The sequence below is a fragment of the Bradyrhizobium sp. OK095 genome (assembly GCF_900109945.1).
Classification (GTDB): Bacteria; Pseudomonadota; Alphaproteobacteria; order Rhizobiales; family Xanthobacteraceae; genus Bradyrhizobium.
The window spans coordinates 506,807-614,506 of record NZ_FOBX01000003.1; the positions used below are offsets into that span (position 1 = coordinate 506,807).

At 63.9% G+C, this 107,700-nt stretch carries 116 protein-coding genes and 4 pseudogenes (2 of these 120 only partly in view); 56 read left to right on the forward strand and 64 right to left on the reverse strand.

Annotated features, from left to right (window positions below):
• From rnd to BMW89_RS11390, 5 genes are all read right to left on the reverse strand, one after another.
• Positions 1-11 carry the start of a ribonuclease D gene (gene rnd / locus BMW89_RS11365; RefSeq protein WP_092025896.1) on the reverse strand. Its footprint begins 1,159 nt before the window's first position, so 11 of the gene's 1,170 nt are visible here — the first part of the coding sequence; it begins with the start codon at positions 9-11; its stop codon lies off the left edge, out of view.
• A gap of 953 nt (positions 12-964) precedes the next feature.
• Positions 965-2,284, reverse strand: coding sequence for an ABC transporter substrate-binding protein (locus BMW89_RS11375; protein ID WP_092025901.1), 1,320 nt, complete (start codon positions 2,282-2,284; stop codon positions 965-967).
• An 11-nt stretch (positions 2,285-2,295) separates the two neighbouring features.
• Positions 2,296-3,165, reverse strand: coding sequence for a carbohydrate ABC transporter permease (locus tag BMW89_RS11380; RefSeq protein ID WP_092025904.1), 870 nt, complete (start codon positions 3,163-3,165; stop codon positions 2,296-2,298).
• Complete coding sequence (locus BMW89_RS11385; protein ID WP_177195973.1) at positions 3,162-4,112, reverse strand: carbohydrate ABC transporter permease; 951 nt, start codon at positions 4,110-4,112, stop codon at positions 3,162-3,164. Before BMW89_RS11385 ends, BMW89_RS11380 begins: the two co-directional genes overlap by 4 nt.
• Position 4,113: 1 nt before the next feature.
• On the reverse strand, positions 4,114-4,965 hold the full coding sequence (locus BMW89_RS11390; RefSeq protein WP_092025909.1) for a phosphodiesterase: 852 nt from the start codon (positions 4,963-4,965) through the stop codon (positions 4,114-4,116).
• Between the two features lie 265 nt (positions 4,966-5,230).
• Here BMW89_RS11390 and BMW89_RS11395 point away from each other — a divergent pair, with 265 nt between their 5' ends.
• Positions 5,231-6,241: a M23 family metallopeptidase gene (locus tag BMW89_RS11395; protein ID WP_092025911.1), complete on the forward strand. Its 1,011-nt coding sequence runs from the start codon at positions 5,231-5,233 to the stop codon at positions 6,239-6,241.
• Positions 6,242-6,247: 6 nt separating this feature from the next.
• Here BMW89_RS11395 and BMW89_RS11400 read toward each other — a convergent pair whose 3' ends face one another.
• Together BMW89_RS11400 and BMW89_RS11405 are read right to left on the reverse strand one after the other, a co-directional pair.
• A complete protein-coding gene (locus tag BMW89_RS11400) occupies positions 6,248-6,505 on the reverse strand; it encodes a hypothetical protein (protein ID WP_092025914.1) in 258 nt (85 codons plus the stop codon).
• A 16-nt stretch (positions 6,506-6,521) separates the two neighbouring features.
• A complete protein-coding gene (locus tag BMW89_RS11405) occupies positions 6,522-7,988 on the reverse strand; it encodes a protein adenylyltransferase SelO (protein WP_092026329.1) in 1,467 nt (488 codons plus the stop codon).
• A 197-nt stretch (positions 7,989-8,185) separates the two neighbouring features.
• Here BMW89_RS11405 and aspS point away from each other — a divergent pair, with 197 nt between their 5' ends.
• Positions 8,186-9,958 carry an aspartate--tRNA ligase gene (gene aspS / locus BMW89_RS11410; RefSeq protein WP_092025917.1) on the forward strand — a complete coding sequence of 591 codons (1,773 nt, stop codon included), beginning with the start codon at positions 8,186-8,188 and terminating at the stop codon, positions 9,956-9,958.
• A 156-nt stretch (positions 9,959-10,114) separates the two neighbouring features.
• Here the strand turns inward: aspS and BMW89_RS11415 are convergent, their stop codons facing one another.
• The gene (locus BMW89_RS11415) at positions 10,115-12,082 is read right to left on the reverse strand and encodes an aq_1923 C-terminal domain (RefSeq protein WP_092025920.1); all 1,968 of its coding nucleotides are present in this window, start codon (positions 12,080-12,082) and stop codon (positions 10,115-10,117) included.
• A 249-nt stretch (positions 12,083-12,331) separates the two neighbouring features.
• Here BMW89_RS11415 and BMW89_RS11420 point away from each other — a divergent pair, with 249 nt between their 5' ends.
• Complete coding sequence (locus tag BMW89_RS11420) at positions 12,332-14,641, forward strand: NADP-dependent malic enzyme (RefSeq protein ID WP_092025923.1); 2,310 nt, start codon at positions 12,332-12,334, stop codon at positions 14,639-14,641.
• Between the two features lie 179 nt (positions 14,642-14,820).
• On the opposite strand, the pseudogene BMW89_RS38360 reads toward BMW89_RS11420, so the two are convergent.
• A pseudogene (locus BMW89_RS38360) lies at positions 14,821-15,174 on the reverse strand (transposase); the annotation flags it as partial.
• A gap of 116 nt (positions 15,175-15,290) precedes the next feature.
• Between BMW89_RS38360 and BMW89_RS37850 the strand changes: the two are divergent.
• Positions 15,291-15,464 (forward strand): hypothetical protein, encoded by a 174-nt coding sequence (locus BMW89_RS37850; protein ID WP_177195975.1) that lies wholly within the window; start codon positions 15,291-15,293, stop codon positions 15,462-15,464.
• A 51-nt stretch (positions 15,465-15,515) separates the two neighbouring features.
• Here BMW89_RS37850 and BMW89_RS11430 read toward each other — a convergent pair whose 3' ends face one another.
• A complete protein-coding gene (locus BMW89_RS11430; RefSeq protein ID WP_092025925.1) occupies positions 15,516-15,791 on the reverse strand; it encodes a hypothetical protein in 276 nt (91 codons plus the stop codon).
• A 392-nt stretch (positions 15,792-16,183) separates the two neighbouring features.
• On the opposite strand from BMW89_RS11430, the gene BMW89_RS37285 reads away from it, so the two are divergent.
• The 4 genes and pseudogenes from BMW89_RS37285 (at position 16,184) to BMW89_RS11445 (ending at position 20,517) form a co-directional block, all read left to right on the forward strand.
• Positions 16,184-16,420 (forward strand): hypothetical protein, encoded by a 237-nt coding sequence (locus BMW89_RS37285; RefSeq protein WP_143062746.1) that lies wholly within the window; start codon positions 16,184-16,186, stop codon positions 16,418-16,420.
• 93 nt (positions 16,421-16,513) lie between these two features.
• Positions 16,514-17,545: pseudogene (locus BMW89_RS11435) on the forward strand (phosphate acyltransferase); the annotation flags it as partial.
• 304 nt (positions 17,546-17,849) lie between these two features.
• Positions 17,850-18,302, forward strand: a complete 453-nt coding sequence (locus BMW89_RS11440) for a DoxX family protein (RefSeq protein WP_092025928.1) — start codon at positions 17,850-17,852, stop codon at positions 18,300-18,302.
• 196 nt (positions 18,303-18,498) lie between these two features.
• Positions 18,499-20,517 carry a tetratricopeptide repeat protein gene (locus tag BMW89_RS11445; RefSeq protein ID WP_177195976.1) on the forward strand — a complete coding sequence of 673 codons (2,019 nt, stop codon included), beginning with the start codon at positions 18,499-18,501 and terminating at the stop codon, positions 20,515-20,517.
• A 102-nt stretch (positions 20,518-20,619) separates the two neighbouring features.
• Here the strand turns inward: BMW89_RS11445 and BMW89_RS11450 are convergent, their stop codons facing one another.
• The 4 genes from BMW89_RS11450 to BMW89_RS11465 form a co-directional block, all read right to left on the reverse strand.
• Positions 20,620-21,126 carry a dihydrofolate reductase gene (locus BMW89_RS11450; RefSeq protein WP_092026332.1) on the reverse strand — a complete coding sequence of 169 codons (507 nt, stop codon included), beginning with the start codon at positions 21,124-21,126 and terminating at the stop codon, positions 20,620-20,622.
• Between the two features lie 54 nt (positions 21,127-21,180).
• Complete coding sequence (locus BMW89_RS11455; protein ID WP_092026335.1) at positions 21,181-22,182, reverse strand: polysaccharide deacetylase family protein; 1,002 nt, start codon at positions 22,180-22,182, stop codon at positions 21,181-21,183.
• 164 nt (positions 22,183-22,346) lie between these two features.
• Positions 22,347-22,913 carry a glutathione peroxidase gene (locus BMW89_RS11460; RefSeq protein WP_092025933.1) on the reverse strand — a complete coding sequence of 189 codons (567 nt, stop codon included), beginning with the start codon at positions 22,911-22,913 and terminating at the stop codon, positions 22,347-22,349.
• 92 nt (positions 22,914-23,005) lie between these two features.
• Positions 23,006-24,655: a L,D-transpeptidase gene (locus BMW89_RS11465; protein WP_177195978.1), complete on the reverse strand. Its 1,650-nt coding sequence runs from the start codon at positions 24,653-24,655 to the stop codon at positions 23,006-23,008.
• A gap of 208 nt (positions 24,656-24,863) precedes the next feature.
• Here BMW89_RS11465 and BMW89_RS11470 point away from each other — a divergent pair, with 208 nt between their 5' ends.
• Positions 24,864-25,415 (forward strand): CreA family protein, encoded by a 552-nt coding sequence (locus BMW89_RS11470; RefSeq protein ID WP_092025939.1) that lies wholly within the window; start codon positions 24,864-24,866, stop codon positions 25,413-25,415.
• On the opposite strand, the gene BMW89_RS11475 is transcribed toward BMW89_RS11470, so the two are convergent.
• Entirely contained in the window at positions 25,405-25,602 is a 198-nt protein-coding gene (locus BMW89_RS11475) for a hypothetical protein (RefSeq protein ID WP_349516530.1), read from the reverse strand. The two genes, BMW89_RS11470 and BMW89_RS11475, sit on opposite strands and share 11 nt — an antisense overlap.
• A gap of 416 nt (positions 25,603-26,018) precedes the next feature.
• Here BMW89_RS11475 and BMW89_RS37855 point away from each other — a divergent pair, with 416 nt between their 5' ends.
• Both BMW89_RS37855 and BMW89_RS11480 read left to right on the forward strand, forming a co-directional pair.
• Positions 26,019-26,183: a hypothetical protein gene (locus BMW89_RS37855; RefSeq protein WP_177195979.1), complete on the forward strand. Its 165-nt coding sequence runs from the start codon at positions 26,019-26,021 to the stop codon at positions 26,181-26,183.
• A 34-nt stretch (positions 26,184-26,217) separates the two neighbouring features.
• Positions 26,218-26,583 (forward strand): hypothetical protein, encoded by a 366-nt coding sequence (locus tag BMW89_RS11480; RefSeq protein ID WP_092025944.1) that lies wholly within the window; start codon positions 26,218-26,220, stop codon positions 26,581-26,583.
• Between the two features lie 4 nt (positions 26,584-26,587).
• On the opposite strand, the gene BMW89_RS11485 is transcribed toward BMW89_RS11480, so the two are convergent.
• Both BMW89_RS11485 and pdxR read right to left on the reverse strand, forming a co-directional pair.
• Positions 26,588-26,833, reverse strand: coding sequence for a DUF6719 family protein (locus tag BMW89_RS11485; protein ID WP_092025946.1), 246 nt, complete (start codon positions 26,831-26,833; stop codon positions 26,588-26,590).
• Between the two features lie 67 nt (positions 26,834-26,900).
• A complete protein-coding gene (gene pdxR / locus BMW89_RS11490) occupies positions 26,901-28,370 on the reverse strand; it encodes a MocR-like pyridoxine biosynthesis transcription factor PdxR (protein WP_092026337.1) in 1,470 nt (489 codons plus the stop codon).
• 76 nt (positions 28,371-28,446) lie between these two features.
• Here pdxR and BMW89_RS11495 point away from each other — a divergent pair, with 76 nt between their 5' ends.
• The 5 genes from BMW89_RS11495 to kynU all read left to right on the forward strand — a co-directional run bounded on the left by BMW89_RS11495 (position 28,447) and on the right by kynU (position 33,648).
• Complete coding sequence (locus tag BMW89_RS11495) at positions 28,447-29,172, forward strand: pyridoxamine 5'-phosphate oxidase family protein (RefSeq protein ID WP_092025948.1); 726 nt, start codon at positions 28,447-28,449, stop codon at positions 29,170-29,172.
• A 52-nt stretch (positions 29,173-29,224) separates the two neighbouring features.
• Positions 29,225-30,502, forward strand: coding sequence for an ArgE/DapE family deacylase (locus tag BMW89_RS11500; RefSeq protein ID WP_092025951.1), 1,278 nt, complete (start codon positions 29,225-29,227; stop codon positions 30,500-30,502).
• Positions 30,503-30,740: 238 nt separating this feature from the next.
• A complete protein-coding gene (locus tag BMW89_RS11505) occupies positions 30,741-31,550 on the forward strand; it encodes a hormone-sensitive lipase (protein WP_092025953.1) in 810 nt (269 codons plus the stop codon).
• A 35-nt stretch (positions 31,551-31,585) separates the two neighbouring features.
• Positions 31,586-32,425 (forward strand): tryptophan 2,3-dioxygenase, encoded by an 840-nt coding sequence (gene kynA / locus BMW89_RS11510; RefSeq protein WP_092025956.1) that lies wholly within the window; start codon positions 31,586-31,588, stop codon positions 32,423-32,425.
• 20 nt (positions 32,426-32,445) lie between these two features.
• Complete coding sequence (gene kynU / locus BMW89_RS11515) at positions 32,446-33,648, forward strand: kynureninase (RefSeq protein WP_092026340.1); 1,203 nt, start codon at positions 32,446-32,448, stop codon at positions 33,646-33,648.
• Between the two features lie 172 nt (positions 33,649-33,820).
• Here kynU and BMW89_RS11520 read toward each other — a convergent pair whose 3' ends face one another.
• Complete coding sequence (locus BMW89_RS11520) at positions 33,821-34,600, reverse strand: cobalamin-binding protein (RefSeq protein ID WP_092025959.1); 780 nt, start codon at positions 34,598-34,600, stop codon at positions 33,821-33,823.
• Between the two features lie 119 nt (positions 34,601-34,719).
• Here BMW89_RS11520 and BMW89_RS11525 point away from each other — a divergent pair, with 119 nt between their 5' ends.
• Complete coding sequence (locus BMW89_RS11525) at positions 34,720-35,118, forward strand: PaaI family thioesterase (RefSeq protein ID WP_092025963.1); 399 nt, start codon at positions 34,720-34,722, stop codon at positions 35,116-35,118.
• 152 nt (positions 35,119-35,270) lie between these two features.
• A complete protein-coding gene (locus BMW89_RS11530) occupies positions 35,271-35,882 on the forward strand; it encodes a GNAT family N-acetyltransferase (protein ID WP_092025965.1) in 612 nt (203 codons plus the stop codon).
• 75 nt (positions 35,883-35,957) lie between these two features.
• Here the strand turns inward: BMW89_RS11530 and BMW89_RS11535 are convergent, their stop codons facing one another.
• Together BMW89_RS11535 and BMW89_RS11540 are read right to left on the reverse strand one after the other, a co-directional pair.
• Entirely contained in the window at positions 35,958-36,263 is a 306-nt protein-coding gene (locus BMW89_RS11535; protein ID WP_007591844.1) for a hypothetical protein, read from the reverse strand.
• A 95-nt stretch (positions 36,264-36,358) separates the two neighbouring features.
• Positions 36,359-37,042 carry a DUF2161 domain-containing phosphodiesterase gene (locus BMW89_RS11540; RefSeq protein WP_092025968.1) on the reverse strand — a complete coding sequence of 228 codons (684 nt, stop codon included), beginning with the start codon at positions 37,040-37,042 and terminating at the stop codon, positions 36,359-36,361.
• A 127-nt stretch (positions 37,043-37,169) separates the two neighbouring features.
• On the opposite strand from BMW89_RS11540, the gene BMW89_RS11545 reads away from it, so the two are divergent.
• Positions 37,170-37,517, forward strand: a complete 348-nt coding sequence (locus tag BMW89_RS11545) for a hypothetical protein (RefSeq protein WP_092025971.1) — start codon at positions 37,170-37,172, stop codon at positions 37,515-37,517.
• Between the two features lie 6 nt (positions 37,518-37,523).
• Here BMW89_RS11545 and BMW89_RS11550 read toward each other — a convergent pair whose 3' ends face one another.
• Genes BMW89_RS11550 through BMW89_RS11565 form a run of 4 tightly spaced genes read right to left on the reverse strand, consistent with a single transcriptional unit; the run spans position 37,524 to position 39,475 of the window.
• Positions 37,524-37,778 (reverse strand): ParE family toxin-like protein, encoded by a 255-nt coding sequence (locus BMW89_RS11550; protein ID WP_092025974.1) that lies wholly within the window; start codon positions 37,776-37,778, stop codon positions 37,524-37,526.
• A complete protein-coding gene (locus BMW89_RS11555) occupies positions 37,775-37,972 on the reverse strand; it encodes a hypothetical protein (protein ID WP_092025977.1) in 198 nt (65 codons plus the stop codon). Before BMW89_RS11555 ends, BMW89_RS11550 begins: the two co-directional genes overlap by 4 nt.
• A gap of 54 nt (positions 37,973-38,026) precedes the next feature.
• Complete coding sequence (locus BMW89_RS11560) at positions 38,027-38,707, reverse strand: SDR family oxidoreductase (RefSeq protein ID WP_092026343.1); 681 nt, start codon at positions 38,705-38,707, stop codon at positions 38,027-38,029.
• 24 nt (positions 38,708-38,731) lie between these two features.
• Positions 38,732-39,475, reverse strand: coding sequence for a tyrosine-protein phosphatase (locus BMW89_RS11565; RefSeq protein WP_092025980.1), 744 nt, complete (start codon positions 39,473-39,475; stop codon positions 38,732-38,734).
• 63 nt (positions 39,476-39,538) lie between these two features.
• Here BMW89_RS11565 and BMW89_RS11570 point away from each other — a divergent pair, with 63 nt between their 5' ends.
• Positions 39,539-39,865, forward strand: coding sequence for an MliC family protein (locus BMW89_RS11570; protein WP_092025983.1), 327 nt, complete (start codon positions 39,539-39,541; stop codon positions 39,863-39,865).
• A gap of 111 nt (positions 39,866-39,976) precedes the next feature.
• Here the strand turns inward: BMW89_RS11570 and BMW89_RS11575 are convergent, their stop codons facing one another.
• Complete coding sequence (locus BMW89_RS11575; RefSeq protein WP_092025986.1) at positions 39,977-40,180, reverse strand: DUF2735 domain-containing protein; 204 nt, start codon at positions 40,178-40,180, stop codon at positions 39,977-39,979.
• A gap of 537 nt (positions 40,181-40,717) precedes the next feature.
• On the opposite strand from BMW89_RS11575, the gene BMW89_RS11585 reads away from it, so the two are divergent.
• The 4 genes from BMW89_RS11585 (at position 40,718) to BMW89_RS11600 (ending at position 44,212) form a co-directional block, all read left to right on the forward strand.
• On the forward strand, positions 40,718-41,752 hold the full coding sequence (locus BMW89_RS11585) for a glutamine synthetase beta-grasp domain-containing protein (protein WP_092025989.1): 1,035 nt from the start codon (positions 40,718-40,720) through the stop codon (positions 41,750-41,752).
• Positions 41,753-41,950: 198 nt separating this feature from the next.
• Positions 41,951-42,652, forward strand: coding sequence for a GrlR family regulatory protein (locus BMW89_RS11590; RefSeq protein ID WP_092025992.1), 702 nt, complete (start codon positions 41,951-41,953; stop codon positions 42,650-42,652).
• A gap of 19 nt (positions 42,653-42,671) precedes the next feature.
• Positions 42,672-43,358 carry a substrate-binding domain-containing protein gene (locus BMW89_RS11595; RefSeq protein WP_092025995.1) on the forward strand — a complete coding sequence of 229 codons (687 nt, stop codon included), beginning with the start codon at positions 42,672-42,674 and terminating at the stop codon, positions 43,356-43,358.
• A gap of 32 nt (positions 43,359-43,390) precedes the next feature.
• Entirely contained in the window at positions 43,391-44,212 is an 822-nt protein-coding gene (locus BMW89_RS11600) for a tetratricopeptide repeat protein (protein WP_092025998.1), read from the forward strand.
• A gap of 13 nt (positions 44,213-44,225) precedes the next feature.
• On the opposite strand, the gene BMW89_RS11605 is transcribed toward BMW89_RS11600, so the two are convergent.
• Positions 44,226-44,684 (reverse strand): hypothetical protein, encoded by a 459-nt coding sequence (locus BMW89_RS11605; RefSeq protein WP_092026001.1) that lies wholly within the window; start codon positions 44,682-44,684, stop codon positions 44,226-44,228.
• A 281-nt stretch (positions 44,685-44,965) separates the two neighbouring features.
• Here BMW89_RS11605 and BMW89_RS11610 point away from each other — a divergent pair, with 281 nt between their 5' ends.
• Positions 44,966-45,673, forward strand: coding sequence for a hypothetical protein (locus tag BMW89_RS11610; RefSeq protein ID WP_092026004.1), 708 nt, complete (start codon positions 44,966-44,968; stop codon positions 45,671-45,673).
• 19 nt (positions 45,674-45,692) lie between these two features.
• Here BMW89_RS11610 and BMW89_RS37295 read toward each other — a convergent pair.
• The 3 genes and pseudogenes from BMW89_RS37295 to BMW89_RS11620 form a co-directional block, all read right to left on the reverse strand.
• Positions 45,693-45,800, reverse strand: a pseudogene (locus tag BMW89_RS37295) (transposase); the annotation flags it as partial.
• Positions 45,801-45,976: 176 nt separating this feature from the next.
• Positions 45,977-46,690 (reverse strand): 2-phosphosulfolactate phosphatase, encoded by a 714-nt coding sequence (locus BMW89_RS11615; protein ID WP_244547571.1) that lies wholly within the window; start codon positions 46,688-46,690, stop codon positions 45,977-45,979.
• Between the two features lie 71 nt (positions 46,691-46,761).
• The gene (locus tag BMW89_RS11620) at positions 46,762-47,415 is read right to left on the reverse strand and encodes an HAD family hydrolase (RefSeq protein WP_177195981.1); all 654 of its coding nucleotides are present in this window, start codon (positions 47,413-47,415) and stop codon (positions 46,762-46,764) included.
• Between the two features lie 281 nt (positions 47,416-47,696).
• Here BMW89_RS11620 and BMW89_RS11625 point away from each other — a divergent pair, with 281 nt between their 5' ends.
• The 3 genes and pseudogenes from BMW89_RS11625 to BMW89_RS11635 all read left to right on the forward strand — a co-directional run bounded on the left by BMW89_RS11625 (position 47,697) and on the right by BMW89_RS11635 (position 49,396).
• Complete coding sequence (locus BMW89_RS11625) at positions 47,697-48,146, forward strand: GNAT family N-acetyltransferase (protein ID WP_092026010.1); 450 nt, start codon at positions 47,697-47,699, stop codon at positions 48,144-48,146.
• 138 nt (positions 48,147-48,284) lie between these two features.
• Positions 48,285-48,524, forward strand: a pseudogene (locus tag BMW89_RS11630) (GrlR family regulatory protein); the annotation flags it as partial.
• 215 nt (positions 48,525-48,739) lie between these two features.
• Positions 48,740-49,396 (forward strand): hypothetical protein, encoded by a 657-nt coding sequence (locus BMW89_RS11635; RefSeq protein ID WP_092026014.1) that lies wholly within the window; start codon positions 48,740-48,742, stop codon positions 49,394-49,396.
• A 110-nt stretch (positions 49,397-49,506) separates the two neighbouring features.
• Here BMW89_RS11635 and BMW89_RS11640 read toward each other — a convergent pair whose 3' ends face one another.
• The 3 genes from BMW89_RS11640 to BMW89_RS11650 are packed head-to-tail and all read right to left on the reverse strand — an operon-like array spanning position 49,507 to position 53,448.
• Complete coding sequence (locus tag BMW89_RS11640; RefSeq protein WP_092026016.1) at positions 49,507-50,124, reverse strand: Isoquinoline 1-oxidoreductase subunit; 618 nt, start codon at positions 50,122-50,124, stop codon at positions 49,507-49,509.
• A 19-nt stretch (positions 50,125-50,143) separates the two neighbouring features.
• Positions 50,144-50,668, reverse strand: a complete 525-nt coding sequence (locus tag BMW89_RS11645; protein WP_092026019.1) for a (2Fe-2S)-binding protein — start codon at positions 50,666-50,668, stop codon at positions 50,144-50,146.
• Positions 50,665-53,448 carry a xanthine dehydrogenase family protein molybdopterin-binding subunit gene (locus tag BMW89_RS11650; RefSeq protein ID WP_092026349.1) on the reverse strand — a complete coding sequence of 928 codons (2,784 nt, stop codon included), beginning with the start codon at positions 53,446-53,448 and terminating at the stop codon, positions 50,665-50,667. The genes BMW89_RS11645 and BMW89_RS11650 overlap by 4 nt, the downstream gene beginning before the upstream one ends.
• Before the next feature lie 233 nt (positions 53,449-53,681).
• Between BMW89_RS11650 and BMW89_RS11655 the strand changes: the two genes are divergently transcribed.
• Complete coding sequence (locus BMW89_RS11655) at positions 53,682-55,271, forward strand: multicopper oxidase family protein (RefSeq protein ID WP_092026021.1); 1,590 nt, start codon at positions 53,682-53,684, stop codon at positions 55,269-55,271.
• 122 nt (positions 55,272-55,393) lie between these two features.
• Positions 55,394-57,016, forward strand: a complete 1,623-nt coding sequence (locus BMW89_RS11660; RefSeq protein WP_092026024.1) for an ABC-F family ATP-binding cassette domain-containing protein — start codon at positions 55,394-55,396, stop codon at positions 57,014-57,016.
• Positions 57,017-57,138: 122 nt separating this feature from the next.
• Here the strand turns inward: BMW89_RS11660 and BMW89_RS11665 are convergent, their stop codons facing one another.
• Entirely contained in the window at positions 57,139-59,355 is a 2,217-nt protein-coding gene (locus BMW89_RS11665) for an alkaline phosphatase family protein (RefSeq protein ID WP_092026028.1), read from the reverse strand.
• A gap of 256 nt (positions 59,356-59,611) precedes the next feature.
• Between BMW89_RS11665 and BMW89_RS11670 the strand changes: the two genes are divergently transcribed.
• Complete coding sequence (locus BMW89_RS11670; protein ID WP_092026031.1) at positions 59,612-60,487, forward strand: MBL fold metallo-hydrolase; 876 nt, start codon at positions 59,612-59,614, stop codon at positions 60,485-60,487.
• A gap of 21 nt (positions 60,488-60,508) precedes the next feature.
• On the opposite strand, the gene BMW89_RS11675 is transcribed toward BMW89_RS11670, so the two are convergent.
• The 4 genes from BMW89_RS11675 to BMW89_RS11690 all read right to left on the reverse strand — a co-directional run bounded on the left by BMW89_RS11675 (position 60,509) and on the right by BMW89_RS11690 (position 64,091).
• The gene (locus BMW89_RS11675; protein WP_283805324.1) at positions 60,509-61,792 is read right to left on the reverse strand and encodes a type II asparaginase; all 1,284 of its coding nucleotides are present in this window, start codon (positions 61,790-61,792) and stop codon (positions 60,509-60,511) included.
• Between the two features lie 91 nt (positions 61,793-61,883).
• Complete coding sequence (locus tag BMW89_RS11680) at positions 61,884-62,132, reverse strand: hypothetical protein (RefSeq protein ID WP_092026034.1); 249 nt, start codon at positions 62,130-62,132, stop codon at positions 61,884-61,886.
• Between the two features lie 95 nt (positions 62,133-62,227).
• Positions 62,228-63,103: a dienelactone hydrolase family protein gene (locus BMW89_RS11685; protein ID WP_210187565.1), complete on the reverse strand. Its 876-nt coding sequence runs from the start codon at positions 63,101-63,103 to the stop codon at positions 62,228-62,230.
• Positions 63,104-63,128: 25 nt separating this feature from the next.
• Positions 63,129-64,091, reverse strand: a complete 963-nt coding sequence (locus BMW89_RS11690; protein ID WP_092026037.1) for an alpha/beta hydrolase — start codon at positions 64,089-64,091, stop codon at positions 63,129-63,131.
• 128 nt (positions 64,092-64,219) lie between these two features.
• On the opposite strand from BMW89_RS11690, the gene BMW89_RS11695 reads away from it, so the two are divergent.
• Positions 64,220-64,897, forward strand: coding sequence for a nitroreductase (locus BMW89_RS11695; RefSeq protein ID WP_092026041.1), 678 nt, complete (start codon positions 64,220-64,222; stop codon positions 64,895-64,897).
• Between the two features lie 366 nt (positions 64,898-65,263).
• Here BMW89_RS11695 and BMW89_RS11705 read toward each other — a convergent pair whose 3' ends face one another.
• Genes BMW89_RS11705 through BMW89_RS11715 form a run of 3 tightly spaced genes read right to left on the reverse strand, consistent with a single transcriptional unit; the run spans position 65,264 to position 67,857 of the window.
• Positions 65,264-66,388, reverse strand: coding sequence for an HD-GYP domain-containing protein (locus BMW89_RS11705; protein WP_092026047.1), 1,125 nt, complete (start codon positions 66,386-66,388; stop codon positions 65,264-65,266).
• Between the two features lie 57 nt (positions 66,389-66,445).
• Positions 66,446-66,778, reverse strand: a complete 333-nt coding sequence (locus tag BMW89_RS11710; RefSeq protein ID WP_092026050.1) for a PilZ domain-containing protein — start codon at positions 66,776-66,778, stop codon at positions 66,446-66,448.
• Positions 66,775-67,857 carry a DUF2336 domain-containing protein gene (locus BMW89_RS11715; protein ID WP_092026053.1) on the reverse strand — a complete coding sequence of 361 codons (1,083 nt, stop codon included), beginning with the start codon at positions 67,855-67,857 and terminating at the stop codon, positions 66,775-66,777. The genes BMW89_RS11710 and BMW89_RS11715 overlap by 4 nt, the downstream gene beginning before the upstream one ends.
• Positions 67,858-68,160: 303 nt before the next feature.
• Between BMW89_RS11715 and BMW89_RS11720 the strand changes: the two genes are divergently transcribed.
• Positions 68,161-69,108: a helix-turn-helix domain-containing protein gene (locus BMW89_RS11720; RefSeq protein ID WP_092026056.1), complete on the forward strand. Its 948-nt coding sequence runs from the start codon at positions 68,161-68,163 to the stop codon at positions 69,106-69,108.
• Between the two features lie 44 nt (positions 69,109-69,152).
• Positions 69,153-69,743, forward strand: a complete 591-nt coding sequence (locus BMW89_RS11725) for an NADPH-dependent FMN reductase (protein WP_092026059.1) — start codon at positions 69,153-69,155, stop codon at positions 69,741-69,743.
• Here the strand turns inward: BMW89_RS11725 and BMW89_RS11730 are convergent.
• The 3 genes from BMW89_RS11730 to BMW89_RS11740 form a co-directional block, all read right to left on the reverse strand.
• Positions 69,740-71,821, reverse strand: coding sequence for a methyl-accepting chemotaxis protein (locus BMW89_RS11730; RefSeq protein WP_092026062.1), 2,082 nt, complete (start codon positions 71,819-71,821; stop codon positions 69,740-69,742). The genes BMW89_RS11725 and BMW89_RS11730 overlap by 4 nt on opposite strands.
• A 115-nt stretch (positions 71,822-71,936) precedes the next feature.
• A complete protein-coding gene (locus tag BMW89_RS11735; protein ID WP_092026065.1) occupies positions 71,937-72,722 on the reverse strand; it encodes a 2-keto-4-pentenoate hydratase in 786 nt (261 codons plus the stop codon).
• Positions 72,723-72,734: 12 nt separating this feature from the next.
• Positions 72,735-73,346 carry a TetR/AcrR family transcriptional regulator gene (locus BMW89_RS11740; RefSeq protein ID WP_092026068.1) on the reverse strand — a complete coding sequence of 204 codons (612 nt, stop codon included), beginning with the start codon at positions 73,344-73,346 and terminating at the stop codon, positions 72,735-72,737.
• A gap of 102 nt (positions 73,347-73,448) precedes the next feature.
• Here BMW89_RS11740 and BMW89_RS11745 point away from each other — a divergent pair, with 102 nt between their 5' ends.
• Together BMW89_RS11745 and BMW89_RS11750 are read left to right on the forward strand one after the other, a co-directional pair.
• Positions 73,449-73,931 (forward strand): tautomerase enzyme, encoded by a 483-nt coding sequence (locus BMW89_RS11745; protein ID WP_092026071.1) that lies wholly within the window; start codon positions 73,449-73,451, stop codon positions 73,929-73,931.
• 41 nt (positions 73,932-73,972) lie between these two features.
• Complete coding sequence (locus BMW89_RS11750) at positions 73,973-74,749, forward strand: crotonase/enoyl-CoA hydratase family protein (protein WP_092026074.1); 777 nt, start codon at positions 73,973-73,975, stop codon at positions 74,747-74,749.
• 3 nt (positions 74,750-74,752) lie between these two features.
• Here BMW89_RS11750 and BMW89_RS11755 read toward each other — a convergent pair whose 3' ends face one another.
• Positions 74,753-75,190, reverse strand: a complete 438-nt coding sequence (locus BMW89_RS11755; protein WP_092026077.1) for a DUF1810 domain-containing protein — start codon at positions 75,188-75,190, stop codon at positions 74,753-74,755.
• Positions 75,191-75,381: 191 nt separating this feature from the next.
• Here BMW89_RS11755 and BMW89_RS11760 point away from each other — a divergent pair, with 191 nt between their 5' ends.
• On the forward strand, positions 75,382-76,332 hold the full coding sequence (locus BMW89_RS11760) for a DUF2778 domain-containing protein (protein ID WP_244547577.1): 951 nt from the start codon (positions 75,382-75,384) through the stop codon (positions 76,330-76,332).
• 79 nt (positions 76,333-76,411) lie between these two features.
• Entirely contained in the window at positions 76,412-76,669 is a 258-nt protein-coding gene (locus BMW89_RS11765) for a hypothetical protein (RefSeq protein ID WP_092026083.1), read from the forward strand.
• A 158-nt stretch (positions 76,670-76,827) separates the two neighbouring features.
• Here BMW89_RS11765 and BMW89_RS11770 read toward each other — a convergent pair whose 3' ends face one another.
• Together BMW89_RS11770 and BMW89_RS11775 are read right to left on the reverse strand one after the other, a co-directional pair.
• Complete coding sequence (locus BMW89_RS11770) at positions 76,828-78,684, reverse strand: tannase/feruloyl esterase family alpha/beta hydrolase (RefSeq protein WP_177195983.1); 1,857 nt, start codon at positions 78,682-78,684, stop codon at positions 76,828-76,830.
• A gap of 20 nt (positions 78,685-78,704) precedes the next feature.
• On the reverse strand, positions 78,705-79,064 hold the full coding sequence (locus BMW89_RS11775) for a hypothetical protein (RefSeq protein WP_092026086.1): 360 nt from the start codon (positions 79,062-79,064) through the stop codon (positions 78,705-78,707).
• A gap of 87 nt (positions 79,065-79,151) precedes the next feature.
• Here BMW89_RS11775 and BMW89_RS11780 point away from each other — a divergent pair, with 87 nt between their 5' ends.
• Together BMW89_RS11780 and BMW89_RS11785 are read left to right on the forward strand one after the other, a co-directional pair.
• On the forward strand, positions 79,152-79,703 hold the full coding sequence (locus tag BMW89_RS11780; RefSeq protein WP_092026088.1) for a MarR family winged helix-turn-helix transcriptional regulator: 552 nt from the start codon (positions 79,152-79,154) through the stop codon (positions 79,701-79,703).
• A 142-nt stretch (positions 79,704-79,845) separates the two neighbouring features.
• Entirely contained in the window at positions 79,846-80,937 is a 1,092-nt protein-coding gene (locus BMW89_RS11785) for a TRAP transporter substrate-binding protein (RefSeq protein WP_092026091.1), read from the forward strand.
• Positions 80,938-80,959: 22 nt separating this feature from the next.
• On the opposite strand, the gene BMW89_RS11790 is transcribed toward BMW89_RS11785, so the two are convergent.
• The 6 genes from BMW89_RS11790 to BMW89_RS11815 all read right to left on the reverse strand — a co-directional run bounded on the left by BMW89_RS11790 (position 80,960) and on the right by BMW89_RS11815 (position 86,148).
• A complete protein-coding gene (locus BMW89_RS11790) occupies positions 80,960-81,742 on the reverse strand; it encodes an ABC transporter ATP-binding protein (protein ID WP_092026094.1) in 783 nt (260 codons plus the stop codon).
• Positions 81,730-82,785 carry a dihydrodipicolinate synthase family protein gene (locus tag BMW89_RS11795; protein WP_092026097.1) on the reverse strand — a complete coding sequence of 352 codons (1,056 nt, stop codon included), beginning with the start codon at positions 82,783-82,785 and terminating at the stop codon, positions 81,730-81,732. The genes BMW89_RS11790 and BMW89_RS11795 overlap by 13 nt, the downstream gene beginning before the upstream one ends.
• A gap of 6 nt (positions 82,786-82,791) precedes the next feature.
• Complete coding sequence (locus tag BMW89_RS11800) at positions 82,792-83,613, reverse strand: GNAT family N-acetyltransferase (protein WP_092026100.1); 822 nt, start codon at positions 83,611-83,613, stop codon at positions 82,792-82,794.
• The gene (locus BMW89_RS11805; RefSeq protein ID WP_092026103.1) at positions 83,600-84,637 is read right to left on the reverse strand and encodes an NAD-dependent epimerase/dehydratase family protein; all 1,038 of its coding nucleotides are present in this window, start codon (positions 84,635-84,637) and stop codon (positions 83,600-83,602) included. Before BMW89_RS11805 ends, BMW89_RS11800 begins: the two co-directional genes overlap by 14 nt.
• 10 nt (positions 84,638-84,647) lie before the next feature.
• Complete coding sequence (locus tag BMW89_RS11810) at positions 84,648-85,418, reverse strand: ABC transporter permease (RefSeq protein ID WP_092026106.1); 771 nt, start codon at positions 85,416-85,418, stop codon at positions 84,648-84,650.
• An 82-nt stretch (positions 85,419-85,500) separates the two neighbouring features.
• Entirely contained in the window at positions 85,501-86,148 is a 648-nt protein-coding gene (locus BMW89_RS11815; RefSeq protein WP_092026109.1) for a TetR/AcrR family transcriptional regulator, read from the reverse strand.
• A 101-nt stretch (positions 86,149-86,249) separates the two neighbouring features.
• Here BMW89_RS11815 and BMW89_RS11820 point away from each other — a divergent pair, with 101 nt between their 5' ends.
• A complete protein-coding gene (locus tag BMW89_RS11820; RefSeq protein WP_092026111.1) occupies positions 86,250-87,266 on the forward strand; it encodes an ABC transporter substrate-binding protein in 1,017 nt (338 codons plus the stop codon).
• A gap of 32 nt (positions 87,267-87,298) precedes the next feature.
• On the opposite strand, the gene panB is transcribed toward BMW89_RS11820, so the two are convergent.
• Positions 87,299-88,120, reverse strand: a complete 822-nt coding sequence (gene panB / locus BMW89_RS11825) for a 3-methyl-2-oxobutanoate hydroxymethyltransferase (RefSeq protein WP_092026113.1) — start codon at positions 88,118-88,120, stop codon at positions 87,299-87,301.
• 423 nt (positions 88,121-88,543) lie between these two features.
• On the opposite strand from panB, the gene minC reads away from it, so the two are divergent.
• From minC to BMW89_RS11845, 4 genes are all read left to right on the forward strand, one after another.
• The gene (gene minC / locus BMW89_RS11830) at positions 88,544-89,242 is read left to right on the forward strand and encodes a septum site-determining protein MinC (protein WP_092026116.1); all 699 of its coding nucleotides are present in this window, start codon (positions 88,544-88,546) and stop codon (positions 89,240-89,242) included.
• Positions 89,243-89,261: 19 nt separating this feature from the next.
• Positions 89,262-90,077 (forward strand): septum site-determining protein MinD, encoded by an 816-nt coding sequence (gene minD, locus BMW89_RS11835; protein ID WP_092026119.1) that lies wholly within the window; start codon positions 89,262-89,264, stop codon positions 90,075-90,077.
• Positions 90,074-90,355: a cell division topological specificity factor MinE gene (gene minE, locus BMW89_RS11840; protein WP_092026121.1), complete on the forward strand. Its 282-nt coding sequence runs from the start codon at positions 90,074-90,076 to the stop codon at positions 90,353-90,355. Before minD ends, minE begins: the two co-directional genes overlap by 4 nt.
• Before the next feature lie 174 nt (positions 90,356-90,529).
• The gene (locus BMW89_RS11845) at positions 90,530-90,715 is read left to right on the forward strand and encodes a hypothetical protein (protein ID WP_092026124.1); all 186 of its coding nucleotides are present in this window, start codon (positions 90,530-90,532) and stop codon (positions 90,713-90,715) included.
• A 6-nt stretch (positions 90,716-90,721) separates the two neighbouring features.
• Here the strand turns inward: BMW89_RS11845 and BMW89_RS11850 are convergent, their stop codons facing one another.
• From BMW89_RS11850 to BMW89_RS11860, 3 genes are all read right to left on the reverse strand, one after another.
• Positions 90,722-92,890, reverse strand: a complete 2,169-nt coding sequence (locus BMW89_RS11850) for a PAS domain-containing protein (protein ID WP_502686386.1) — start codon at positions 92,888-92,890, stop codon at positions 90,722-90,724.
• An 80-nt stretch (positions 92,891-92,970) separates the two neighbouring features.
• A complete protein-coding gene (locus BMW89_RS11855; RefSeq protein WP_092026361.1) occupies positions 92,971-93,222 on the reverse strand; it encodes a peptidase associated/transthyretin-like domain-containing protein in 252 nt (83 codons plus the stop codon).
• 101 nt (positions 93,223-93,323) lie between these two features.
• Positions 93,324-93,710, reverse strand: coding sequence for a hypothetical protein (locus BMW89_RS11860; RefSeq protein ID WP_092026364.1), 387 nt, complete (start codon positions 93,708-93,710; stop codon positions 93,324-93,326).
• 162 nt (positions 93,711-93,872) lie between these two features.
• Here BMW89_RS11860 and BMW89_RS11865 point away from each other — a divergent pair, with 162 nt between their 5' ends.
• Entirely contained in the window at positions 93,873-94,655 is a 783-nt protein-coding gene (locus tag BMW89_RS11865; RefSeq protein ID WP_092026129.1) for an SDR family NAD(P)-dependent oxidoreductase, read from the forward strand.
• On the opposite strand, the gene BMW89_RS11870 is transcribed toward BMW89_RS11865, so the two are convergent.
• Positions 94,652-94,882, reverse strand: coding sequence for a DUF6894 family protein (locus BMW89_RS11870; protein ID WP_092026132.1), 231 nt, complete (start codon positions 94,880-94,882; stop codon positions 94,652-94,654). The two genes, BMW89_RS11865 and BMW89_RS11870, sit on opposite strands and share 4 nt — an antisense overlap.
• Before the next feature lie 404 nt (positions 94,883-95,286).
• Positions 95,287-96,267, reverse strand: a complete 981-nt coding sequence (locus tag BMW89_RS11875; protein WP_092026133.1) for a hypothetical protein — start codon at positions 96,265-96,267, stop codon at positions 95,287-95,289.
• A gap of 263 nt (positions 96,268-96,530) precedes the next feature.
• Here BMW89_RS11875 and BMW89_RS11880 point away from each other — a divergent pair, with 263 nt between their 5' ends.
• Both BMW89_RS11880 and BMW89_RS37300 read left to right on the forward strand, forming a co-directional pair.
• Positions 96,531-97,184, forward strand: coding sequence for a L,D-transpeptidase (locus BMW89_RS11880; RefSeq protein WP_092026136.1), 654 nt, complete (start codon positions 96,531-96,533; stop codon positions 97,182-97,184).
• A 120-nt stretch (positions 97,185-97,304) separates the two neighbouring features.
• Positions 97,305-97,502, forward strand: a complete 198-nt coding sequence (locus BMW89_RS37300; protein WP_143062748.1) for a hypothetical protein — start codon at positions 97,305-97,307, stop codon at positions 97,500-97,502.
• A 21-nt stretch (positions 97,503-97,523) separates the two neighbouring features.
• Here BMW89_RS37300 and BMW89_RS11885 read toward each other — a convergent pair whose 3' ends face one another.
• Positions 97,524-97,958 (reverse strand): COG4315 family predicted lipoprotein, encoded by a 435-nt coding sequence (locus BMW89_RS11885; protein ID WP_092026139.1) that lies wholly within the window; start codon positions 97,956-97,958, stop codon positions 97,524-97,526.
• 121 nt (positions 97,959-98,079) lie between these two features.
• The gene (locus BMW89_RS11890) at positions 98,080-98,544 is read right to left on the reverse strand and encodes a MarR family winged helix-turn-helix transcriptional regulator (RefSeq protein WP_092026141.1); all 465 of its coding nucleotides are present in this window, start codon (positions 98,542-98,544) and stop codon (positions 98,080-98,082) included.
• A 104-nt stretch (positions 98,545-98,648) separates the two neighbouring features.
• Between BMW89_RS11890 and BMW89_RS11895 the strand changes: the two genes are divergently transcribed.
• Positions 98,649-100,571 (forward strand): FAD-binding monooxygenase, encoded by a 1,923-nt coding sequence (locus BMW89_RS11895; protein WP_177195984.1) that lies wholly within the window; start codon positions 98,649-98,651, stop codon positions 100,569-100,571.
• A gap of 121 nt (positions 100,572-100,692) precedes the next feature.
• Positions 100,693-100,971, forward strand: coding sequence for a hypothetical protein (locus BMW89_RS11900; protein WP_092026367.1), 279 nt, complete (start codon positions 100,693-100,695; stop codon positions 100,969-100,971).
• Between the two features lie 13 nt (positions 100,972-100,984).
• Here BMW89_RS11900 and BMW89_RS11905 read toward each other — a convergent pair whose 3' ends face one another.
• Entirely contained in the window at positions 100,985-101,263 is a 279-nt protein-coding gene (locus BMW89_RS11905) for a DUF3551 domain-containing protein (RefSeq protein WP_177195985.1), read from the reverse strand.
• Between the two features lie 112 nt (positions 101,264-101,375).
• Here BMW89_RS11905 and BMW89_RS37860 point away from each other — a divergent pair, with 112 nt between their 5' ends.
• The 3 genes from BMW89_RS37860 (at position 101,376) to BMW89_RS11920 (ending at position 103,896) form a co-directional block, all read left to right on the forward strand.
• Positions 101,376-101,582 carry a hypothetical protein gene (locus BMW89_RS37860; protein WP_177195986.1) on the forward strand — a complete coding sequence of 69 codons (207 nt, stop codon included), beginning with the start codon at positions 101,376-101,378 and terminating at the stop codon, positions 101,580-101,582.
• Between the two features lie 173 nt (positions 101,583-101,755).
• Positions 101,756-102,061: a hypothetical protein gene (locus BMW89_RS11915; protein ID WP_092026369.1), complete on the forward strand. Its 306-nt coding sequence runs from the start codon at positions 101,756-101,758 to the stop codon at positions 102,059-102,061.
• 224 nt (positions 102,062-102,285) lie between these two features.
• Positions 102,286-103,896: a hypothetical protein gene (locus BMW89_RS11920; RefSeq protein WP_092026153.1), complete on the forward strand. Its 1,611-nt coding sequence runs from the start codon at positions 102,286-102,288 to the stop codon at positions 103,894-103,896.
• 26 nt (positions 103,897-103,922) lie between these two features.
• Here the strand turns inward: BMW89_RS11920 and BMW89_RS11925 are convergent, their stop codons facing one another.
• The 3 genes from BMW89_RS11925 to BMW89_RS11935 form a co-directional block, all read right to left on the reverse strand.
• Positions 103,923-104,492, reverse strand: coding sequence for a TetR/AcrR family transcriptional regulator (locus BMW89_RS11925; RefSeq protein ID WP_092026156.1), 570 nt, complete (start codon positions 104,490-104,492; stop codon positions 103,923-103,925).
• Entirely contained in the window at positions 104,492-104,836 is a 345-nt protein-coding gene (locus tag BMW89_RS11930; protein WP_014495640.1) for a DMT family transporter, read from the reverse strand. Before BMW89_RS11930 ends, BMW89_RS11925 begins: the two co-directional genes overlap by 1 nt.
• Before the next feature lie 191 nt (positions 104,837-105,027).
• Positions 105,028-105,702, reverse strand: a complete 675-nt coding sequence (locus BMW89_RS11935; protein WP_177195994.1) for an O-methyltransferase — start codon at positions 105,700-105,702, stop codon at positions 105,028-105,030.
• A 112-nt stretch (positions 105,703-105,814) separates the two neighbouring features.
• Between BMW89_RS11935 and BMW89_RS11940 the strand changes: the two genes are divergently transcribed.
• The 3 genes from BMW89_RS11940 to pdxY all read left to right on the forward strand — a co-directional run.
• Positions 105,815-106,459: a TetR/AcrR family transcriptional regulator gene (locus tag BMW89_RS11940; protein WP_092026162.1), complete on the forward strand. Its 645-nt coding sequence runs from the start codon at positions 105,815-105,817 to the stop codon at positions 106,457-106,459.
• A 92-nt stretch (positions 106,460-106,551) separates the two neighbouring features.
• A complete protein-coding gene (locus tag BMW89_RS11945) occupies positions 106,552-107,193 on the forward strand; it encodes an FMN-binding negative transcriptional regulator (protein WP_092026165.1) in 642 nt (213 codons plus the stop codon).
• Positions 107,194-107,241: 48 nt separating this feature from the next.
• Positions 107,242-107,700, forward strand: partial view of a pyridoxal kinase gene (gene pdxY, locus BMW89_RS11950; protein ID WP_092026168.1) — the 5' portion only. 354 nt of this gene lie beyond the right edge of the window; only the first 459 of its 813 coding nucleotides appear in the window; it begins with the start codon at positions 107,242-107,244; the stop codon falls past the right edge of the window.

Consider the following 107,700-nt stretch of genomic DNA (forward strand, 5'->3'; position numbering starts at 1 on the left):
ATCAAATCCATGAAAGGCCCATGACAAGTACATCAGCCGTTCTGCCGAAAGCACTGTTATGTCAAGGGGCTCTAAGCGAATTCGAGGCTTGCATCGGGCCGGAATCGCCTGTTTCCGACGAAATGCCTATTCGTAACGGACCCGCTGCGAGGATTTGCGGGCGCAGGGCAACGCCACCACAAGCACGCACATGGCGACCAGAGCCAATCCCAGGAACTCGAAAACCAACAGATCCACGGCAAAAATCCCCCCAGAAACATTGCTAGATTTGTCTGGGGTGAATTGAGGGTCTGTTAATTCTCTTGGTTACCGGCGGCGGGCCGGGCCGGATGGTGGACGGGGGGTTAACGGGGCGGGGCGCCGCGGGTGGACCTAATCTGTCGACACGGCCAAGGGCTCCGTCGGCGCGTCGACCCATTGAACCTTGTCCGATTGGAACCGGGCCCATTTGCTGAAGCCGTGTTCGGGATCAGCCTTGAGGCGGTCGCCGATCAGTTTCGCAAGCTCGTCGTGGCGTTGACGTTCCTCCGGCAGGGCGGGGTGGGGTGGGTTTTGTGGGGGGTCTTTCCCTCTCGATATGCACTCTCCCACCGCAGCCAGATCTCCCACGACTCCCGCACCAACGAAAGCAGATTCGGATCGATGGGGCTCAGCAGGAAGCGCGACGAATAGTCGTCTCTCTCCCCGTCGAACTGTCGTTCGTAGATGTGCGGCCGACCAAGATAGTTGGCAACACCGAGTTCTGGCCCATCGTAGTATTTGTTCATGGTGTAAACGCGGTCCCAGACATCTGTGCTCATCATGCCAGCTTGGCAGAATCGATCGCACACTTCCAGCGAGCGGAGTTGAGTTGGCCAAGGGCCTGGCCCACCACTTCCGCCTGCCAAGATTGGTCCTTCCAGAAACGGCTTCGGCGCTCCGCATGACCGGAGCGCCGAAGTTTGTTCGCGTGCTATCGGCGGCCTTACGGCAGCTTCAGCGACGTCTCCGCATTGTACGGCTTGAGCGTCTCGTCGGCGGCCTTCTGGGCGGCGACCAGCGCTTCCTTCGGCTGCTTCTTGCCGTTGAGGACCAGCATCACCTCGTCCTCCAGCGTCTTGCGCACCGGGACGGTCTTGTAGGTTGCAAACCACGGCTTTGCGACGTCGAGCTGCTCGACGGCGGTCTTGGCGTCCGGGTTCTTGTTCAGGAAGTCGACCATGTCAGGCGTCTTGTAGGCGGCCATGTTGGGCGCGAAATAGCCGGTGGCGCGGCTCCACCAGGCGCTCTTCTCGGGCGAGGTCATCCACTTGATCAGCGTCCAGGCGGCCTTCTGCTTGTCGGCTTCGAGACCGGCTGGAATAATCAGCGAGGCGCCGCCGATCGGCACGGCGTTGCGGACGTTGCGCGGGATGAAGGCGACCTTGTAGTTGAACTTGGCGTTGTCGCGCACATAAGTCAGCGAGCCCGTGGACAGCATCATCATCGCGGCGTTGCCGGAGATGAAGGAGGTGCTGACGGCGGGTCCCGGCGTGGCACCGGGGGCGTGGACCTTGTGCTTGTAGACGAGGTCGTTCCACCAGGTCAGCGCGCCGAGCATCGAGGGCGTGTCGTAATAGACCTCGCCGCCGAACTCCTCGTTGTAGTAGCGCCCGCCATTGGTCATGGTGAGCGTTTCCATCATCCAGCCGCAATAGTCATAGGCGCAGGGGATCGCGATGCCCCATTGGGTCACCTTGTCGCCCTCGCGCTTGGTGAGCTTCTTGGCCCAGTCGGTCAATTCAGCCCAGGTCTGCGGTGGCTTGCTCGGATCGAGGCCGGCTTCCTTGGCCTTGTCGGCGTTGATGTAGAGCAGCGGCGTCGAATTGTGGAAGGGCACGCCGTAGACCGAGCGGTCGATCACCGCGTTGCCCTGAAGTGCGGGGAAGAACTGGCCCAAAAACTTTTCTTTGGTGGTCCCGTCGGCGGCGATCAGGCCGTCGAGATTGGTGAGCTCGTTCTCGATCTGCATGTCGAGCAGGAAGTTCGCCGACATGATCACGGCGGACGGCGGCTTGCCGGCCTTGATCGACGCGCGCGTCTTGATCAGCGTGTCATCATACGAGCCGGTGTAGACGGCGGTCGCCTTGATATCAGGATGACCGTCGTTGAATTCCTTGATCAAGGTGCCCATGTCGCGGGCGAGCTTGCCGTCGACTGGAACGGGGAAGAACAGATCAATCTCGGTTGGACCTTCGGCCAGCGCCGGGAAGGCGAGGGCGCCTGCCATTGCTATGCCGAGCATGAGCCTGCGGGTAAACAGCATCGAAGAATCTCCTATTTGATGCCTGAGGTGACGAAAGAACTGATGAAACGCTTCTGGAAGATCAGGAAGGTGACGAGCAGCGGCGCGATCACCATCAGCGTGCCGGCGGCGATGGTGCCCCAGGCCTGCGTGCCTTCGGCGGTCGCGGTGAAGACGGACAGACCCACAGTGAGCGGCCGCTTGTCCGGCGAATTGATCACCATCAGCGGCCACAGGAAGTCGTTCCAGTGGCTGGTGACGGAGATGATGGCGAACGCCGAGAAGCTCGGCATCGACAGCGGAATGTAGATGTGGCGGATGCGCTGGAACAGGCTGGCGCCGTCGATCAGGGCGGCGTCCTCCAGCTCGGTCGGGATCGCCTCGAAGGCCTGCCGCATCAGGAAGGTGCCGAAGGCCGAGGCGAAGAACGGCATCATCACGCCGGTGAGCGTGTCATAGAGGCCGAGCTGCGCCACGAGCTTCAGGTTCGGCACGATCAAGAGCACCGGCACCAGCATCAGCTGCATCAGGAACAGATAGAAGATCAGCGACTTCCCGGCGAAGTCGAGCCGCGCAAAGGCAAAGCCCGCCAGCGTGATCGTGACGAACTGCACCAGCAGGATGCCGGTGCAGATGATCGTGGTGTTGAGGGTGTAGCGCGGGAAATCGCCGATCTCCCAGGCATCCCTGACATTATCGAGCGTCGGCTTCAGGCTCGGCATCAGCTCGGCCATGAGATTGATGCCGTCGGAGGCCGGGCGCAGCGTCGCCACGCCCATCCACAGGAACGGAATCAGCCAGACGATTGCGAGCAGCACGGTCAGCAAAAAGCCGAGCTTGGGCGTGATCTCGTTTCGGGTCGCGAGCGGGGCGTCCTTCCACAGCGCATCGATCAGCTTCATGGCCCGCCCTCGCGGTTGGCCATCGTGCGGAACGAGAGCGCGGTGAGACCCATCAGGACGGCGAGCGTCAGCAGCGTTGCCGCCGAAGCCTTGCCGATGTCGTAATGCTCGACCGCCTGCTGGTAGATGTAGAACAGCACGAGATTGGTCGCGTTGGACGGCCCGCCCTTGGTCATGACGAAGACGTGGTCAACCTGCGTCACCGCGTTGAGCGTGGCGATGACGATGACGAACAGGAAGGTGGGCTTGAGCTCCGGCAGGATGATGTGGCGGAATCGCATGAACGGACCTGCGCCGTCGAGATGCGCGGCTTCCATGACGTCCTCGGGCACGGCCTGGAGGCCGGCGAGGAAGAACAGCATGTAATAGCCGGCGTTCTTCCAGATCGTGATGACCATGATCGCGTAAAGCGCGATGTCGGAATCGCCGAGCCAGTTCGGCAGCACCGGAAGCAGGCGGCCGATGTAATAGTCGAGCAGGCCGACATTGGGCAGGAAGATAAACAGGAACAGCGCGGAGGCCGCGACCATCGGGATCAGCACCGGCAGGAACAGAGCGGCGCGCAATGCGCTGTTCACGGCGCTGGTGCGGGCGAGAGCCAGCGCGAACAGCAGCGCAAGTCCGATGCTCGGGATCGCGGTGCCGACGGCATAGACGAGGTTGTTGACGACGGCGCCGGTGAAATAGGGATCGGCAAGCACCGCGCTGATATTGTCGAGGCCGACGAAACGGACCGGCGCCTTCGGTGTTGCACGCTGATAGAGCGCGTCGACGAACACGCGGCCCATCGCGCCATAGGTGAACAGCGCGAGGAAGACCAGCGACGGCAGCAGCAGGAGATAGGCAGGCAGCGAGGCTTTGAAGCGATCAGAAAACCGCCTCACGACGTGCAGACGCGGTGCCGCCGATGCCGCGACCGGGAGAGTCGCGGGTTCAGCGAGGCTCATGTCACCGCGCCGGGAAGTTGAGCGCATAGTCGCGGCCGTCCATTCCCGCAGGTGGCTCGAACGGAAAGCGCAGACTGGTATCGAGGAAGTCGTGGCTGTGCACGATGAGGTTCTGATCGTCGATCAGCGCGACGCCATAGGCCGGCGGTTCGTGGCTCGCCAGATGGTCGGTGGCGGTGGCATCGAGCTCGAACCAGACCTGGTGGTTGGTGCCGCGCAGGGTCGAGAACGGGATCTTGCCGTAGCTGCCGAAGATCGGACGGTGCACATGGCCGAAGAAGAGGTGGCGGATGCGCGACCGGTAAGGCGCGATCACCTCGGCGAATTCCGCGCTCTGCTTAAGCGCAATCTCGTCCATCGCGTGCACGCCGACGGGGAAGGGCGGATGATGCATGAAGACGACGAACGGCATGTCGGCAGGCGCCGCGGCCAGCGTGCTCGCGAGCCAGCCCAAGCGCTTGGCGCACATCTCACCGGCGTGGCTGGTCTCATCCAGCGTGTCCAGGAACACGAACTGGCCGTGCTCGGTGGTGCGGGTGCCCTGCACGAAGCCGTTGGGATCGCGCGGCGCTGCCTTGAGGCCGTCGAGGCAGGCCACGCGCTTGTCGTGGTTGCCGACCATGGCGATGTACGGGATCTTCAGCGCGGCCATCGCCTCGGCGAAATTGGCGTAGGATTCAGGTTCACCCCAATGGGTGAGGTCGCCGGTCACCACAGCGAAGGCAGCATCGGACTGGTGCTTGTTGATATCGGCAATCGCCGCACCCAGCCGGGCGCGCGGATCGAGGCCATAGAGTTTCAGCCCGGGGTTCGCGAGATGCGTGTCGGTGATATGGATGAATTTGAAGGGCATGGCGCGCTTGTCAGGATCGTTGGAGGATGGGCGCCTCCGGCAAGACGGCCCTGGACAGGCCGTTAGAGTGCGAGTGTTTCAGTTTGATGACAGTGGTTCCCGCGGCGCAGCAATGATGTGGACATGCCGTGGACGACCGCACGAGGGCGCTCTGCGGCCGAATGACGTCTCACGATTGAGGTGCCAGATACGATCTACCTTGCCGCGAAGATGCGGTCATGGTTTGCTCAGGCTGCTCACCAAATTTGCATCACGAGACCTCTGAATGTTGCCACCGCGCGTCGTCCGCAAGCTGGGTTCGCTTGCCGTCTCCCTGCTGCTTGTCGTTCTCTGTACCGTTCCCGATGCGGTGCGTGCCGAATTCAACTTCGCTCGCTACAAGGAGACCGATCTCGACGAGTTCCTGGCGCGACGGCGACCCGCCACCGGCATGGACGTCTATCCGATGTCGCCGCTGAAGCTCGACGTCACGCTGGCGTCCCACGGAGGGCCATGTGCGAGCGGCGCGCTGAAGCGCTCCTTGATCACGAGCGGCATGTCCAAACAGGATGCCGACGGCCTGCAGGCGACCAACTGCATCACGATCCGCTCCGCCAAGGGGCGGGAGCTCAAGGTCTTCATCCAGGACGTGGTCTACGGCTTTCTCCCGAACGAGGTGCCGGTCGGGGACAAGCTGTCGCTCTATGCGATCCATGCTTTCACCTCGCCTGAGGGGCCGGGACTGCTGGTCAATGAATTCCTGACTCCGAAGAGTCTTCCGCGCGCCGACGCGCCGAAGAATACAGCGATGACCTCCTGCGGGTGCTGGACCCAGGACGAGCACCCCGGCGTCGATTTCACCTCCGACAAGGCGGGTGGCCCGGCGGCGGCGATGGCGGACGGCGTCGTCGTCAAGATCGAGAATAGCGAGCAGGCGCCGGGCGATCTTCCCGTGATTGGCGGCTGCGGCCGCTACGTGGTGCTCAAGCACACCTATCCCAACGGCGGCATCGTCTACACACGTTATGTCCAGCTCGGCCGCATCGTCGGGCCGAAGGGGGAGCCGCTTGCAGTGGGAGCGAACGTCAAGGCAAAGGACACGATCGGCGAGATCGGCCCCAACAAGGTGCTGCATTTCGAGCTCCGCCCCGTCGCGCCCGGCACGACGACGACGAACAAGGCCTGGACCGAGCGCTACGCCAATGTGCCCGACATGGAGTGGTCACGCTACGATCCCGTCGATCCGCAGAAGTTCGACGCGGCATCGTTCGGCGGGGTGCGGAAGGCGACGAAGTAGGGAGTGTCAGGTGCGATTGACGCGCAGGCGCTTTATCTCGGCAATGAGCATGGGAATGTCTTGCCGCGCGTGGGCGATGAAGTCCTGATCCGCGATCGTCGCACCAGTAAGGTAGATGTCCTCGCCTCCGGTCTGGATGAAGTCAGACCCGCTGATTTTCTCGCGCGCTTCGATGAACGACCTCCAAGGACCGGCGGTGGCTTGGTCACACCGCAGCTTTATCGCTTCAATATCTTCTTCGGTCAGGATGGGAACCTGGGTCATTCGGCGGTCCAGGGCCTCACGTCCCGCAGAACGTCTGCAGCACCCGCTGATCCGGCAGCGGCGGATCGGCGTAAGCCGCGTAGTCCGGTTGGTCGTCGAACGGCTTGGCTAGCACCTTCACCAGCTCCTCGAACGGTGCGTAGTTGTCATCGTTCACCGCGGCCTGGATCACGGCCTCGACGCGGTGGTTGCGGGGAATGAACATCGGATTGACGGCGTTCATCGCAGCCTGCCGCTCGGTTGCGGTCTGCGGCTCCAATGCTGTGCGCGCGTGCCAGCGTTTGGCCCACTCATCAAATGCTGTGGGGTCCATGAACTGCGCGCGGGCGTCAGCGGTGCCTGCGGCGTCACCGAGCTTGCGGAAGGTGAGGGTGAAGTCGGCCTGGTTCTTTGCCATGGCATCGAGCAGGTCCTGGATCAGCGCATCATCACCGTTGCGCTCCCTGAACAGGCCGATCTTCTTGCGCAGGCCCGTCTGATAGGCGGTGCTGAACGTCTCGCCGAAGGCGCCGAGAATGTCCTGGGCTTCCGCGACCGCCTTCTCCTGGTCGTCGGAGAACAGCGGCAGCAGGCATTCGGCGAGCCGCGTCAGATTCCACAGCGCGATGCGCGGCTGGTTGGCATAGGCGTAGCGGCCCATCTCGTCGATCGAGGAAAACACCTGCGCGGGGTTGTAGGAATCCATGAAGGCGCAGGGGCCGTAATCGATGGTCTCGCCCGAGACTGAAGAGTTGTCGGTGTTCATCACGCCATGGATGAATCCGACCAGCAGCCAGCGCGCGATGAGCTCGGCCTGGCGGCCGACGACACCGGCGAGCAGCGCGTGATAGGGGCGCTCGGCATGGAGCAGGTCCGGATAGTGCCTGAAGATGACGTGGTCGGCGAGCCGGCGGACCGCCTCGGTGTCGCGGCGCGCGGCAAAGAACTGGAAAGTGCCGACGCGGATGTGGCTCGAGGCGACGCGCGTCAGCACCGCGCCCGGCAGCGCGGTCTCTCGGAGCACATGCTCGCCGGTGATGACGGCAGCAAGCGAGCGCGTGGTCGGAATACCGAGCGCATACATGGCTTCGCTGACGATGTATTCGCGCAGCACCGGCCCGAGCGCGGCGCGGCCATCGCCGCGGCGCGAGAACGGGGTAGGCCCCGAGCCCTTGAGCTGGATGTCGCGGCGGAGGCCGCCTCTGTCGATGACCTCGCCCAGCAGGATGGCGCGGCCGTCGCCGAGCTGGGGCACGAAATTCCCGAACTGGTGGCCGGCATAGGCCATGGCGATCGGGTCGGCGCCGGCGGGAACCGTCTTGCCCGCCAGGATTTCGGCGCCCTCAGGGGTCTCAAGCAGGTCGGGATCGAGCCCGAGCTCGACCGCGAGCGGCCGGTTCAGCTTGATCAGCCGGGGGGCAGCGACAGGGGTCGGCGCGACGCGGGCAAAGAAGTTGTCCGGCAGCGCCGAATAGGAGTTCTGGAAGGGGAAATGGACGGTCATGGCCATAAAGATAGGCGGGGAACGCCGATCGGCAAAGGCTTGAGGCTCAATCGGCCAAAAATGGCCAATCCGGGCCCAAAACGGGCCGTTCCCTTGGTTGCCGCTTCGGGCCTCGTCGGGTAAACCCTGCCGCAACTTCGGACCGGCCGTTACAGGCCGTCCGATTCGACCCCTCCGACATTGAATTTGGGACGACCATGCATCGCTATCGGTCACATAAATGCGGCGATCTCCGCGAGAGCAACATCGGCGAGACAGTTCGCCTCTCGGGCTGGGTCCATCGCGTTCGCGACCACGGCGGCGTGCTGTTCATCGATTTGCGCGACCATTACGGACTGACCCAGTGCGTGGTCGACCCGGACTCGCCGGCGTTCGCACAGGCCGAAAAGCTGCGCTCGGAATTCGTGGTCAAGATGGACGGCAAGGTCCGCCGCCGCCCTGACGGTACCGACAATGACGATCTGCCGACCGGCAAGATCGAAATCTATGTCAGCGAGATCGAGGTGCTGGGCCCGGCCGGTGATCTGCCGCTGCCGGTGTTCGGCGACCAGGAATATCCTGAGGACATTCGCCTAAAATACCGCTTCCTCGATCTGCGCCGCGAAAAGCTGCACCAGAACATCATGACGCGCGTCGAAATCATCAAGTCGATGCGCAGGCGCATGGAGGGGCAGGGCTTCTTCGAGTTCAACACCCCGATCCTGACCGCGTCCTCGCCGGAAGGCGCGCGCGACTTCCTGGTGCCGTCGCGCATCCATCCCGGCAAGTTCTATGCGCTGCCGCAGGCGCCGCAGCAGTACAAGCAGCTGCTGATGATGTCGGGCTTCGATCGCTATTTCCAGATCGCGCCCTGCTTCCGCGACGAGGACCCGCGCGCCGACCGTCTGCCCGGCGAGTTTTATCAGCTCGACGTCGAGATGAGCTTCGTCACGCAGGAAGACGTCTTCGCTGCGATGGAGCCCGTCATCACCGGGGTGTTCGAGGAGTTTGCCAAGGGCAAGCCGGTGAGCAGGAACTGGCGGCGGATTCCGTTCGCCGAGGCGCTCCGCAAATACGGCAGCGACAAGCCGGACCTGCGCAACCCGATCGAGATGCAGGACGTCTCCGAGCATTTCCGCGGCTCCGGCTTCAAGGTCTTCGCGCGCATGCTCGAAGATCCCAAGAACCAGGTCTGGGCGATCCCGGCACCGGGCGGCGGCTCGCGCGCGTTCTGCGATCGCATGAACTCGTGGGCGCAGGGCGAAGGCCAGCCCGGCCTCGGCTACATCATGTGGCGCGAGGGCGGCGAGGGTGCTGGTCCGCTTGCGAACAACATCGGGCCTGAGCGTACCGCCGCGATCCGTGCGCAGATCGGCGTCAAGGAAGGCGATGCCGCCTTCTTCGTTGCCGGCGATCCCGACAAGTTCTGGAAGTTTTCAGGGTTGGCCCGCAACAAGGTCGGCGAGGAATTGAACCTCACCGACAAGGAGCGGTTCGAGCTCGCCTGGATCGTCGACTTCCCGATGTACGAGTACAACGACGAGGACAAGAAGGTCGACTTCTCGCACAACCCGTTCTCGATGCCGCAGGGCGGCTTGGAAACGTTGAAGTCGCAGGACCCGCTGACCATCAAGGCGTTCCAGTACGACATCACCTGCAACGGTTTTGAGATCGCCTCGGGCGGCATCCGCAACCACGTGCCGGAAGCGATGGTGAAGGCGTTCGAGATCGCGGGCTATGGCGAGCAGGAAGTGGTCGACCGTTTTGGTGGCATGTACCGCGCCTTCCAGTACGGCGCGCCGCCGCATGGCGGCATGGCCGCCGGCGTCGACCGCATCGTCATGCTCTTGTGCGGCACCAACAATCTGCGCGAGATCTCGCTGTTCCCGATGAACCAGCAGGCCATGGATTTGCTGATGGGCGCGCCGTCGGACGCCTCGACCAAGCAGCTCCGCGAGCTGCATGTGCGGGTGAACCTTCCGCAGAAGTGAGTCTCGTGCCCCGGACGCAGCGCAGCGCTACTTCAGCGGTGCGCTGCAGAGCCGGGGCCCACGTCTCGGCGAGCAGCGGCGCTTCTGGGTCCCGGCTCTGCGCAGCAACGCTTACGCGTTGCAGCGCGTCCGGGACGCGAGACCGCCGCGTCGCCCCTAAAGCCCCGTCGACGCCTCGATCCTAAACTGCGCCAGCGCGACGATCGGCTCGTGATTCAGCACGTCCATCAGTTGAAGCATCGGCACCTTGCCGAGCGGCGTTAGCTTGATTGTCAGCGTCTGCCCCGATGTTGCCACGAAGCCCGCGATGGCGTCGACGGCTGGCTTGGCATCGAGATTGGCGGTCGTGACCTTCTCGCCCTGGGCCCGGATCATCTCGACGATGGCACTGCGCGCGGCGTCGCGGCTGACATTCTGGATCCGTGCGAACTGCGCCACCACGAGATCCACGACCCCGCTGTCGTGCAAGGAAAGCTCGATCGCGCCGGTCTCGATCTGCGCCGCCTGGCCCATGGCCTGCGCCGCATCGAGCGAGAACACGCCGCGCGGCACGTTGGCGAGCGCGAAGCGGGCCTGCGCCTTGGCGAGATTGCCGAGATCGATCGTGGCCGGCGTGAGCGCGAACGCGCCGGATGACTCCGTCCAGGCGGCGCCGAGATCGAGGTCGATCGCGAGCTTGTCGACGCCTGCCATGGTCAGAGCCCGCTGCGCCGGACTGGTCGGGTCGGTGGGTGTCACCATCTTCACGACCAGATTGGCCTTGCTCGGGATCGATCCGACCAGCTGCCCCCAGTTCAGGCTGATCGTGTCGATGGTGACGAGCTGCCGCGTGTTCTTGAAAGGCGCAACCACGCCCTTGATCTCGGCGCCTTCGAGCACCCGGAACAGCCCCAGCATCTGGTCCGGCGAGGGCACCTGGCCGGGAGTGGCGAGGCCTGCGGCCCAGCGCATCAGGTTCGGCATGCTGAAAGACTTCAGCGCGAAGCGCTCCATCTTGAACTGTCCCTGCGGAGACGGTGCATCGACGCCCTCGACCGCGAATTCGCCCTGCCGGTAGCGGACCGCATTGATCTTCCCCGTTCCCTGAGGTGTGCCGACCGAGGTCTTGCCGATCTCGACCTTGCCGATGCGAATACCCTCGTAAAATCCGGCGACCTTCTCCAGCAGCTCGCGCGCTTGCGCCGGCGTTGGAGGGGCGGACTTATCCTGGGGCAGCAAGGCGAACATTTCGGCCAGGCGGAATTTCGACGGTTGCACGTCGATGTCCTCCATGGCGAAGCCGTCGATATCCATCCGCATCCCCTGCGCCGACTTCAGCACATAGGGGCCGGTCGAGATTTGCCGGTAGACCCGGCGGTAGCTGTCGTCACCGCTCATCTGCGGATCGAGCGCGGCAAGGATCGGGGTCGAGTCGAAATCATTGACGATGATGGTGGAGATCTCGCCGGTCAGCTTGTCCGCTTTGCCCGGCTGCTGAACGTTGATCGTGAAGGTGGCGCGGTCTGTCTTCATCGCATCGACCTTGCCTCGGCCGAGGTTCTGGAGAGCGAGGCCGGAATAGACCACTTCTCCGCTGCCGCTGCTGCTGCCGGCGTCGAAATTGACGTTGATGGACGGGACCGTCACGGAGGTTGCCGTCACGCTCGCGAACTGGTCGAGCACAAACCGGTACACGTCGATCAGGGAGCCGGATGTCGGCGCGCTTTGAAGGTGGAGGGGGCCGGCATAGTCGCGCAGGGTCATCTGCGGGATCTTGTAGGAGATTTTCAGCTTCCCGGGACCGACCTCGTCGAGAGCGACCTCGAAGCCTGAGATGTCGATGCTGTCCGCCGCAAAACGCGTCTCATCGACCTGACGGATGCCGGTGCTCTTGATGGCGCCGATCTTGACGAGCGCCTGGGACTGGTTGCCGGGATCGACTGCGACGTCCTCGACCGTCAGCGTCCGGCTCGACAGCTCGAACGCCACCTTGCCATGGCTCGCCTTGGCGCCGCCAGCGCGAAGCCGCTCGAACGCCGCCTCGACCTCGGCCGTGGCCCGATGCTGGACATAGAGGTTGAAGCCGAACCATCCGCCCGCGGCAAGCACGGCTGCTACGATCAGGCCGATCAGGATTCGCTTCATTCCCTTAGCTCCAGTTGCTCGTTTTGCACTGCGCAACCTGCCATATTCGGGAAACGCCGCGCGGTCTAGGGAAAGCTAGCGCTATCAGATATTTGACTGGCCGCCCTGTTGATGGGATCGCAATCGGATATTGCCACCGGGGCGCCCGCCGTGCTTCATCCCGTTTCCACGACCCGGAAATAACCGTCGGCTTGGACGGCGGCTCCGGATGAGGCACTTTGAGGCCGGTAACGCGAGGCGAGACACCGCATGTCGTCCTATTCTGATGATCTCCACCAGGCGGCGCTGGCCTATCACCGACTGCCGCGCCCCGGAAAGCTCGAGATTCAGGCGAGCAAGCCGCTCGCCAACCAGCGCGACCTCGCGCTTGCCTATTCTCCGGGCGTCGCCGCCGCCTGCTTGGAGATCGCCAAGAACCCGGCGGAAGCCGCCACGCTGACGATCCGCTCCAATCTGGTCGCCGTGGTTTCGAACGGCACCGCCGTGCTCGGCCTCGGCAATATCGGCCCGCTGGCCTCGAAGCCGGTGATGGAGGGCAAGGCGGTCCTGTTCAAGAAATTCGCCGGCATCGACGTCTTCGACATCGAGATCGCCGCCGACACCATCGAGCGCGTGGTCGAGACCGTGGCGGCGCTCGAGCCGACCTTCGGCGGCATCAATCTCGAGGACATCCGTGGTCCCGAATGTTTCGAGATCGAGGCGCAGTTGAAGGAGCGGATGAAGATCCCGGTCTTTCATGACGACCAGCACGGCACCGCCATCATCGTCGCCGCCGCCATCACTAATGGCCTCAGGCTGAACGGCAAGAAGCTCTCCGACGTCAAGATCGTGGCGTCGGGGGCAGGGGCCGCTGCGATCGCGACGCTCAATCTCCTGGTATCGATGGGCGCACAGCGCAAGAACATCTGGGTCTGCGACATCGACGGCCTCGTTCACGAAGGCCGCAACACCACGATGGACCGCTGGAAGGCGGTCTATGCGCAGAAGACCGACAAGCGCACGCTTGGCGACGTCATCGGCGGCGCCGACATCTTCATCGGGCTTTCGGCACCGGGCGTGCTGAAGCCCGAGATGGCCAAGGCGATGGGCGACAAGCCGCTGATCATGGCGCTCGCCAACCCGACGCCCGAGATCATGCCGGAGGAGGCCCGCAAGGCCCGCCCCGACGCCATGATCTGCACCGGGCGCTCCGACTATCCGAACCAGGTCAACAACGTCCTCTGCTTCCCCTTCATCTTCCGCGGCGCGCTCGATGTCGGCGCCACCGCGATCAACGAGGAGATGAAGCACGCAGCGGTCGAGGCCATCGCACAGCTCGCGCGCGAGGCGCCGTCGGATGCGGTGGCGCAGGGTTTTGACACCGGCGAGACGCAGGGCTTTGGTCCGGGCTCGCTGATCCCGAGTCCGTTTGATCCGCGGTTGATCCTGCGCATTTCGCCGGCGGTTGCGAAAGCCGCGATGGAATCGGGCGTCGCGACGCGCCCCATCACCAATTTCGACGAATACACCGCGCTGCTCGAGCGCTTCGCCTTCCGCTCCGGCATCGTCATGAAGCCGATGTTTGCGAAGGCCAAGACTCAGCCGGTGCGCGTGATCTATGCCGAAGGCGAGGACGAGCGCGTGCTGCGCGCAACGCAGGTCGTGCTGGAGGAGAATCTGGCGCGGCCGATCCTGGTCGGCCGTCCGTCGGTGGTGGAAGCCCGCATCAAGCGCTTCGGCCTTCAGATCCGGGCGGGCAAGGATTTTGACCTCATCAATCCCGAGGACGATCCGCGCTACCGCTCCTATGTGCAGTCCTACGTCGAGGTCGCCGGCCGCCGCGGCGTGACGCCGGATGCGGCACGGACGGTGGTGCGCACCAACAACACTGTGATCGCCGCACTCGCGGTGACGCGCGGGGAGGCTGATGCGATGCTCTGCGGCGTCGAGGGCCGCTACATGAGCCATCTGCGCCATGTCCGCGAGATCGTCGGCTTCCAGGCTGGCGTCAGCGACTATGCGGCGCTGGCGCTGCTGATCACCAGCAAGGGCGCGTTCTTCATCGCGGACACGCAGGTGCGTCCCAATCCGACTGCGGAAGAGCTCGCCGAGATCGCATCGCTGGCGGCGGTCCACGTCCAGCGCTTCGCGCTCAAGCCGAAGATCGCGTTCGTCTCGCATTCGGATTTCGGCAGCTACGACACCGATTCCTCGCGCAAGATGCGCCGGGCGACCCAGCTGTTGAAGGAAAAGCATCCGGAGATCGAGGCCGACGGCGAGATGCAGGGCGACACCGCGCTCTCCGTCGCTGCGCGAAAGATGGTGTTGCCGCACTCCAAGCTGGAGGGCGAGGCCAACATCATGATCATGCCGACGCTGGACACCGCCAACGTCGCCTACCAGATGATCAAGTCGCTGGCGGATGCGCTCCCCGTGGGCCCGATCCTGATCGGCCCGGCGCGCCCGGCCCACATCCTCACCCCCTCGGTGACCGCGCGCGGCATCCTCAACATGACCGCGGTGGCGGTGGTGGAAGCGCAAGAGCGCGCCTCGCGGCAGCAGCCGACGTTGTTTACGTAAGGAGGCTGCGCGTTCGGCGTCTCTTGTAGAAGCGGTCGTTCCGAAAACTCGTCATGCCCGGGCAGAAGCGCGAAGCGCTTCTTCGCGCTAGCTGTCCCAGGTATCCACGTTCTTTTTTGCGGCGAAGCAAGTCGTGGATGGCCGGGTCAAGCCCACGAGTGTCCGGCGCGGTTTGTGTTTCATTGTGTGCTCGCGAGGACGGTGGCCGCGCGAAGCGTTTGGCGGCGCTGAGCTGCGCGTGTCGCGGCAGGGCCGAAGTCAAGTCGGGGCTGGTCTGGATATGCCGGCGGCGGGGCCGTGAGAAGCTCGCCAATGGCCCGGCGGTGCATCAGATTGGTTTTGATCAGCCGGGCGAAGGCGAGCGGGCTTTTCACGATCTTGTTGGTATCGTGAACCAGCCGCAGCAACAGGAAGGTGATCATCGCCACCGTGATCTGGATGCGAACCGCCGTTTCGCTGGTTCCAAAGAAGTGGTCGATCTTGAGGGTTTGTTTGACCCAGCGGAAGAACAGCTCGATGGCCCAACGCCGCTTCAGCCGCCATCGAGCGCGGCAGCAGGGACGACGACACGCTGCCGCGACGCTGCGAGACCGGCGAGGTCGATCTCGACCTGACCTGCATGGCCCCGCAGTGCGATTGAGGGCGAGGCTTGCCGGGGGGGATCACCGAGGCGCAGCTGCTCGACGACATCGCGCTGGTCTCGGAGATCATCCTCGAGCACGGCGAGAAATACGGTCCGTTGCTCAATCAACTCGAGCAGGAACTGGAGACGCGACGACGGGATGACAGATCAGCCGGGCACTGCGGCATCCTCGTAAATTAAGGGCCCGCGTGACGGCGGGCCCTTAATTCTAAGCGTCATCAAATCATTACATCAGAGAAAGATCGGGAGCCGCGCCTCGGGACCATCGGTCCCGCGCGTGTAAATCTCTCGCCCTTTCTTGTGTTCGCTCAGCAACGCCGCGTAAACGATGAGCGAATTCTTAATCACCTCCGTCAGCGACGTCGCATAAGTCTCCGTCTGAATTGTCTTTAGCCGCTGAAGGACCTCCGGCGGCAACGAGATGTGAAGACGGGTCCCCTCCCCAGCTGGGGCACGCACCTTTTCCTTTTCTGCGGATGCTTCAGGTTCTGCCACGAAATTTGCCATGAACAACTCCTCCTATGGTCTAAATCTGCGGACGTAATGGGCCTTTGATGCCCCTAAGTCAAGTACGGCAGCGCAACATGCGCACGTCCGGTTAGCCAATCGTAGCATTAAACGCGCGATTCCGCGCGGCTGTTCCTTATTTACCACGAAATTGTGAGCATCATTTGGGCTTTTTATGCGCGTGAGTAGCGTTGACAGGCTGGAAGGGCGCTGATCTAGTGTCCTAGCCAATCTTGCGCAATTAAGCGCTGGCTCAACCAGGAGACGAAGATGGGAATCATCATGAAGCCTCACCCGACATGGGACACCCCGAAAAAGCTCGGCATCGACGGATGCCGGCCGAGCTTCAAGGGCGCCCATGTCGGACGCTCGCAACCACGGAGGACTAACGAATGGAAGGGAAGGATGACGGGCCGAAACGCCCAAGGCTAAACCCAGAGCTTGAGCAACTCGCTGACTTGCGAGGCATCGAGAAGGTAAAAGCATGGCTCGAATCTAAAGAGCTGCCAACAACGAAGGAGAGAATTGTCGAGCACGCTATTGCTCATGGAATTGTCTTAACAGTCGTATTTATTGGAAGCACCGCGGGAACGGTAATTGTATTCGTCGCGCGTACGGTCCTCGGTTGAACGGTTTCGCCCCACCTTAGAGCCAGCCACTAAGGTGGGGCTTCTATTTTAGATCAGCACAATCTGCTTCTGATCAGCACCAGCGGCGCCAGGGCCTCCCGCTCCGGCATTGTCATGAAGCCGATGTTTGCGAAGGCCAAGACCCAGCCGGTGCGCGTGATCTACGCCGAAGGCGAGGACGAGCGCGTGCTGCGCGCCACGCAGGTCGTGCTGGAGGAGAATCTGGCGCGGCCGATCCTGGTCGGCCGTCCGTCGGTGGTGGAAGCCCGCATCAAGCGCTTCGGCCTTCAGATCCGGGCGGGCAAGGATTTTGACCTCATCAATCCCGAGGACGATCCGCGCTACCGCTCCTATGTGCAGTCCTACGTCGAGGTCGCCGGCCGCCGCGGCGTGACGCCGGATGCGGCACGGACGGTGGTGCGCACCAACAACACTGTGATCGCCGCACTCGCGGTGACGCGCGGGGAGGCTGATGCGATGCTCTGCGGCGTCGAGGGCCGCTACATGAGCCATCTGCGCCATGTCCGCGAGATCGTCGGCTTCCAGGCTGGCGTCAGCGACTATGCGGCGCTGGCGCTGCTGATCACCAGCAAGGGCGCGTTCTTCATCGCGGACACGCAGGTGCGTCCCAATCCGACTGCGGAAGAGCTCGCCGAGATCGCATCGCTGGCGGCGGTCCACGTCCAGCGCTTCGCGCTCAAGCCGAAGATCGCGTTCGTCTCGCATTCGGATTTCGGCAGCTACGACACCGATTCCTCGCGCAAGATGCGCCGGGCAACCCAGCTGTTGAAGGAAAAGCATCCGGAGATCGAGGCCGACGGCGAGATGCAGGGCGACACCGCGCTCTCCGTCGCTGCGCGAAAGATGGTGTTGCCGCACTCCAAGCTGGAGGGCGAGGCCAACATCATGATCATGCCGACGCTGGACACCGCCAACGTCGCCTACCAGATGATCAAGTCGCTGGCGGATGCGCTCCCCGTAGGCCCGATCCTGATCGGCCCGGCGCGCCCGGCCCACATCCTCACCCCCTCGGTGACCGCGCGCGGCATCCTCAACATGACCGCGGTGGCGGTGGTGGAAGCGCAAGAGCGCGCCTCGCGGCAGCAGCCGACGCTGTTTACCTGAGGCGAGCTCGCCGCTCTTACCCTCTCCCCCTGCGGGTGTTCAGACCGGGGAGATGGTGGACGGCTGAGTGGTATCTCTCCGCGAGTCCTCCTCTGACAATTGAGTTCGCGGATAGATACCCCTCATCCGGCGCTTCGCGCCACCTTCTCCCGCAAGGGGAGGAGGTGCACCGTTTGCGCGGCTTGTTTTGAATTACTTGCAGTTCTCCATTTCCCCGTTTGTAAACCGGCGAACGACTCTTCATAATCGCGCGGTGCTTTCGTCCAAATTCCGTTTTCAAAAAGCCTGAGCCAAGAGGCCGATCATGCCAGCGTTCGTGACTTTCGGGCGAATCCTGTTCGCCGTGCTGTTCATCTACACCGGCGCGGCAAGGCTGGTCTTCATGCAGCCGACAGTCGATTTCATCTTTGCCAAGGTCGTGGTGCCTGACGTGATCGCGCCTTACGCCAAGCAGATCGAGACGGCGACTGCTATGACCACGCCGCAACTGCTGACGATCGCCATCGGCGGCTTGGAGATCATCGCCGGCCTGATGATCGCGCTGAATTTCGGCGCGCGCTTCTTCGCGTTGCTGATGATCATCTACGTCGCGGTCTCGACCGTGCTGTTCTACGATTTCTGGAACCAGGCGGCGCCCGAGAACGCCAAGGTGCTGGTCGACGCGCTAAAGAATCTTGCGATCATCGGCGCGCTGTTCATGATCATGGGCTACGGCCGTGCCACGCGCTCGGCCGAGACGGCCTACGGGGACGTGTAGGCCACTTAGCTCGTAGGGTGGGTTGGCCCGGCGGCGGCGGATGCTCGCGGTGTGTCCAGCTTCGCGCAAGGTCTTTGCCGCAGAGTGGTGGGGCAGGCGCCGGGCGCGCTTCAGAGCGTTTGCATGAGCGGCAAACGAACGAGCTGGCATCTGTCTCGCACCCCACGCAATCGCATCGATGACAGGGCCCGTCGTAATGTATGCCGAAGAGCAGTCAGGTCCTGTATCATTCGAGGCCGGTCTCGTACACCATCGCGCAGGCCGCTTGCCGCAGGCAGAGGCGATTTATCGGCAGATCCTGGCATCCGAGCCGAATCATGCGGACAGTCTTCACCTCCTGGGGCTTGTTTTGCTCCAGGCGGGTCATCCCGGCAGGGCGCTCGATCCCATCCTCCGCGCCGTCAGGCTCCAGCCTTCCAACAGCTTTTATCACAGCAGCATGGCTGCCGCTCTGCGCGCTCTCGGACGCAAGGACGAGGCGATCGCGAGCTACCGGGAAGCGCTGCGGCATAAGCCCGACAATCTCGATTTGCACAATCAGCTTGGTATCTTGCTGGGTGAATGCGGGGAGGTCCCGGCTGCGGAGGCCCATTACCGGCTCGTGCTGCGACACCAAGCTGGCCTCGACCTCGGTGCCGCGCGCGCTCAGGTCGATGCCCGTTTCAATCTCGCCAATCTGCTGGCGAGACGGAAGCGCTTCGATGATGCGATCAGCGAGTTTCGGCAGTTGCTGCGGCAAAAGCCGGACTTTGCGGAGGCCCATTGCAACCTTGGGGTGGTGCTGTTCGATCTGTCCGCTTTCGAGGAGTGTGAGCATTGCTATCGTGAGGCACTGCGCCTCAACCCGACATTTGCCCCGGCCCATACCAATCTCGGTGGTCTTCTCATCAAGTTGGACCGTCTCGACGAGGCGGAGGTCCATCTTCGCGAAGCCTGCAAGCTCACGTCAGATTCCCCCGGGGCCTTGAACAACCTCGGTGACGTGCTGCGACTCCAGGGGCGGCTGGAAGAGGCGGAAGCCTACTGCAGGGAAGCTTTGCGTCTAAAGCCGGATTACGTTCCGGCGCAGCTGATACTCGGCAACGTTCTGCGCGAGTCCGGCCGTTTCCACGAAGCGGAGCCTTGCTATCGAACGGCTCTCGATCACGATCCGGCCTCGCCGGAGGCGCTCAACAATCTCGGCACCCTGCTGTTCGATCTTGGGCGGCCTGATGAAGCCATTCAGAGCTTGCGAACGGCGGTGTCGCAAAGGCCGGATTATGCCGACGCGCATTTCAACCTGGCGGTCTCACTGTTGCTGGACGGCCAGTTCGACGAAGGCTGGCGGGAATATGAGTGGCGGTGGAAGCAAGCGAAGAAAAAGCTGCATCTGCGCGACTACAGCCAGCCGCTCTGGAATGGAGAAGATATCGGTGATCGGGTCCTGCTGCTGCATGCGGAGCAGGGCCTGGGCGACACGCTCCAGTTCTGTCGCTTTGTGCCGGCCATTGCGGCAGGGCGGCGGGTCGTTGTGGAGGTGCAACGGCCGCTGATGCCACTGCTGGCGGGACTGCCGGGCTTCGAGAACATCGTCGCTCGTGGTGATCCGCTGCCGCCATTCGATCTGCATTGTCCCCTGTTGAGTCTGCCGCGCGTTGTTGGCACCACCCTCGAAACCATCCCGCGAGAGGCGTCCTATCTCCGAGCCGATCCGCAACGCGTGGCGGCCTGGTGCCGGCGCGTCGGTGAGCTCGATGGCCTGCGGGTCGGCCTCGTCTGGGCAGGCAATCAAACGATGAGCGGTGACCGGCGCCGATCCATATCGCTCGAACGATTTTCAGAGCTGGCGGGCCTGCCGGGCGTGAGCTTCGTTTCGTTGCAGAAGGGACCGGCGGCCAGCCAGTCGCCGCCGCCGGGTCTGTCGCTGCACGACTGGACCGGAGATCTCCACGATTTCGGCGACACCGCCGCGCTGATCGAAGCCCTGGATCTGGTCATCGGCGTCGATACCGCGGTGGTGCACCTTGCAGGCGCGCTTGGCCGGCCCGTGTGGCTGCTCAATCGCTTCGATCGGTGCTGGCGGTGGTTGCTGAACCGCGACGACTGCCCCTGGTATCCGAGCTTGCGGCAATTCCGGCAAATTCAGCCGGGCAATTGGAGCAGCGTCCTCCGGGACGTGCGCGCTGAACTCCAGACATGCAGTCTGACCCGATCGTCCGTTATGCCCGCTGAGTAAGCAGGATAGTCGCCGGTATCGGGGTGCCGGTACTGTGCATGGGGTTGATTTGCAGATCTTGATAGGAGCCGATGCGCTCTGCGACCTGCGTGCTCGCCGCGTCTAGCCCCGCCGCCACGGTGTGACCGTGACGTCATGCGCCGCGTCGAGCAGATACGGCGCCCCCGGCTTCATTCCGTGCGAGGCCAGCACCTCATGCGGCGTCCGCCCCGGCACGCCCACAAAGCAGCCTTCGCCGCCGGGCAGGCGTAGATGCGGGGCCTCCGACAGCCAGAACGTGTCGTAGCGGTCCATGAACATGTCGAACACGACGGGCCCGCCGATGATCGCGACCTTGCCGGAGGCGACATCGGCGAAGGCGCAGGCCTCCTCGAAACTCGCATGATCCGGATTCCACAGCGTCGCGTTCGGCATCTCCGGATCGACGGTCAGCGCTTTGATCTTGCGGGTCAGGATCAGGCGCTTGCGCTTCGGTGACTTCGGCTGTCCCTCATGCGAATGTCGGCCGTGCACGATCAGCGCGGCGCGGTCGAGCGCCTGCTCGAAGAACCTCTTGTCGCCCTCGAACTTCAGCACCTCAGGCATGACGTGCAACGCGTCGGCGAGCATGCCGTCCGCGGAGACGATGACGTAACCTTCGATAATCAGTGGCAAGGGCGGCGGCTATTCGGAGACCGTCGTCACGACGCTGTTGACCGGGCGGCTGCTCACCGTCGGCAGCTTGATGTCCTTGAGCAGTTCCTGGTCGTATTCGGGCAGCGTCGAGGCCGGGAATTTTGCGCGCATCGCCACCACCTTGTAGCCGCCGGCCTTCAGCCGCTTGAGCAACTCGGGCAACGCCTCTGCGGTGTGCTTCTGGAAGTCGTGCATCAGGATGATGCCCTTGCCCTTGTTGTCGAGCTTCTTCATCACGGTCTCGATCACCTTCTCGGGCTTCGAGGCCTTGAAGTCGAAGGAGTCGATGTCGCAGGAGAAGATCGCCGTGTTGCGGTTGCCGAGATAGGTGACCATCTCCGGCGGATGCTGGAGCGCCGGGAAGCGGAAGAACGGCGAGGGCGCGATGCCGCCGAGCGCCCACTTTACCGCGGACAGGCCCTTCTCGATCTCTTCCTTGCGCTGCGCTTCCGTGAGCTTCTTGTTGTTGAGATTGGCGTGTGACCAGGTGTGGGTGCCCACCGTGTGGCCGGCCGCGTAGACCTGCTTGAGGATCTCCGGCTCGTAGGTCGCGTGCTTGCCGATCGAGAAGAAGATGCCGGTGGTGCATTCGTCGGCGAGCGCCTTCAGCACGGCGGGTGTGTTCTTTGGCCAGGGGCCGTCGTCGAAGGTCAGCACGACCTCCTTGTCGCGCAGGAAGTCGAGCTCCTTGAAGTGCTCGAAGCCGAAGCCCGGACCGCCCGTGGTGTCGATCTCGACGGTGCGGGCGACCCCGAGCGCGCCGGGCGTGTTGCAGGCCGCGCGGGCGGGCTGCGGCGCCTGTTGCGGCGGGGGCGGATTGACGAAGCCGGCCGGCGCGGCGACAGCCGGCGCGGGAGCAGCAGCCGCAGGTGCTGCCGCCGGTGCGGCTTGGGCGGCGGCGGGCTTTGCGACCGGGGTCTGCGACCATGCCGCGCCTGCCATGCCCAGAGACATCGCGCTTGCCAAAATCAGTTTTGCCGCCACACGCATGGTGTTGTCCTCGAGATTGATCCCGTTGTTCCGCCGAAGCTTTTCGCCACCGGCAAAACCGTCCTGCCCCAAACGATCCTAGCCTAGATGGTGGCCCCTCGCCATTGCAACGGCTGTTTGGCACCCCGCCACAATTGTGCCCAACCGGATTGGGCCGCGCTGCGTCAGCTGTCGGCCAGCGCCTTGGCGATGGCTGTCTTGATCCGCGTGTCGGCCGGTTCGACGGCAGACGGATAGACCTCGGCAATGTAGCCGTCACGGCCGATCAGGTATTTGTGGAAGTTCCAGCGCGGAACGTCCCGGGGGCGCGCCTCTGCCGCCCATTTGTAGAACGGATGCGCCTTGGCGCCGACCACGACGGCCTTGGCCGCGATCGGGAAGGTAACGCCGTATTGGTGGTGCGCGGTCTCGGTGATCTCGCTGGTGCCGCCGGGCTCCTGGCCGCCGAAATCGTTGGAGGGCACGCCGATCACGGTGAGGCCGCGCTCGCGAAACTCGCTCCAGAGCTCCTGCAGGCCGGCATATTGCGGCGTGTAGCCACAGAGCGAGGCGGTGTTGACTACCAGCAACGGTTTGCCCGTGAACGCGGCGAGGCGGATGTCGTCGCCGGACAATGCGGGGAAGGAGAAGGCGTAGGCCGGGATGCGGCTCATGCCGCCATCGGCGAGTGCGCGTGTCGCCGATGCGGTCGTCGCAACAAGCGCGGCGAGCATGGTCCTGCGGTTCAGCATGGCAACGTCCCCCGACGTGTTCCGGGATGCACCTTACCTCGCCTGCGCGATCAGCCTCGTCAACACCGCGTTATCTGATGCGGTGAGGCAGCCTAGTACAGACGGACGATGAAATCGGTGCCTTCGCCGGTCTCGCCCTGATTGATGCCCTGGTCAGAGACGATGATCGAGCCACCCGACGTCAGCATCTCGTTGATCTTCGCCATGGCGTCGGCGGGGATCGCGATGCGGTCGAGGGCTTCAGCCGGGCTGTCCGGCATCACCACCGGCTTTGCAGCAACGGGGATCACGGCGGCGCCACCCTTGCGGCGCGTCACGCGGCTGTCATCCTCGCGCGCGGCGGAGCGCGCGGAGACGGGCAGCGACACCACCGACCAATGCAGCGCATTGGAATCGGTCTTGTCGACCTCCGCGGTGAAGATATGCGTGCCGAGCGGCCGGTCGCTCGCGGCGATCGTGACCGGCACCTCGAACAACGGCGCAAAATTCTGCCGCACGTAGAGCTTGGAATCCTTGCGGCTGATGAAGACCGCGATCTGTCCGGCCCGTTTCGGCGCTTCCGGCTTTGCCGCTGGTGCGGGCTCGGCGACGCGGGTCTCGTCCTTCTTGATATCGGGCGCGGGCGCTGTGGCCGTCATGGGCGCGTCGGGCTTCGTCGCGCTGTCGGCGGCTTCCGCTTTGGCAGGCTCGACCTTCGCGGGTTCGATCTTGGCAGACTCGACCTGGTCGTCGGTTGGCGTCGAAGCCGTGGTTGCTTCCGCGGCCTTCGCTTCGGTGTTTGCGGGCTTGCCGGCGTCTTCCGACTGCGGCTTGGCCGTGTCAGATGCCTCGGCTGTCTTGACCTCGGGTTTTGCCGTTGCCTCGACCTTGTCTGCCGATGTGCCGGCTTCGTCACGCGCCGGAGCATTCCCGGTCGTCATATCCGACATCACGGTGTGGCCGACCGACGAGCGCAACTCCAGCACGGCATCGGCGCTGGCGGTCTTGGTCTCGACCGGCTTTGCTTCAGTGACCTTGATTTCGGCGGCAACCTTGTCAGCCTTGTCACCGGCATTGGTCTGCGGCGCGAGGCTCGCCGCGGGCTGCGGCGGCACGCGCACGGAGGCGAGCAGCGGGTGCTGGAAATCGTGCGGCGTCATCTCGCCGGGCGAGACGATCACGCGCGCACCCATCTTGGTCCAGTTCCACATCTTCACGGCGAACGCCATCGGCATGCGGATGCAGCCATGCGAGGCCGGATAGCCCGGCAGCACGCCGGCATGCATCGCGATGCCGGACCATGTGACCCGCTGCATGTACGGCATCGGCGCGCCGCTATAGATGTTGGAGTGGTGGAATTTGTGCTTCTGGATGACGCTGAACACACCCATCGGCGTCGAATGGCCCTTCATGCCTGTCGACACCGGAGATTCTGCGAAGACGCCATTGGTGTCGTAGACCGTCACCTTCTGCCGGTCGATCGAGACGACGATGACGAGGGGGCCTTGCGGCTTGGTGCCGACTTCCTTCTCGGCGACGACGTCCTTCTTACCGGCCGCACCGCGCTTCTGCGGCTTCTGGCGCGGGATTTCGGAATGCCGATCCTGCCGGGAGGCGTAGGACCCGTCGGAATAATCCGTCGAGTAGTAAAATGCTGCTTCAGCCTGGTTGGCCGTACCGATCGCACTCGCCGCCGTCAAAATGGCGACCTGCCAGAGCCGCGCCGGCTTGGCAGAAAAACCAGACCCGTTCACGCTATTCATCCTCGAATCCATAATCCAAATCAGACGTTAGTGTCGCAGAGGGGATACGCGTTCACCAGCAGGGCAGTTCTGCCGTCAGCTACTTTTGTCCAAGTCGTAGCAAAAAAGCCTCACAGAGCGGTAAACGGCGGCCGCATCCGGCTGCTCGCCATCTTCCTGTCCGGCTGTGCCGTTCCTACATTACCAGGACTTGTTACCGGAGAACTTCATGTCATCTCGTTTCCCCGGTCTTTCCGGCATCCGCTTGAAAGGCCTTGCTTTATTCCTCCTGGCTCTGGCCCTGCCTTTGGCTTCCGCATCCGCGGCCGATGAGCCCGATCTGATCTTCCGCCGCTCGACCGTGTTCAAATGGATGAGCCCGAACGACAAGCTCGCGACCTACGGCCTCGATGACCCCGAGGTCGAGGGCGTCGCCTGTCATTTCACGGTGCCGGAGAAGGGCGGTTTCAAGGGCTGGCTCGGCCTAGCCGAGGAGGTCTCGGACATCTCGCTGGCCTGCCGCCAGGTCGGTCCGATCAAGTTCAAGGCGAACAAGATGGAGCAGGGCGATGACATGTTCCGCCAGCGCCGCTCACTGTTCTTCAAGAAGATGCAGATCGTGCGCGGCTGTGACGCCAAGCGCAACGTGCTGGTCTACATGGTCTATTCGGACAGGCTGATCGAGGGCTCGCCGAAGAACTCGACCTCGACCGTGCCGATCATGCCGTGGGGACCGGGGGACGCGAACGTCCAGAAGTGCGGAGAGTTCTTCACTCAGTGATGCGCCCGCGGTTGACGCGCGGCTTTGCGAGATGCGAGCCGGTCAGTCGCACGAAAGCTTGTGGCGCGGCTTCATAGCCGCGGCCCGACTGTAGCGCCATTGCGCCGACGCCGCTGCGAATAGACAGTTGGTCGGCGCGGTCCGTTCGCTGGTCCGCGTCGCGCGCCGTTGCGCGATCTTGCGCCATGATGGCAATCCCTCAACTGAACGCGCCCGGTGGTTCCGGGCGTCTCGGTTTCGATGGCTTGGGTCGCAGCCGACGCGCCCCCGGTTCGATCGGACCCAACCTTCGTTTGGCTTCTCTTCAGCAGAAAAACGTAAAATGCATGTGAAGCGGGGAAGGCGCGTTCGTGACAGCGTGCTGCGCGCGGCATGTTTTCAAGCGCAAATGGAGCCTGCCAGGCGACTTTGAGCTGCCGCGTGATCCATTTGATAAGATGGGGGTTTTCCGCCGAATGTTTCGTCGTCCCGGACGCGACGAAACAATTCTCACGAAGATGAAGCCATTTTCCGTTTTTGGCGCATCACGCGCGAAACCGCCCATGGTTATCAGCGTCACAACGACGACGGCGCATTGCCGGCCACGGATTGAGGGACAAGACCATGCGCGCGCTCAGCTTCATCGTTGCTTTCGGTTTTGTGCTTGCCGGTTCCTCTTTCGCGGGCTCGCCGGAGGGCAATCTTCCGGGTATCGGCACCTTCCAGTACAGCGGCACGCCGATCACCACCCCGGCGCCGCAGCCGATCGTCGTCGCCGCGCGCTTCTGATCGCCAACAAGAAAATCAGCCGTCAAAGGCCATCATGAATTTCCGCATTTGCGCCGCAGCGTTCATTTCCCTTCTGACGATCAGTGCCGTTGAGGCGCAGGTCCGCGCGCCCTCCAGGTTACCCGACCCCCGTACTGAGTTTGTGCGCCAGTGCGCGCCGCGAATGCTCGGGCGGTGGGAACATCCCGAAGAAGTCTGCGGCTGTCTGCATGATCATGCCGCCGCGGCCGTTGAGGATCGTGACCTGCGCGAGGCGCTCTTGCGCGGCATCAGCGAGACCGGCGTGCCGACGATCGAGACCGATTGGGTGCCGGCGTCGAAGCAGAGCGAGATTGGCCCGACCTTCACCAAGATCGCCAAGCCGACCCTTCAGTGCATGTTCGACCCGGCGAAATCTTAAGCCTTCATTTGGATTTCGGACCAAACCGCGGCACGCAGGTGGCGGTCCGAGCCACGCCCTGGTCGGTCATCTTCGCGCCGCGTATTTCCTTGACCTGCCCGGCCGGACAGGTTCCGTCATCCACCTGCACCCGCTGGCCGAGCCTGAGATCGACGATGTCCTGTTCGCGTCCGACGGTGACGGCATGCGCCGTCGTCGCGAGCGTAACGGAGATCAGGAGCGAGAGGCAGGCTGCGTGGCGGAGAGGCATGGCAAACGGTCCCGGCGTCGATGCCGCAATCTAGGGAGCGGTTCGCGATTCTGATAGTGAACCTTTGTCATGCTCGCCTGGCCGATTTGCCTTTAACCCGCAAGGCGGCGCGCGATTCCCGCGCGAGCCGCTCGGCGGATGCCACGAGTTGTGGAACCGCGTGCCCCGAAAATCCCAGGACGAAGCCGGGCAGGGGGCGCGTGCGCGAATAGGTGTCGGCCAGTAGCCAGCCTTCCGCGCCGGCAGCCTGCTTCGCTTCTGCCGCGACCGACAGTTCGACCGATGGATCGAACCGGGCGACAAGGTGCAGCCCCTGCGACGGGACCGGCACGGACAACGCACCGTCGGATCTGGCTTCCAGCGTCTCGGCCAGTGCGTCGCGCGCCTCGCGATAGAGCTTTCGCACCCGCTTCAAATTCGCGGCGAACGCGCCGGAATTGAGCATGTCCGCGACTGCGCCTTCCATGAGCGTGCCGGGAAAGCGGTCGAGCGCGGCGCGTGCGGCGGTCACGTCGCCGATCAGACGCTCGGGCAGGGCGCAGTAGCCGATGCGCAGGCCCGGAAACAGCGTCTTGGCGAACGTGCCCATGTAGATCACGCGCTGGAGACGATCGATGCCGGCGAGCGACATCAGCGGCGCGCCGTCGTAGCGGAACTCGCTGTCGTAATCGTCCTCCAGCACGAAGGCGCCGGCCTGTTTCGCCCAGTCGAGCAGCTCGAGCCGCCGCGGCATCGACATCTGCACGCCCAGTGGAAACTGGTGCGACGGCGTGACATAAGCTGCGCGCGCGGACGGCGCCGCCGTGCGCCCCTTGGCGACGCGCATGCCGTGCTCGTCGACGGGAACGGGCACGGCGCGATAGCCGCAATGCGCGATGGTGTTGCGCGCGGCGGGGTAACCGGGGTCCTCGCACCAGACCTGGTCGTTAGGCTTGAGGATCGCGCTCAGCACGATGCGCAGTGCATGCAGCGTGCCTGATGTCAGCATGATCTGGTCGGGATCGCAGCGCAGGCCGCGCGCCGACAGCAGATGATCGGCGATTGCGGCACGCAGCTCGCGGCTGCCGCGCGGGTCGCCATAGTGCAGGTGCTCGGATCCGAACGCGCGCATGCGCCGGCCGACGAAAGCGCGAAAACGCTGCACCGCGCGCTCGTCGATATGGGTGCAGCCGAGCGAGAACGCGCCTTGCTTGGGAGCTTCGACCACAATCTTCGGCTTCTTCGGTTCAGTCGCGCGCGCCGGGATGCGTGCGGCAACGAAGGTTCCGGAGCCGACCGTTGCATCTGCAAAGCCGTCGGCGATCAGCCGCTCATACGCGGTGACAACGGCGTTGCGCCGAAAGCCCGTCTGCTTCGCCAGCGTCCGCGACGGCGGCAGCGGCTCGCCGGGCTTGACGAGGCCGGAGACGATCATCTCGCACAGCGCCTGATACAGCCGATGCGCGGCGGAAGCGCTCACCGTGATGTGCAGTCCGGTGAGGTCGAGAGGTAGCTCAGCCTTGCCGGGTGAGGGAGAATTGGTTGGGATTTTTCGCATGGAATTGGCACTATCGCAGACCAAATCCATGGCTACAACTCTCCTGGAATTGTTCCAATCCCCGACAGGAGCGGCCGTGAGCCAGACCGAAAGCCAAAATTCCTATCCGACGTCAGCGCGCAACCAGGTCAAGCGCCGTCACGATCGCGGCTTCTACGATCACGAGACGGTTCACCGCATCCTGGATTGCTCGATGATGTGCCACGTCTCCTACGTGATCGACGGACAGCCCTATTGCACGCCGACCTTCTTCTGGCGCGAGGGGACGAAACTCTACTGGCACGGCTCGAGCGCCAGCCGCATGCTGCGTAACCAGACCAAAGGCGAGCGCGTCTGCCTGACGGTCGCCCATCTCGACAGCCTCGTGCTGGCGCGCTGCGGCTTCAACCACTCCGCCGATTACCGCGCGGTGATGGCGTTCGGCACGGCCTATCTCGTCACCGACCCCGAGGAGAAGGCGCGGGCGGTGATCGCCATGGTCGACCGCTTCTTCCCCGACCGCACCGCAAGCCTGAGGGCGAGCAGCACGCAGGAGATCAAGGCGACCTCCTTCATCGCGATGGAGATCGAGGAGGCCTCGGCCAAAGTCCGCGCCAAGGGTGTTGCCGACGACGACGAGGACTACGAATTGCCTGTTTATGCCGAGCGGATTCCCGTGCGCACCGTGCTCGGCGCGCCGGAGCCGTGCCCGCGCCTGCTCGACGGCGTGAGCCGGCCTGCGACGCTCGCTGGCTATTCGGAAGGCCGACTGCTCGAAGATGCATTGCGGGATGCTTATTTTGTGGAGTACCCGAACGGCTGAAATCGGCTAGCTTGCGCGCTCCTTGGACCAACAAAATGCCTGGAGTTGCCTGATGAATGCCGAAACGCAGCAGAGGATTATTGACGCCGTCGATGCCGGCTTCGAAGCCCAGCTTGCGACCACACGCGATTTCGTTGCGATCCCTTCGACCCGCGGGGCGGAGGGACCGTGCCAGGACATGATCGGCGACCTCCTGCGCGCGCGCGGCTACGAGGTCGACGACTGGCACATCAATGTCGACGATTTGAAAGACCTCCGCGGCTTCGGCCCGATCGAGCATGATTTCTCGAAGGCGCGCACCGTGGTCGGCACCTATCGCCCGAACACCGAGGCCGGCAAATCGCTGATCCTCCAGGGCCATTGCGACGTGGTGCCGGCAGGGCCGCTGGAATTGTGGGACACGCCTCCGTTCTCGCCCGTCATCAAGGACGGCAAGATGTTCGGCCGCGGTGCCTGCGACATGAAGTCCGGCACCATCGGCGCACTCTATGCGCTCGATGCGATCAAGGCCGCCGGCCTCAAGCCGACCGCGCGCATTCACTTCCAGTCCGTGATCGAGGAGGAGAGCACCGGCGTCGGCGCGCTCTCGACGCTCCAGCGCGGCTACCGTGCCGATGCCTGCTTCATTCCGGAGCCGACCGCCGGCAAGATGGTGCGCTCGCAGGTCGGTGTGATCTGGTTCCGCCTGCGGGTGAAGGGCCATCCGACCCACGTCGCCTTCGCCGGCTCAGGCTCCAATGCGATCATGGCGGCCTACCATCTCGTCCACGCCCTGCAAAAGCTCGAGATCGAATGGAACGAGCGCGCCAAGGCCGACCGTCATTTCAAAACCCTCAACCACCCCATCAACTTCAACCCCGGCATCATCAAGGGTGGCGACTGGGCCTCCAGCGTGCCGGCCTGGTGCGACGTCGATTGCCGTATCGCGATTTTGCCGGGCTGGTCGGTGGCCGATCACCAGAAGGAGATTCTGGCTTGCGTCACGGCCGCCTCGCGCAACCACCGTTTCCTCGCCAACAATCCGCCGGAGGTCGAATGGTCCGGCTTCCTGTCGGAGGGTTACGAACTGACCGACTCCGCCGCACCGGAAGCCGCGTTCGGCAAGGCCTTCAACAAGGTCTATGGCGGGGCTGTCGAGGACCTCGTCTTCACCGCGCTCACCGACACGCGCTTCTATGGTCTCAATTACGGCATTCCGAGCCTGTGCTTCGGCGCCAGCGGCGGTGAGATGCACGGCTTCAACGAATTCGTCGATCTGGAGTCGTTGAAGAAGACCACCAAGGCAACCGCGCTGTTCATCGCGGAATGGTGCGGGGTGGAGAAGGCGTAGATTGCGGGCTCTGCTCCCTCCACCGTCATTGCGAGGAGCTCTTGCGACGAAGCAATCCAGGCTGTTGCCGAGGCAACAGACTGGATTGCTTCGCTGCGCTCGCAATGACGAGTTTGCCGTTCCGCTGCCCGAAACATCGGCTTCTTCAAATACTTTAAGCTTAAAATAAAGACTAGGATGCCGCCCTGACCGGTGGCAGACTGGCATCCGGTCGCAGGACGAGTCCTTGGGAGTCACGATGCGCGATTGGGATGACGCTTACGCCAATTCGGCCCATATCCCGGGCTCGGACAAGATGCCGGCGCAATGGGCGGAGAAGGCTGCGGCCTACCGCGCCGGGCTCAAGAATTTCCGCCCCGACATCGCCTATGGGTCCGGTGAGCGCCAGCGCCTCGATCTGATCCTGCCCGATGGCGACAGCAAGGGCCTCGTCGTCTTCGTCCATGGCGGCTACTGGATGCGCTTCGACAAATCGACTTGGACCGATCTTGCCGAAGGCGCATGCCACCACGGCTGGACCGTGGCGCTGCCGAGCTACACGCTGACGCCGGCCGCGCGCATCTCCGACATTACCGCGGAGATCACCGCCGCCATTACGAAAGCGGCTTCGCTCGTCTCGGGCCCGATCCGGCTCGCCGGGCATTCGGCCGGCGGCCATCTCGTCACGCGCATGCTGTGTGACGATAGCCGGCTCGAGCCCGCCATCTTCAACCGTATCGCCGGTACGCTTTCGATCAGCGGCTTGCACGATCTGCGTCCGCTGCTGAAGACCAGGATGAACGAGACGCTGTGCATGACCTTGGAGGAGGCGACGCTCGAAAGCGCGGCGCTGCATCTGCCGCGCGGGCATTCGCATGTAACGGCCTGGGTCGGCGGCAGCGAGCGGCCGGAGTTCATCCGTCAGTCCGATCTGATGGCCAATGTGTGGACCGGTTTCGACGTGCCGACACATCTCGTCGTCGATCCCGGGCTCAACCATTTCACTGTCATCGACGGGCTCAAGGATCCGTCGTCGCAGATCACCGCGCGCCTGATCGGCCTCGACTGACGAGAGCCGGGGATGATCGATCGAAAGGGCCTGCCATGACGTCCAGCGATTACGATCCGACAAAGGAAGGCGCCGAGACCGATTTCGCCCGGCGCATGTCCTATGGCGATTATCTGGCGCTGGATAAGATCCTCGGCGCGCAGCATCCGCTGTCGGAGGCGCATGACGAGATGCTGTTCATCATCCAGCATCAGACCACCGAGCTATGGATGCGGCTTGCCATCCACGAGCTCAGTGCTGCGCGCTGTGCCATCGCCAAGGACGAGGTGCAGCCGGCGATGAAGATGCTGGCGCGGATGTCGCGCATCTTCGAGCAGCTCAACAACGCCTGGGATGTGTTGCGCACGATGACGCCGAGCGAATACACGCGCTTCCGCTCGCAGCTCGGCCAGTCCTCTGGCTTCCAGTCGCGGCAATACCGGCTGATCGAATTCCTGCTCGGCAACCGCAACCACGCCATGCTGAAGCCGCACGCGCACGACGCGGAAACGACAAAACTGCTGGAAGCCGAGCTCGCGACGCCAAGCCTCTATGACGAAGTGCTCAGGCTTGCCGACCGCAACGGGCTCAAGATGCCGGCGGCCGTGCTGGCGCGCGATGTTCGCGAGACCCACAGTTTTAACGAAGGCGTGCTGCAGGCCTGGCGTATCGTCTACGAGGCGCCGGAAACGCACTGGATGCTCTACGAGGTCGCCGAGAAGCTGGTCGATTTCGAGGACTATTTCCGGCGCTGGCGTTTCAACCATGTGACGACGGTCGAGCGCGTCATCGGCTTCAAGCGCGGCACCGGCGGCACTGGCGGCGTCAGCTATCTCAGGCGCATGCTGGAGGTCGAGCTGTTCCCCGAACTCTGGCGCGTCCGCACCATCCTGTAGAAATGCCCAAGAACAAATTCATGACCAGATATCGCGTCTATCACGACACCAAAGCGCTGTTTCATCTGCCCGAGGGCGTGATCTATCTCGACGGCAACTCGCTCGGCGCGCTGCCGCTAGGCGTTGCCGAGCGCGTCAACCGCGTCATCACGACCGAGTGGGGCAACGAGCTGATCCGCGCCTGGAACAGTGCGGGCTGGTATGCCCAGCCGCGCCATATCGGCGACCGCATCGCGCGGCTGATCGGCGCGGAGGCCGGCTCCGTCATGGTCGGCGATACGCTGTCGCTGAAAGTCTATCAGGCGCTTGCAGCCGCGCTCGACATGAACAGCGAGCGCAAGGTCGTCCTGTCAGACACCGGCAATTTCCCGACCGACCTCTACATGGCCGAGGGCCTGATCGCGACGCTCGGGCGCGGCCATCAATTGCGCCTGGTCGCGCCGGAGGAAATCGAGGCCGCATTGTCGGACGAGATCGCCGTCCTCTACATCACCGAGGTCGACTACCGTACCGGCCGCCGCCACGACATGGCGAAGCTGACCGCGAAAGCGCATGCGCTCGGCATCGTCACGGTCTGGGATCTCGCCCATTCCGCCGGTGCGCTGCCGGTCGATCTCGCCGGCTGCGGTGCCGATTTCGCCGCGGGCTGCACCTACAAATACATCAACGCCGGCCCCGGCGCGCCAGCCTTCCTCTATGTCGCGCCGCGCCATGCCGACAGTGCACGCGCCGCGCTGTCGGGGTGGATGGGCCATGCAAAGCCGTTTGCGTTTGAACTCGGCTATGCAGCCGCCGGCGGCGTCGAGCGCATGCGCGTCGGCACGCCCCCGGTGCTGGCGATGGCGGCGCTGGAGGCTTCGCTGGATATCTGGGACCGCGTCGATATTGCGGAGGTCCGTGTACGCTCGCTGGCGCTCGGCGACTTGCTGATCGCCGAGGTCGAACGCCGTTGTCCGTCTCTGGAGTTGGTGACCCCGCGCGCGCATGGGCAACGCGGCTCGCAGGTCTCGTTCGCCTTCGACGGCGGATATGCCGCCATGCAAGCGCTGATCGCCCGCGGCGTCATCGGCGATTTCCGCGCGCCTGACATCATGCGGTTCGGGATCACGCCGCTATACATCGGTGAGAGCGAGATCGTGCGGGCTGCCGAGATCATCGAGGAGGTGATCGCAGGTGAGGTATGGCGGCGGCCGGAATATCAGGTCGTGAACGCGGTGACGTGACGAAAGTCTCGTGCCCCGGACGCGGCGCAGCGCCTCTTGGCGGTGCGCTGCAGAGCCGGGGCCCATGCTGCACCGAGATCCGTCGAAAGATGGGTCCCGGCTCAGCGCAGCAACGCTGGCGCGTTGCAGCGCGTCCGGGACACGAGAGTGTTGGCGCTGGAGCTATCTGCGCTCATCCCCACAACGCCTTGACGATCGCATCCAGCCCATCCGTCAACGCCGCCGGTCCCGGCTGCAATATGATCGGCGACTTGATCTCGATGATGCGATCATCCCGCACCGCCGGAATGTCACTCCAGCCATCGCGCTGCCTGATGCGAGCAGGAACAACCTTCTTGCCGCACCATGACGCGAGGATCACGTCGGGTTTGGCCTCGCGCACCGCATCCGCCGAGATGATGCGATCCTTTGCCGCCTGCCGATGTCGCAATTTTGGAAACACATCCTCGCCGCCGGCGATCTCGATCAACTCCGACACCCAGCCGATGCCCGAGATCAGCGGCTCGTCCCATTCCTCAAAATAGACTTTTGGTCGGGGCGAGGGGCGGTGTGTTGCCGCGATTGCGGTGAGCCGCCGCTCAAGACCTTGGGCGAGCTCCTCCGCGCGCCCCGTCGCGCCGACCAGCGCGCCCAGCGTCCGGATCATCGTAAGAATCCCGGCGATGTCGCGCTGGTTGAAGACATGAACATCGACGCCGGCGCGAACGAGATCTGCAACGATGCCGGCCTGGAGGTCGGAGAACGCCAGCACCAGGTCCGGCTCCAGCGCCAGGATCTTCGGGATGTCCGCGGAGACGAAGGCCGACACCCGCGGCTTCTCCCGCCGCACCTGCGGCGGGCGGACGGCGTAGCCGGAGACGCCGACGATGCGGTCTTGCTCGCCGAGCAGGTACAGCGTTTCGACCGTCTCTTCGGTCAGGCAGATGATGCGGCGAGGCGGGAAGTGGCGCATGGGAGGAGCATATGCGCCAATGCGGGCACCGGTGTCACGGCAGCCATGACCTCAGACGTCATTGCTTTGCCGCGCGGAGCCATTCACGCTGAGACAACAATGAATTGGGAGGAAATCCGATGACGCCGCTCGAGAAACTTAAAGCGATGAAGATGCCGTTCGCCGAGCTCAAGGGCGTCGAATTCGTCGAGGCCGAGAAGGATCGCGTGGTCGCGCGGATGACCGTCCGCCCCGATCTCTGCACGCTTCACCACACCATCCATGGCGGGGCCGTGATGGCGCTGGCCGATTCCGTCGGCGCGGCGGCGACCGTGATCAACCTGCCGGAAGACGCCAAGGGCACGACCACGCTGGAGAGCAAGACCAATTTCATCGGCGGGGCCAAAGAGGGAACCACGGTCATCGCCACGGCGACCCCGGTGCACCGGGGCCGTCGCACCCAAGTCTGGACCACCCGGCTGGAAACCGAGGACGGCAAGCTGGTCGCATTGGTGACCCAGACGCAGCTGGTCCTGTAAGACTACGGGGCTTTGATTTTATTAACGAATTAGTCGCTTCCGATGCCCGAAACTTGAGCAGGTTCCCGTCTTGAAAATTATGGTGCGATGCACAATATTGGAGGCCTAGGGATTCGAACGCCTCCTCGAGGGACACCAAGAGGAGTTTTGACGTGATACTTGAAGACACCACCCGCGCGCAGTCCGTTCCGGGCTATGTGCGGACCTTGAGCCAGCAAGAAGAATTGCCGCTTTTGCGTGATCACCTGCTCAGGCTCGATGCCGCAAGCCGGCACGATCGTTTCAACGGCTTTCTCGACGATAGCTTCATCGAGCGCTACGCCGCCCGCTGCGCCGAGGACGGCACGGTGATCGTCGCCTACATCGTCGACGGCATGGTCCGCGGCGCGGCCGAGCTACATCCGCCGGAGGGCGATTCGCTACCCGAGGTCGCCTTCAGCGTGGAAGCCTCCGCGCGGCGCCAGAACGTCGGCACCATCCTGTTCAGCCGCCTGATCGCCGAAGCGCGCTGGAAGGGTTTTAAGCGCCTGCGCATCACCACCGGCGCCGAGAATCACGCGATGCGGGCGCTAGCGCGAAAGTTTGGCGCAAATCTGCAATTCCGCCATGGCGAATCGACCGGCACGATCGATCTCATCAAGACACCCGAAGCCGAGCTCGCCGATCTCGCGGCTTCGCCGTTCACGGCGAGTCGCGCTTTGCTCAGCTTCAACTCGACCTGCTGGAAGATCATCTCCAGCATGTACGGCAATCGCGCCGCCTGAATCGAAGCCACCTGAATCAAAAAGCGGACCGGCTAAAACCGGTCCGCTTTTGTATTGGGGCAGGGAATTACGCGCTCAGGTGCCGGTGCGCTTGTCGTTGCCGAAGCGGCGCACGACGCGACGCTCGACCACGACCGAGCGCTGTGCGCCCTGTTCGCCGGCGATCACGCGGGTGGAGGTGATGCGGCTGTTGGTGCGAACCTGTTTCTTGACCTCGGCCTGCACGACATCGAGCGGCATGCCCATCAGCGCTGCGGCGATCTCGGCCTGCTGCTCCTGATCGTCGGTGATGCCCACGGCGGCGAAGATCGCCTCGTCCAGGGTGGGCGGATCGTGGCGCACGCGCCGCGTGCCATATTTGGTATTCCAGTCTGCGTTCATAACGGCCTCGTTTCGATGCCGGGATACCTAGTGCTGTCTATGTTGCATTGCAATATGAATTTGGTGCGGCATCTCAGCTATGCACCGCTCAGGTGTCATGGCGGTGACGCGGCACCGGCGTTCTCGACCTGTTGTTGCGGCCAGCGCTTCAACGCCGCATGACCGGCTTCCGTAAGCCCGTAGATTCCCCGGTCCGCGCGCTCGAACCAGCCATACACATTGTTAAGCATGATTTTGCCGGCATCGGGACAGCGCTCGCGCAGCTCGCGCACCTTTCGTGGTCCAGCAGCCAGCTCCGAAGCGCAGGCCAGCGCCTGCTGCCGATAGGCCGTCATGATGGGTGCGCGCGTGCTCCCACCGAGCACAGGATCGCCCTGTCGGCGCTGATGCTCGGCCACGAGGCGCGAGCGGACCTTTGGCTCGCGGCGCGGCGCCGCCGTCGGCGGCTTCACCAGCACCTCGACCTGGCCGCGGTCGGTTACCCCGAGCATACCGAAGCCGAGCCGGCGGCAGAGATTGCGATAGCGCGCATCGCTCTCGCGTCCCTTGCCGCGCACCGACATCTTGGCAGCGATCCAGACTTCGTCGCCGGCGGGCGCGCGATCGACCGCTTGCAGGATCAGCTCGAGATTGAAGGCGAGCTTGAGCTCGCCGATCACCACGACTGGCGGATCGCCGGCGCTGAGGCCCACGAGATCGCAGCCGCCGATCTCGCCCTTGACCGAGAAGCCGAGCTCTTCGAGGAAGCGTTTGACGGGGAGATAAAGCTCAGTTTCCACGAGGCGCTCGGATCCGAGAATCAGTTGCGTCCAGTCTAGCCCGGATCGGACTTGGGGCTCCCGCGCCATTTGATCGGGAACCGATGATCCGGCTATCCTGCGGGCGGGACAGTCGGGCGCTGGCGACATGACAATCAGGAACGGGCTCTATCACATTCGCATCGAGATGCTGGATGCGGTCCAGGGCGGCAATCAGGGCGTCATGGTGCTGCGCGACGGCACCATGCGCGGCGGCGATTCATTTTTCTTCGCCTACGGCAGCTACACCTCGGCCGAGGGCAAGTGGAAGGGCGAGCTGACCAACGAGGAACACTCGCTTTCGTTCGACGAGCGTCCGGTGTGGGGCCGCAAGGTCGTGACCATCGGCTTCAGCGGCACCTACAATGAGGAGACCGCGTACGGCGAAGGCATCGCACTCGCAGGCAAGCAGAGCATACGTTTCAAAGGTAATCTGCGGCTGCTGGTGCCGGATTGATCGCATTCACTTCACGAGGCGGTCGTAGTCGGCGTGAGAGCCGATCCAGAACCAGACGCAGACCCGATCGGTCTCGATGGCCAGCGCGCGATAACGCAGCCCGACTCTGGCGGACCAGAATCGTCCGACCCGCTTGAACTGAAGCGAAGGATGAGTGGGATCGCTCTTCAGAAGCTTGAAATTGGCATCGGCCTGCCGCTGAACACTGGTTGGCAAAGCCTCATAAGCCTTCCAGAATCTCGGCGACGCGGCGTGTTTCACAAGTCGCGAGTTTGGCCAGCACGATAGGCGCTCAGCGCCTCCTCGGCAAAGGCGTCGAGCTTGCCCGCCTGAGCATCTTGCTCCAAGGCTTGGTCAAAGCGTTGTGCGTCGAACTGATCGAACCAGGCGCGAAACTCCGCCAATTCGTCAGGCGTAAGTTGTTCGATGGCCCGCTCGATGTCTTCGGTGGTCATGGACCAAATATAGCAGCGCGGTGTGTCTGGGAAAAGATGGCTCGACGCCGAATCTTACACCCGCCCGCCGACCGGGATCAGCGCGCCGGTCACGCCGCTCGCGGCGTCGCTTACGAGGAACAGGATCACCTCCGCGAGCTCCTGCGGCGTCACCCATTTGGAAAAGTCCGCTTTCGGCATGTCGGCGCGGTTGGCATGGGTGTCGATGGTCGACGGCAGCACCGCGTTCACGGTGACCTTGCCTTTCCACTCGCTCGCCAGCGCTTCGGTCAGGCGATGCACGCCGGCCTTCGACGCTGCATAGGGGCCCATGCCGGAGCCGGCCTGGAGCGCGCCCATGGCGCCGATATTGACGATGCGGCCGGTCTTGGACGCGGCGAGGTGCGGCAGCGCCGCGCGCGAGGCGTTGAGCGTGGTCAGCACGTTGAGCGCATACATGCGCTGCCATGTCTTGATGTCGCCGTCGCCGACGGCCTCAAAGGCGAAGCCGCCGGCGATGTTGATCAGTCCGTCGAGCCTGCCAAAGTGCTTCGCGGCCGCCTCGACTGCCGTCTTCGCCTGCGCCGCGTCGGACAGATCGACGCCGCCGATCTCGATGCTTTCAGGCGTCGCTGGCATTTGCGAGGGGGCGTGATCGATGCCGGCAATTCGTGCGCCACGTGATTGCGCCGTCTCGGCGACGACTTTTCCAAGTGCGCCGAGGGCTCCGGTAACGATCAGAACTTTGCCTTGCATCATCATTCTCCCAGGCAGGGTCATTTACGATTGCAGATAACGCGCCTTCAGTGCGGTCTGCTCCGATGTGCCGAGCTTGAGGCCGTCGCGCAAGTAGGTTTCGAGATCGCCGTAGTCGCTACTGACGGCTTCGAACGCCGCCGCGAGGTAAGAGGCCTCGACGGTGCCAATGGCATTGCGCACGTCCTCGGGCAGGTCTGTGGCAGCCGTCGCGTCACGCTTGTAGTGCCGGTTGGTCAACAAATAGTCCTCGGCAACGACGTCGTCGGCTACGCCCAGCGCATGCAGGATCAGCGCACTGGCAAAGCCGGTGCGATCCTTGCCGGCGGTGCAGTGGATTACGAGCGGCGCGCGGTCTTCCAGCAGATGGCCGAACAGCGCGCGAAAGCTGTGCGTGTTGTGGCGGACATAGTTGCGGTAGGATTCGCGCATGAGTTCGAGCGCGACCGGTGCAGTCAGCGCGCCCCTTGCAAGTTCGGCGCGCAACGCGGCCACGACCGTCGGCTCGATCGGCAGCGAGTGCACGGCGATCTCGTTCACGACGCAGACGCCCGCCATGCGCTCCTCGACGCCGCGAAAGTCGAACGCGCTTTTGACGCCCAGCGCGCGGACGGTCTCGATGTCGGCGGCGGTCAGCTGGCCGAGATGGTTGGATCGGAAGATCTGGCGCCAGCGCGTGGTGCGGCCATCGATGGTCTGGTAGCCGCCGAGGTCGCGGAAATTGCTGGCACCTTGCAGGGCGAGATGACGGAGAGGGGAGTCTTGCACAGAGGAGTCTTGCATTGGATCAGCTTTTGTTATGTTGCCGGCGGGCTATTACAGGGGGCGATCATGAACCGGCACAAGGCCATTGTTTTGGCGATCACCATGCTGGCGGGCGGAATTTTCGGGGTGCGGCAGGCCGATGCGCAGACGTTCCGGACCTATCGCTGCGCCGATGGTACGCAGTTCATCGTGGGGTTTTATGACGAGGACAAGCGCGCCTTCCTCCAGATCGACGGCGAGCCTGTGACACTTGCCGAGCGGCTGACGATTTCCGGCGCGCGCTATTCGGGGGCGGGGATCACGCTTAGGATTCCCAAGAGCGGCGCCACAACGGTCAAGCATCTGAAGCGGCCGGTGACGGCCTGCGCAGTGGTCGAAAAGCCCGGGTTCTAGCTGGAAGGACAACACGAATCAAAAAGGGCCGAAACCTCGTTGTTTCGACCCTTTTTCAAATTGCCGCCAGGCGCATGTGAGAGCGCTGCGGTATCAAACCAAACGCAGGCATCAGCGATCCCATTTCGGCTTGGCCTCATCGACTGCTTCCTGATGGTACCAGCTGCCGCTGCAGATCGTCTCGTTCACAGGGAGCGAGAGGCGGTCGGCAGGAAGGCGGCTCTCACCGTAGCGGCGTCCTCCGAGAGCCGCGCGGCCCCCGGCGGGGAATTGATAGATCGTTGCCGATCCCTCACTCAGTCCATTGTTCATCATTGCGGTATCTCCTCGGGCCGAAGCGCTTACCTCCATGGTGCGCCCGACTCGTTCGCTTGTGGTTACTGGAGTCCCCATATCGGCTCCGCATTCCGAAATGCAAAGTGCTGAAAAGGAAATCAGTTTCAGCTTATTTTGTAGGCAGCGAACCTTCTGCATCCTCCAAGGCACCACGTCGATGACTAACGCTTGGGCCATTGCGAAGGTTGCGGGCGGGGGCTGCAGACTTTGCGAAAATTGCCGGACGTTGATGCGCGTTTCATCGGCAACCTCCGGCAACACGCAGTCTGCTCCAGAATCGGGCGTTTTCCGCGGGATTTTTGCAGTGCAGCTTCACGGGAAGGTGCGCGTCTATGACGCACGCCGCTGTGGACGGTTTACCGACAGGGGAAGGCCCTGGCCGCCGTGGATAACCTTCCGCGCTGCGGCCTTTTGGCACGCAAAATGCTTGGAAGAGGGCGGCCGATAGTGGCCGGGTAAACAATCGTGCGGGGGCCCCCGGGCCCCCACCTTTCGCATCATCTACAGAGAGGCTCAATGACCAAGTATAAGCTCGAGTACATCTGGCTCGACGGATATACGCCGACTCCGAACTTGCGCGGCAAAACCCAGATCAAGGAATTCGCGTCGTTCCCGACGCTTGAGCAGCTTCCGCTCTGGGGCTTCGATGGCTCCTCCACCCAGCAGGCCGAAGGCCACAGCTCCGATTGCGTGCTGAAGCCGGTCGCCGTCTATCCGGACGCCGCACGGGAGAACGGCGCGCTGGTGATGTGCGAAGTCATGATGCCCGATGGCAAGACCCCGCACTCCACCAACAAGCGCGCCACCATCCTCGACGATTCCGGGGCCTGGTTCGGCTTCGAGCAGGAATACTTCTTCTACAAGGACGGCCGTCCGCTCGGCTTCCCGGCCTCCGGCTATCCGGCGCCGCAGGGCCCGTACTACACCGGCGTCGGCTACTCGAACGTCGGCGACGTCGCCCGTAAGATCGTGGAAGAGCATCTCAACCTCTGCCTCGCGGCCGGCATCAATCACGAAGGCATCAACGCGGAAGTCGCGAAGGGCCAGTGGGAATTCCAGATCTTCGGCAAGGGCTCCAAGCGGGCCGCTGACGAAATGTGGATGGCTCGCTACCTGATGCTGCGCCTCACCGAGAGCTACGGCATCGACATCGAGTTCCACTGTAAGCCGCTCGGCGACACCGACTGGAACGGCTCGGGCATGCACGCCAACTTCTCCACCGAGTACATGCGCACGGTCGGCGGCAAGGAGTACTTCGAGGCGCTGATGGCGGCCTTCGACAAGAACATCATGGACCACATCGCCGTCTACGGCCCGGACAACGACAAGCGTCTGACCGGCAAGCACGAGACCGCGCCGTGGAACAAGTTCAGCTACGGCATTGCCGATCGCGGCGCGTCGATCCGCGTTCCGCACTCCTTCGCCAACAACGGCTACAAGGGCTATCTGGAAGACCGCCGTCCGAATTCGCAGGGCGACCCATACCAGATCGCTTCGCAGATCCTGAAGACGATCGCGTCCGTGTCGACCGAACAGAAGGCGGTCGCCTAAGATCCTCCCGGCCCGGGCTGGGGGGCTTGCCCGGGTTGGACTTTAATCCGCCGGAGCCGAAAGGCTCCGGCGGATTTTTGCATTCTGATGACAGCCCTTGTTGTGGGTCTGCCGGCCATGCCGGCTTGAAGCCTGTCCACCGCCAGCCAAACCGGAGTAGAGTATCCTTGGATGCGCGCGGGGCCGGGGACACGGCTGGTGTTTGAAGGCTTCTACAAGACGAGATTTCAGCTCGGCGACGCCGTCGGCCGGAGCGTGATGCATGCCGGCAATGGCAAGATGCTGGGCGGCAATTCGGCCTTCGCCCATATCGGCACCTATGAGAGAACCGAAGCCGGCGTCGACATCGTCATCAAGACCGTGCGCCACAATCCCGATCCGACCTACCGCGCCATGGCCGGCACCGACGATGCAACGTTGATCGCGAAAGGCTGGCCTGACGGCGACCTCTATCGCTTCAAGGGCGAGCTCAAGGAGCTGCCCGGCGTGCCGTTCCAGTCGGTGATGACGCCGATCAGGGAGGACGAGGTGCCGATCGCCGGCGGTGTCGGCGAGGGCGGTATCGCCGACGGCCTCTACTCGATTCACCTGCGCATGTTGGACGGTGTCGATGGCGGCCTGACCGGCGTGATGCTGCTCAACCAGGGCCGCATCCTTGGCGGCGACGCCTCGTTCTACTATCTCGGCAGCTACACCGCCGCGAACGGCCGCTGGAAGGGCCAGATCCTCAACCAGGAGCACACGCCGGCCAAGGACGATCCGATCTTCGGCGGCCACGAGGTCGGCATCGGCTTCTCCGGCAGCTATGATGCGGAACAGGCGGTGCTGGAGGCAACGGCGCTTGCCGGCAAGCGCAGCCTGCGCTTGACCGCCGCGCTCAAGCTGATGCACAGCGCCTGATCGTTATCCGGGAAGACACATGACAAACACCATTCGCATGCTCTCGACGCTCGGCCTGATGGGCGCGATGCGCAGCCTGTCCTCCGCCTTCGAGACCGCGAGCGGCATTCACGTCGATGCCGATTTCGCGCCGACCCTGGCGCTGCTCAAACGCCTGCGCGACGGCGAGGCCGCCGATCTCGTAATCCTGACGCGCGAGGGGCTCGATGAGATGATCGGCGAGGGCCGCGTGATCGGCGAGGGCGCAGCCGATCTGGCGCGCTCCTTTGTCGGCATTGCCGTGCGGGCAGGGCAGCCGCATCCCGATATCGGCAGCGAAGCCGCGCTGCGCACGACCCTGCTTGCGGCGCGGTCCGTCGCCTATTCGCGGCTCGGCGCCAGCGGGGTCTACTTCGCCCGGTTGATCGTGCGGATGGGGATCGCGGTCGAGATCAACGCCAAGGCCACCATCGTCGAGCAGGGTTTTACGGCGGAGCGGCTCGTCAGCGGCGAGGCTGATCTGGCCGTGCAGCAGATCAGCGAGCTGAAGCAGGTCGGGGGTATCGAGGTGGTCGGCCCGGTCCCGCTCGATTTGCAGACGCCGGCCGTGTTCTCCGCCGGTCGTATGGCAAACGCGAACAACGCCGTCGCGGCCGATCGGCTGCTGCGCTATCTGGCATCGCCCGAAGTCGTGCCGGTGCTGCGCCAATCGGGACTCGAGCCTTGAATTTGCCGGGGCGGGGACGCAACGTAATGCCCATGCGGACTTATCTCCTTACCATCCTCCTCGCGCTCGCCGTCCCGGTCGCAGCGCAGGCGCAATCGGCCGACCTCGTCCTGTGCGACCGGGTTGCCGCCGATCCCAGCGATCCGGACAAGCCGGCCGATGTGAAGGGCGTGAGCGAGGTCGCTTCCTCCGACGTCGCGACCGCCATCAAGTTCTGCAGGCAGGCAGCACCATCGTCGCGGCGCGCGATGTTCGCGCTCGGCCGCGCCTATGCGGCCAACCGGCAGACGGCGGAGGCGATCGCCGCCTGGCGCAAAGCGGCCGACAAGGGATCGAGCGCGGCCATGGTCGAGCTCGGCGTGCTCTATGGCACCGGCTCCGGCGTCGCGAAGGACGAAGCGCAGGCGCGAAAACTGTTCGAGAAGGCGGCGCAGGCAGGCAATCCTCGCGGCGTCAGCAACCTTGCCGCCGTCGGCGGTGCAGGTGGTGCGGTTCCGGCCGATCCCGCTCAGGCCCGTGTGCTGCTGAGCAAGTCGGCCGAGACCAACGCGGAGGCGCAATACCAGCTCGGCCTGATGCTGTCCGAAGGCACGGGCGGTGCAAAGGACGACGTCGCAGCGCGCACGCTGTTCGAGAAGGCGGCGGCACAAAACCACCCCGGCGCGCTGGAACGGATGGGCGCCTTCGCGCAGGAAGGCCGTGGCGGCGCGAAGGACAAGGACGCCGCAAAAGCCTATTACGAGCGCGCCGCAGCGCTCGGCGACGAGGACGCCAAGGCGGCGCTGGAGCGGCTGCGCTGCCCCTATGCGATCAAGGACAAGCAGGGCAAGCTCGTCACCACGCTGTGCTTCTAGCGCACGCTCTCGCTCACTTCATGTCGTAAGCGAGATTGTTGCGGGCGTCGCGATAGGTCGTCTCGAGAAAATCCGGATATTGCGCGGCGGCCTGGGCCACGGCGCGCACGACACAGGCCCAGAAATCGCCGTCCCATTTGAAATGCGCTTCAGCCGCGCCCTCGAACTTGACGGCGGTGATGATGGCCTGCGTGATCGCGTCATCACCAGCTCGCGGATGAGCGCGCTTGAGATAACCGAACATCGGCCCTTCATGGGCGTGGTCGCGGCCGTTGCGGTATTTTTCGGCCATCTGCTGCGGGGTGAGGGTGCGATAGACGCGCACCTCCTCGGCGGTCGGGCGACCCTCGATCGAGTCCAGCCGGTAGCGGCGGCACCAGATTTCGAAGGCGGCATCCGGCAGCGGCTGCTGCGCCGCGCTGGCGATGATTGCGGAGATCTGTTCCTCGGCTGACGGTTCACTCCGGTCCATGCCGCTTGGTCGCATGCTTGCGCCTGACGGTTCGAAGGACTTTCGGGGCCGCGCAAATGACCAAGAGTGAAAACAACCCCATGCACAGTAGCCAAGTGCTTGAAATTGCAAAATTGCGGATTTTGCGAAATTCGCTTGACCCGTCGGGCAAAACAGGAGCATGATGACATCATGCAGCAAAAGCTCCGCGGGTGGCCGCTGCGCGGAAAAGCCGGATGGCAACGGCGCGGCGGCGGTGCTAGGTAGCCTGAGATTGTTTTTGGATTTGCGGGTTCATTGCGTTGCTGGACGGACTCTACAAGGTTGAATACGGCATCCACGATGCCTCCGGGTGCAGCATCATGTGCCTGCATGACGGCAAGATGCTCGGCGGCAATTCCGCGTTCGCCCATCTTGGAACGTATCAGGAGCGCGACGACGGCGAGATCGTCGCCGAGGTGATCACCGAGCGGCATAACGAGGATCCCAACTACAAGCCGCTGATGGGCGCCGATGTCGCTTCGATTGGCGCACGCGGCCGGCTGATCGGCAACCAGATCCGTCTCCGGGGAAGCGCGGACACCATGCCGGGCGGCAACTTCTGGGCCAATCTCACGCGGCTCGATGACGAGGCGCTGCCTCCGAGCGGTGCGGTCGGCCCTCGCGGCATCGCCAACGGGCTCTACGGGATGAGCCTGCGCGCGCTTGACGGCGTCGATGCCGGACTCTCCGGCGTGATGCTGCTGATCGACGGCCGCATCCTCGGCGGCGATGCGTTCTTCTACTATCTCGGCTCCTACTCCTCGGCGGACGGCCGCTGGAAGGGCGAAATGCTCAACCAGGAGCACACGCCCGCGAAAGGCGAAAACCCCGTGTTCGGCGGCTATGAGGTCGGGATCGGCTTCTCCGGAACCTGCACGGATGACAGTGGCGAACTCGAAGGCGTCGCGCTCGCCGGCAAGCGCAGTTTGCGGCTAGCGGCCTCGCTCAAGCTGATGCGAAGGGCGTAGGGCGTGTGCTTTTAGAGGCCACGTCATTAAGGACACGACGGTCGTTTACCCGAGGAACGCCGCGCGGCTTGTTCGGTAGCATCGGCTTGATGGCAACCCATTCATAATCGGAGAGTTCGTGGCGCATGATTCGAGCCCCTAGTTTGGGAGTTTGAATCACGGAGGTCCGGCGTAACGCAACGTGTGAACCTGAGCCCGGTTCGGCGCTTGTAGGTAGAAGCAGACCTCAACCAACCGAAAGCGACCGCCGAATCCGTCGAGACTGACCCAACTCGGACATCGCCGAAAGCGATGCGTTGAAGCCTAATCCTTCCGCGCGACCAGTCGGCCGTCCTCTCGGGCAATGAGTACTGCAAAATCATATCGATCGATATCGAGCGCGATATCGAGGTCCGCTGGATGTAAGTGCGGCTTGGCCGGGTCGTGGAAGGCCGGTATCTGCGGTCCTGCCAAGATGACGTCGCGCGTCCCTGACGGGCTGCCGGGCCGCCCCTCTAACAGGTTGCGTAGATGAATGGCACAGAGTTCATCCTCATCTGAGCGTCGTATGCCATCCAGACCCATCGCTACCAGTGTAACATCTACTGGTTTCTCTTTAAGAATAGCGCGCGCTGTCGCTGTAGCTGTGAGTAACGATCCGGCATAGAGCTGAGTGGCCTGCCTGGCGGCGATGATGCCTTGCGTACCGGCGCTGGTGCGCTGAATAATAGTTCGACCTTCGAGGTTAGCCTGTGATGCCTCAAAGGGAGAGTTGCCGAGATCGAAGCCGACTGGGGCACGGCCCCCGACCTCTCCCATGCAAAGTTCTCCGATGCCCGCGGCGCGTAACTCGAGAGCCTCCTCGACATCGCGAACCATGATGATCTTCGTTGCCCCATTTGCAAGCGCGACGGCGGCCGTCGTAAACGCGCGGAAGACATCAATGACTACAACTACACCAACGGCGCGCTCGGCGCCCGCGAGCAGGCTGTCAACTCGAATGTTCAAGTGCATCACTCCAAATTCGATATCGACCAAGTCCAAGCAGCAGGAGGTCGATCATCAGTCGCTACACGACGCGAGCTATGTACAAGTGTTGTCTCAATTTTTCACGATCGGACCCATTCGGATGTCGGGGGGCTCACCGGGCGAACGCCATGTTTAGCCAACAGGTCGAGCAAGGCGCTGGCACCAGCAACCCCATCGAACACCTCCGCGCGCATACCGACTTGGATGGCGGCCGCCACGTTCTCGGACCTGTCGTCGAGAAACAGGATCGACTCTGCGGGCTGTTTTAGGGCGGCGAGCACGTGCTCAAAATAGCCGGGCTTCGGCTTCGCCACACCCATCCGGCACGAATAAAATTCGCCATCGAACAGTCCCGCGTAGTTAAGCGCTTCTGACATGTGACGCGCACGGTGGACCTGCTGGTTAGTGGTCAAATAGCATTTGGTGCCCAACGACCGGATCGACTGCACGACGTTCATTATCGCTGCGTCGACCTCGATGGCGTTAAGGATTGCTAGGATGGCTGCCGTATCCAAGCCGTGTCCCACTCTGGAGACGAGTTCGTATACTGCCGCTGCGAAATCGTCCTCGCATTCCAAGAACGCGGCTTCGACAACTAGGATGTCGCGTGTAAACTGATCGAGCAATCCGTCTTCTACAAGCGTAGGCAACGCCGCAAACGCCAAACGCCATCTAGTTTGTGGCCGCTGAAGCACGCCGTCTGCGTCGAAGAGAATTGTTTCAATCGCTCTCATTACCGCAACCATGCCTATTTTCGCGGCAATGTCCGAGTCGGATCGACTTTCGCGCCGGCTGCAGAGACCCTACCACTGAGAAAGCATGAAGTGCTCCGCCCGATAGAGAACTTGCATCAGAAGAACCGTAGACCAAAGTGGAGGGCTGCTCAGTTCGCACCCTCTTTATTTGCGGCGCTGGTGGTAACCCATAGCGTCAATTGCTGCGGTCAAACTAACATGATCGTTAGCGGAGCGGACATAGTCAAAATTTATGGGTACGCGTCCTAGAGGGAGTTCCTATGTATTCGACGCGAGATATCTCCATTCGCAAAATCACCTACCTTGATGGCATTTCCCTACGATCTGTTGTCTTGAAGCCGAACCCCGCCAAGGTGTCGGTCGGCCTTGTTCAATATGAGGATGAGGGTGCTGTTCATCTCGGCGCTGACGTGGAAGGCCAATTAGTAGCAGTGGCATCATTCACGCCCTTTGCCGAAGATGGAAATCGCAATCTCGCATCCTATCAGCTTCGGGGCGCGGCAACGCGAGCAGACTTCCAGGGAAAAGGTATAGGGCACAAATTGATTGCGACTGGCATTGAAGCATGTTTTCTACGTGGTGCCTCGTTGATTTGGTGCGATGGACGATCGGCAGCAAAGACCTTTTATGCACGGCTGGGCTTTGCACCTGCTGGCCCCGAATTCCAAACAGCGTCCGGACCTCATTTCCGTTTCCGTCGCTTTAGTTAGGATTGTGCAATGTGGGCGCGACATCTTCTTTCTTCTTCGGCTGGCATGCATCGGCAATATCACGCCGTGCTCGCGATGTCCGGTTCTGGCCCTTAGCCGACTCGTTAGGGCGAGCTGACCATGTCTGCTCCCGAGGATGATGCGTTCTTCTACTATCTCGGCTCCTATTCCACGGCGGACGGCCGCTGGAAGGGCCAGATGCTGAACCAGGAGCACACGCCGGCGAAAGGCGAGAACCCCGTGTTCGGCGGCTATGAGGTCGGGATCGGCTTCTCCGGAACCTGCACGGACGACAGCGGCGAGCTCGAAGGCATCGCGCTTGCGGGGAAGCGCAGCTTGCGGCTGGCGGCTTCGCTCAAGCTGATGCGGCGGGCGTAGGGCGTCTACTCATAAATTCGTTGCGTCCGCTTTGCTGTTAGAAGGCGACGTTGAGACCGATACGTCTGCATGTCGGCCTTGGGCCACAACCGGAAATTGACCTTTTGGTCTTTGTGACCTAGGCAAGCTAAAGATAGGTAGGGGAGCTTGCAGTGACCCAGCGATCATCGGGAGATGCAAATCCTTGCAAGCCGCGAAGAGAGCGAGGGCTTCGCATGGCGCTTCTTGTGGCGGGAAGCAGCCTTAGGGTGGGTCTCATGCCCCTTGTTCTCGGAGTAAAGACAACACCTCTGCACGCCGCCGAGAATTCCAACTTCATAACGCAGAAGATCGAATCGCACAGCTACATGATCCCGCGCGATCTGGTTGAGACGATTTACAAACCAAATTACAGCGGCGTGCCCAATCCAAATCCCAACTGGCCGCATGAGCCGGTGGTGCGCCTTGCGTTGCAATGGCCAGAATTTATAGCGCCTGAGATCGGCAACCCTCAAGAGAAAGCCAGACGAAAGATCAATGTCACATTGCTCTCGGGGACGGTTATGACGGTCGCCAAAACGATTGAGCGATTGAACGAGTTCAATTACTCGCCAGAAATTATCGGCGCTCCATATGGCTTGCGAGAGCTGCGAAGCAGCCAGTCGAAAGAGTTTCGAGAATATATTGCTTCACCGGAAGAAGGCTCAGAATATTTGATTCATTGCGATCAACCGGAGGTGGAGACCTTGCCGATGCTGTATTATTCTTGCGACTACTATTTCGAATACCTCGATCTCAAGATCAACGTGAATTTTCATTCTCCATTTTTGAGCGAATGGCGGAAAATCCACCAGAAAACCCTGTCCCTTCTCAATCGAATGCGGAAGGATTGAAGCGCGGCCAAGTCGCCTTTGGGTCATAAGCCGTCGACGACGACCAAGCGGGCCCACTTCCGCTTTACCGTCGGAAGCCGACGTTTATGAGTGCTCGTCCCAGCACCGGCTCACGGCGCCGGACACGCCGCCCCCGTCTTCACCCAGGCCTCCACCAGCGCGCCGGCCTGCTGTTGCGTGCCCGGCGCGGGCGGGCGGCCGAAGCCGGGCTTCCAGGCCCAGCCGACCAGGGTGTCCTTGCCGATATGGTCGATCAAATCTTCCACCTTGCGCCCGCCATTGCGCGCTGGATCCCTGATCTGCTCGCAGATCTCGCCGATGGTCTTGCCTTCCCAGGCCATTTCGCGCGGCGCCAGATGCCAGTCGGGATGACCGGGCATCCGGCCGGGCTCGAAATTGGCCTGCTGGTGGCAGCTGTTGCATCGCATCGCCTCCAGGCCGTGGCCGTCGGCGCCGCGCGTGACCGGCGGCTGATGCAGGCGGGCATTGTCGCCCTGGTGCGGGCGGTCACCGGCCGGATGGCAATTGGTGCAGCGGGGATGCGTCAGGACTCTTCCGAGCTCGGTGAAGATCGCTGCCGAGCGCTTGTCGGTGTCGTCGATCGCGGCGAAGCTCTCGGGCGAGGCCAACGCGTGGCTCGCCGTCTCCGAGGCTGCGTAGCCCGGACTGAGGCTGCCGGCGAGCGCCGCGATCACGACAATCATCTTGAACCGCGCGTCGGATCTCATGGTTGCTGTCCTTGCGCGCTCACTTATTGGCGATGAGATAGCGGTTTGCATCGGCGAGGATCACGTCGCGCACCGCCTCGTGATATTTGATGTAGCCGGTGCAGCGGCAGAGATGGCCGTCGAGCGCCTCCGCTATGGTCTGCTCCAGCGCCTCGCGGGCGACCGGTGTGCGTGCGAGACGTTCGAGCAGCACCTGACCCTCGTTGAGGAAGCCGGCGGTGCAATAGCCGCATTGAAAAGCAAAGTGATTGATGAAGGCCTGTTGCAATGCCGAGAGCTGGCCATCCTTGGCGTGACCCTCGACGGTGCGGATCGACTTGCCGTCGAAGTTCACGGCGGGGGCGACGCAGGTCGGGCTGGTGGTGCTGGTGCCATCGGGCGCATCGACGATGATGGCGCAGCTCAGGCATTGCGCGGCGCCGCAGCCGAACTTGGTGCCGGTCATTCCGAGCATCTCGCGCAGAAAATCGTTCATCGAGAGATCGTCGCGGACGTCCATCGGACCGTGCTTCTGGCCGTTGATGGTAAGGCTGAGGGTCGTCACGCGAGCACTCCCTTTAGCAGGCTTGATGTGACCGGCAGCGCGCGGAAGCGATGGCCGGTGGCGTCATGGATGGCGTTGATGAGCGCCGGTACGATCGGGATCATCACGACTTCGGCCATGCCTTTCGGTGCTTCGTCTGGTACTAGCGGCTTCAGCATCTCGATCTCGAGATCGCGGAGCGGCAGGTCGGAGCCGCGTGCGACCAGGTAGCGGCCGAGATTCCATTCGCCGTTGCCGGGACCGCCCTCGAACGGAGGCAGCGTCTCCAGCAGCGCATAGCCGACGCCCATGGCGAAACCGCCCTGGGCTTGGCCCATCACCACCTCGGGCACCAGCGCGGTGCCGCATTCGAGCACGCTATAGGCCTTGGCGATGCGCAAGGCTCCCGTCGCGCGCTCGATCTCGACGCGGACGACCGTGCCGCACATCGAGGTGTAGGCGGTGCCGATGCGGTTGTTGTCGGTCGGCGGAAACTTGACGCTGACACGGTTGATCCGTTCGAACTTGCCGTTGCCCCTGCGGACCGCCAGCGCGTCGATGTCGGCGCGGTATTGCTCGCCGAACAGCGGAAAGCGTGCCCGCGACCACGCCCAGCGGGAGAAGCTGTGCGCAACCGCACCGGTGACGAAGCCGCGCGCATGAGCTGTCGCGGCCAGTACGGGCAGCGCCAGCGGTTCTAGGCCAGGCATGGTCAGCTGCCCGTTCTGCCAGCTTGCGGCGTCCCATTGCCGTGCGCGCGGATCAGTCCTTGCGATGTGCCACAGCTCCAGCGCCGCGGGCCACAGGCCGAAGCGGAAAATGACGCGGGCGGCTTCCCCCGCGGAATGGGTGCCGACATGCGCGCCGATCGAGGAGCTTGTCGGCGAGCTGATCGCGGGCACCCAGCGCGGATTTTTCTCCGCAGCATCCTGGGTCTTCTGGTCCATGGTGGAGGGATCGCCTGATGTGACCAGCCCGAGTACGTCATAGCTATCGACGCGGGCGACCGAGACCTCGTCGGCGATGACGCCGAGATGGCTTGCGACCCGGTTGGCCAGCGCCGTGCCGATGCCGTTGCCCATCTCGACATGATCGCAATGGATTTCGATCTTGCCGTCGGGGGCAAGCTCGACGCGTCCGAGCGAGCCGTCCGCGCCGGAGCCATAGTCTTTCGTCACGCAGGCGACGCCGGTGCCGACCAGCCGATCCGACGATGTCTGTTTGAACTGTGCCCGCTGCTGCCAGATCGGATGCTTCTCAAGCTTGTCGAGGATTTCGGGCGTGCGCACCGAGACGATGTAGGGATTGCCCGTCATGGTCCGGCCGTTCTGGGGCAGCGCATTGCGCCGCCGGAATTCGATCGGATCGAGCTTCAGCTCGGACGCCGCCTCGTCGATCAGGACCTCCAGCGCCGTCATGGCTTGCAGGATGCCGTAGCCGCGCATCGAGCCCGCGCTCACGCCGCGCGAGTGCACCGCGACGGTCCTGACGTCGACCTTTGGAATGTCGTAGATGCCGATCGCGCCCGTGCCCGCGACGACGGCGACGCTGGCCGAGAAATGGGCGAGCCCGCCACCGTCGAGTACGTGATCGGCGGCGAACGCCTTGATCTTGCCGGTCGCGCGATCGATGCCGATGCGCGAGCGCATCCTGATCGCGTGGCGCTTGATGCCGCCTTGAAACTGCTGGTAGCGGTCATGCGCCAGCCGCACGGGCTTGCCGGGAAAGCAGATCGCGGCGAGCGCGACATAAAGGATGAACGGCGTGTGGTCGCGTCCGCCGAAGCCGCCGCCGACATGGGCGAACTGCGCGTTGATGTGCGCCGGCTTGTAGGGCGCGCGGGCTTTGCCGAACAGATGCGCGATCGACTCCGCCGCCTCGTAGGGCGACTGTACGCCGAGCAGGAGTTCGAGATTGCCGCCCTTATTGCCGCCCTTGCCGTTGTACCAGGCGAGCCCGCATTCCGGCTCTAGGAACATCGGGTCGACCGATTGCGTCTCGAACTCGCGGTCGAGCACCAGCATGGTGGCGTCGTCTGCGGCGAGCTCGGCGCGGATCTGCTCGCCATATTTTGCCGCCTTGGCGTAATCCGCCGGCATCCCCTTGGCGAGTGCCGACCACACCGGCAGCGCCGCGCTCTGCACCTTCTTCGGCGAGACCCAGCCGGCCTGGATCGGCGAATAGACATCCGGCTTGTCAGGCGAGGGGCCTGCCACGCGGGTGAAGCGGAAGGCCCCGTAATCGGGGACGACGACAGGCCCGGTCTCCTCGCCGAATTGGACGAAAGTGCCATCGCGTAGCGCGAGACGCGCCTGGTCGAAGGCGTCGAACTTTTCGAAGATCAAAAGCGCGACCGGTTGGCCGAGATAGAGCGGCGTTTTGCCGACCGGACAGAACAGGTCGCCGGCGTAGAACTCCGGCACCTGCGTGCCGATGCGGTCGAGATCATCAGCGGTCACGACGACGGAGGGTTTCAGTGCGCCCTTCAGGCGGGCGAGGTCCATGCCGGTGTAGACATGCGTGGCGTCGTTGGCGCGCACCAGGATCGCGTGCGAGGTGGTCTGCGGCCAGCCAGCAAGATCGTTGGCGCGGAAGTCGGAGGCGTAAAGCTTTGCGCCGGTGACTTTGGCGACGCCGTCGACACGGCCCGCACCTTTTGTCGCGGGGTTGAAATTGCCGCGTCCGGGCAACGTCTCGTGCGCTGCGAAAGGAACGCCCGCCGCCGAAGCCAGATGCGACAGGCTGACAGAGATGCCTCCCGCCGATAACCACTTCACGAACGCGCGTCGCGAAGGCCCCATGATCAGATCCTTGTACAAGGTTTCGAGGGGCTCACGATGCTGACGGCATCGCTGCCCGGAAGCTACGCGCTGAAGCTAGCTCGAATCCGACGTGATTCGTCATGCGACGATAGAAAGGGGCAGGGCGTTTATAACCGGTGAATGCAGCGCACTCCCTGGATGGAATCGTCGTTTCGCGCTTGCTTTAGAATCGAATCGAACTGATGACGGATCGGCAACAGGGGCGAACTCAAATGCAGCACGATCCGAACGGTGCGTCTTCTGTCACGAGCACGACGAGATTGTCGCGGCGGCAATTGCTTGGTGCGGCAGGAGCGCTGTCATTGATCGGAGGCGCCGCGAACGCCCAGCACGCCATGCACGACCGTGCGGGCGCATCGCACACCGCGGATATGTCGCCGAAGATGGGCATGGTGCCGGAGAACCCGGTTCCCGCGATGGATCAGCCGCTGGTCGAGCCCGAGGTGCGCAGGTCCGTCAACGGCGTGCTGAGCACGACCTTGCGTGTCGGCTACGCCTATCGCCAGATCGGCGGCGTCAGGCTCTATGTCCGGTCCTATGAGGGCGGCAGCCCCGGTCCGACCTTGCGCATGAAGCCCGGCGAGACGCTGCGGATCAAGATGATCAACGATCTGCCGCCGAACCGCGATGGCCTGCCCGCCGACATCAGCCATCCGCACCAGTTCAACAACACCAACTTTCATTTCCATGGCGCGCATACGAGCCCGAGCGGGATCTCCGACAACGTCATGCGATCGATGGCGCCGGGCTCCAGCTACAACATCGAGATCACGCTGCCGGCCGACCACACCAGCGGCACCTACTGGTATCACCCGCACCACCACGGCAGCGCCGACATCCAGATGTCGAGCGGCATGGTGGGCGCCGTCATCGTCGAGGGCGATTTCGCCAGCGTGCCGGAGATCACGGCCGCCCGCGAGCGGCTGCTGGTGCTGACCCAGGTGGTCTACGACGCCAACGGCATGGTCGAGAATTTCGAGACGCTGTTTCCGGAGACGGCGACGCGCTTCCTCGCGATCAATGGCCAGCGGCGGCCGACAATCGAGATGCGCCCCGGCGAAGTGCAGCGCTGGCGCATCCTCAATGCCGCCTATCAGGACGACATGCTGCTCGACCTCGAGAGGCACGATCTGCAGGCGATCGCCTATGACGGCATCCAGCTCGGCGCGGTGCAGCCGCTCAAGCAGGTCCTGATCGCGCCGGGCCAGCGCGCGGACATTCTGGTGAAGGCGGGCGGCGCCGGGACCTACGCCTTCAACGCGGCGCCCTATGATCAGGGCCATCCGTCGCCGGTCGGTCCGCTGGCGCGGGTCGTGGTGTCGGGCGCGCCGATGGACATGAAGCTGCCGCGCGCTTTGCCGCCGGCGCCGCTCGCGACCATCAAGGACAGTGAGATCACCAATCGCCGCAAGGTGGTGCTGTCGGCGACCGCGCCGGAGGCGGATGCCGCCGGGCACTGGCAGGAGTTCGAGTTCTTCGTCGACGGCAAGAAGTTCGACCCCGGACGTATCGACCAGCGGGTCAAGTTGGGCGCGGTCGAGGAGTGGACCATCGTCAACACGCATGAGCACGACGACCACGTCTTCCACATCCACACCAACCCGTTCCAGGTGGTCTCGGCCAACGGCAAGGCGCTGGCCGTGCCGGAATGGCGGGATTCCGTGATCGTGGAACGCAAGGGCGGCCAAGTCGTGTTCCGCTCGCGCTTTGTCGATTTCACCGGTGTCTACATGCTCCACTGCCACATGATGAACCATGAGGAGATGGGCATGATGCAGACCGTCGAGGTCTATAAGGCGTAAGCCGCAAGCCGAATTGCGGGATTTAAGGTCGTGCGAGGGCAAAATCCGGGTCCGGCCGGGCTTTCCCTTGCGGCCCATATGGCCTATTACGCCGCAACGCAACATTCCCCCAAAAAGACCCCATGATCCGCCTCGACAACGTCAGCAAGCAAGCCGGCCACCAGATCCTGTTCATCGAGGCCTCCGCCGCCCTCAACAAGGGCGAGAAGATCGGCCTCGTCGGCCCCAATGGTGCCGGGAAGACCACCCTGTTCCGGATGATCGCCGGCGAGGAATTGCCCGACGAAGGGCAGGTCTCGACCGATCGCGGCATCACCATCGGCTATTTCAACCAGGACGTCGGCGAGATGTCCGGCCGCAGCGCGGCGGCCGAGGTGATGAATGGCGCCGGTCCCGTCAGCGAGGTCGCGGCCGAGCTGCGCGAGCTCGAGGCTGCGATGGCCGATCCTGACAAGGCCGACCAGATGGACGAGATCATCGCGCGCTATGGCGAGGTGCAGCACGCGTTCGAAGAGCTCGACGGCTACGCATTGGATGGTCGTGCGCGCGAAGCCCTGTCCGGCCTCGGCTTCAGCCAGGAGATGATGGACGGCGACGTCGGAAAACTCTCCGGCGGCTGGAAGATGCGCGTCGCGCTGGCGCGTATTCTCCTGATGCGTCCCGACGTCATGTTGCTCGACGAGCCGAGCAACCATCTCGATCTCGAAAGCCTGATCTGGCTCGAGAAGTTCTTGCACGATTACGAAGGCACGCTGCTGATGACCTCGCATGACCGCGAGTTCATCAACCGCGTGATCTCGAAAGTCGTCGAGATCGATTCCGGCTCGCTCACCACCTACGCCGGCGATTACGAATTCTACGAGCAGCAGCGTGCGCTGAACGAGAAGCAGCAGCAGGCGCAGTTCGAGCGCCAGCAGGCGATGCTCGCCAAGGAAATCAAGTTCATCGAGCGCTTCAAGGCGCGTGCGTCGCATGCAGCCCAGGTGCAGAGCCGGGTCAAGAAGCTCGACAAGATCGAGCGGGTCGAGCCGCCGCGCCGCCGCCAGACGATCGCTTTTGACTTCCTGCCGGCACCGCGTTCGGGCGAAGACGTCGTTGCCCTGAAGAAGGTGTTCAAGGGCTATGGCAGCAAGCGGATCTATGACGGGCTGGATTTCATGATCCGCCGCAAGGAGCGCTGGTGCGTCATGGGCGTCAATGGCGCCGGCAAGTCGACGCTGCTCAAGCTGATTGCGGGTGCGAGCGAGCCCGACGAGGGCACGGTCGCGGTCGGCGGCAGCGTCAAGATGGGCTATTTCGCCCAGCACGCGATGGATCTGCTCGACGGCGAGCGCACCGTGTTCCAGTCGCTCGAAGATCAGTTTCCGACCGCGGGGCAGGGCTCCCTGCGCGCGCTCGCCGGCTGCTTCGGCTTCTCCGGCGACGACGTCGAGAAGCGATGCCGCGTGCTCTCGGGTGGTGAGAAAGCGCGCCTCGTGATGGCAAAAATGCTGTTCGATCCGCCGAACTTTCTGGTGCTGGACGAGCCGACCAACCATCTCGATCTCGCCACCAAGGAAATGCTGATCACCGCGCTTTCGGATTTCGAGGGCACCATGCTGTTCGTCTCGCATGACCGCCATTTCCTGGCGACCTTGTCGAACCGCGTGCTCGAGCTGACGCCGGAGGGCATCCACCAGTTCGGCGGCGGTTACACGGAGTACGTCGCGCGCACCGGGCAGGAAGCGCCGGGGTTGCGGTCGTAGTTGGGACCTGTAGCCCGGATGGAGCGCAGCGCAATCCGGGTTGGTGCCACGCGGATGGTCGTGCGATGTGGTTGGTCTAGGATGAGCGCTGATCAGCGCCCATCCGTTCGGGCCTCAATCGTTTAGCGCAAAATCTCGCGCAGCACTTCGCCATCGACCCCGTGCGGCCTGACGCCCAGGATCTGCATGATGGTCGGGGCCACGTCGAGATTGCGCATGCGGCGGATGGTGGTGTTGTCGCGGATCCCGGGGCCGGAGGCGATGAAGGTCGCGCTCATGACCGGCAGTTTTGGATCGTGGCCGTGGGCACCGTAGAAATTGGGCATCGACAGCATCGTCGTCGCCGCGCTGAATGCGGCATCGCCGAGCCGGGCGACGCCGGGGCTTTGGATGCCGTCGAAATTGTAGCCAGGGGCCATCAGCGCGAACACATCGCCAAAATCCTGGCCGATGGTCTTGCTGGTGCACTGCCCGATTCCGGCCTCGCACTGGAGCGGACGGGTCTCGACCACGGTAAAGAGCCGTCCTGCCTCGAGTGAGCCGTTGAACTTCGGGTTGGGATCGACCGCATTTTTCACGGCATCGGTGATCTGCGCGACCAGCGCTGAGTAGGTGGCGGGATCGACGGTGCCGCCGGACTCACGTTGTTGCAGGTTGATGTAGATGTTGGCCGCGGGGCCCGAGGTGCGGATCGCCAGTTTGGTGGTGTCGATGCCGGCATTCTTCAGAATGTTGGTCATGCTGACCGAGGTGTGGAATGGCGCAAAACCGTGGTCCGACACGACGATGACGTTGCTGTCCTCGCCCGCCGCCTCGGTGATCCGCTTCACGGCCTTGTCCGCCGTCTGATAGGCAAAGCGGATATAGGATGCGTAGCGGGCGACCTTGGCGGGGTCCTGGTTGGTGCCGGTCGAGCTCGGGTCCTTCGGATTGGTGCCCTGACGGGGATCGGTGAGCAGGAACTGGTGCTCGGAGCCGTCGGGCTGCTCGATATAGACCATCACGAGGTCGGCGTCGGGATGGTTCTTGATCGCCCGCTCGCCGATATCGGCCTGATAACGCACGAAGGTCTTGACCATGTCCTCGAACATCGTCTCGATCTCGACGTCGGGGAAATTGGTGAAGCCCGGGCTCAGCCGCTCCGGAATGCGGAAATCAGCCTGCGGACGCCAGAACCCGACGCTGTTGTTGATGTCGTCGACATCGGCGAGCACGGGCGCATTGCGCGGAATGAAGTTGGCGCCGTAGCGGGCGAAGCGTACCACCGACAAATCAGGCGCGAGCTGCGAGACGAAGTACGCAGTGCCAACCTTCGCCCCGCTGCCGTCGAAGAAGAATGGCGCGTTCTCGCCGCCGAATTTTGCGTAGGCTGGTCCGGTCGCCGGCGGCGCGAACGGTCCTGCCGTAATGCCGCGCGTGGTGTCGAAGAAGACCAGAGTGTCGTAGTTGACCTTGTTGTCATTGGTGGTGTCGAGCGCGGCAATGCGGATCGCGTATTTGAGGTCTTGCGTCGCCGCACTGGTACAGGTTGCGGTCGAAGCCGATGCGCACGAGAACGTCTCGATCGGCGTGGACGTCGCCAGCACCGGGCTGAATGAAAAGCGGCCGGCCGCCTGCAGCGCCGTGGCCACCGCCGGATCGGCCGCGAAATCCGTTTGGGTGAGCGAAAAGCCCTGGGCACCGAGGCCGCCGAATGCGCCGAACGGCACGGTGAAGTCGGTGGTGCGGATCGGCTGTGCGGGTTGCACCACCGTGCCGTTGATCGAGATGTCGGCGCCGTCGCCGCCGGGCCATGTCGCGGTGACCACTTTCTTGCCCTGCTGGCGCAGTTGCACCCACAGTGGCGATGCCGTCGGGTGCGGCGAAGGTCCAAGCGGGCTCTCGCGATAGCCGCCGATCGGAGCCGCAAAGCCGCTGAGGCTCGATGTGCTGGCCCCGACGATCGCCTGGAAGGTGTTGGAGGGGATGTCGTTGTGGACGGCGGTCGAGCCGGTGGCGATTTCGATATGCGAGACCGCGGTGAGGGACGGTGACGCCGTGATGTTCTGCACCGCCACCGCGCCATGGCGGCTCAGCCGCGCCAAGCCGCCGTCGCGCGGCAGCACGCCTTCCTCGATGAACTGCTTGATGAAATCGGGCTTTGCACCGTCGAGCGAGATGAGGACCACCGGCGGCGATCGGCGTCCGTGATGATGCCCCTGATCATGGTCGCCATCGCGCGGACCGTCGGAACCGCGGTCGCGTCCGTTGTCATCCTGATCGGCGTGAACAGGCGCCGCAGCGCCAGCCAGCGTTGCGGCAAGCGAGATCGAAGATATCAGGAAGAAGAGCTTTTTCACGTGACCGCCCCATGCTTTTCGTTGCGCAATCTGTGCGCGTGTATCTCAAGATGACACGAAGATTATCGAGCGTGTCCGACGACGCGCGTGTGACGCCCAGGCGACGCATCCGCGTCGCGGCGTGAATGCTGTCGCAAGAGTCCAACTGGAGTGGCTGTTGCACTGGTGATGGGAACTCAGCAACGCAGGCCTGCGCTGACTCGCCTTGAACGCTGCGAACTCGTTCGCTACGCTTGAGAAAATCAGGAGAAGGCGCATGAAGCAGCTCAGGATCGGCGACATTACCATCGACGCGGTGATCGAACGGGAGGGGCCGTGGCGGCGGCCGCAGGATTTTTTTCCGGCTTATGACGACAGCGTGTTCAAGCGCCATCTGCCGACCATGGAGCCTGAGGTGTTCGATGCCGCGCGCGGCATGATGGTGATCACCTACCAGACCTTTGTGGTGCGCACGCCGCGCTACACGATTTTGGTCGACACCTGCACCGGCGAGCACAAGGGGCATCCGCCGCCGTTCGATTTCCCCGGCAAGGAGCGCTGGCGCAACGAGCTGTTCGCGCTCGGCATCGGCTTCGAGCAGATCGACTACGTCTTCTGCACCCATCTGCACATCGACCACACCGGCTGGAACACGACCTTGCGCGACGGTCGCTGGGTGCCGACGTTTCCGAACGCGAAATACGTCTTCCACAAGGGCGAGTACGCGGCCTGGGAAGCCGAGAACGCCAAAGGCAACAATCCGCCCGGCACGGTCTTCCGCGACAATTGCCTGCCGATCGTCGAGGCCGGGCAGGCGCTGCTCGTCGACGACGACTATGCGCTCGACGACACCGTGACGCTGACGCCGACCCCGGGGCATTCGCCCTGCCATTGCTGCGTGAACATTTTTTCAAAGGGCCAGCGCGCGGTGGTCGCGGGCGATCTCATGCATCACCAGATCCAGTGCCGCGAGCCGGACTGGTCGGCAAAGCCCGATTGGGATGCCAAGCAGTCGGCGGTGTCGCGGCGGAAGTTCTTTGCTTCAGTCGCCGACACCGACACGCTGATCCTGCCGATTCATTTTCCGGCGCCGACGGTCGGCCTGATCAAGCCGCTCGGCGCCGCCTTTGATTATCGCTACAAGCGGGAGTAGGGCGACTGCTCCACGGACGCGCTAGTAAGTGTAGAACATCCGCTGGATTTCCTTGCTGTCGGTCGTCTTGGTCAGCGCCAGCATCAGCAAGATGCGCGCCTTCTGTGGATTGAGCGTATCCGAGACGATGAAGTCGTGTTCGTCGTCCTTGGCTTCGCCGTTGCGCGCGACGATGCCGTTGCCGACGCGGCTGCTGCGAACGATCGCGACACCCTTCTTGTGGGCCTCGTCCAGAGCCGGCTCAACCGCTGGCCGGGCAAGGCTGCCGTCACCCGTGCCGGCATGCACGATCCCCTTGGCCCCTGCGGCGACAAAGGCGTCGATCGCGACCCGGTTCATGTTGGCATAGCCGTAGACGATATCGACTTGCGGGAGTGTATCGAGGTTAGACACGTCGAATTCGGAGTCCGCCGTGTGCCGGCGCGTCGATTGACGATAGAAGTACGGTTTGTTGCCCTGCATGTAGCCGAGAAAGCCGAGTTCGGGCGTGCGGAAGGTGTCTGCCGTCGAGGTGTTGTTCTTGGTGACGTCACGAGCCGCGTTGATCTGATCGTTGAGAGCGACGAGCACGCCTTTGCCGACCGCCTCCTCGCTGCCTGCGAGGATGACCGCGTTGAAGAGGTTGATCGGCCCGTCCGCACTGATCGCGGTCGACGGCCGCATCGCGCCCACGACGACGACAGGCTTTTTGCTCTTGACGACCAGGTTCAGGAAATAGCTGGTTTCCTCGATCGTATCGGTCCCGTGGGTGATCACGATCCCGTCGACGTCGTCCTGCGCGAGGAGCGTGTTGACGCGCTTGGCAAGCTTCAGCCAGTAGTCATTGTTCATGTTCTCGCTGGCGATCTGGAAAACCTGCTCGCCCTTGACGTTGGCCACCGTCTTCAGCTCGGGGACGGCGTTCAGGAGAGTCTCTATGCCCACGGTCGCTGCGGTGTAACCGACTACGGTGGTGCTGCTCGCCCCGGAGCCGGCGATTGTGCCGCCGGTTGCGAGGACCATGACGTTGGGTAGACCGACGCCCCTTGCGTTCGCGACTCCAACACCGATGAGCAGCGCGAAGAGCAAGCTCACCGTTGCCGTAATCGGACTACGCACTCGAAGTTGCCACATCTTGACGTCCCTTTCCTGGAAAGCCTCGTCGACGCGCCCCATTTCGCTCAGCACTGCATGATCCGTCAGCCGAGGCGTTCTGTCTAGAGTGGCGGTGATTTTGCTTTGCGCGCTCCGCGGGAGCGGGATGGCGTCTTCTTCGCCATGCCCGATGTTGGCTTCGTGTGCGCGGAACGCGAATGGCCGAGACATCTGCGCGAAGACGCACTTCGCGCAGATGTCCCGGCCAGGAGGGAGTTCGTGTGTTGATTGCTCGCTAAAGAAGCCGCGAATTCACAGCGCCTTACGCGCCGACTTCGCACTTCTTCATAAAGCTGTTCTTGGCGGCGCCGGCGAGCGGCTTGCCGTCGGCGCTCATCGCCTTGGGCGTGCAGGCGTCTTCCTTGCACTTCTTCATAAAACTGTTCTTGGCGGCGCCGGCGAGCGCCTTGCCGTCCTTGCCGACCGCCTTGCTCTCGCAGGTGTCGTCCGCCAACGCCGAGCCCGCCGCAAAGGTGGCAACGATCGCAGCCAGGAAAATGCGTTTCATCATGGGTGTCTCCCTAAACCGAAAAGATGGCGCGCGAATTGGAGACCGGAATCGTGGCGCAATCAAGCAGGATCGGCACCATCGCCTCCACGTGAGGCTCAATTTTTCCAGCGGTCGAGGATCGCTATGGCCTTGACGAGCGCATCGTCCATGGCCGCTTGATTCCCGGGGGCTGACTGGCGCCGGGACGAGGGCTCGTCGAAATCGTGGGTCGCCCCGGGATAGACGGTGACGTCGATCCGGCTGCCTGATTGCCGTGACCCGTCTGCGACGTGCTGGCAGATCTGCGGCGAGACCTCCTCGTCATCGGCGCCGAGGAACATGGCGATGGGTGTCGCGGTGGAGATGGTCGGCGCGAGCAGTGCGGTCTTTCCGCAGCCCGGATAGAACACCAGCGCGCCGTGATAGCCTGATGTCTTGCCACCTTGCCGGATCATCACGTTGAGCGCGGTGCTGCCGCCGTTGGACCAGCCCTGTAGAAAGATCTGGCTGTCGACCACGTCACCGCGTCCGCGCAGATAAGCGAGCGCACCCTCGGCATCGAGCGGGCGAACCGTCAATTCGTTGACGTCGGCGCGGTCAGGATCGTCATGGGTGAAGCGGCCGAAGCCGTACGCCTTGCCGCGTGGGCCAAAGCTGTCCGGAAGCAAGGCGAGGTAACCGCGCGCCGCCCAATATTCACCCCACATCACGTGCCGCCTGGACAGGGTGGTGGCGTCGCAGGGCGAGGTGAGCCCGGCGCCGACAGAGGTGCAGTCGCCGTTGTCGTTGCTGGAGTAGGGACCGCCGCGGCCATGCAGCATGACGATGGCGGGCCAGGGGCGCGGTGTGGTCGGCTGGAACAGATAGCCGACCAGCGCGGTGCGGTCGTCGGCGCTGCGAAAATAGACCGTCTGCGGTGCGGCGGAGGCGGCCGCGACCGACAGCAGCGAGGTGACGAGGCCGATGACGATGCGGATGAGATGATCTGGCAATTCGGCCCGGCCTCGTCGCAACGGCTCAGACCCCGCGCGCGAGCAATGCCTTGAAGTCGGCGCGCGCTCGCTGCGCTTCCGCCCGCGCGACCTCGGAGGCGTCGCCAAGGCCGAAATAGCCGTGGATCAGGCCGGCGCCTTCATGATGCTTGACCCGCACGCCGGCGGCCTCCAGCGCCCGCGCATAGGCCGTGCCCTCGTCGCGCAGGGGATCATACCAGGCGGTGGTCACAATTGCCGGTGCCACACCGGCGAGCGATGCGGCGCGCAGTGGCGAGACCCGCCAGTCGGCGGCCTGGCCGGGATCGGCGAGATAATGGCCGCAAAACCATTCCATCGTGGCGCGCGTGAGGAAGTAGCCGTCGGCATTTTCAGCGCGCGATGGAAAGCGCGCATTCTCGCGCGCGTCCGCATAGAGGCCGACGATGTCGGTCACGGGATAGACCAGCAGTTGCGCGGCCAGCGTGATGCCGGCATCGCGACAGGTGATCGCGGTGGCGGCTGCGAGATTGCCGCCGGCGCTGTCGCCGGCAATCCCAAGGCGTTTTGCGTCGCCGCCAAATTCCGCGACGCGGTTGAAGATGTCGCTTGTGGCAGCGAAGGCGTCCTCGAAGGCGCCGGGAAAGCGCGTCTCGGGCGGGCGCCGATAGTCGACGGAGACGACGACCGCGCCGGTCTCGATCGCGAGATTGCGCGCCTGCCTGTCATGGGTCTCGAGATCGCCCGCGACCCAGCCGCCGCCATGGAAGAACACCACGGTCGGCGCGGGATTGCTGCCGATGCGATAGACGCGGGCCGTGAGCGGGCCGGCGCCGCCCTTGACCTTGATGTCCTGCACGGTGTCGACCGGCGGCGGCCGCACGGCCGCGCGCGAGTCAGCCAGTGCACGCAAGGAATCGCGGGCGCTCTGTGGCGTCATCGCGGTGGGATCGCGCAGCGGCAGCAGCGGAATGATCTGGGCGATGACGGGATCGAGCGGTGCGGGCATTCGCTTAAGTCCTCGCTGGGTTCTTGGTCTTGCTTGCGGGTTAGCATAGATTTGGCTGACAGCATCGGCAACCGGTCACGCGTTACAATTGCAATGCCGTGGGATGAACGGGCAGGGAGGCCAAACAGGTGGAATTCGAAACGCTGGTCCAGTCGCGCCGCAGCGTGCGCGGTTTCAAGAACGAGCCGGTGCCGCGCGCCGTCGTCGAGGAGATTATCGAGAGCGCCAAGCGCGCGCCGTCGTCGATGAACACACAGCCCTGGCATGTCCACGTGCTCACAGGCGGGCCGCTGGAAGAGCTGCGCCGCCGCAACATGGAGGAGATGGTTGGCGGCGCCAAGGTCAAGCGCGACATCATCAGCCATGGCGAATATCAGGGCGTGCATCGCACCCGGCAGGTCGATATCGCCAAGCAATTGTTCAGCGCGATGGGGATCGCGCGCGACGACAAGCCGATGCGGCAGGACTGGGTGCTGCGCGGCTTCCGCCAGTTCGATGCGCCGGTCTCGCTGGTGCTGACCTATGACCGCGTGCTCGATCCCGGCGCGGTCTGCCATTTCGATCTCGGCGCACTCTGCTACGGCATCGTGCTCGCCGCGTGGGACCGCGGCCTCGGCTCTGTCATCAACGGGCAGGGCATCATGCGCTCCGACATCGTGCGCGAGGTCGCCAACATTCCGGAGGAGGAGGTCATCATGACTTGCGTCGCGATGGGCTATCCCGACGACAACTTTGCCGCGAACGCGGTTCGCTCGGATCGCGAGGGCAATGACGATTTCGTGCGTTATGTCGGCTTTGCCGACTGACGCGGGACTCACGGAGGAGATTATTCTCTCGCGGAAATTTTTGGTGTGGGGTCGTTGCTGCCTCTTGCAATCTCGATCGCGCGGGAGGAACAATATGCGGACTGAAAGGTTTGTTGCTGGCGCGAGGGAATTGACATGCGGCGGCTGGCTAGCCTGGTTCGACGGTTGTTCGGTCCGCGACCGCGGCAGGCGATTGATGATGATCCAAGTCTTCCCTTCACACCCGATGAGCTCTCCAGGCTGATCCGCAGCGGCAGACGCGAGGACATGAAGTTGCTTGCGGAAGGGTTGGCCTGCCGCTCTATTCCGCGTCCCGCCAGATATCGCGCGACGCACTAGGTCGGGTTGAAGAGGCGTTTGTCGCGCTCACCGCGTGAGCGCGACCTGCTTGAATGAACCCACCAGCGCCTTTTCCAGCTTGCCGCTCATTCCGCACAGAATGTTGTAAGCCTCGTTGCGCGGCATTGTCGGCTTGTAGTGGCGGTGCTCGATCAGCGCCGCAAAAATGTCCGAGATGGTGAGGATGCGCACGATGTCGCCGATGCTCTCGGCGCAGAGCTTATCCGGATAGCCGCTGCCGTCGAGAAATTCGTGATGATGGCGCACGGCGTCGAGGATCTCCGGCGAGATCTTGTCGTGGCCCTTCAGGAAGTCATAGCCAGCGGCCGGATGTGTCTCGATCATGGCGCGCTCCTCCGGATCGAGGCGGCCGGGCTTGTCGAGGATGGCGAGCGGGATCTGCGCCTTGCCGATGTCGTGGAACATGGCGGCCGTATACAGGCGCTCCAGATCGGCTCTGCCGACGCCGAGGCTCAAGCCGAAATCGATGGCGACGCCGGTGACGAGCAGGCAATGCTGATAGGTTCCCTCGTGGTGGCGCCGCACCGTCGTCAGCCATTCCGACAGGCCATGCTGGGTGATGCGCTCGGCGATCTGGCGGCCGGCTTCTTTGGCGCCGTCGACATCGAGCGGCTGGCCGAGGGTGACGGACATGAACATCGATGCGATCGCGGTCGCCGCGGTCTCGACGGCATTGTCCGGCTGCGTCGCGCCACCTGACGGCGCGGATGCATCGTCGGCCAGATCGGTCAGCGCCGCCAGCAATTTGATCCGGTTGATCGCTCCGGGAAGGACCAGCGTCGCCCCGAGCGCATAGGCCTGCGAAATGCCGACGTGAGAGGCGTGCTCGAGCAGGAAGATGCGCTTCCTGGCCTTCGCGAACTTGCCGGCCCGATTCTTGATGGCCGCGATGTTGTCGACGTCGCGTAGATCGGCGCGGATGACGATGGCGGACGGCACCGCCTGCGACTGCTTGGCGCCGGAGTCCAGCCTTTCGCCCGCAACGATGAAGCGCTCTTCGAGCATCGAGCAGAGCCCCGACAATTTGTCGGAGGAATCGGCGAGCACATGCACGAGGGAGCGCGCGGCCTCCGTCTCTCGAAAGCCACCGCCACGATCGACGGGGTTTTGTATGGTTCGCGCGTTCTGCACGGTCTGACCTGGGCGTTGACGTGAGTGGAGTTCAATGCGTGGGTTGAATGTTCGGATCTACTTGCCGTGTGCGAAATTCTGCGCGGTGGCCGGTCGCGGGCCTGCGGCCTTCCGCTTGCCGTCTGCGGTGACGAAATGGATGCCGGCCGTGGTGCCGTCGATCCAGACCAGCTCGCAGCGCCGGTAGGCGAGGCCCGTCGACGACAGCACCAGGAAGAACTCCTTGGCCTGGAGCACGTCGAGCGTGCCTTCGACCTCCAGCTTGGCACCGGTCTGCGACACGTCGAGCAGGATACAGCTGCGCTGCCAGGTGCCGTCCGAGCCCATCAGATTGACAGACTGCCTGTGGTCCATCTTTACGCGAGATGTTTTTCGGCCATCGAATTTCATCGGTTAACCCCCATCTTCGTGCCGGCACATGCTGCGATTTCCCCCCAGCGCACGGTCCATTGGCTGGTCGACAAAAGAAGTGTATCGAAGAGGAGTTGCGCGCGTTCGCGCTCTGCGAAGGAGAGCCGTACACCGCTGCGGTTGCTCAGGATCGCAAGCGTGGTCGCCCAGTTCAGGCGCGACGCGCGGCAGGCCATCACCAGGCCCTCGCAATCGTCATCGGTCATGATGTGCTCCACGATCTCGATCGGCGCGCCCGACAGCACCGACAGCGCAGTGAAGAGATTGGCGGTCTCGCCGCGGATCGCGAAACGGTTGACGGTGGAATCGTTGAGCTTACCGACGCGGTTGAGGGCGACGATCTCCGGCCTCGCGCTCGCATAGGCTGCCGGGGAGGGTAGCCTGGCCGTTGCTGCCGCATTCTGCGGCGGCGGCAGAGCGGAAGCGTTCGGCTTGGCTGACGGCTTCTTGCCGGGGGAGGCGGACAGCAATGTCCGCACGACGATGTCCGGCGTGCCGGGCCGCAACGCCAGGGCCTTGGTGATCTCGCCATCCTGCTCGGCCCGGGTGATCAGCGCGGCATAGGCCGTGCCGGAGAATTTGGTTCCCGGGTTCCTGATCAGTGCGAGATGGAGCGCGCTGCCGCCGTGCGCGATCAGCGCCTCGGCGACAACAGGCTCGATGCTGTCGCGGGCGCAGATCGCGAGTTGCTGCCGCTCGCCGCCCGAGGCTGCGATCATCGCGAGATCGATCGTAGACAGTGTTTGCGATTTGAGCAGGAGTGGACAAGCGATGTCCGGATCGTCGTGCGCAGCAAGCCGACGCAATGTCTCCTGCGGAGCCACGTTCAGCTCGGCGAGCGCCTTGCTGAGCTGCACCAGCGCGCTGGCCGCGACCCGTTCCGTCAGGCGCAGCAGGACGCCATCCACCACGCCGACGAGCATCTCCCGGGGATGATCGCGGTTCGTGGCGAGGAGGCGGGTGATGCCTTCGAGGACGCGAACGCAGCGCTCCGACGGGCACGCTGCGACCGCGTCTTCCAATTCGACCAGAATATCGGCAGGCGAATTTGCCATCATGGCAGGAGCCTGAATTTGAAATAAATTTCGACGATCCAACGAGCTTCATTGCGTCCCAGAGGCGTTAATTTGAAACTTAGACTTGGACTCGCCAGGTATCAGCGCACCGCCTGGAGCACTGGAAACGTTATCGAAATTTGGCAGGGCACGAACCGTGACTTGTCCTTTGAATTGGACCCCCGCCAACTGATCGAGACCGACCGGCATGATTCTTCCGGTCTGACGGGGCGACTGAAAGGGAGGAATTCAGATCGGCGGTTTCGCCGGACACGCGTCTTTTCCTGACGCGGTTTTCATTTTGTCATGACCAGCAATGATGATGCGCCAGCGCTGGCGCCAAAGACATTTCGCTTTTCAGATGTCGACGAGTTTCGCAACGCGATCCGTGGGCTGAATTTCGAATTCACGCCGTTCGTGCGCAAGATCGCGGCCGAACAGACCATCCTGCAATTGCCCGGCTGCGACGTGAACGTGACGCTGGCCTTTCCGCGTGCGGTGGATGCGCAACTTGTCGCAGATTGCACGGCCGTTGGTTTTGCGATGGACGACCTTGACGTGCCCATCCGCTTCAACGGCGCGCAGCGGAGCCGCGCGGTCATCGTCATCGGCAGCAGCGGGGCGGCCTACAACACCATCGAAGAGGTGCAGCGGCAAATCGCCTCGGTCGTGTTCCGCCCCGAGGTGAAGGATCGCGGCTGGCCCGAGACCAATTCCAGCTTCAAGATTTTCGAGACCAGTCCGCTCGCGCTGCATTGGCTGCGAAGGGCGGTCAGGGAGGTGGTGGCGGCCGCGTCTGAGCCCATCGATCCCGCTGAGGTCGCCCTGAAGGCCGCGGCGATGAAGGAGACGCTGTTCGGTGCCGTCGATGCGGCGTTCGCCAACATCGTGCCCGCGCGCTGGACTCAGCGGCCGAACGACGAGCGTCAGTTCAAGATGTTCCAGGACATCCGCGCCCTTCTGTCCAACGATCTCGCCCAGCCCATCTACAGCGAGGAGATGGCGCGCAAGCTTGGCCTCTCCGTTCGCACCTTGCACGACGTCGTCCGCCGCTATCGCGGGATGAGCCTGCACCGTTATTTGCGCTTGCGGCGCCTGTGGCTGGTGCGCCGGCGGCTGCTCGCGGGGGCCGAGAGCGTCAAGGCCGTCGCGCTGGCGTTCGGCTTCTGGCATCTCAGCGACTTCTCCAGAAGTTATCGCGACCAGTTCGGCGAGACGCCGTCGCAAACGCTCGCGCTCGGCCGGAGCCGATAGCAATGGGATAGGCCCGCCGCTGCTTTTCGTGCTAGCTTCCGCCCATGAGCAATCGCATCCTCGTCCTCTACGGTTCCTACCGTTCCGACCGCATGGGCATCCGCCTTGCAAACTTTGTCATCGATCGCCTGCGCAGCCGCGGCGAGGAGGTCGAGTTCATCGACGCCAAGGCGATCGGCCTGCCGATGCTCGACCGCATGTACAAGGAACATCCCAAGGGTTCAGCGCCCGAGGCGCTGGAGAAGCTGGCCGGACAGATCCGCGACGCCGACGGCTTTGTCTTCGTCACCGGCGAATACAATTGGGGCATTCAGCCGGGCTTGAAGAACCTCACCGACCACTTCCTGGAGGAGTGGTTCTGGCGACCGGCCGCGATCGTGAGCTATTCCGCCGGCCGCCTGTCCGGCGCGCGCGCCTCGACCGCCTGGCACGGCACGTTGTCGGAGATGGGCATGGTGGTGGTCTCGAGCACGATCGGCGTCGGCCCGATCGGGCAGACGCTGTCGGCGGACGCTGAGCCGATCGGCGAGGGCGGCAAGGCGCTGGAGCGCTCGTTCCCGCGCTTTGCCGATGATCTCAATTGGTGGATCGAGGCCGCGAAAGCGCAGCGGGCGCGGAAAGCGCCGCCGTACTAGGCAGCCCTGACCTCACCGAGGAAGCGGTCGAACTGTCCGGCGAGATCGCGCGACTGCGTCGAGAGCTGCTCGGCCGCGCCCAGCACTTCGCGGGCGGCAGCGCCGGTGTCGTCGGCGGCGCGCTGCACACCTGTGATGTTGGTGTTGACCTCCTGGGTGCCGCGGGCGGCCTCCTGGACGCTGCGCGAAATCTCCCTTGTGGCCGAGCCCTGTTCCTCGATCGCAGCGGCAATCGCGGTGCCGATCTGGTCGATCTCGGCGATGACGTCGGCGACGTTGCGGATCGCGGTCACGGTCTCGTCGCTGGCGGCCTGGATCGCGGTGATCTGCTCGGAGATTTCGGTCGTCGCCTTGGCGGTCTGGCCGGCCAGCGATTTCACTTCGGACGCGACCACCGCAAAGCCGCGGCCGGCTTCGCCGGCGCGGGCGGCCTCGATCGTGGCGTTGAGAGCGAGAAGATTGGTCTGCTCGGCGATGCTCTGGATCAGCGTGACGACGTCGCCGATCTTCTGGGCGCCCTCGGCGAGCGCGCGCGCGGTATCGCCGGTGCGGCGGGCGTTGTCGACGGCGCGGGCCGCGATCTCGGTCGATTGTGCGACCTGACGGCCGATCTCGGAGATCGAGGAGGTCAGCTCTTCGGTGGCGCTCGCGACCGTCTGCACGTTGCTCGAGGTCTGCTGGGAGGCGGCGGCGACGACCGCGGCCTGGCTGTTGGTCTGGGCTGCGGTCGAGGTCATCGACTGCGCCGTGCTCTCCATTTTTGACGACGCCTGCGACAGGCCGCCGACGAGCTCGGTGACCTTGGCTTCGAACGCGCGGGTGAGCCCGTCGAGCGCCTGGGCGCGGCGCATCTTGCCGTCGTTCTCGGCCTGCTTCTCGGCTGTGAGCCGGTCGGCGCGGATCATGTTGTCCTTGAACACCTGGACAGCCGCGGCCATCGCCCCGATCTCATCTGAGCGCGCGGCACCGGGGATCTCTTCGGCAACGTCGCCGTCGGCGAGCCGCGACATCCGGCTCGTCAAGCTGACGATCGGAGCGCAGACGCGGCGGCGGACCATCACGATGAGCCCGGCACTGGCGATCAGCACGGCGACAAGGCCGACGAGCGCGATCGTGAAGCTGGTACGGGCGGCGGAGGAGGCGCCGGCGAGGATCTGCTCGGCATTGTCGTAGAAGGCGTCGCGGACGTCGATGATGGTGCTAAGGCCGCGCTGCGTGGCCGTGAAATAGGTATCGACGTCGTGCTCGTACTTGCCGGTGATCGCACCGTCCTTCACCAGCTTGAGCTCGCGGCCGAACTCCTCGAGATAGATCGCGTTGAACTTCTCCAGCGCAGCGGCGACGTTCGCAGGCGTTGCCGGATTGCCGCGCAATTCCTGCAGCGTCATCACGATCTGGTCGTTGCGGCCCTGCGAGCGGCTGATATCGGCCTTCTCCGCGTCGGTCGCCGGTTTCTTGCCGCCGACGAGATTCTTGTGCAGGCTGGAGTTGAAGCCGCCGACGTCACGCAGCGTCATCGCGACGTTGGCATAGCTGGCCTGGCGGTAGGCGTCGCCGTTGAGGATCGCCATGCGGCGGACCTGCTCGTTGAGCAAGGCGGTCACGCTGCCGTTGAGCACGGCGTTTTCGCCGACGATCTTCTTGGCGGCGTCCTTGCGCAATTCCGCCGGTCCCGCCATCGCCTTGTCGATGGCCTCGCGCAGCGCGCTGAATTTCGAATTGATGCCGTCGATGTTGCTGGCGGTGGTGGTGCCGTCGTCGAACGGACCGGGCAGCTCCTTGCGCAGCGCGTTCATCTTGTCGCGGGCGCCGTCGGTCTGCTTGCGCAGCTTGTCGTGCTCGGAAAGCTGCGCGGGGTCGTAAGTCGCGGGCCCGTAGAGAATGTTGGTGGCAAAGCCGCGCTCGGGGTTGAGGTAGCGCGGAATGTCGCTGACGGCGCGGACGATCGCGAGCCGGCCTTGCGCCTCGGTGATCCGCTCCATCGTCTGGTACTTGGTCACGGCGACATAAACGGCGAGGCCGCCGCCGACGGTCGAGAGCGAGACGATGGCGGTGGTCAGGAGCGTACCGATTTTCATGATTTATCCGGCATTGGCGCAGGGAGAAAATTATTCTGCGCAACGATAGGTAGCCGGTGTTAACCAGGGGTTTACGCTCCCGGCCGCCATGCCCTATCCGCATGCGTCCATTCGTCTAGGCGTAGGTCGCGCTCACGATTCCCAGCGGACCGAAATCGGCGACGTAAGTCTCGCCAGCCTTCGGCCGCAGCATGCCGGTGAGGGTGCCGGTGCTGATGGTTTGCCCCGCCTTGAGCCCGATGCCGGTCCGCGACAGCTCGTTCGCGAGCCAGGTCAGCGGCACCAGCGGATGATCGATCGCCTCCGCAGCGCTGCCGCGGCGTCTCTCGATACCGTTGCAATTGAGCACGACCTGCTGGGTCGCGATGTCGCGGCTGCGCCAGTCGGCGATGGGCTCGCCGAGCACGATCGTGCCTGATCCGGCGCCGTCAGCCAGGATCGCCGGCATCGGCGGAAACGCCGCGTCGTGCACGAAGCGGCATTCGGCGAGCTCAATGCCGGGGTGCAGCGAGGCAACGGCATCGCCGATCTCTTCGATAGAGTAGGGTTTTGCGCGCGGCGGCAAATCGGCGCCGAGACGGGCCTGAAACTCGACTTCCGGAATCGGGCTGCACTGCCGGGCATGCTCGACACTCGCGGGCGAGGCCTGGATCAGGGGCGCGAACACGCGGCCATAGATCGGCGAGGAGATGCGAAGCTGGCGCTGAAGCCCGGGCTTCATGCCGGCGATCTTCCAGCCGACGACGCCCCAGCCCAATTCCTCCTCCACCATCTGCGCGACGCGGTACGCGGTGTCGGCATCCGGCGGCACCAGCTGCGCATCGAGGCCGCTCTGTTGCCGGCTCTCGCGGCGCAGAGTGGCGAGGTGGCGTGCGAGCTCGCGTTGTCTAGACAAATCCATCGTGCATCCATTCTACTTGGTTGTGCGGGCGAGGGCGGCGGACAGGATCGTCTCCAGCTCCTCGTGAACCTGATCGAGCGCGGCCGCGCTGCGGTTCGCGCGGCACATCGCGACTGTTCCCTCAATCGAGGCGACGACGAGTGTTGCGAGCCGCTCCGCGCGTTCCGCAGCCAGCCCTTCGCGCAGCAAGGAGGTGCGCATAAGCTGTCGCCAATCCGCGAACACGCCGTCGGCAAGATCGAGCAGATGCTGCTGCGCCGCCGCGTCGTCCTTGTCGGAGGCTTCGCCGACATAGCGGTCGACGGCGACGGCGAGCACCGGGCAGCCTGCCTCGAAGCCGGTCGCTTCCAGCCGGCGGCGCCACGATGCGACGAAAGCCTTGAGGCCGCCGATCACGCCGCGTTCGTTCATGGCCTTCTCCAGGGGAATGGACACCTGCTTGCCGGCGAAGGTCACGGCTTCGGCGATCAATTGCCGCTTGCCGTCCGGGAAGTGGTGGCTGATCGAGCCGCGCGGCGTCGCGGTATGGCGGACGACATCGCGCATGCTGGTGGCGTTGACGCCGCGCCGGCTCATCAGGTCGGCGGTGCCTGCGATCATCTTGTCGCGTGTGGTTATTGTCATCGGGAGTCCCGCGATTGGCTGCCTCCATCTAGACTATGACGCTTGACATAGGCAAGCCGTGCTGGAATATGACGGGTGTCATATTCGTTGAAAGGGTGCACCTTGACCATCATCACCGTGACCGCGCCTGCCGGACGGCTCGACCTGGTGCAGCGCCGCGTCCTTGCGGAAAGCCTGACCGATGCCGTGCTTGTGCCGGAAGTCGGCCAGGACGCACCGGCGGCGCGAATGGGCTTTCAACTTCATTTCCACGACCTGCCGCCTGACCGCATGGCGATTGGCGGCCGGCTCCTGTCCGACCAGAGCACTCCGCGCGACATCATCGTCGTCACGATCGCAGTGATGAACGCGGCCTGGCCTGCCGAGGTGCGCGCGGAGGTGATCCGCAACGTGCTGGCGCGGCTTGCGGATGCTTGTGGTGTGTCAGCACCGTCGCCAACCTGGTGGGTCAATTTCGAGATCATCGACGAGGGGAGCTGGGGATCGCGCGGCGGCGTGCTGTCGATCCTTCAGCTTCTGGACTCCGGTGTGTTCACGCCGGAGCGGATCGAGGCGATCCGCGCGGCGATTCAGCCGCCGGCCTGACTTGCTGCCAAAACCAACAGATCAAATCCGGAGAGAAACGAATGAGCGAAGGTCAGATCCGCACCGAGGTGCACGGCCATGTCTTCAAGATCGTCATCGACAATGCCGCGAAGAAGAACGCGTTCACGCCGGCGATGATGGAGCAATTGTCCGATGCGCTGACCGAACTGCACGACAACGAGGCCTACCGCGTCGGCGTGACCTGTGCCGAGGGCAGGGATTTCACCGCCGGCCTCGACATGCCGAAATTCTTCGGGCCGACCGCGGAGAAGAGGAACATCAAAGAGGGCAATATCGATCCGTTCGGGCTCAACAAGCGCTGCCGCAAGCCTGTGATCACCGCCGTGCAGGGCATCGTCTTCACCATCGGCATCGAGCTGATGCTTGCCGGCGATATCGTCGTGGCGGCTTCAGATGCGCGCTTCTGCCAGATGGAAGCCAAGCGTGGCATTGCCCCGCTGGGCGGCGCGCATTTCCGCTTCCTCACGCGCGCCGGTTGGGGCGATGCGATGTATCATCTGTTCCTGTGCGACGAGTTTTCGGCCGAGCGCGCTCACGCGATTGGCCTCGTGCAGGAGGTGGTGCCGCCGGGAGAGCAGGTCGAGCGGGCGATGGCGCTCGCCGCCATCATCGCGCGCAACGCGCCGCTTGGCATTCAAGTGACCAAGGAAGCCGCGGCCAGATACATCGAAGGCGCCGAGGCGGCGGCGATCGCCTACATCCCGAAAATCCGCGACCGCGTGCTCGGCAGCGCCGACGCGAAGGAGGGCATTCAGTCCTTCATCGAGCGTCGCGCAGCAGTCTTTCAAGGGCGCTGATCGCTACGCCGGCGGATCGAGCTTCGCCAGGATCTGCAGCGTCGCGCCATCGCGCTGGCCTGCGAAATAGCGGGCGAGCGCCTCGCCGAAAACGGGCTCGTCGGACACCGCGCCGAACAACGTCATCGACGAGCGGAATTTGGCATCATCGGGCGCACCGAGGATTGCGTTGATGGTGCGTCGCTCGACGGCGAGCACGAGGCGGGTGCATTCGATCAGGCGCGGGCCGAGCACAGGGTGGGCGAGGTAGGCTTCGGCCTCCGCTCGGGAGCCGATGGCGTAGCGCTGGGACATGGCGCTGAAGCCCATGCCTGCGACCTGCGGGAAGACGAACCACATCCAGTGGCTTTGCTTCCGCCCCTGGGCCAGCTCCCCCTGGACGGTGCGAAAAACCGGGTTTTGGGCCTGAACAAACCGGTCTAGGCCAAAAGGATCGGTCATTGGATACCCCCGGGCTGCCTCGTCGGCCGCGATTATGCCTAACTTTTGGCTCCCAATGTGGTAGCTGGTATAGAGTCTCCGGGTGGGGGTGGGTCCCCCCGGGGGTCGATTTTGGGGATCTGATGGTTTCCGACCGCGCAAGCGCCGAGAGGCTGTTGTCGCGCCGCCGTATTGGGCGAGCGGAGACGATTCTGCTGTCTTTGGCTGCCGTCGCGCTGGCGCTGGGGGCCGCTGCCTGGGTTGCTGACATCGGCGGCTCGAGCGCGCTCGTTTCCGCCGCGTTGCCGCCGTCCAATGCGCCTTCCTTTGAAGACCGTTTCACCTCGCTGTCGAGCAATCCGTCCGCGCGCGACATCGGGCTGCGGACGCTGGAGCGCTCCGCCCTGAGCGCGGTGCAGCTCAAGCTGCGCGATGCCAGGGCGATGCTGGCCGAGAAACTTCAGGGCAACGACTGGCGCACGACCCTGACCGATGACGACCGGCACGTGGTTGACGAGACCAGGCCGTCACAGCGCGCCGACGCCGTCCCGATGCCGCGCTCGCGCCCGACCCAGGCGGACTTCGCCTCCCAGATCGCCTCTAGCCAGGCCTTTGCCGATGCCAATCCCAGGGTCGACAACCGCAACTTCTTCGAGAAATTCACCGACAAGATCAAACTGGCTTCGCTGACGCCCGACAGCGGCCTGCTCGGCAGGGCGCCGGATCTCATGGCCCTCGGCTACGATTCGCGGACGGCGGTCTATGACATCTCGGCCAAGGCGCTTTACCTGCCGAGCGGCCTCGCGCTGGAAGCGCATTCGGGCATGGGCGCGCTGATGGACGATCCTCAGCATGTCGACCAGCGCATGGTTGGCGCGACCCCGCCCGCGACCTACGATTTGAAGCCGCGCGAAAAGCTGTTCCACGGCATCCGCGCTCTGCGCTTGACGCCCACTGACGGCACCAGCGCGCTCGGCCGCGTCGGTCTGCTCACCCACAATTTCATGCTCGGGCCGCGCGGCGATTCCAACGGCTGCGTCTCGATCAAGGACTATGATCGTTTCATGAAGGCCTATGATAATGGCGAGTTCAACCGCCTGGTCGTGGTGCCGAGCCTGGGCGGATCGGCGACCGCCTCGCAGCGCGCGAGCACCGACTCCTGATCTTTGCTCCGGATATTTGCCTGCCACGGCGGGGCTGCCGTTTTCCCTTCGTTAAGCCGTCATCGTCCAGAAGCAGCCCATGAGTGATCCCCAAAACTCCGAGACCCCGCTGCGCACGACGTTCAAGATCAAGCTGAACGGCGATACGCTGGCGATCGCGACCGTCGGCCAGGCCTATCAATTCCTCACCAACTTCAAATCGGTCGAGTGGATGGAATTCCGCGCCCTGCATGAGGACGCCGTCGCGTCGCTGCAAGGTGCCGCCGATAACGCCATGCTCGCGGTGCAGGCGACCAACGCCGTGCGCGCGCTGTTCGTGAGTGCGAAGCTGCTCTGACGGTGCCTTCGTGGCCCGGATTGCGCTGCAGCGTGCAACGCTGCTGCGCAGAGCCGGGACCCAGAGATCACAGAGCCAGTGGAAGCATGGGCCCCGGCTCTGCAGCGCAACGTTGAAGAAGCGCTGCGCTGCGTCCGGGGCACCAGAGCGTTCGGCGATCAATACCTGTCGTCGCCACGCCCGTCGTCGTCATCGTGGAAGTCGTGGTCGCCGCCTCGGCTGAAACCGGGATCGACGCACGCAAAGTTGCCGGCGTCATTGGTCATGCCGCTGCCCTTGTAGGCCGCGATCTTCGGATAGACGCAGAGCGGCCGCGTGCCGCTGGCCGGGAAGTTCATCGCGACGCGCGGATCGAACAGTCCACCGGCCGGGTAGGGCGAGGTGGCGTTGGTGTTGGTCGCGACGATACGTTCCGGCGCGATGCCGTTCTCGACCCAGTCGGTGATGGCCTTGAGCTCGTTGCCGGCGAAGCTCGCGGTGGCCGCGCCGCCGCCGCAATGAGCCATGTTCGGCACCATGAACAACCGCGCGAAATCGGCCGCGCGACCGCTCATGTGCCGGTCCATGTGGCGATACCAGCGGGCGATCGCAGCACCCGAGAAGATGCCGTCATTGACGGAGGAGGAGATGATCAGCTTGCCGCCGCGTGCCTTGAACGGCCGCAAATCGGTCGAGACCGCGGCCATGAAGTCCATGCTGCTTTCGGGATAGGCCTGGGTCTTGTTGAAGATTTTTGGCGCGTCGGTGTCGAAGTTGAATTTGAACACGAAAGCTTCCTGGCCGTTCGGCCCGTTGACGGGCGTGACCACGGGCGGGGTCTGGAAGATCATCGGGATCGCGCCTGCGCCGAGCGTCAGGTTGATGGCGGTGTTGACACCAGGCACCGGCGCGGTGACGACGTTCCAGAGTTGCCAGCCCGCGCCGGGCGCGGTGGGCGGCGTCCAGATGCCGGCATCCCAGAACCAGTTCGAATAGAGCCGTTGTCCCCTTGAGTTGACCGGCCCGGCGTAGATCTTCTTCAACGCGTCGACTTGCTTGGCCGTGAGGCACGTGCCGCCATGCGGCGTGCTGCCATGCGAGCCGGAGCCGCAGGTGTAACTGGCGAGCGCCGGATACACCTTCTTCGCCGTGCAGGCGTGATAATTGTCGATGATGCCGTCGACGAGGCCATCGAGCGCGTCGCAGGCGCTCAGGATCGCGGCCGAGGCCACCTGGAGATCTTGCACGGGAAACGTGTCGGGAATGAACGGTTGTCCGTTGACGTCGTTGCTGGTTGCGAGCGTGCCGAGCACCTGCTCGTTCCAGGCTTCCGCGAGGCCCGCCTGCGGCAGGTTGAAGCCGGGATTTTGCGAGATCACGCCGTCGAACAGCCAGGGGAAGCGCTGCGACGCCACCATCGCGTCGCGGCCGCCGTTCGAGCAACCCATGATGTAGGAGTAGACGGTGTCGAGGCCGTAGAAATAGGAGATGATCTCTTTCGAGATCGTCGCGGTCTTCTCGATACCGTTGTAGCCGTAGTCCCGGCGCGCCTGCGCGTCGATGGCGAAATGCGCGGATCCTCCCGCATTGGCATCGTCGTCTTGATGTCCGCCGACGACATTGCCGGGGTTGTCCTCGTGGCCGCCATCATCGGCGGCGACAGCCCAGCCCTGGCCGAGCTCGACACCGGCCGCACCTTGCGGATCGGCATTGAGGCTGCCGTCGGTGCCGCCGCCGCCCATCATCTCGAAACGGCCATGCCAGGTATTGGGCAGGTTGAGCGCAAAGCCGATCCCGTAGGTGAAATGATCGGGGTCCTGCGTCGAGACGCGCTTGTTGATGATGCCGATGACGTTGCAATAACCGGACTTCTGGGTCGCGCTCAGGATCTGCGTGTTCGCCAAAGTGAGGCCGGTGAGGGCGGTACAGGAGGCGCGCGGCGCGACGCCGCCCGGCGGCAATTCATGTGCGGCGGCATGGGTGCCGAGAGACGCCCATGTGGCGATGATCGTCGAGGCGAGGAAAAGTCGTTTCATGTCATGCCCTCCCAGTTTCATCATGGATGATTGAACGAAAGCGCCCGGCGCGTTGCCAACGGGCGAAACGTCGCGTGGTCAGAAATTTTTGCAGAAATGCTGTTGGGAGACAGGCGCGCCGCGCCGGCGATGAGCCGCGCCGCCGTTTCAGTGGCGCGCAAAACCATTCCGCCGCGATGCGCTGTGGCATGCGGATCGGTGCCCAGCCCTGATGACGGCACGGACGTTCGCTCCCCTTGAAACCGCTCGTGGTACGGCAGGTTTTCACGATCCTTAGGCGAGCGATGTTGCCGTGTCAACATGACGCATCGCGCGATATTGCCATGCAACCTGTCGTAGAAGCTGTAGGCGCGGAACGAAGTTCCGCCCGGCTTCTCCATTCCACCGCGTTGCGTTAGGTTAGCTGTCCGAATCCTTGAGGACACGGCCGGATGCGCCTGCACCGGCTCTGCGAAAGATGTGCGTCGATGCGGCCAGCCAAGGCACGGGTGAAGAAACGGATCGCGGGACCGCAGCGGGCGGCACGCGCGACAAAGCCGTCGCGCTCGCCGCCGCGCACCGCGTCCGGCGCGACATCGCCCCGGGCGAAACCGCTTGCCCTGGGCGACCTCTCGCAATTGCTGGGCTATTCCATCCGTCGGGCGCAGCTCTGGATCTTTAGGGAGTTCAGCCGGCAATTGGCGGCCTTCGAGATCAGTCCTGCCCAATTTTCCGTGCTCTGCGTCATCGACTCAAATCCCGGCGTCAATCAGCTTGCCGTGGCGCAGCTGTTGTCGATCGAACGTGCCGGGCTCGGCAGGCTGGTGGATCATCTGGAAGGTCGTGGCCTGGTGCGACGCAGCGCGTCGGCGATCAACCGCCGCTATTACGTGCTCTATCTGACCGTGGCCGGAACGGCGCTGCTGGGCCGGCTGAGGCCGGCGGCCGCCGAAAGCGACAAGGCGCTGGCCGCCAAGATCGGACCGCGCGCCTACAAGGAATTGCAGCGGGCGCTGTCGACCTTTGTCGGGGACGCCTGAGCGATCCGCGGCGGTCCCGTTTTGGCGGGTCGCCCCTTCCTTATCATGGCTTGAACTGCGTGGCAGGAACGGGCAAACGGTCCGCGAAGACCGTGGCCTACGCCACCCATTTCAAGCCTGACGTCAAGGGAGAGACCCCATCATGGAACGCCGTACATTCCTCAAGGGCGGCGCGGTTGCCGGCGCGACGACGCTGGTTGCTGCACCTGCGATCGCGCAGAGCGCGCCAGAGATCAAATGGCGCCTGACCTCGAGCTTCCCGAAGTCGCTCGACACCATCTACGGCACCGCGCAGACGTTTGCGAAATACGTGGCCGAGGCCACCGACAACAAATTCCAGATCCAGACCTTTGCGGCCGGCGAGATCGTTCCGGGCCTTCAGGCGCTGGACGCCGTCAGCACCGCCAGCGTCGAGATGGCGCAGACGCCGCTCTATTTCTATATCGGCAAGGAGCCGGCGCTGGCCTACGCCACCGGCGCGCCGTTCGGCATGAACCATCGCCACCAGGAATCCTGGTGGCATTTCGGCGGTGGTGCCGATCTCGCCAACGAGGCGCTCAAGCCGTTCAAGGCGCACGCCATCCTCTGCGGCAATTCCGGCACCCAGATGGGCGGTTGGTTCCGCAAGGAGATCAAGACGGTCGACGATCTCAAGGGCCTCAAATTCCGCATCGCCGGCATGGGCGGCCATGTGCTGGCCAAGCTCGGCGTGGTACCGCAGCAGATCGCGGGCGGCGACATCTATCCGGCGCTGGAGAAGGGCACGATCGACGCGGTCGAATTCGTCGGTCCCTATGACGACGAGAAGCTCGGCTTCCAGAAGGTCGCAAAATACTATTACTTCCCCGGCTGGTGGGAAGGCGGCGCCATGCTGCACATGATCGTCAACGACGAGAAATGGGCGAGCCTGCCGAAGCAGTATCAGGCGATCGTCAACCAGGCTGCCTCCGCGGCAGGCGCCTGGATGCTCGAAAAGTACGACAGCGTGAATCCGGCAGCCCTGAAGCGGCTGCTGGCAAATGGCGCGGAGCTGAAGGCGTTCCCGCAGCCGGTGATGGAAGCCTGCTACACCGCGACCCAGGAACATCTGAACGAGCTCGCCGCCAAGAGCGATTTGTTCAAGCGCACCAAGGACAGCCACGACGCCTATATGAAGGAGCTGCTGTTCTACACGCAGATCGCGGAGAATTTTTACGACAACTATCTGCTCAGCAAGATGCGCAACAAGAGCTGATTGCGAGAAGAGGGCGCGGTGCTTACGCCGCGCCCAGTCCCAGCTTCGCGTAAATCCGCCTTGCATAGGAACCGAACGCATCCGTCGTCTTCAGCGGAAGATCGCGCGGGAAGGGCAGCTCGATCGGGAAGTAGTCGGCCATCTTCGCCGGACCCGCGGTCAGCACGGCGCAGTGCGAGGACAGGAACACCGCTTCCTGGATCGAATGGGTGACGAAGATGATGGTCTTGCCGCTCTCGCGCCAGATCCGCAGCATCTCCAGATTCATCTGCTCGCGCGTCAGCGCGTCCAGCGCGCCGAACGGCTCGTCCATCAGGATCAGCTTTGGATCGTGGATGAAGGCGCGCGCGATGGCGGTCCGCTGCTGCATGCCGCCGGAGAGCTGATGCGGATATTTCTGTTCATGGCCTGAAAGGCCAACGAGGTTGAGCAGGTCGCGCGCCCGTTCGCGCGCGGCCTTGATCGGCAAGCCCACGATCTCGGCCGGCAGCAGCACGTTGTCCAGGATGGTGCGCCATTTCAGCAAAAGCGCCTGCTGGAACACCATGCCGATGTCGCGGGTCGGATCGAACGGGCTGTTGGCGTTGCCGATCGTCACCGTGCCGCCGTCGGCGCCGTGCAGGCCGGCCAGGATCTTCATCACTGTGGTCTTGCCGCAGCCGGAGGGGCCGACCAGCGACACCAGCTCACCTTCCTGCACGTCCATCGTGACATCGGATACGGCGAGGAACTCTGCGCCGCCGCTGCGATAGACCTTTCGGACGCCTTGCAGGCTGATGAACGGAGCGGAGCTCATGCCAGCCATTTATCCAGATTGGCGGCGACGAAGGAATCATCGCTGAGGTCGGCATGCTCGCGCGTGACGCGGTCGATCTCGTCCTTCTGGCCGGGGCTGAGGCCCTCGTTTGGATCGAGGCACCACAAACCTTTCATCAGGCCCTGGCGCCGCAGCACTTCGTGGCAGCCGGCGATGCAGCCGTGAAAATTATTGGCGACATCGAAGAAGGCGCTGTTGCAGTCGGTGACGCGGGCATCGAGCGCGAGCAGATCGGCCGGCACGCTGTCCTTGTGCCGCGCCGCCTTGCAACGCTCGAACTGTTTGATCGCGCTCGCGGTCCAGACTGACCAGTGGCCGAGCAGGCCGCCCTTGAAATAGGTGCGCGTGGTGATGCCGTTGTCGCGCAGGTCGAACGGCAGCATCAAATCGAGCAGGATGTGATCGTCATTGCCGGTGTAGAGCGCGACGCGGTCGAGCGCGCCGGCCGCCGCGACGCCGCGCAAAACATCAAGAGTCCTGTAGCGGTTGAACGGCGCGATCTTGATCGCGATGACATTGTCGATCGAGGCAAAACGCTGCCAGAACCGGCAGGACAGGATGACGCCGCCGACGGCCGGCTGAAGATAGAAGCCAACCAGCGGGATTTCGGCGGCGACCGCCGTGCAATGCGCAATGATCTCGTCCTCGGAGGCGCTCTTCATCGCGGCGAGGCTGAGGAGACCTGCGTGATAGCCGATGTCGCGCGCGGTGCGGGCTTCCGCGACAGCCTGGTTGGTTGGACCTGCGAGGCCGGCGACCATCGCCAGCGGACGCTTGGTCCAGCTGGCAGCAGTCTCGGCGGCAAGCTCGAGCACGGGCCGATACAGGCCGACATCGCGGATCGCGAACTGCGTGGTGTGCACGCCGACGGCAAGGCCACCTGAGCCTGCGTCGATGTAATAGCGCGTCAGGGCGCGCTGATGCCTTTTGTCGAGCTCGCGCTCGGCGGTGAGCGCCAGCGGATGCGCCGGCATCACGGTGCCCTCGGCGATCAGCTTGCGGATGTCGGCGTTGATCTGGCTGTGGTGCATGATGTCCTATCCGAATTCAGGGCCGGCGACGGCGAATGGCATTTCCTCAACCATGGCGGTGGCGGGGCCGAACCGCATACGCTGAAACGGCCTCTCGATGGTCCAGCCAGACCCGGTCAATCCTTCCAGGAACGCGGCTTGCGAGGCGACGGCATCGATCAGAAGCGGGCCGGTCTCGGATCGTGTGATCGCATGAACCAAGGCCAACGCTGTTGCGGCATGATCGGCAAACAGCGGGCCGATATGGCGGGCGGTCCGGCCGTCGCGAACCAGCGCGATTGCGCCATGCGCGGAGACGATGCGCGAGCCCGAGCGCTGCGCGAAGGCGGAGAGGAGGGCGGTCCGGTCGAAACCGGTGGCGCGCCGGTCCCGCGCGCTCAGCGCATCGATGGTCGCGGATGAAGACGGCGGGGCTTCGGCTCGGCCGAGATTCGCCAGCTTCAGCCGGCGCAATTGCAGCGTCGGCGTGAAGCCGAGCGGCCCGTAGACGGCGGCGCCGTCGGGTGTCGCATCGAGCCAGCTGGTCAGGCCGTTCTTGCGCGCGGTCTCCAGGCAGGCATCGACGAGGCGCGTGGCAAGGCCGAGGCGGCGATGGGTGCCTGATACCAGCACCATGCTGATCCAGGCGTTGTTGCCGGAATAGGGCAGCAGCGCGGCCGTGGCGACCAGCCGGGTCCCGTCACGAATGCCGAACACGACGCCGTCGTGTAGGAAGATACGCCAGTCCTCCTCGGTCTGGTTCCAGTGCGCCTCCGTCGACAGCACCAGCCCGGCGATCGCATCATCGACGCCGAGCTTGAGGATCGGCGGACCGTCAGTAGCGGCCATCGCGCACCTCGTATTTGGTGGGCTTGCCGAGGCTCGGCATGGCGCGTGAGACCCAGTCGGCCGTCCAGGCGATCAGCTGCTCGGTGTCGACCACCGGCAGGCCGAACAGCTCGACCGCTTTCGACGTGTCGGTGAGCCACGCGGTCGGCTCTTCCTTGCCTGTCAGGACCGGCGCGCGACCGAAGCGGGCACCAAATCTTGCGGCGAGATCGCGCACCGCAAGAATCTCGTGGCCGCTGACATTGATCGGCGTGGTCGGGGCGGTGCAATGCGCGAGGCACCGCAGCGCCTGCGCGGAGGCATCGCCCTGCCAGATGAAATTGACATGGCCAAGGCTGACGTCGATCGGCGTGCCCGTCAGCACTTTTGTGGCGATGTCGTGCAGCACGCCGTAGCGCATGTCGATCGCGTAGTTGAGGCGGAACAGCCGTCCCGGCGTCGAGAACCTGCGCGAAAAATATTCGAACATGCGCTCGCGGCCGACGCAGGACTGGGCGTATTCGCCGGGCGGGTTCGGCGCCATCTCCTCGGTCGCGCCTTTGCCGCCGACGGGCACGAACGGATAGATGCAGCCGGTCGAGAACGCCACGATCCGCGACGACGGAAAGGCCTGCGCGACCAGCGCCGGCACATGCGCGTTCATCGCCCAGGTCAGCGACAAATCGCCCTCGGCGCCGAATTTGCGGCCGGCCATGAAGATGATGTTGGGTGCCTTGGGGAGGGCCTGAATTGCGCTCTCGTCCATCAGGTCGCAATTGATGGTCTCGACGCCGCGGGCGTGCAGCCACTCCTTCACACCGGCTTCGCTGAAGCGCGCCACGCCGATGACGCGGCGATCCGGCACGGCTGCCTTCGCGAGCCCCGCCAGCGTCGGGCCCATCTTGCCAGCGACGCCGAGGATCATGATGTCGCCCTCGACCTTTTTGAGATCGTCGATCAGCGCCTGGGAGGGCCGGCACAGGAGATCGTCGAGGGCTGCGATATCGGGAATGGTCTTCGGCAGGTTGTCGCGGGTGAGAAGCATGGGGCGGTCCTTAGCTTTGCCTGGCATCGCCGACCACGAACATGCGTTCGAGGACGAGCACCAGGCCGTAGAGGGCGACGCCAAGCAGCGTCAGCAGCACGACGGCCATCACCATCGCGGGCGTGTCGAGCGAGGACTGCACCTGGATCATGAGGTAGCCGAGCCCGCGCTCGGAGGCGATGAACTCGCCGACGATGGCGCCGGCCACCGCGAGGATGGCGCCGACCTTCATGCCGGAGAAGATGAAAGGCAGCGAACCCGGCAGCTGGATCTTGCGGAACAGCGTCCAGCGCGAGCCGCGCAGCGATTTGACGAGATCGAGGAGATCGGGCTCGACCTCGCGCAGGCCCCGCGCGGTGGTGAGCAGGATCGGGAAGAAGCAGATGCTGAAGGCGATCAGGATGTTCGGCACGATGCCGTAGGAGAACCAGACGATCAGCAGCGGGCCGAGCGCGACCTTCGGGATCATGTTCAGCGTCACGAACAGCGGCAGCAGCGCCACGCTCAGCAGCGGCGCCCAGCTGAAGATCACCGCGAGCGCGACACCGACGAAGGCGCCGAGCGCGAAGCCGCCGAGGATCTCGATCGCCGTCACCAGCGTATTGGCGCCCCAGGCATAGTTCGCGGTTCCCAGCGTCTGAACCGTCGCCAGCGGGGAGGGCAGGATGAATTTCGGCACGTGGAAGGCGTCGACCAGGACCTGCCAGAGCACGAGCACGGCGAGGTGCACGATCAGGATGATCGCAAAGCTGCGTGCGGTGTGTGCCCCGTCGGCTGCCACCTTCTGCTCCCTGTTGTCCGCGGCCTCGCTGCCACAACGGCAGCCTAACCGTCCTTGACCTAAGTTTCAACTAGTTGGTTGATTAGGGCCGGAGCGAATGCAGCACGAGATCGACGACATGGCGTCGCCGGGCGCGGCGCTGGGCGCGGCTCGACAGGTCCTTGCTGAAGATCGCCGACAGCGTCGGCGTGTTGGAGAAGAAGAAATAGCTTAGGCCCGCAATGGAGATATAGAGCTGGACGGGGTCGATCCCCTTGCGGAAGATGCCGCTGCGCACGCCTTCATGGAGGATGTGGGAGACGCTTTTGACCAACGGCGAATGCATCGCTTCCAGCCGGGTCGAGCCGCGGACATGGCGGGCGCCGCCGCGGTTCTCGTCGTTCAAAAGCACGATGAAATCGGGGTTGGCCGCGAGGTGATCGAATGAGGCCTCGATCAGCTTCCGGATCGCCTTGTCGGGCGGCAGGCCCTCGAGATTGAGCTTGCGCTCCTGCTCGCGGATGTCCTCATAGACCCATTCGAGCACGGCGAGGTACAGCGCGTCCTTGTCGCCAAAGTAGTGATAGACCAGCTGCTTGTTGACGGCCGCGCGCTCGGCGATCTCGTCGACGCGGGCGCCCGCAAAGCCGTGCTTGGCGAACTCCAGCCGCGCCGCGGTGAGCAGCTTCTTGCGGGTGGCGACGGGATCGCGCCGCTGCGGCACCGTGTCGCCTGAACGTTTTGCGGGCATTTCCAACCAAACAGTTGACAAGTGGAGGGCGGACTTGTTGCATTGGTATCCTCACATGGGGAGAGCGACAAGCCGGGTCGCGGGCAATGAGGAGAGATGCGATGAAGCATTTGCAGGCGGTGGGCTCGGTTCTCGGCTTGGCCTTGATGCTCGGTTTACCGGCGGTGCCGGCGGGCGCGGGTGAGGCGGTGAACCTGATCCTGAACTGGACGCCGACGGCCGACCATTCGCCGTACTACTACGCCAAGGCGCAGGGCTGGTACGAGAAATCAGGCATCGACCTCACCATCGAGACCGGCAAGGGCTCCGGCGTCTCCGCCGCCAAGGTGGGCTCTGGCGGCTCGCCGTTCGGCGTCGCCGATCTCGCCACCATGCTGGTGGCCAAGAGCAAGGGCGCCGACACGGTGGCGGTGATGAGCGTCTACGCCAACACCGGACAGACGTTTTACTGGCTGAAGAGCTACGGTGTGAACGGCGTCAAGGATTTTGCCGGCCACAAGATCGGCAATCCGCCGGGCGATGCCTCGCGCGTGATGTGGCCGGCCTTCGCCAAGGCCGCAGGGCTCGCGCCCGATGCGGTCGGCTTCGTCAATATCGGGCCGACCGCGAAGATCGCGGCGCTGAAAAGCCACACCGTCGACATCATCAGCGACTTCTACAACGAGCACGATCTGAAGGTGATCGAGTTCGGGCCCGACCTCGGCTACGTCAACTGGAAGGATATCGGGCTCAACCCCTACGGCAACTCGCTGATCGTCAACGGCGCTTATCTGCAGAAGAACCCGAAGCTGGTCGAGGAGTTCGTGCGCATCTCGCAAAAAGCCTTTGCGGCTTGCGTCGCCGACGTCACGCCGTGCCTGAAGGCGCTGCTCGACCAGGCCTCCGGTCTCGACAAGGAGAACCAGGAGCGTCAGTGGGAGCGCATCAAGTTCCTGATGACGGATGAGTTCACGACCACCAAGGGTCTCGGCTGGATCGACGGCGAGCGGATGAAGAAGGACTACGAGCTGGTCCAGGCCTATCTCGGCATGGAGAAGCCGTTCGACGTCTCGACGGCATTCACGACCAAGATGCTGGATCCCGCCGTCAAGATGGATGCGAGCAAGGTGAAGAAGTAGAGGGGGCGCGGCCTGACTGCGGCCGCGCATCGTCAGCTTTTCTTCATCTCGTAGACGTGTTCAGGCCCCGGAAAGGCGCGTGACCGCACGTCGGCTGCGTACCCCTCGATGGCCGCTTCGATCGCCGGACCAAGATTGCCGTAACGCCTGACGAATTTCGGAGTTCGCGGCGATAGCCCGAGCATGTCCTCGAGCACCAGCACCTGGCCGTCGCAAGCCGCGCTCGCGCCGATGCCGATGGTGGGAATGGCTATGGTCTCGGTGATCTTGCGCGCCAGCGGTTCAGCCACGGCCTCGACGACGACCGAGAATGCACCGGCATCAGCGACGGCCTTCGCATCGTCCTCGATCGGCCCCCAGTCCATCTCGCTGCGCCCTTGGGCCCGGAACGAGCCGAGCGTGTTGATGGATTGCGGCGTCAGGCCGACGTGTCCCATCACCGGGATGCCGCGCCCGGACAGGAACGCGATCGTCTCCGCCATGCGCACGCCGCCTTCGAGCTTCACGGCGCCGCATTGCGTCTCCTTCATGATCCGCACGGCGGAGTTGAACGCCTGCTCCCGGGAGGCTTCATACGATCCGAATGGCATGTCGACGACGACGAGGGCCTGCTGCGAGCCACGCATCACTGATGCGCCCTGAAGAATCATCATGTCGAGCGTAACCGGCACCGTCGTCTCAAAACCGTGCATGACGCTGCCAAGGGAATCGCCAACCAGAATGACGTCGCAATGCCGATCCACCAGCGCGGCCGTATGCGCGTGATAGGACGTCAGCATCACGATCGGCTCGGCTTGCTTGCGTGCACGGATATCCGGCGCGGTCTTGCGCCTGATGGCGGACTGAACTGACATGCGCGGGCTCCATATCCGGGGACGCGGATCGAAGCCAGATGCCATGAACCTGTCAACGCGGGATGATCGGGGCCGCGATCACAATGGACGGCGCGCGAGGCGAGGGTGCATAGCCTGCCTCAACGTCGCTGCGCTCGCGATGAGGAGGTTGAGAGAGCGAGCCCCACGCGCCTCTCTCGTGCCCCGGGCGCAGCGCAGCGTCCCTTGACGGTGCGCTGCAGAGCCGGGGCCCATTTCGCCGGAGTAGGCCGTGTGGCATGGGTCCCGGCTCTGCGCAGCAGCGTTGCACGCTGCAGCGCGTCCGGGACACGCGGCTGGCTAACCGGCCCCCACACCCACGTAACCCCACGGAGAAATTAACCAGCCATTAACCATATCGGCGGCATCGTTAACCATTCAATAACAGGGAACGAGTCGGCCGCTATGGAGGCTGCAGCAAAAGTCCAACGCCAAATGGTGCGCCTGCGCGGGCGTTCCTACGTAGCCTTCGTGTTCGTGCCGACGGTTCCGATCCAGGATTGGCTCCTGGAAATCGACACCACCATCGCGCGCTCGCCGGGCTTCTTCGCCGGCCGGCCCGTGGTGCTCGACCTGTCCTCGGTCGACCTCAGCCAGTCCGGTATCGGCCACCTGCTTACCAGCCTTCAGGATCGCAACATCCGCGTGCTCGGGATCGAGGGCGTGGACGAGGGCCGACTGACAGCGATGATGCCGCCGCTGCTCTCGGGCGGACGCAGCTGCGTGATCGAGCCGACCGCGCCGAAGAAACCTGAAGCGAAGGCCGAGACGAAGCCGACATCGTTGCTGTTGGAGACCCCGGTGCGTTCCGGCCAGACCGTGATCTTCCCGGAAGGCGACGTCACCATTCTGGGTTCGGTCGGCTCCGGCGCGGAAGTCGTCGCCGGTGGTTCCATCCACATCTACGGCGCGCTGCGCGGCCGCGCCATGGCGGGCGTGAACGGACACACCAGCGCGCGCATCTACTGCCAGAAGATCGAGGCCGAACTGCTTGCAATCGATGGGTTTTATCAGACCGCCGACGATATCGACGCTGCCTTGCGCGGCAAGCCGGCCCAGGCCTGGCTGCAAGGCAACACCATGCGAATTACCGCGCTGAACTGACCAGAAGGAGATTTTTGAGATGGCCAAGGTACTGGTCGTGACATCAGGCAAGGGCGGCGTCGGCAAGACCACGACGACCGCAGCGCTGGGAGCTGCGCTGGCGCAACGCGGCGACAAGGTCGCCGTCGTCGATTTCGATGTCGGCTTGCGCAACCTCGACCTCGTCATGGGCGCCGAACGCCGCGTGGTGTTCGACCTCATCAACGTGGTGCAGGGCGTCGCAAAACTCCCGCAGGCGCTGATCAAGGACAAGCGGCTGGAGAACCTGTGGCTGCTGCCGGCCTCGCAAACCCGCGACAAGGACGCGCTGACGGAAGAGGGCGTCGGCAAGGTCATCGACGATCTGCGCAGCCGTTTCGACTGGGTGATCTGCGACAGCCCGGCCGGCATCGAGCGCGGCGCCTCCATGGCGATGCGTTTTGCCGACGAAGCCGTGATCGTCACCAATCCGGAAGTCTCCTCGGTGCGCGATTCCGACCGCATCATCGGCATGCTCGATTCCAAGACCGTGCGGGCCGAGAAGGGCGAGCGCGTCGAGAAGCACATCCTCATCACCCGCTACGACCCCTCCCGCGCCGCGCGCGGCGAGATGCTGACCATCGAGGACATTCTGGAAATCCTTGCAACGCCCTTGCTCGGCATCATCCCCGAGAGCCAGGACGTGCTGCGCGCGTCCAACGTCGGCACACCGGTGACGCTGTCGAATGCGGACGGCGCCCCCGCGCGGGCCTATATCGATGCGGCGCGGCGCCTCTGCGGCGAGACTGTCGCCATGCAGGTGCCGACCGAGCGCAAGGGTTTCATGGATCGTCTGCTGCGACGGAGGGCTGCATGAGCATGGGTCTGCTCCGGCTTCTCCGCGGCAACAAGGCCTCTGCACCCGTCGCACGCGAACGGTTGCAGATCCTGCTTGCCCATGAACGCGGACTGCGCGGCCAGCCCGATCTGCTCGGTGTGCTGCGTGAGGAAATTTTGGCCGTCGTGTCCAGGCACGTGACGCTGGACCCGACAAAAGTCATCGTGCGGCTCGAGCGCGGCGACGAGGTCTCGACCCTCGAGGTCGATATCGAAGTGCCCAACGATTTCGAGCGCAAGAAAGCGGCGGTCGCGTAGGGGACGCGACTGACGACGACCCATTTTGGGGTGGGTGAGAAGGCGGTCCGCTGGGCATAGCGGGCCGCCTTTGTCGTTTGGGCCAGCGGAACGGCACAAGCGGTAAGACCGTTATCCCGGACCCGCGGAGCGCCGAGCCGGGCGCCGCGGTGTCCTTCAAACGGGAGAGCGCTCATGATGTCCGAGGTCCAGGTCCATACCGTCGCGCGACAGATGCTGGAGCAGCACGGTTTTGCAGCGATCGCGAAGGCGGCCGAGCAGGCCCAGGCCTGCGAGGGCCGCGGCGAGGCTGATGAGGCCAGGGAATGGCGTCACATCGCGGACGCCATGAAGATCATGCGCGGGCCCGCCCACAGCTGAGCGCGGTCAGTTCCGCCCGGTTCCATCCTTGATCATGTCGAGGACGCGGCTTGACAGCGCCTCGACCACGAACGGCTTTGTCAGCACCTGCATGCCGGGCGCGAGCTGGCCGTTGCCGATGATGGCATTCTCCGCATAGCCGGTGATGAAAAGCACTTTCAACGCGGGCCGCGTCGTGCGTGCGGCATCCGCGAGCTGGCGGCCGTTCATGCCGCCGGGCAGGCCGACATCGGTGATGAGCAGGTCGATCGTCGCCTCGGATTGCAGGATGTTCAGGCCGGTCGGCCCGTCATGGGCCTCGAGCACGTTGAAGCCGATCTCTTCCAGCGCATCCGTCAGCAGCATGCGGATCGACGGCTCGTCGTCGACGACCAGAATGGTGTGGTCCGCCTGCGGGCGCGCCGCCGTCCGGGTGGCGAGCGCCGACGGCTTGTCAGCCTCCTTGCCGTAGTGGCGCGGCAGATAGAGGCACATGGTGGTGCCCTGGTTTACCTCGGAATAGATACGAACCTGTCCGCCCGATTGGCGCACGAAGCCGTAGACCATGGAGAGGCCAAGGCCGGTGCCCTGGCCGATCGGCTTGGTGGTGAAGAATGGGTCGAAGGCGCGCTCGATGATGTCGGGCGTCATGCCGGTGCCGGTATCGGTGACGCAGAGCGAGACGTACTGGCCGGGCGTAAGGTCACGCTCGCCGGCGCCATGCTCGTCGAGCCAGCGGTTCGCGGTCTCGATTGTGAGCCGGCCGCCGCCGGGCATCGCGTCGCGGGCGTTGATGCAGAGGTTGAGCAGGGTATTTTCGAGCTGGGAGGCATCGATCAGCGTCGCCCACAATCCGCCGGCGGTGACCACCTCCACCGCGATCTCGGGGCCGACTGTACGACGGATCATGTCCTCCATGCCCATCACCAGGCGGTTGAGGTCGGTCGGTTTGGGATCGAGCGTCTGCCGTCGCGAGAAGGCCAGCAAGCGGTGCGTCAGGGCGGCCGCGCGCTTGGCGGCGCCTTGCGCTGCTGTCACATAGCGGTCGATCTCGTTGACGCGGCCCTGGCCCAGTCGCGTCTGCAACAGCTCCAGCGAGCCGATGATGCCGGTCAGCAGATTGTTGAAATCGTGCGCGATGCCGCCGGTCAGCTGGCCGACCGCTTCCATCTTCTGCGACTGGCGTAGCGCCTCTTCGGCGTGACCGAGGCGCTCCTGCTCCCTAAGGCGGTCGGTGACGTCGTAGGTGAACTGGTAGGCGCCAAGAAGCCGACCGTCGCCATCACGCAGGCTGGCGAACCGCATTTCGTAGAAACGGCGGGCGCGCCCGGGATCGCCGAACTCGGCGACTTCAACGAACACCTCACCGGTGAGGGCCCTCGACCAGACCGCGCGGACGGCGTCGCGATGCTCGGGTTGATCTTCAAGCAGCTCAAGCATGTTGTCACCGACCTTCGGCATGATACCGAAGATACGATGAAATTCCCGGGCGGAGGCGCCGTTGATCGCGAGCCATCGGAAGCCGGGGTCGACAACCTGCACGAAGGCATCGGTACCCTCGACGATGTCGGCGAGCAGCTTGCGTTCGGCGACCGCCGCGACCACGCGTGCTTCCAGCGTCTCGTTCAAGCGCTGCAGCTCCCGCTCGGCCCGCTTGCGCGCCGTGATGTCCTGGAATAGCACGGCGACCTGCTTGCGGCTGGCGGGCTCGACACGAAAGGCGGCCAGTTCGAGGTAGCGGCCGGTTGCGATCAGCTCGCGCTCGAAGCGGATCGGCTGGCCCGTCCGCAGCACGCCGCCATAGAGCTCGACCCAGCCCTCGGCTTCGCCCGGCACCATCTCGCGGACTTTCTGGCCGACCACATTGGGAATGCCGGCATGCTGGGTGTAGGCGGGATTGGCTTCGACGTGGACGTAGTCGCTGAGCGGACCGTGCGGGCCGTCGAAGAACTCGATGATGCAAAAGCCTTCGTCGATCGAGTTGAACAGCGTCCGGTAACGCTCCTCCCGCTCGGCGAGCGCCGATTCCGCCTTCTGTCGCTCGGTCAGCACAGCCGCTCCGAGCGCCCTAAGGCGTGCGTTTTCCTCCTCAAGCGCCTTGAGACGGCGTTGAAGGTCCTCAGACTCGATCGAGTTCACACGTGCTCGCGGTTGGCTTTTCCACGGGCCGCCCCTCGGCCCCCGGACTGACGGCATTCTAGCGGGCATCCGCACTGCGGCAAAGCCACCCAACTCAACGCCGCCGGAACCGGCAAGTTCCCGGCGTTGTCGCGGCCTCAGCGCTCGCCCTGATCGGCGCCTTGCGTGCCGGACTTGTGCTGCGTCTGCGGCTGGCCGTGCTCGCTCGTCTCCTTGCAGGGGAGCTGCTCCCACGATCCATCGGGCGCCTGCTGATAGGCGCTACAGGACGATGACGAGGTCGGTTTGTCCTCGCCCTTCTGCGCGTCGGTATTCCTGGCCATGGCCGGGGCAGTCAGCACGGAGCTGGCCACGAAAGCGCCGGCGAAAACGAGATGGGCAATTCGCATGGGGGTCTCCTGTTCGAAGAGCCGCATGCTGCCGAGGAATGTGACGATTATGGGCCGCGGCAAGGGTTCCGCCGCGGCGTGCTTAACAGCGCGAGATACCGCTAGCCGCCCTTGCTGCGGATCAGGCCGGCTGTCTTCTGTTTCTCGCACCAATTGCTCATACCGAGCCGGCGCTGGTCGAGATCGGTCATCTGGGTCGCGACGGCGACCTCCGCCATGATGTCGTCGGCCTGCTTCTCGCCCATCTTGCCGCCGGTGTGCATCCAGGCGATCGCCTTGCGCACCTGCTCGGTGGTGCCGTCGGGCAGCTGCATCTGCTGTGCCCGCTGCACCAGATCCTGGTAGGCGACATCGGTGCCCGGGCATTCGACCTTGGCGGCGAAGGCCTGCAAGACCATCGTCACATAGGTCGAGCGCGGATGGTCGTCAGCCGCCTGGGCTGGAGCGGCGATCAGCAGCAGGCTTCCCATCAAAAACAGGTCTGCCATCAGAAAACGCGTGCGCATCCTAGGGTATCCTCCTCGATTTTTTTGCAAGGCTATTTTTGCAAGGCTAGCGTCCGGCGCGCCGCTCCGCAATGGTGCCGGGCCGCAATTGTCGCGCCCCGTTGCGGTGCGCTAAATTGGCGGCTCCCGGACCCGGAGCGCGACATGAGCCTGTTCAGCACGCCGTTCGATCCCGTCACCGACACGGCGCTCGTCACCGGCGCCGGCAACGGCATCGGCCGCGCCATCGCGCAGGCCCTGGTCGGCGAGGGCGTCCGGACCGTATTCGCCGATATCAGCGCGGAACGGGTGACTGCCGCGATTGCCGCGAGCGAGAGGCCCGAATTGGCGGTGCCCTGGGTCGGCGATCTCGCGAAGTTAGACGCCTGCGATGCGCTGCTGGCCGCCGCACATGCTGCGCTGGGCGAGGTCTCGCATTTCGTCCACAGCGCCTCGCCGCCGCGGCGCGAGGCCGATCATGCGCTGGCGGTCGATCGCAGGACCTGGCAGGAGATGCATGCCGTCAACCTCGATGCCGGCTTTCATCTGGCGCTCGGGATCGCAAAGCGGCTGATTGCAGCGAAGCGGCCCGGCTCGTTCCTGTTTCTCACCTCGCTGCATGCGGGCACGCCGCGCAATCTGCCGCATTACTCGACGGCGAAGGCGGCGATGGCGATGCTGGTGAAGGAGCTTGCGAAGACCTTTGGGCGCCATGACATCCGCGTCAACGCGCTGGTGCCGGGTGCGATCGCGGCCGGCGGATTCGTCGCGGATGCTTCGCTGGCGAAACACATTCCGCTCGGGCGTCTCGGCGCGGCTGATGACCTCGCGCCAATGGCGCTCACGGTATTGTCGAACAAGCTCTCGGCTTACGTCACCGGCGCAGCCTTCGTCGTCGACGGCGGATTGTCGCTGACGAACTGGTTCGAGCCGCCGCTGTTAGATTAGCGCTGCCAGGCCGGAACGGGATCGAGCGGGGTGCGATAGACCTCGTTCTGATCGCGGTCGGTGACGCGCACAGCGCAGCCCTTCTGCTGCAACTCCGGCTTCACCTGCGACAGCTCGGTGGCCAGTTGAACAGCGCGATCGGAGGCAACCTCGATGTCCTCGAGGATGATTCCACCCTGGTTCTTGAACTCTTCACCAACCACGAGATCGAAGGAGTAGTAAGGCATCCGAATTCCCCGATGTGACGACCCAAATCCTGAAGAGGAGTCTTCAAGAGAAGCCTTCAACGGAAGTCTTCAACACATGCCGGATGATATCACTGAGTCTATGATTTTCGAATGAACGGACCGCACAATCTCTGTGCCTATGGCGCAGAAATGATGTGCAACATTCGAGTGCATTAAGATTTTATTAAACATGTCAGCGCGATCATGAGGCATGGAATTGCAGCAGAACCGGACTCCGGGAACCGGCAGCTGCAAGAGAAGGCCGGCGGCATAGATCCCGACGGCCTTTTCTCTTGGTCGTGTCTCCTGGATCGACGCATCGATCTCCGTGGTCGCCCGGACTTTTGCGCATCACATCGAGTCGGACAGCTTGCGCGACGTTGCGACAGCCGCGCCGTGTCGTTCTAGCGCAGCGGCATCGGTGGACGCACGACAGGTCCATCGTCATCGGCAACGGCTTGTGTCGTTGTAACAGGTGCAACCGGCGGCGGGACCGTAGCGGCCTGCGAAGGCGGCGGAGGTGCGAGCGGTGTCGGCGGATACGCCGGCATATAGGTCTGCGTCGCCGCAGGCTTCGGCTTGCGAACCGGCGGCGGCGCAGGACGCGGCGGCAGCGCGGACATGCGTGCGCGCGGATCGACCGGCCTCGTCTCAGCCACGGGCTTCGGCGCGGAGGGCTTCGCCATCTCGCGTGCCATCTGCTCCTGTCCGGTCTTCAACTCGGCGATATCAGCCTTGAGCGTTTCGATCTGCTGCGCCATCGCGGCGAGATCGCGCGTCATCGATTGCACCGACTGCGTAGCATCGGACGGCGCTGCTGCGGGCACGGCCGCAGCCTGGGCCACAGGGAGCGGCGCAGATTGATCGGTTGCAACTTCCGCCGCGGGCCGGGCGGCCTGCGCAGCGGCGACCGGTGATGTCTGCGACGTCGAAGGCAGCAGCGAGGCCAATGCCGGCGTCCATTCGGCGAGCATTTGCCTGGCCGTGTCGCCGTGTTGCTCCCAGGCGATCGTTGCGGCCGCGCTGCCGCCCGCAAACAGGAACGTGACGAAGGCACCGCGCAGCCATTTGCCGGCGGAGGATCGCTTCTGCCTGTTGTGACCATCACCGGCCGCGACGCGTATTGCGGTGTCGACCGAGGGCACGGCCGCCTGCGGTTCCGAAACTGGACTGAGATTCGGCTCGGGATGGACCTTGGGCTCCGGCGCAAACTTCGGCTCCGGGCGGGGCGTGATGTCGGGCGCCAGCGCGGGGGCAACGCTGATGGGGCGCGAGGCCAATACCATCTCGGGCGAAATCTGAACCGCGTCGTGCGGATCGTTGTCCTTGACCGCGTCCTTCACGATCTCATCGACGATTTGCTTGCTGTTCAGCGTTGCGAGCATCGCAGCTCCTTTGGTCGTCCGCATTGGCGCGAGCCGGTCTGGTGAGGTGAGCCCGTCCCGGCTCTGATGATGCACGAGTCCAGCCGGGTTTGACCAAAGCAAGGCGAGGGGATGGAGATGATGCGACGCTCTTCCGCCGTTTGTGGTGATGGAACCCGTTCTGCCCAACACGTGGACGTGTTCCCAATTGCCTTGCTTTCAGCATGATTTGGGCAGCATGTCGCGACGCTGGGGGCGCTGCTATCGCTATCGGGGGGCCGGCGGTGCCAAGATTTCTACTTGCTTTGTTCGTCGTTGCCTTGCTGCCGCTCGGCGGCTGCATGCAGACGACGCTTTCTCCATCGACAGATGCGAGCATGACGGCGCGCGACCGCCAGTTGCTCTCCCATGCGCCTTACGCCCAGGCAAACGTGCCCGAGCAATATCTCCGTCACGTCGTCGATTATCCGCGCAAGGAGCAGCCGGGCACGATCCTGGTCGATACCGACGCGCGCTACCTCTATTTCGTGCTGCCCGATGGCAAGGCGATCCGCTACGGTGTCGCGGTCGGCGAGGAAGCCATGGCTTTCTCAGGCGTGGCGCGCGTCGGCCGCTTGGCGGAATGGCCGGACTGGGTTCCGACGGCGGAGATCCAGGCGCGGCTCGGGCCGTATCCGGCGCGGGTGACTGGCGGCCCCGCCAATCCGCTGGGCGCGCGCGGCATCTATCTCTATGCCGGCAACAAGGACACGCTCTACCGCATCCACGGCACCAACCAGCCCGAATATATCGGACAGGCGATCTCGTCGGGCTGCATCCGGATGCGCAACGAGGACGTGATCGATCTCTACGACCGCGTGAAGCTCAATTCGACCGTTGTCGTGCTGCCGCCCGGACAGAACGCGCAGGTCGAGGCGGGCAGGAGCTGGCGCGGCTAGGCGCGCTCACTCAGGCGTGAATGCGCGCAGGGGCTGGCGATCCCTGAAGAGTGAATTGCTTCACAGGGGATACGCTGGTTTTGCGCTATGCCTCGATGGCCGGTTGCCATTGGAGGCATCATGCAAAAGTTTCTTGATCGATTGAATGAAAGCGACCGCCGGGTCGTCCGCAAATGGCGGCTGGCGTCCCTCGGCTTTTATGGATCAATCCTGGCCGGAATGGTCGTGTACACGGCGCTGCATGGGAGTCCGGAGGTCAATTATGCCTCGGTTGATGCCACAGCTCATCCGAAGGTCATGAGCGCACCACGACACTGAACACAACGCTCTGGTCGGGCCTTACTCTTCGGGCCGGGCAATTCGCCATTGCAGCGTCGTCGCATTGCCGTTGACGTCGCCCGGTGCCTTGTCGGCGGGCGAGGTGTAGAGCGGGCGGTAGCGGTAGGCCCACATCTTGCTGCCGTCGTTGCGGCTGATCACGGTGAAGTCGCCGACAGCCTTGGCGTCGGTCGTCGCGGCCAGCGGAAACCAGCTCTCGATACACTTGCCGTTGCAGTTCGAGCTCTTGCCGTTGGTGTCGCGCTCATAATAGTAGAGCGTCATGCCCTTGAGATCGACCAGCTTGGGGCCCTGCTTGGTCAGGACCACCTTCGCCGGTGCGGTCGTGGCCTCGGGCTTCGGCGCAGGAGCAGCTTCGCCGCCGCCATGACCGTTCGCGAGCGCAGGAACGCTCGAGAGCACGATGACCGCGGCCGCAATGTGGAACCTGAACATCCGAAACTCCCGAAACGGCAAAGTTAATCGCGCGTTAAGCGCAGAATGTTGCCGACGATAGCAGCCGAAGGTTAGTTCCTGGTTTCGCGGCGCTGCGACAAATACGTACCCGGATACGGGATTATACCTGCGCTTCGCGCAAGGGGGCGCGGCTGAGCTCGTTGCCGGCCGCGATGGCCTTTCGCAACAGCCGCATCAGCTCCTCTCCTTCCTTCGCGCTGAGGCCGCGTAGCATGATGCGCTGGGCCGATTCCACCGTCGGCGTGATCTTGCGCAGCGTGCGCCGGCCCTCGTCGGTGATATCGAGCTCGCGGGCGCGGCGATCGCGGCTACTGGCGCGGCGCTCGGCAAGGCCCTTCGCCACCAGGCGATCGATCACGCCAGTGATGGTGGTGCGGTCGTAGGCGATCAGGCCTGCAAGCGTCACCTGGTCGAGCCCGGGATTGGCCTTGATGGTCGCGAGGGCTGCGTATTGCACCGGCGTCAGATCGAAGCCGGCTTCGCCAACCTCGGCCAGGAACACCGCAACCGCGATCTGCTGGAACCGGCGCGCCAGATGCCCGGGCATATCGTTGGGGTCGCTCACCGAATTCTCCTGAAGGGGAAGGGAGGGCTGTGATCGTTGACAAGTATACTGATAGTCAGCATACTGATCAATATCAAAGCAAGACGTTGACGGGAGAGGTGCTCATGCAATTCCATCTTGATGGATTTCAGCCTGGCGATCCCGAAATCGCAGACCCCACCGCGCGCATTCAGGCCTCCGGCGCTGCGGGTGCCGTGCCCACGGAGGTCGACGTCCTCATCGTCGGTTGCGGGCCGGCTGGCCTGACGCTCGCGGCCCAGCTTGCACAATTTCCTGACATCAAGACCTGCATCGTCGAGCAGAAGCCAGGCCGCTTGCTGGTCGGGCAGGCCGACGGCATCGCCTGCCGTACCATGGAGATGTTCCACGCCTTTGGCTTCAGCGAGCGCGTGCTGAAGGAGGCCTGTTGGGTCAACGAGACCACGTTCTGGAAACCGGACGAGCGGTGGCCTGAGAAGATCATCCGCAGCGGCCGGGTGCAGGACGTCGAGGACGGGCTGTCGGAATTCCCCCACGTCATCCTCAACCAGGCGCGCATCCACGACGGCTTTCTCGACATCATGCGCAAAGCGCCGGCCAAGCTCGAGCCCCATTACAGCCGCCGCCTGCTGGACCTCCATGTCGATCCGGCCGCGGGCACGAGCGATCATGCCGTGACCGTGCGCCTCGAACGCGTCGATGCCGGCAACGAAGGCAAGGTCGAGACCATCAAGGCGCGCTATGTCGTCGGTTGCGATGGCGCACGCAGCACCGTGCGCAAATCGATCGGCCGCGAGCTGCATGGCGATTCGGCCAATCACGCCTGGGGCGTGATGGACGTGCTGGCGGTCACCGATTTTCCCGACATTCGCTTCAAGAGCCTGATCCAGTCGGCGAAGGACGGCAGCCTGCTCATCATTCCGCGCGAAGGTGGCTACATGGCACGCCTCTATGTCGAACTCGCAAAGCTCGACGTCGGCGAGCGGGTCGCGAACCGCAACATCACCGCCGATGACGTGATTGCGAAAGCGCAGCGGATTCTGAAGCCGCATACGCTGGAGGTGAAGGAGATCGCCTGGTGGTCGGTCTACGAGATCGGCCAGCGCCTGACCGACAAGTTCGACGACGTGCCGGAGGCCGAGATCGATACGCGCCTGCCGCGCATCTTCATCGCCGGTGATGCCTGCCATACCCACAGCCCGAAGGCGGGGCAGGGCATGAACGTCTCGATGCAGGACGCCTTCAATCTCGGCTGGAAGCTCGCCACCGTGCTGCGGAAGCAGTGTGCGCCGAGCCTGCTGCATTCCTACTCCGCCGAGCGGCAGGCGGTTGCGAAGGAGTTGATCGATTTCGATCGCGAGTGGTCGGGGATTCTGGCTTCCGCGGCGAAAGCGGGCGGCGCCGATGCGGCCAAGACGCAGGATTATTTCGTCAAGCATGGGCGCTACACAGCGGGCACGGCGACGCACTATCGCGCGTCGGTCCTGACCGGCGCGACATCGCATCAGCATCTCGCCGAAGGTTTCGCCATCGGCACGCGCTTTCATTCAGCGCCGGTCATCCGGCTGGGAGACGCCAAGCAGGTCCATCTCGGCCACGCGTCGCAGGCCGACGGCCGCTTCCGCATCTACGCGTTTTCGCCCGCGGAAGATCCTGCGGCGGCAGGCTCAGCCATTCGCGCGTTGTGCAATTTCCTCACCGAAGCCAGGGAGTCGCCGGTCAGGCGATATACGCCTGTCGGAGCCGACATCGACAGTGTGATCGACCTGCGCGCGGTGTTCCAGCAGGATCATCGCCAGCTTGCCATCGAGGCGATGCCGTCCCTGCTGCTTCCGCCCAAAGGTCGCTATGGCTTGCTCGACTACGAGAAGATGTTCTGTCGGGATCCCAAGAGCGGCCATGACGTCTTCGACATGCGCGGTATCGATCGCAAGGCCGGCTGCATGGTGGTGGTGCGGCCGGACCAGTACGTCGCGACCGTGTTGCCGCTCGGCGACTTTGCCGGGCTCGCGTCGTATTTTGACGGGTTCTTGCTCCAGGCGAACTGACGAGTTCCGTCCGCGTACAATTTAAGAAAGTTCTTCGCGGGCAGATTTCATCGATCGTAACAGGTCTACTCAAAGCTGTAAGCATCCACTCGGGGCAGCGGGGCACGGGAGGATGACGACGATGAGACAGAACCAGGCGGAGACGCGCCGCCAAAATGTCGCGAAGCGGTCGATGACCAAAGAGGCCAAACAGCTGTCCGGCCTGATTGCCGGACTACGCAAATCCCTCGATGGGATTCACAAGGAGCGGATTGGCACAAAGCTCACCGGTGCCGAGATGGGTCTTCTCGATGAGCGCCGCAACAATCTGTTGCTGACGATCGCAGCGCTGGACGACCGCCTTTCGGCGGTGCAGGGACTGATCGATCTCGGCCGTCCCCACGTCATTCGGGTTCATTAGCGTATATTGACCGCTATCGGCTCCGTCGCGGCGGCGACGGGATCGGGCCCGGCTGCCGGCTCTGCGCGGCATAGGGATTAGGGTAGCACTGTGCTGATTGTCCGGAAGCGGTCGCCGCGCACTGCGCCATCGTCGTAAAACTGCAATCAATGGTGCTGCCGTCGACGGTGTAGATCTCCATGCAGACGGGATAGCGCGGATCGTAGGTCTGTGCAGCTGTTGGCGTTGCGCCGAACAGGCCTGCAGCAAGCAAGCCCGCGGCAAGCGGAATCGCATTCATGATGTCTGGCACGATCAACCTCCGTCGCTCGGTCGGAACCAAAGCACAATGCTGCCGTGGATGGCACCAAATTGCCACGCTCCCGGCGAATTGCCGCCAAAGCCCGCTGCCACGACGGAAACGGGTGCGGGGCAACGCAAGGGGATGCGCATTGGCCTATAAGATGGTCGCAGAACGCGACAATGCAAAGTACAGTGTCGCCCGCGAGAGCCGGCTGCTCATCGTGGCGAAGGCAAAGGTGTGGGCGAGCGAGGGATGGCAGGTCGTCATCACCGACCAGGACGGCAAGGCCTATACACCGCCCGAATTCGATCAGTTGCTGGCGGCCTGACCGCCGGCAGGGGCTAAAGCGCGATAAGATCGGGATGAATCGTCATCGCGCTTTAGGTTGTTGTTTGCGCATGATCTTTTCGGAAAACCGCTTCGCACTTTTCCGGATCATGCTTTAGGGGACGCGATTTGGCGACGCTCATGCGGTCGGGGCGCGATGTGATCGGGGCCCTGTTGACTCTCGCAGCCGTCGCCGCGCTGACGACGGTCGCGTCCGCGCAAAATCTCGATGCCGGCAAGCCGGCCGAAAAGCTGTTTGCCGACGGTTGCGCGACCTGCCATCGCAGCCCGCGCGGTCTTGCCAAGGGGCGCATGAGCCTGACGCTGTCCTGGTTCCTGACGGACCATTACGCGACCAGTTCCGACACCGCCAAGGCGCTCGCCGCATATCTGCAGTCTGTCGACGGACCGCCGCCGCGTGCCCCGGCGAAGTCCGGTGCAAAGCCGTCCAAATCCGCGCCGCGTCCGCCAAAGCCGTGACAAGCCGCTAGTCACCGCCCGCGACGATCGCGCACGTCCATCTCTTCAATCAAAAATAGAATGATTGTAGAGACCACTGAGAGGTGGTATTAAACCTCAAGTAGTTTAAGTCACGAGAGCAACCGAGGCGTCCCGTCGGACATATCTCGGAATTTGGTCGCACATCACATTTTGAGCTCGGGCGGGAGACGGGGCGGTTGAGCTCGTATCCGTGAGGACCTCCCATGAAGCATTGGCAGTCTTTGGCCCTGATGCCGCTCGCGATCGCCGTGGCGATGCTGGCGGCGCCGTTGCGGCCCGCCGCGCAAACGCAAAGCCCTCAGCCGCAAGCCGCTGCACCGCCCTACATTCCGCAGGCCAAATTCTGCGCCAATGGCAGCAATGGGCTGTGCGCGATCGTGCCGGCTTATATCGGGCCCGATCCCGTGCTGAGCCAGACGCAGGGCTATAACGGCCTCTACGGCCAGCCGCCGCAGAGCGAAAAGGCGGATGCGCAATCGCCGTTCGACAACATGGCCTGGCAGATGTTCGTCGCGCTCAACTGGGTCGCGAGCGGCGTCAAGGACCCGGCGGCGCAGGGGCTGACGCAGCCGGGCCGGCGGGTCTGGCAGACCTATCCGACTGTGTCTTCGCTGTTCGGCAATGCGCCTGTCATCGCCGGCTGCCCGCAGGCGCTGGCCTTCCCGATCTTCCATATCGGTTCGGACGGCAAGGGCCAGCCGAAGCCGAACAACGAGGAATATCTGCAGGCCGCGACCAACAAGCCGCTGATCGACGTCAACGGCAACTGGACGCTGTTCGAGCGGCGCGTCAACGAGATCGAGGCGCAATATCTGCGCGCGCCGGGCGGCCAGAAGTCACAGACGCTGACGACCAAGGCCGGACAGCTCAATTTCATCAAGAGCAATCCCGGCGGTGCCGAGTTCACGTCGTCGGCCACGGTGCCCGATGGCACCAATGGTTCGATCGAGATCAAGGCGTCCTGGCGCATCCTCGATCCGTCCAAGGATGATCCGTCAAAATTCTTCACGCAGAACATCCTGCTTGCGGTGTCCGGCGATCTCGTGCGTGACGGCGGTCCGTTCTGCCGCAGCGAGCGCGTGGGGCTCGTCGGCATGCACATCCTCGAGCGCAATCCGGTCGACAAGAACAATCCGGCACTGCGGCCGCAATGGATCTGGGCGACGTTCGAGCATGTCGACAACGCGCCGCTCGCAAACGCTCCGTGCAATGTCGCGGATGGCTGCGGGACCGACAAGGCCACGAACTGGATCAACCAGCCGAGCTGCGGGCCGGCAACTGCAGCGCCAGGATCGCATTTCTCGTTCTTCAACACCGCTGCGCCGTCGGGCCTCGGCACCAATATCGCGCCGCAATCGCCCGGAATCAGCAAGACGACATTCCCGTGGAATCCGCGCAAGCCGTACGCGCAAGGCGGCACGACCAGCGCGACCGCGCAGCCGCAGGCCGTGCGCTGCTGGCGAATCTACCCGACCACGAGCACCCTCAACGAGCAGTGGCGGATGGCGCTCGGCTCGCTCAAGAGCGTGTTTGGGAATTACATGCTGGTCGGCACGCAATGGGGCGGCAATGTCGAGCCGCCGACGCCGCCGAATCCGGTTCCGTTCAATGCCGTGCCGGGCATGCTCTCCAACATGACGCTCGAGACTTACATCCAGAACTATCTCGACAATGGTGCCGCAGGTCCGGGCTCATGCGTGAGCTGCCACAATTTTGCGACGCTCGTGGACAACAAGACCTCGGCGAATTTCAGCTTCCTGCCGGGTATCGTGGATTCGAATTCGCTACGCGCCAAGATCAAGACGGCGCCGTGAGGCAACCTGTAGCCCGGATGGAGCCGTTACGCTCGCCGATAAGTCTGCGCAATCAGTCGGTCGTGCACCGCGCGCAAATCCGCGCTCATCCGCGTCTGTCCCGTCGTGACAAAGGACAGCCACGCGCCGTCGGCGGCGAGCCGCACGACATGAAGCTCGGGCGCGGCGTCGGTGGCGCGATGACGTTTCAGGCGCGCCTTCATCCAGTCGTTCCAGAGCCGGCGCAGTGACGGGTCGGTGACCACGACCATGCTCAGCGCCGCCCAAGGCGTGGCGAAACCGAACGCGCTGCCGGTGAACACCGCATTGACATAGGCGCGCGTAAAACTGCCGCGCGGCTTGGGGTCGGCTTCAACGGCGGCGTCGATCTCGGCATCGACGCGGGCAAGCAGGTCGGCGAACAGCCCCTCGATCAGCGCTTGCTTGCTCGAAAAATGATGAAACAGCCCGCCCTTGGTGACGCCGGCCGCTGCCGCCACCGCCTGTACCGTGACGCCGGAGACGCCGTGGTCCATGGCAATCGCAGCTGCGTGGTCGAGCAGGGCGCGCCGGACCTGCTCGGGCTGCTTGGCGCGGGTATAGGCGCTGGCCGGCATCAATGCGCCGTCGTCTGCGAGAACAGGTTGATGACCACGACCCCTGAGACGATCAGCCCAATGCCGACGAATGCCGCGGCGTCCAGCATCTGGCGGAACAACACGAAGGAAACGGTCGCGGTCAGGATGATGCCGACGCCGCCCCAGATCGCATAGGCGATGCTCAGCGGAATGACCCGGATCGCCACCGACAGCGCATAGAACGAGGCGACATAGAACAGCACCATGGCGAGTGTCGGCCACGGCCGCGTGAACTGCGCGGATTGCTGCAGGAAGGCGGACGCCGTCACCTCGAAAACGATGGCGAGGGCAAGAGCTGCGTAGGCATTGAAGGCGGAGGTCATGACAAGCTCAGGCGTAGCACGCGAAAGATACCGCGCGGTAGGTATGTTTAGCACGCAGAACATGGCTTTTGTCGGGGAGGAAATATCACGTGTGAGTGACGAGCCTGCGACAGGCGCGGAACGCCGCACGAAGCCGCCGTGCGATGAATCGTGCGGCGGCTCCGGGGGGGGGCGCAGCTGTTCGTGCGGCGTCAGTTGATTCGCACCGAGAGTTCGACGTCCTCGGCAAATGGCGTGGACATATAGCCGCTTCCGGGTGCGCGCACCCGCGCCAGATAGTCGGGGCTGTCGTCGGCGTTGTCGGCAACGATGATTGCGCCCGGCCTGAGATGGCCTTCGACCAGATCCAGGATCTCAGGGTAGAGCGCCTTGGCGCCGTCGAGCAGCACGAGATCGATCGTCTCAGGCAGATCGGCGCTGAGCGTGTTCAGCGCATCGCCTTCGCGGATTTCGACGAGATCGATCAGTCCGCCCGCCGACAGGTTCTCCCGCGCCCGCGCCGCCTTGGAGGGCTCGAACTCGCTGGTGATGAGGCGGCCACCGCCATTGTCGCGTAAGCCCGCAGCAAGGTGCAGGGTCGAGATGCCGAATGACGTGCCGAACTCGACGATCGTTCTGGCCCGCGAGCTGCGCGCGAGCATGTAGAGCAGGTGACCCGTCTCGCGCGAGACCGCGAGTGGGTCGTCCTTCAGGAGTCCATAGAGCTCCGCGTAATCGGTCTTGCTCCGCATCATCCGCGTCACCCGCGTCCGGTCTGCGTCGGACAGGTTGGCGACGGCGGCCTGCGTTGCGCCGCGCGCGGCTTCTGCCTCGAGGAACAGGCGATCCAGCAGCGGTGCAAGTGATGTGATGGCAAGCGAAGTCATAGTCGGGGTGGTCATAGGAAGTCTCCACATTCGCGAAAAAGCTGCGCGCTTGCGCTGAGGCCGAAATACGACTAATTCGTCGCATTTCCTATTCGCATTACCTGGACACGCCATGGCCGACCGTCGAAGCCGTTCAATTTCCTCACGAAAACAGCCGCAACAGGCCCGCTCCAACGAGCTGGTGGCGGCCATTCTGGACGCCGCTGTTCAGGTCCTGGCGAAGGAGGGCGCGCAGCGTTTCACCACGGCGCGGGTGGCTGAGCGGGCCGGGGTGAGCGTCGGATCGCTCTACCAATATTTTCCGAACAAGGCGGCGATCCTGTTCCGGCTCCAGAGCGACGAGTGGCGGGGAACGAGCGAGCTTTTGCGCGGCATTCTCGCGGACCGGACGAAGCCGCCACTGGTGCGGCTGCGCGCATTGGTCCATGCCTTCATTCGTTCGGAATGCGAGGAGGCTGCGATCCGCGGCGCGCTCAGTGACGCCGCACCGCTCTATCGCGACGCGCCTGAGGCGCAGGACGCGCGAGCAGCTGGCGAGGGCATTGTCGCGGCCTTCATGCGGGAGGCATTGCCAAAAGCCCCGGATGCGACGCGCATGCTCGCCGGCGCGCTGATCAAGACGACGCTGAGCGAGGTCGGCAAAAGGTTCTCGGAGACGCCGCGCAACGAGGCGGAGATCGCGCGTCATGCCGACGGGATGGCCGACATGTTCTGCGCCTATCTCGGCGAGCTTGCTGGGCGCCGAAATCATTCCTGACATCCGCGTTTGCGGGCCAATATCGTTTCTGATCTGGCCGGATCATGAGTTAGCCTCGGCTCGTCGTCCATCCAGCCATCGAGCGCCGCGCCATGCATGTCCTCCGTCCCCAGTTCCGCATCGAGGAGCAGCGCGCGCTGGAATTCGCAGGTCAGCGCGGTTTCGGCATGATCGTGGCGGCGGATGAGCGCGGCCCGCGTGCCTCGCATGTGCCGTTCGTGCTGGCCGAGCGCGATGGCCGCGCCATCGTGCAGATCCATTTCACGGCCAAAAATCCGCTCGTGCCGCTCGCGGACGGCACCAGGCGCTTCCTGCTGATCGTTGCCGGCGACGATGCCTACATTTCCAATGACTGGTATGCTTCGCGCGACAATGTCTCGACCTGGCTCTACGAGGCGGTGCATCTGTCGGGCGTCGCGCATCCGCGCGAGCTGGATGAGAATCGCGGCCATGGCGATGCGCTGCTTGCGGTCTCCGAGGCGCGTTTGCCGAAGCAGCCCTGGGACCTCGCTCAGATGGAGCCGGACAAGCGCGAGACCATGTTGGCCGCGATCCGTGTCATCGATCTCGCGGTGGACAGCGTCGAGGGGCAGGCCAAGCTCAACCAGCACAAGAGCGATGCGGATCATGTCGCGGTCGCGGGCCGGTTGGCGCGGTCGGAGGAGACTGGACACCGGCGGCTGGCGCGAAAGATGCAGGCGCTGCGGCCGGGGCTTGGGTATGATTTTTCGTGATTGGGGCTACGCTTGCGTCGCTCAACATTTGACCTTACGGACCTCTGCATGCTCGTGATCTCCATTCAAAGCCAGGTGGTCCACGGCCATGTCGGCAACAGCGCGGCCGCCTATGCCATGCAGGCGGAGGGCGTGAACGTCGCGGCAGTGCCGACGACGCTTCTGTCGAACCATCCGCGCTATCCGACCTTGCGCGGACGCGTGCTGGAGACCGAGCTCGTCGCCGATCTCCTCAAGGGCGTCGAGGAACGCGATCTCGTCGATGAGGCCGCGGTGCTGGTGACCGGCTATCTCGGCTCGCCCGGCAATGCCGCCGTCGTCGCTGATTTTGTCGAGCGAGCCTTGATCCGCAATTCGAAGCTGATCTATCTCTGTGACCCCGTGATCGGCGACGACGGCCGCGTCTATGTCGCCGACGGCATTTTGGACGTGGTGCGGCACCGGCTGCTGCCGGCCGCCAACCTGACGACGCCGAACCAGTTCGAGCTCGAGCTGCTCTCCGGCATC

What these genes read in the sequence shown, in the direction of transcription:
- BMW89_RS11375 (WP_092025901.1), bottom strand. Translation starts at nt 2,284, where the DNA reads ATGCTGTTTACCCGCAGGCTCATGCTCGGCATAGCAATGGCAGGCGCC.
- BMW89_RS11380 (WP_092025904.1), bottom strand. Translation starts at nt 3,165, where the DNA reads ATGAAGCTGATCGATGCGCTGTGGAAGGACGCCCCGCTCGCGACCCGA.
- BMW89_RS11385 (WP_177195973.1), bottom strand. Translation starts at nt 4,112, where the DNA reads ATGAGCCTCGCTGAACCCGCGACTCTCCCGGTCGCGGCATCGGCGGCA.
- BMW89_RS11390 (WP_092025909.1), bottom strand. Translation starts at nt 4,965, where the DNA reads ATGCCCTTCAAATTCATCCATATCACCGACACGCATCTCGCGAACCCC.
- BMW89_RS11395 (WP_092025911.1), top strand. Translation starts at nt 5,231, where the DNA reads ATGTTGCCACCGCGCGTCGTCCGCAAGCTGGGTTCGCTTGCCGTCTCC.
- BMW89_RS11400 (WP_092025914.1), bottom strand. Translation starts at nt 6,505, where the DNA reads ATGACCCAGGTTCCCATCCTGACCGAAGAAGATATTGAAGCGATAAAG.
- BMW89_RS11405 (WP_092026329.1), bottom strand. Translation starts at nt 7,988, where the DNA reads ATGACCGTCCATTTCCCCTTCCAGAACTCCTATTCGGCGCTGCCGGAC.
- aspS (WP_092025917.1), top strand. Translation starts at nt 8,186, where the DNA reads ATGCATCGCTATCGGTCACATAAATGCGGCGATCTCCGCGAGAGCAAC.
- BMW89_RS11415 (WP_092025920.1), bottom strand. Translation starts at nt 12,082, where the DNA reads ATGAAGCGAATCCTGATCGGCCTGATCGTAGCAGCCGTGCTTGCCGCG.
- BMW89_RS11420 (WP_092025923.1), top strand. Translation starts at nt 12,332, where the DNA reads ATGTCGTCCTATTCTGATGATCTCCACCAGGCGGCGCTGGCCTATCAC.
- BMW89_RS11430 (WP_092025925.1), bottom strand. Translation starts at nt 15,791, where the DNA reads ATGGCAAATTTCGTGGCAGAACCTGAAGCATCCGCAGAAAAGGAAAAG.
- BMW89_RS37285 (WP_143062746.1), top strand. Translation starts at nt 16,184, where the DNA reads ATGGAAGGGAAGGATGACGGGCCGAAACGCCCAAGGCTAAACCCAGAG.
- BMW89_RS11440 (WP_092025928.1), top strand. Translation starts at nt 17,850, where the DNA reads ATGCCAGCGTTCGTGACTTTCGGGCGAATCCTGTTCGCCGTGCTGTTC.
- BMW89_RS11445 (WP_177195976.1), top strand. Translation starts at nt 18,499, where the DNA reads ATGTATGCCGAAGAGCAGTCAGGTCCTGTATCATTCGAGGCCGGTCTC.
- BMW89_RS11450 (WP_092026332.1), bottom strand. Translation starts at nt 21,126, where the DNA reads ATGCTCGCCGACGCGTTGCACGTCATGCCTGAGGTGCTGAAGTTCGAG.
- BMW89_RS11455 (WP_092026335.1), bottom strand. Translation starts at nt 22,182, where the DNA reads ATGCGTGTGGCGGCAAAACTGATTTTGGCAAGCGCGATGTCTCTGGGC.
- BMW89_RS11460 (WP_092025933.1), bottom strand. Translation starts at nt 22,913, where the DNA reads ATGCTGAACCGCAGGACCATGCTCGCCGCGCTTGTTGCGACGACCGCA.
- BMW89_RS11465 (WP_177195978.1), bottom strand. Translation starts at nt 24,655, where the DNA reads ATGAATAGCGTGAACGGGTCTGGTTTTTCTGCCAAGCCGGCGCGGCTC.
- BMW89_RS11470 (WP_092025939.1), top strand. Translation starts at nt 24,864, where the DNA reads ATGTCATCTCGTTTCCCCGGTCTTTCCGGCATCCGCTTGAAAGGCCTT.
- BMW89_RS11475 (WP_349516530.1), bottom strand. Translation starts at nt 25,602, where the DNA reads ATGGCGCAAGATCGCGCAACGGCGCGCGACGCGGACCAGCGAACGGAC.
- BMW89_RS37855 (WP_177195979.1), top strand. Translation starts at nt 26,019, where the DNA reads ATGCGCGCGCTCAGCTTCATCGTTGCTTTCGGTTTTGTGCTTGCCGGT.
- BMW89_RS11480 (WP_092025944.1), top strand. Translation starts at nt 26,218, where the DNA reads ATGAATTTCCGCATTTGCGCCGCAGCGTTCATTTCCCTTCTGACGATC.
- BMW89_RS11485 (WP_092025946.1), bottom strand. Translation starts at nt 26,833, where the DNA reads ATGCCTCTCCGCCACGCAGCCTGCCTCTCGCTCCTGATCTCCGTTACG.
- pdxR (WP_092026337.1), bottom strand. Translation starts at nt 28,370, where the DNA reads ATGCGAAAAATCCCAACCAATTCTCCCTCACCCGGCAAGGCTGAGCTA.
- BMW89_RS11500 (WP_092025951.1), top strand. Translation starts at nt 29,225, where the DNA reads ATGAATGCCGAAACGCAGCAGAGGATTATTGACGCCGTCGATGCCGGC.
- BMW89_RS11505 (WP_092025953.1), top strand. Translation starts at nt 30,741, where the DNA reads ATGCGCGATTGGGATGACGCTTACGCCAATTCGGCCCATATCCCGGGC.
- kynA (WP_092025956.1), top strand. Translation starts at nt 31,586, where the DNA reads ATGACGTCCAGCGATTACGATCCGACAAAGGAAGGCGCCGAGACCGAT.
- kynU (WP_092026340.1), top strand. Translation starts at nt 32,446, where the DNA reads ATGACCAGATATCGCGTCTATCACGACACCAAAGCGCTGTTTCATCTG.
- BMW89_RS11520 (WP_092025959.1), bottom strand. Translation starts at nt 34,600, where the DNA reads ATGCGCCACTTCCCGCCTCGCCGCATCATCTGCCTGACCGAAGAGACG.
- BMW89_RS11525 (WP_092025963.1), top strand. Translation starts at nt 34,720, where the DNA reads ATGACGCCGCTCGAGAAACTTAAAGCGATGAAGATGCCGTTCGCCGAG.
- BMW89_RS11535 (WP_007591844.1), bottom strand. Translation starts at nt 36,263, where the DNA reads ATGAACGCAGACTGGAATACCAAATATGGCACGCGGCGCGTGCGCCAC.
- BMW89_RS11545 (WP_092025971.1), top strand. Translation starts at nt 37,170, where the DNA reads ATGACAATCAGGAACGGGCTCTATCACATTCGCATCGAGATGCTGGAT.
- BMW89_RS11555 (WP_092025977.1), bottom strand. Translation starts at nt 37,972, where the DNA reads ATGACCACCGAAGACATCGAGCGGGCCATCGAACAACTTACGCCTGAC.
- BMW89_RS11560 (WP_092026343.1), bottom strand. Translation starts at nt 38,707, where the DNA reads ATGCAAGGCAAAGTTCTGATCGTTACCGGAGCCCTCGGCGCACTTGGA.
- BMW89_RS11570 (WP_092025983.1), top strand. Translation starts at nt 39,539, where the DNA reads ATGAACCGGCACAAGGCCATTGTTTTGGCGATCACCATGCTGGCGGGC.
- BMW89_RS11575 (WP_092025986.1), bottom strand. Translation starts at nt 40,180, where the DNA reads ATGATGAACAATGGACTGAGTGAGGGATCGGCAACGATCTATCAATTC.
- BMW89_RS11585 (WP_092025989.1), top strand. Translation starts at nt 40,718, where the DNA reads ATGACCAAGTATAAGCTCGAGTACATCTGGCTCGACGGATATACGCCG.
- BMW89_RS11595 (WP_092025995.1), top strand. Translation starts at nt 42,672, where the DNA reads ATGACAAACACCATTCGCATGCTCTCGACGCTCGGCCTGATGGGCGCG.
- BMW89_RS11600 (WP_092025998.1), top strand. Translation starts at nt 43,391, where the DNA reads ATGCGGACTTATCTCCTTACCATCCTCCTCGCGCTCGCCGTCCCGGTC.
- BMW89_RS11605 (WP_092026001.1), bottom strand. Translation starts at nt 44,684, where the DNA reads ATGGACCGGAGTGAACCGTCAGCCGAGGAACAGATCTCCGCAATCATC.
- BMW89_RS11620 (WP_177195981.1), bottom strand. Translation starts at nt 47,415, where the DNA reads ATGAGAGCGATTGAAACAATTCTCTTCGACGCAGACGGCGTGCTTCAG.
- BMW89_RS11625 (WP_092026010.1), top strand. Translation starts at nt 47,697, where the DNA reads ATGTATTCGACGCGAGATATCTCCATTCGCAAAATCACCTACCTTGAT.
- BMW89_RS11635 (WP_092026014.1), top strand. Translation starts at nt 48,740, where the DNA reads ATGGCGCTTCTTGTGGCGGGAAGCAGCCTTAGGGTGGGTCTCATGCCC.
- BMW89_RS11640 (WP_092026016.1), bottom strand. Translation starts at nt 50,124, where the DNA reads ATGAGATCCGACGCGCGGTTCAAGATGATTGTCGTGATCGCGGCGCTC.
- BMW89_RS11650 (WP_092026349.1), bottom strand. Translation starts at nt 53,448, where the DNA reads ATGGGGCCTTCGCGACGCGCGTTCGTGAAGTGGTTATCGGCGGGAGGC.
- BMW89_RS11655 (WP_092026021.1), top strand. Translation starts at nt 53,682, where the DNA reads ATGCAGCACGATCCGAACGGTGCGTCTTCTGTCACGAGCACGACGAGA.
- BMW89_RS11660 (WP_092026024.1), top strand. Translation starts at nt 55,394, where the DNA reads ATGATCCGCCTCGACAACGTCAGCAAGCAAGCCGGCCACCAGATCCTG.
- BMW89_RS11670 (WP_092026031.1), top strand. Translation starts at nt 59,612, where the DNA reads ATGAAGCAGCTCAGGATCGGCGACATTACCATCGACGCGGTGATCGAA.
- BMW89_RS11675 (WP_283805324.1), bottom strand. Translation starts at nt 61,792, where the DNA reads ATGTCTCGGCCATTCGCGTTCCGCGCACACGAAGCCAACATCGGGCAT.
- BMW89_RS11680 (WP_092026034.1), bottom strand. Translation starts at nt 62,132, where the DNA reads ATGATGAAACGCATTTTCCTGGCTGCGATCGTTGCCACCTTTGCGGCG.
- BMW89_RS11690 (WP_092026037.1), bottom strand. Translation starts at nt 64,091, where the DNA reads ATGCCCGCACCGCTCGATCCCGTCATCGCCCAGATCATTCCGCTGCTG.
- BMW89_RS11710 (WP_092026050.1), bottom strand. Translation starts at nt 66,778, where the DNA reads ATGAAATTCGATGGCCGAAAAACATCTCGCGTAAAGATGGACCACAGG.
- BMW89_RS11715 (WP_092026053.1), bottom strand. Translation starts at nt 67,857, where the DNA reads ATGATGGCAAATTCGCCTGCCGATATTCTGGTCGAATTGGAAGACGCG.
- BMW89_RS11720 (WP_092026056.1), top strand. Translation starts at nt 68,161, where the DNA reads ATGACCAGCAATGATGATGCGCCAGCGCTGGCGCCAAAGACATTTCGC.
- BMW89_RS11725 (WP_092026059.1), top strand. Translation starts at nt 69,153, where the DNA reads ATGAGCAATCGCATCCTCGTCCTCTACGGTTCCTACCGTTCCGACCGC.
- BMW89_RS11730 (WP_092026062.1), bottom strand. Translation starts at nt 71,821, where the DNA reads ATGAAAATCGGTACGCTCCTGACCACCGCCATCGTCTCGCTCTCGACC.
- BMW89_RS11735 (WP_092026065.1), bottom strand. Translation starts at nt 72,722, where the DNA reads ATGGATTTGTCTAGACAACGCGAGCTCGCACGCCACCTCGCCACTCTG.
- BMW89_RS11740 (WP_092026068.1), bottom strand. Translation starts at nt 73,346, where the DNA reads ATGACAATAACCACACGCGACAAGATGATCGCAGGCACCGCCGACCTG.
- BMW89_RS11750 (WP_092026074.1), top strand. Translation starts at nt 73,973, where the DNA reads ATGAGCGAAGGTCAGATCCGCACCGAGGTGCACGGCCATGTCTTCAAG.
- BMW89_RS11755 (WP_092026077.1), bottom strand. Translation starts at nt 75,190, where the DNA reads ATGACCGATCCTTTTGGCCTAGACCGGTTTGTTCAGGCCCAAAACCCG.
- BMW89_RS11765 (WP_092026083.1), top strand. Translation starts at nt 76,412, where the DNA reads ATGAGTGATCCCCAAAACTCCGAGACCCCGCTGCGCACGACGTTCAAG.
- BMW89_RS11770 (WP_177195983.1), bottom strand. Translation starts at nt 78,684, where the DNA reads ATGAAACGACTTTTCCTCGCCTCGACGATCATCGCCACATGGGCGTCT.
- BMW89_RS11775 (WP_092026086.1), bottom strand. Translation starts at nt 79,064, where the DNA reads ATGGAGAAGCCGGGCGGAACTTCGTTCCGCGCCTACAGCTTCTACGAC.
- BMW89_RS11780 (WP_092026088.1), top strand. Translation starts at nt 79,152, where the DNA reads ATGCGGCCAGCCAAGGCACGGGTGAAGAAACGGATCGCGGGACCGCAG.
- BMW89_RS11785 (WP_092026091.1), top strand. Translation starts at nt 79,846, where the DNA reads ATGGAACGCCGTACATTCCTCAAGGGCGGCGCGGTTGCCGGCGCGACG.
- BMW89_RS11790 (WP_092026094.1), bottom strand. Translation starts at nt 81,742, where the DNA reads ATGGCTGGCATGAGCTCCGCTCCGTTCATCAGCCTGCAAGGCGTCCGA.
- BMW89_RS11795 (WP_092026097.1), bottom strand. Translation starts at nt 82,785, where the DNA reads ATGCACCACAGCCAGATCAACGCCGACATCCGCAAGCTGATCGCCGAG.
- BMW89_RS11800 (WP_092026100.1), bottom strand. Translation starts at nt 83,613, where the DNA reads ATGGCCGCTACTGACGGTCCGCCGATCCTCAAGCTCGGCGTCGATGAT.
- BMW89_RS11805 (WP_092026103.1), bottom strand. Translation starts at nt 84,637, where the DNA reads ATGCTTCTCACCCGCGACAACCTGCCGAAGACCATTCCCGATATCGCA.
- BMW89_RS11815 (WP_092026109.1), bottom strand. Translation starts at nt 86,148, where the DNA reads ATGCCCGCAAAACGTTCAGGCGACACGGTGCCGCAGCGGCGCGATCCC.
- BMW89_RS11820 (WP_092026111.1), top strand. Translation starts at nt 86,250, where the DNA reads ATGAAGCATTTGCAGGCGGTGGGCTCGGTTCTCGGCTTGGCCTTGATG.
- panB (WP_092026113.1), bottom strand. Translation starts at nt 88,120, where the DNA reads ATGTCAGTTCAGTCCGCCATCAGGCGCAAGACCGCGCCGGATATCCGT.
- minC (WP_092026116.1), top strand. Translation starts at nt 88,544, where the DNA reads ATGGAGGCTGCAGCAAAAGTCCAACGCCAAATGGTGCGCCTGCGCGGG.
- minD (WP_092026119.1), top strand. Translation starts at nt 89,262, where the DNA reads ATGGCCAAGGTACTGGTCGTGACATCAGGCAAGGGCGGCGTCGGCAAG.
- minE (WP_092026121.1), top strand. Translation starts at nt 90,074, where the DNA reads ATGAGCATGGGTCTGCTCCGGCTTCTCCGCGGCAACAAGGCCTCTGCA.
- BMW89_RS11845 (WP_092026124.1), top strand. Translation starts at nt 90,530, where the DNA reads ATGATGTCCGAGGTCCAGGTCCATACCGTCGCGCGACAGATGCTGGAG.
- BMW89_RS11850 (WP_502686386.1), bottom strand. Translation starts at nt 92,890, where the DNA reads ATGCCGTCAGTCCGGGGGCCGAGGGGCGGCCCGTGGAAAAGCCAACCG.
- BMW89_RS11855 (WP_092026361.1), bottom strand. Translation starts at nt 93,222, where the DNA reads ATGCGAATTGCCCATCTCGTTTTCGCCGGCGCTTTCGTGGCCAGCTCC.
- BMW89_RS11860 (WP_092026364.1), bottom strand. Translation starts at nt 93,710, where the DNA reads ATGGCAGACCTGTTTTTGATGGGAAGCCTGCTGCTGATCGCCGCTCCA.
- BMW89_RS11865 (WP_092026129.1), top strand. Translation starts at nt 93,873, where the DNA reads ATGAGCCTGTTCAGCACGCCGTTCGATCCCGTCACCGACACGGCGCTC.
- BMW89_RS11870 (WP_092026132.1), bottom strand. Translation starts at nt 94,882, where the DNA reads ATGCCTTACTACTCCTTCGATCTCGTGGTTGGTGAAGAGTTCAAGAAC.
- BMW89_RS11875 (WP_092026133.1), bottom strand. Translation starts at nt 96,267, where the DNA reads ATGCTCGCAACGCTGAACAGCAAGCAAATCGTCGATGAGATCGTGAAG.
- BMW89_RS37300 (WP_143062748.1), top strand. Translation starts at nt 97,305, where the DNA reads ATGCAAAAGTTTCTTGATCGATTGAATGAAAGCGACCGCCGGGTCGTC.
- BMW89_RS11885 (WP_092026139.1), bottom strand. Translation starts at nt 97,958, where the DNA reads ATGTTCAGGTTCCACATTGCGGCCGCGGTCATCGTGCTCTCGAGCGTT.
- BMW89_RS11895 (WP_177195984.1), top strand. Translation starts at nt 98,649, where the DNA reads ATGCAATTCCATCTTGATGGATTTCAGCCTGGCGATCCCGAAATCGCA.
- BMW89_RS11900 (WP_092026367.1), top strand. Translation starts at nt 100,693, where the DNA reads ATGAGACAGAACCAGGCGGAGACGCGCCGCCAAAATGTCGCGAAGCGG.
- BMW89_RS11920 (WP_092026153.1), top strand. Translation starts at nt 102,286, where the DNA reads ATGAAGCATTGGCAGTCTTTGGCCCTGATGCCGCTCGCGATCGCCGTG.
- BMW89_RS11925 (WP_092026156.1), bottom strand. Translation starts at nt 104,492, where the DNA reads ATGCCGGCCAGCGCCTATACCCGCGCCAAGCAGCCCGAGCAGGTCCGG.
- BMW89_RS11930 (WP_014495640.1), bottom strand. Translation starts at nt 104,836, where the DNA reads ATGACCTCCGCCTTCAATGCCTACGCAGCTCTTGCCCTCGCCATCGTT.
- BMW89_RS11935 (WP_177195994.1), bottom strand. Translation starts at nt 105,702, where the DNA reads ATGACTTCGCTTGCCATCACATCACTTGCACCGCTGCTGGATCGCCTG.
- BMW89_RS11940 (WP_092026162.1), top strand. Translation starts at nt 105,815, where the DNA reads ATGGCCGACCGTCGAAGCCGTTCAATTTCCTCACGAAAACAGCCGCAA.
- BMW89_RS11945 (WP_092026165.1), top strand. Translation starts at nt 106,552, where the DNA reads ATGCATGTCCTCCGTCCCCAGTTCCGCATCGAGGAGCAGCGCGCGCTG.